General features: G+C 68.9%; 110 protein-coding genes and 1 rRNA gene (1 of these 111 running past the window's edge). 52 read left to right on the top strand and 59 right to left on the bottom strand.

The genetic code is table 11. The features are described 5' to 3' along the window. Positions 1-3,229, bottom strand: partial view of a S8 family serine peptidase gene (locus AC0662_RS40070; RefSeq protein WP_478307234.1) — the 5' portion only. 467 nt of this gene lie to the left of the window's left edge; the window shows 3,229 of its 3,696 coding nt (coding positions 1-3,229); it begins with the start codon at positions 3,227-3,229; its stop codon lies off the left edge, out of view. Between the two features lie 144 nt (positions 3,230-3,373). Between AC0662_RS40070 and AC0662_RS40065 the strand changes: the two genes are divergently transcribed. From AC0662_RS40065 to AC0662_RS40055, 3 genes are all read left to right on the top strand, one after another. Further along, the gene (locus AC0662_RS40065; protein WP_452202315.1) at positions 3,374-4,357 is read left to right on the top strand and encodes a hypothetical protein; all 984 of its coding nucleotides are present in this window, start codon (positions 3,374-3,376) and stop codon (positions 4,355-4,357) included. A 55-nt stretch (positions 4,358-4,412) separates the two neighbouring features. Beyond that, a complete protein-coding gene (locus tag AC0662_RS40060) occupies positions 4,413-5,039 on the top strand; it encodes a DUF2238 domain-containing protein (RefSeq protein ID WP_478307232.1) in 627 nt (208 codons plus the stop codon). A gap of 128 nt (positions 5,040-5,167) precedes the next feature. Further along, on the top strand, positions 5,168-6,346 hold the full coding sequence (locus AC0662_RS40055) for a glycosyltransferase (RefSeq protein WP_478307230.1): 1,179 nt from the start codon (positions 5,168-5,170) through the stop codon (positions 6,344-6,346). Here AC0662_RS40055 and AC0662_RS40050 read toward each other — a convergent pair. The 5 genes from AC0662_RS40050 to AC0662_RS40030 all read right to left on the bottom strand — a co-directional run bounded on the left by AC0662_RS40050 (position 6,328) and on the right by AC0662_RS40030 (position 15,597). Next, positions 6,328-11,325: an AAA domain-containing protein gene (locus AC0662_RS40050; protein WP_478307228.1), complete on the bottom strand. Its 4,998-nt coding sequence runs from the start codon at positions 11,323-11,325 to the stop codon at positions 6,328-6,330. The two genes, AC0662_RS40055 and AC0662_RS40050, sit on opposite strands and share 19 nt — an antisense overlap. Then, positions 11,322-12,479: a M48 family metalloprotease gene (locus AC0662_RS40045; RefSeq protein ID WP_478307226.1), complete on the bottom strand. Its 1,158-nt coding sequence runs from the start codon at positions 12,477-12,479 to the stop codon at positions 11,322-11,324. Before AC0662_RS40045 ends, AC0662_RS40050 begins: the two co-directional genes overlap by 4 nt. Positions 12,480-12,555: 76 nt before the next feature. Continuing rightward, on the bottom strand, positions 12,556-13,482 hold the full coding sequence (locus AC0662_RS40040; protein ID WP_478307225.1) for an ABC transporter ATP-binding protein: 927 nt from the start codon (positions 13,480-13,482) through the stop codon (positions 12,556-12,558). 1 nt (position 13,483) lies between these two features. Then, the gene (locus AC0662_RS40035; protein WP_452202303.1) at positions 13,484-14,524 is read right to left on the bottom strand and encodes a FecCD family ABC transporter permease; all 1,041 of its coding nucleotides are present in this window, start codon (positions 14,522-14,524) and stop codon (positions 13,484-13,486) included. Further along, a complete protein-coding gene (locus tag AC0662_RS40030; RefSeq protein WP_478307222.1) occupies positions 14,524-15,597 on the bottom strand; it encodes a FecCD family ABC transporter permease in 1,074 nt (357 codons plus the stop codon). The genes AC0662_RS40035 and AC0662_RS40030 overlap by 1 nt, the downstream gene beginning before the upstream one ends. A gap of 112 nt (positions 15,598-15,709) precedes the next feature. On the opposite strand from AC0662_RS40030, the gene AC0662_RS40025 reads away from it, so the two are divergent. After that, a complete protein-coding gene (locus AC0662_RS40025; RefSeq protein ID WP_478307220.1) occupies positions 15,710-16,516 on the top strand; it encodes a siderophore-interacting protein in 807 nt (268 codons plus the stop codon). A gap of 25 nt (positions 16,517-16,541) precedes the next feature. Here AC0662_RS40025 and AC0662_RS40020 read toward each other — a convergent pair whose 3' ends face one another. Both AC0662_RS40020 and AC0662_RS40015 read right to left on the bottom strand, forming a co-directional pair. Further along, positions 16,542-17,738, bottom strand: coding sequence for an alginate lyase family protein (locus AC0662_RS40020; RefSeq protein ID WP_478307218.1), 1,197 nt, complete (start codon positions 17,736-17,738; stop codon positions 16,542-16,544). A gap of 186 nt (positions 17,739-17,924) precedes the next feature. After that, the gene (locus tag AC0662_RS40015) at positions 17,925-18,509 is read right to left on the bottom strand and encodes a TetR/AcrR family transcriptional regulator (protein ID WP_452202296.1); all 585 of its coding nucleotides are present in this window, start codon (positions 18,507-18,509) and stop codon (positions 17,925-17,927) included. A gap of 92 nt (positions 18,510-18,601) precedes the next feature. On the opposite strand from AC0662_RS40015, the gene AC0662_RS40010 reads away from it, so the two are divergent. After that, positions 18,602-19,306, top strand: coding sequence for an SDR family oxidoreductase (locus tag AC0662_RS40010; RefSeq protein WP_452202294.1), 705 nt, complete (start codon positions 18,602-18,604; stop codon positions 19,304-19,306). A gap of 71 nt (positions 19,307-19,377) precedes the next feature. Here AC0662_RS40010 and AC0662_RS40005 read toward each other — a convergent pair whose 3' ends face one another. The 3 genes from AC0662_RS40005 to AC0662_RS39995 form a co-directional block, all read right to left on the bottom strand. After that, entirely contained in the window at positions 19,378-19,965 is a 588-nt protein-coding gene (locus AC0662_RS40005; RefSeq protein WP_478307216.1) for a DJ-1/PfpI family protein, read from the bottom strand. An 88-nt stretch (positions 19,966-20,053) separates the two neighbouring features. Next, complete coding sequence (locus AC0662_RS40000; protein WP_478307214.1) at positions 20,054-20,986, bottom strand: GNAT family N-acetyltransferase; 933 nt, start codon at positions 20,984-20,986, stop codon at positions 20,054-20,056. A 38-nt stretch (positions 20,987-21,024) separates the two neighbouring features. After that, on the bottom strand, positions 21,025-21,357 hold the full coding sequence (locus tag AC0662_RS39995; RefSeq protein ID WP_452202288.1) for a DUF1330 domain-containing protein: 333 nt from the start codon (positions 21,355-21,357) through the stop codon (positions 21,025-21,027). Positions 21,358-21,447: 90 nt separating this feature from the next. Between AC0662_RS39995 and AC0662_RS39990 the strand changes: the two genes are divergently transcribed. Then, the gene (locus tag AC0662_RS39990; RefSeq protein ID WP_478307212.1) at positions 21,448-23,367 is read left to right on the top strand and encodes a protein kinase domain-containing protein; all 1,920 of its coding nucleotides are present in this window, start codon (positions 21,448-21,450) and stop codon (positions 23,365-23,367) included. Positions 23,368-23,415: 48 nt separating this feature from the next. On the opposite strand, the gene AC0662_RS39985 is transcribed toward AC0662_RS39990, so the two are convergent. Together AC0662_RS39985 and AC0662_RS39980 are read right to left on the bottom strand one after the other, a co-directional pair. Then, complete coding sequence (locus AC0662_RS39985) at positions 23,416-24,696, bottom strand: adenylosuccinate synthase (protein WP_478307210.1); 1,281 nt, start codon at positions 24,694-24,696, stop codon at positions 23,416-23,418. 315 nt (positions 24,697-25,011) lie between these two features. Beyond that, the gene (locus AC0662_RS39980) at positions 25,012-25,488 is read right to left on the bottom strand and encodes a VOC family protein (protein ID WP_478307208.1); all 477 of its coding nucleotides are present in this window, start codon (positions 25,486-25,488) and stop codon (positions 25,012-25,014) included. Between the two features lie 58 nt (positions 25,489-25,546). Here AC0662_RS39980 and AC0662_RS39975 point away from each other — a divergent pair, with 58 nt between their 5' ends. Then, positions 25,547-26,365 (top strand): DUF6597 domain-containing transcriptional factor, encoded by an 819-nt coding sequence (locus AC0662_RS39975; RefSeq protein ID WP_478307206.1) that lies wholly within the window; start codon positions 25,547-25,549, stop codon positions 26,363-26,365. On the opposite strand, the gene AC0662_RS39970 is transcribed toward AC0662_RS39975, so the two are convergent. The 3 genes from AC0662_RS39970 to AC0662_RS39960 form a co-directional block, all read right to left on the bottom strand. Next, on the bottom strand, positions 26,352-27,557 hold the full coding sequence (locus AC0662_RS39970) for an MFS transporter (RefSeq protein WP_478307204.1): 1,206 nt from the start codon (positions 27,555-27,557) through the stop codon (positions 26,352-26,354). The two genes, AC0662_RS39975 and AC0662_RS39970, sit on opposite strands and share 14 nt — an antisense overlap. 153 nt (positions 27,558-27,710) lie before the next feature. Next, on the bottom strand, positions 27,711-28,460 hold the full coding sequence (locus tag AC0662_RS39965) for a 2-phosphosulfolactate phosphatase (RefSeq protein WP_478307202.1): 750 nt from the start codon (positions 28,458-28,460) through the stop codon (positions 27,711-27,713). Between the two features lie 43 nt (positions 28,461-28,503). Continuing rightward, positions 28,504-28,911: a DUF3151 domain-containing protein gene (locus AC0662_RS39960; RefSeq protein WP_130388010.1), complete on the bottom strand. Its 408-nt coding sequence runs from the start codon at positions 28,909-28,911 to the stop codon at positions 28,504-28,506. Positions 28,912-29,055: 144 nt separating this feature from the next. On the opposite strand from AC0662_RS39960, the gene AC0662_RS39955 reads away from it, so the two are divergent. The 3 genes from AC0662_RS39955 to AC0662_RS39945 are packed head-to-tail and all read left to right on the top strand — an operon-like array spanning position 29,056 to position 31,317. Next, positions 29,056-29,505 carry an HNH endonuclease gene (locus tag AC0662_RS39955; protein ID WP_452202275.1) on the top strand — a complete coding sequence of 150 codons (450 nt, stop codon included), beginning with the start codon at positions 29,056-29,058 and terminating at the stop codon, positions 29,503-29,505. Positions 29,506-29,517: 12 nt separating this feature from the next. Next, a complete protein-coding gene (locus AC0662_RS39950; RefSeq protein ID WP_478307199.1) occupies positions 29,518-30,300 on the top strand; it encodes an N-acetyltransferase in 783 nt (260 codons plus the stop codon). A gap of 45 nt (positions 30,301-30,345) precedes the next feature. After that, positions 30,346-31,317 carry a type IV toxin-antitoxin system AbiEi family antitoxin domain-containing protein gene (locus AC0662_RS39945; protein ID WP_452202271.1) on the top strand — a complete coding sequence of 324 codons (972 nt, stop codon included), beginning with the start codon at positions 30,346-30,348 and terminating at the stop codon, positions 31,315-31,317. A 9-nt stretch (positions 31,318-31,326) separates the two neighbouring features. Here the strand turns inward: AC0662_RS39945 and AC0662_RS39940 are convergent, their stop codons facing one another. The 3 genes from AC0662_RS39940 to AC0662_RS39930 all read right to left on the bottom strand — a co-directional run bounded on the left by AC0662_RS39940 (position 31,327) and on the right by AC0662_RS39930 (position 34,357). Then, the gene (locus tag AC0662_RS39940) at positions 31,327-32,292 is read right to left on the bottom strand and encodes an iron-siderophore ABC transporter substrate-binding protein (protein WP_452202269.1); all 966 of its coding nucleotides are present in this window, start codon (positions 32,290-32,292) and stop codon (positions 31,327-31,329) included. Positions 32,293-32,410: 118 nt separating this feature from the next. Beyond that, complete coding sequence (gene fbaA / locus AC0662_RS39935) at positions 32,411-33,436, bottom strand: class II fructose-bisphosphate aldolase (RefSeq protein WP_478307197.1); 1,026 nt, start codon at positions 33,434-33,436, stop codon at positions 32,411-32,413. 201 nt (positions 33,437-33,637) lie between these two features. Continuing rightward, positions 33,638-34,357 carry a GntR family transcriptional regulator gene (locus tag AC0662_RS39930; protein ID WP_184839453.1) on the bottom strand — a complete coding sequence of 240 codons (720 nt, stop codon included), beginning with the start codon at positions 34,355-34,357 and terminating at the stop codon, positions 33,638-33,640. Between the two features lie 139 nt (positions 34,358-34,496). On the opposite strand from AC0662_RS39930, the gene AC0662_RS39925 reads away from it, so the two are divergent. Next, positions 34,497-35,516 (top strand): SIS domain-containing protein, encoded by a 1,020-nt coding sequence (locus AC0662_RS39925; protein ID WP_452202265.1) that lies wholly within the window; start codon positions 34,497-34,499, stop codon positions 35,514-35,516. A 152-nt stretch (positions 35,517-35,668) separates the two neighbouring features. Then, a complete protein-coding gene (locus tag AC0662_RS39920; protein WP_478307194.1) occupies positions 35,669-36,088 on the top strand; it encodes a VOC family protein in 420 nt (139 codons plus the stop codon). A gap of 3 nt (positions 36,089-36,091) precedes the next feature. Here the strand turns inward: AC0662_RS39920 and AC0662_RS39915 are convergent, their stop codons facing one another. Next, complete coding sequence (locus AC0662_RS39915) at positions 36,092-36,886, bottom strand: IclR family transcriptional regulator domain-containing protein (protein ID WP_478307192.1); 795 nt, start codon at positions 36,884-36,886, stop codon at positions 36,092-36,094. A 64-nt stretch (positions 36,887-36,950) separates the two neighbouring features. Between AC0662_RS39915 and AC0662_RS39910 the strand changes: the two genes are divergently transcribed. From AC0662_RS39910 to AC0662_RS39900, 3 genes are read left to right on the top strand one after another with little or no spacing between them, the layout of a single operon-like run. Continuing rightward, the gene (locus tag AC0662_RS39910; RefSeq protein WP_478307190.1) at positions 36,951-38,159 is read left to right on the top strand and encodes a maleylacetate reductase; all 1,209 of its coding nucleotides are present in this window, start codon (positions 36,951-36,953) and stop codon (positions 38,157-38,159) included. Positions 38,160-38,172: 13 nt separating this feature from the next. Beyond that, positions 38,173-39,045, top strand: coding sequence for an intradiol ring-cleavage dioxygenase (locus AC0662_RS39905; RefSeq protein ID WP_478307188.1), 873 nt, complete (start codon positions 38,173-38,175; stop codon positions 39,043-39,045). Further along, positions 39,042-40,772 carry an FAD-dependent monooxygenase gene (locus AC0662_RS39900; protein ID WP_478307186.1) on the top strand — a complete coding sequence of 577 codons (1,731 nt, stop codon included), beginning with the start codon at positions 39,042-39,044 and terminating at the stop codon, positions 40,770-40,772. Before AC0662_RS39905 ends, AC0662_RS39900 begins: the two co-directional genes overlap by 4 nt. Here AC0662_RS39900 and AC0662_RS39895 read toward each other — a convergent pair. The 3 genes from AC0662_RS39895 to AC0662_RS39885 all read right to left on the bottom strand — a co-directional run bounded on the left by AC0662_RS39895 (position 40,761) and on the right by AC0662_RS39885 (position 43,259). After that, positions 40,761-40,949: a hypothetical protein gene (locus AC0662_RS39895; protein ID WP_452202253.1), complete on the bottom strand. Its 189-nt coding sequence runs from the start codon at positions 40,947-40,949 to the stop codon at positions 40,761-40,763. The two genes, AC0662_RS39900 and AC0662_RS39895, sit on opposite strands and share 12 nt — an antisense overlap. Before the next feature lie 137 nt (positions 40,950-41,086). Then, positions 41,087-42,271: an alpha-amylase family protein gene (locus AC0662_RS39890; RefSeq protein ID WP_452202251.1), complete on the bottom strand. Its 1,185-nt coding sequence runs from the start codon at positions 42,269-42,271 to the stop codon at positions 41,087-41,089. Then, positions 42,261-43,259 carry an FUSC family protein gene (locus AC0662_RS39885; protein WP_478307184.1) on the bottom strand — a complete coding sequence of 333 codons (999 nt, stop codon included), beginning with the start codon at positions 43,257-43,259 and terminating at the stop codon, positions 42,261-42,263. Before AC0662_RS39885 ends, AC0662_RS39890 begins: the two co-directional genes overlap by 11 nt. Positions 43,260-43,308: 49 nt before the next feature. Here AC0662_RS39885 and AC0662_RS39880 point away from each other — a divergent pair, with 49 nt between their 5' ends. Beyond that, positions 43,309-43,731: a MarR family winged helix-turn-helix transcriptional regulator gene (locus AC0662_RS39880; RefSeq protein WP_452202247.1), complete on the top strand. Its 423-nt coding sequence runs from the start codon at positions 43,309-43,311 to the stop codon at positions 43,729-43,731. On the opposite strand, the gene AC0662_RS39875 is transcribed toward AC0662_RS39880, so the two are convergent. Further along, entirely contained in the window at positions 43,713-44,339 is a 627-nt protein-coding gene (locus tag AC0662_RS39875; RefSeq protein ID WP_452202329.1) for a TrmH family RNA methyltransferase, read from the bottom strand. The two genes, AC0662_RS39880 and AC0662_RS39875, sit on opposite strands and share 19 nt — an antisense overlap. A 60-nt stretch (positions 44,340-44,399) precedes the next feature. Here AC0662_RS39875 and AC0662_RS39870 point away from each other — a divergent pair, with 60 nt between their 5' ends. After that, positions 44,400-45,104 carry a DedA family protein gene (locus AC0662_RS39870; RefSeq protein ID WP_478307182.1) on the top strand — a complete coding sequence of 235 codons (705 nt, stop codon included), beginning with the start codon at positions 44,400-44,402 and terminating at the stop codon, positions 45,102-45,104. Between the two features lie 31 nt (positions 45,105-45,135). Here AC0662_RS39870 and AC0662_RS39865 read toward each other — a convergent pair whose 3' ends face one another. The 6 genes from AC0662_RS39865 to AC0662_RS39840 all read right to left on the bottom strand — a co-directional run bounded on the left by AC0662_RS39865 (position 45,136) and on the right by AC0662_RS39840 (position 51,713). Continuing rightward, positions 45,136-45,546, bottom strand: a complete 411-nt coding sequence (locus AC0662_RS39865; protein WP_452202244.1) for a hypothetical protein — start codon at positions 45,544-45,546, stop codon at positions 45,136-45,138. Between the two features lie 113 nt (positions 45,547-45,659). Continuing rightward, positions 45,660-48,641, bottom strand: a complete 2,982-nt coding sequence (locus AC0662_RS39860) for an AfsR/SARP family transcriptional regulator (protein ID WP_478307179.1) — start codon at positions 48,639-48,641, stop codon at positions 45,660-45,662. Between the two features lie 216 nt (positions 48,642-48,857). Beyond that, positions 48,858-49,730, bottom strand: a complete 873-nt coding sequence (locus AC0662_RS39855) for a LemA family protein (RefSeq protein ID WP_478307177.1) — start codon at positions 49,728-49,730, stop codon at positions 48,858-48,860. Between the two features lie 39 nt (positions 49,731-49,769). Continuing rightward, on the bottom strand, positions 49,770-50,498 hold the full coding sequence (locus AC0662_RS39850; protein ID WP_478307175.1) for a hypothetical protein: 729 nt from the start codon (positions 50,496-50,498) through the stop codon (positions 49,770-49,772). After that, positions 50,498-51,043: an orotate phosphoribosyltransferase gene (pyrE, locus tag AC0662_RS39845; RefSeq protein WP_452202237.1), complete on the bottom strand. Its 546-nt coding sequence runs from the start codon at positions 51,041-51,043 to the stop codon at positions 50,498-50,500. Before pyrE ends, AC0662_RS39850 begins: the two co-directional genes overlap by 1 nt. Positions 51,044-51,074: 31 nt before the next feature. Further along, entirely contained in the window at positions 51,075-51,713 is a 639-nt protein-coding gene (locus AC0662_RS39840) for a class E sortase (RefSeq protein ID WP_478307173.1), read from the bottom strand. Between the two features lie 109 nt (positions 51,714-51,822). Between AC0662_RS39840 and tdh the strand changes: the two genes are divergently transcribed. After that, entirely contained in the window at positions 51,823-52,872 is a 1,050-nt protein-coding gene (gene tdh, locus AC0662_RS39835; protein ID WP_452202233.1) for an L-threonine 3-dehydrogenase, read from the top strand. Beyond that, positions 52,872-54,056: a glycine C-acetyltransferase gene (locus AC0662_RS39830; protein WP_478307171.1), complete on the top strand. Its 1,185-nt coding sequence runs from the start codon at positions 52,872-52,874 to the stop codon at positions 54,054-54,056. Before tdh ends, AC0662_RS39830 begins: the two co-directional genes overlap by 1 nt. Here the strand turns inward: AC0662_RS39830 and AC0662_RS39825 are convergent. Next, on the bottom strand, positions 54,025-54,561 hold the full coding sequence (locus tag AC0662_RS39825; protein ID WP_478307170.1) for a hypothetical protein: 537 nt from the start codon (positions 54,559-54,561) through the stop codon (positions 54,025-54,027). The two genes, AC0662_RS39830 and AC0662_RS39825, sit on opposite strands and share 32 nt — an antisense overlap. Here AC0662_RS39825 and AC0662_RS39820 point away from each other — a divergent pair. From AC0662_RS39820 to AC0662_RS39810, 3 genes are all read left to right on the top strand, one after another. After that, positions 54,554-54,874 (top strand): hypothetical protein, encoded by a 321-nt coding sequence (locus tag AC0662_RS39820; RefSeq protein ID WP_478307168.1) that lies wholly within the window; start codon positions 54,554-54,556, stop codon positions 54,872-54,874. The two genes, AC0662_RS39825 and AC0662_RS39820, sit on opposite strands and share 8 nt — an antisense overlap. Positions 54,875-55,138: 264 nt before the next feature. Then, complete coding sequence (locus AC0662_RS39815; protein WP_478307166.1) at positions 55,139-56,224, top strand: winged helix DNA-binding domain-containing protein; 1,086 nt, start codon at positions 55,139-55,141, stop codon at positions 56,222-56,224. Between the two features lie 62 nt (positions 56,225-56,286). Further along, the gene (locus tag AC0662_RS39810) at positions 56,287-57,111 is read left to right on the top strand and encodes an aldo/keto reductase (protein ID WP_478307164.1); all 825 of its coding nucleotides are present in this window, start codon (positions 56,287-56,289) and stop codon (positions 57,109-57,111) included. Here AC0662_RS39810 and AC0662_RS39805 read toward each other — a convergent pair. Then, positions 57,108-58,001 (bottom strand): LysR family transcriptional regulator, encoded by an 894-nt coding sequence (locus AC0662_RS39805; RefSeq protein WP_478307162.1) that lies wholly within the window; start codon positions 57,999-58,001, stop codon positions 57,108-57,110. The genes AC0662_RS39810 and AC0662_RS39805 overlap by 4 nt on opposite strands. A 265-nt stretch (positions 58,002-58,266) precedes the next feature. On the opposite strand from AC0662_RS39805, the gene AC0662_RS39800 reads away from it, so the two are divergent. Continuing rightward, on the top strand, positions 58,267-59,166 hold the full coding sequence (locus AC0662_RS39800; RefSeq protein WP_452202220.1) for a LysR family transcriptional regulator: 900 nt from the start codon (positions 58,267-58,269) through the stop codon (positions 59,164-59,166). A 1-nt stretch (position 59,167) separates the two neighbouring features. Here the strand turns inward: AC0662_RS39800 and AC0662_RS39795 are convergent, their stop codons facing one another. Further along, positions 59,168-59,839, bottom strand: coding sequence for an NAD(P)-dependent oxidoreductase (locus AC0662_RS39795; RefSeq protein WP_478307160.1), 672 nt, complete (start codon positions 59,837-59,839; stop codon positions 59,168-59,170). Positions 59,840-59,937: 98 nt separating this feature from the next. On the opposite strand from AC0662_RS39795, the gene AC0662_RS39790 reads away from it, so the two are divergent. Beyond that, positions 59,938-60,576, top strand: a complete 639-nt coding sequence (locus AC0662_RS39790) for a TetR/AcrR family transcriptional regulator (RefSeq protein ID WP_478307158.1) — start codon at positions 59,938-59,940, stop codon at positions 60,574-60,576. Here AC0662_RS39790 and AC0662_RS39785 read toward each other — a convergent pair. Then, the gene (locus AC0662_RS39785) at positions 60,527-61,294 is read right to left on the bottom strand and encodes an SDR family NAD(P)-dependent oxidoreductase (RefSeq protein ID WP_452202214.1); all 768 of its coding nucleotides are present in this window, start codon (positions 61,292-61,294) and stop codon (positions 60,527-60,529) included. The two genes, AC0662_RS39790 and AC0662_RS39785, sit on opposite strands and share 50 nt — an antisense overlap. Positions 61,295-61,349: 55 nt before the next feature. Here AC0662_RS39785 and AC0662_RS39780 point away from each other — a divergent pair, with 55 nt between their 5' ends. The 6 genes from AC0662_RS39780 (at position 61,350) to AC0662_RS39755 (ending at position 66,606) form a co-directional block, all read left to right on the top strand. Continuing rightward, complete coding sequence (locus tag AC0662_RS39780) at positions 61,350-61,994, top strand: HAD family hydrolase (protein WP_478307155.1); 645 nt, start codon at positions 61,350-61,352, stop codon at positions 61,992-61,994. 96 nt (positions 61,995-62,090) lie between these two features. Then, positions 62,091-62,789 carry a FadR/GntR family transcriptional regulator gene (locus tag AC0662_RS39775; RefSeq protein WP_478307153.1) on the top strand — a complete coding sequence of 233 codons (699 nt, stop codon included), beginning with the start codon at positions 62,091-62,093 and terminating at the stop codon, positions 62,787-62,789. Next, on the top strand, positions 62,786-63,214 hold the full coding sequence (locus AC0662_RS39770; RefSeq protein WP_452202208.1) for a GNAT family N-acetyltransferase: 429 nt from the start codon (positions 62,786-62,788) through the stop codon (positions 63,212-63,214). The genes AC0662_RS39775 and AC0662_RS39770 overlap by 4 nt, the downstream gene beginning before the upstream one ends. Before the next feature lie 72 nt (positions 63,215-63,286). Then, positions 63,287-65,257: a glycosyl hydrolase family 28-related protein gene (locus tag AC0662_RS39765; protein WP_478307151.1), complete on the top strand. Its 1,971-nt coding sequence runs from the start codon at positions 63,287-63,289 to the stop codon at positions 65,255-65,257. 83 nt (positions 65,258-65,340) lie between these two features. Further along, positions 65,341-66,135 (top strand): helix-turn-helix transcriptional regulator, encoded by a 795-nt coding sequence (locus AC0662_RS39760; RefSeq protein WP_478307149.1) that lies wholly within the window; start codon positions 65,341-65,343, stop codon positions 66,133-66,135. A gap of 57 nt (positions 66,136-66,192) precedes the next feature. Continuing rightward, positions 66,193-66,606 (top strand): hypothetical protein, encoded by a 414-nt coding sequence (locus AC0662_RS39755; RefSeq protein ID WP_478307147.1) that lies wholly within the window; start codon positions 66,193-66,195, stop codon positions 66,604-66,606. A 16-nt stretch (positions 66,607-66,622) separates the two neighbouring features. On the opposite strand, the gene AC0662_RS39750 is transcribed toward AC0662_RS39755, so the two are convergent. Continuing rightward, positions 66,623-68,182, bottom strand: a complete 1,560-nt coding sequence (locus tag AC0662_RS39750; protein WP_478307145.1) for an MFS transporter — start codon at positions 68,180-68,182, stop codon at positions 66,623-66,625. A gap of 117 nt (positions 68,183-68,299) precedes the next feature. Here AC0662_RS39750 and AC0662_RS39745 point away from each other — a divergent pair, with 117 nt between their 5' ends. Both AC0662_RS39745 and AC0662_RS39740 read left to right on the top strand, forming a co-directional pair. Then, on the top strand, positions 68,300-68,743 hold the full coding sequence (locus AC0662_RS39745; RefSeq protein WP_478307143.1) for a MarR family winged helix-turn-helix transcriptional regulator: 444 nt from the start codon (positions 68,300-68,302) through the stop codon (positions 68,741-68,743). 10 nt (positions 68,744-68,753) lie between these two features. Further along, complete coding sequence (locus AC0662_RS39740) at positions 68,754-69,905, top strand: pyridoxal phosphate-dependent aminotransferase (RefSeq protein ID WP_478307141.1); 1,152 nt, start codon at positions 68,754-68,756, stop codon at positions 69,903-69,905. Positions 69,906-70,055: 150 nt separating this feature from the next. On the opposite strand, the gene AC0662_RS39735 is transcribed toward AC0662_RS39740, so the two are convergent. From AC0662_RS39735 to dnaK, 10 genes are all read right to left on the bottom strand, one after another. Continuing rightward, positions 70,056-70,562: a hypothetical protein gene (locus AC0662_RS39735; RefSeq protein WP_478307139.1), complete on the bottom strand. Its 507-nt coding sequence runs from the start codon at positions 70,560-70,562 to the stop codon at positions 70,056-70,058. A 194-nt stretch (positions 70,563-70,756) separates the two neighbouring features. Continuing rightward, complete coding sequence (locus AC0662_RS39730) at positions 70,757-71,104, bottom strand: ArsC/Spx/MgsR family protein (RefSeq protein ID WP_478307137.1); 348 nt, start codon at positions 71,102-71,104, stop codon at positions 70,757-70,759. 15 nt (positions 71,105-71,119) lie between these two features. Further along, complete coding sequence (locus AC0662_RS39725; RefSeq protein WP_452202190.1) at positions 71,120-71,584, bottom strand: hypothetical protein; 465 nt, start codon at positions 71,582-71,584, stop codon at positions 71,120-71,122. Positions 71,585-71,655: 71 nt separating this feature from the next. Continuing rightward, on the bottom strand, positions 71,656-72,249 hold the full coding sequence (locus tag AC0662_RS39720) for a hypothetical protein (RefSeq protein ID WP_452202188.1): 594 nt from the start codon (positions 72,247-72,249) through the stop codon (positions 71,656-71,658). Positions 72,250-72,327: 78 nt separating this feature from the next. After that, on the bottom strand, positions 72,328-74,910 hold the full coding sequence (gene clpB / locus AC0662_RS39715) for an ATP-dependent chaperone ClpB (RefSeq protein WP_452202186.1): 2,583 nt from the start codon (positions 74,908-74,910) through the stop codon (positions 72,328-72,330). A 132-nt stretch (positions 74,911-75,042) separates the two neighbouring features. Then, positions 75,043-75,570, bottom strand: a complete 528-nt coding sequence (locus AC0662_RS39710; RefSeq protein ID WP_478307309.1) for a GNAT family N-acetyltransferase — start codon at positions 75,568-75,570, stop codon at positions 75,043-75,045. Between the two features lie 248 nt (positions 75,571-75,818). Next, positions 75,819-76,274, bottom strand: a complete 456-nt coding sequence (locus AC0662_RS39705) for a heat shock protein transcriptional repressor HspR (RefSeq protein WP_478307135.1) — start codon at positions 76,272-76,274, stop codon at positions 75,819-75,821. Continuing rightward, positions 76,274-77,452 carry a molecular chaperone DnaJ gene (gene dnaJ / locus AC0662_RS39700; protein ID WP_452202182.1) on the bottom strand — a complete coding sequence of 393 codons (1,179 nt, stop codon included), beginning with the start codon at positions 77,450-77,452 and terminating at the stop codon, positions 76,274-76,276. Before dnaJ ends, AC0662_RS39705 begins: the two co-directional genes overlap by 1 nt. A 27-nt stretch (positions 77,453-77,479) precedes the next feature. Then, complete coding sequence (grpE, locus tag AC0662_RS39695) at positions 77,480-78,175, bottom strand: nucleotide exchange factor GrpE (protein WP_452202180.1); 696 nt, start codon at positions 78,173-78,175, stop codon at positions 77,480-77,482. Beyond that, positions 78,172-80,049 carry a molecular chaperone DnaK gene (gene dnaK, locus AC0662_RS39690; RefSeq protein WP_452202178.1) on the bottom strand — a complete coding sequence of 626 codons (1,878 nt, stop codon included), beginning with the start codon at positions 80,047-80,049 and terminating at the stop codon, positions 78,172-78,174. Before dnaK ends, grpE begins: the two co-directional genes overlap by 4 nt. Positions 80,050-80,266: 217 nt before the next feature. On the opposite strand from dnaK, the gene AC0662_RS39685 reads away from it, so the two are divergent. Beyond that, a complete protein-coding gene (locus AC0662_RS39685; RefSeq protein WP_452202176.1) occupies positions 80,267-80,743 on the top strand; it encodes a GNAT family N-acetyltransferase in 477 nt (158 codons plus the stop codon). A gap of 27 nt (positions 80,744-80,770) precedes the next feature. Here the strand turns inward: AC0662_RS39685 and AC0662_RS39680 are convergent, their stop codons facing one another. Beyond that, positions 80,771-81,202: a phosphoribosyltransferase family protein gene (locus AC0662_RS39680; protein ID WP_478307133.1), complete on the bottom strand. Its 432-nt coding sequence runs from the start codon at positions 81,200-81,202 to the stop codon at positions 80,771-80,773. 290 nt (positions 81,203-81,492) lie between these two features. Between AC0662_RS39680 and AC0662_RS39675 the strand changes: the two genes are divergently transcribed. Beyond that, positions 81,493-82,395 (top strand): hypothetical protein, encoded by a 903-nt coding sequence (locus AC0662_RS39675; protein ID WP_478307131.1) that lies wholly within the window; start codon positions 81,493-81,495, stop codon positions 82,393-82,395. Between the two features lie 28 nt (positions 82,396-82,423). On the opposite strand, the gene hutI is transcribed toward AC0662_RS39675, so the two are convergent. The 9 genes from hutI to hutH all read right to left on the bottom strand — a co-directional run bounded on the left by hutI (position 82,424) and on the right by hutH (position 92,783). Beyond that, positions 82,424-83,587 carry an imidazolonepropionase gene (gene hutI / locus AC0662_RS39670; protein ID WP_478307129.1) on the bottom strand — a complete coding sequence of 388 codons (1,164 nt, stop codon included), beginning with the start codon at positions 83,585-83,587 and terminating at the stop codon, positions 82,424-82,426. Continuing rightward, positions 83,584-84,894 carry a formimidoylglutamate deiminase gene (locus tag AC0662_RS39665; RefSeq protein ID WP_478307127.1) on the bottom strand — a complete coding sequence of 437 codons (1,311 nt, stop codon included), beginning with the start codon at positions 84,892-84,894 and terminating at the stop codon, positions 83,584-83,586. The genes hutI and AC0662_RS39665 overlap by 4 nt, the downstream gene beginning before the upstream one ends. Continuing rightward, the gene (locus AC0662_RS39660) at positions 84,891-86,078 is read right to left on the bottom strand and encodes an allantoate amidohydrolase (RefSeq protein ID WP_478307125.1); all 1,188 of its coding nucleotides are present in this window, start codon (positions 86,076-86,078) and stop codon (positions 84,891-84,893) included. The genes AC0662_RS39665 and AC0662_RS39660 overlap by 4 nt, the downstream gene beginning before the upstream one ends. A 7-nt stretch (positions 86,079-86,085) precedes the next feature. Then, positions 86,086-87,009 (bottom strand): ABC transporter substrate-binding protein, encoded by a 924-nt coding sequence (locus AC0662_RS39655; RefSeq protein ID WP_452202166.1) that lies wholly within the window; start codon positions 87,007-87,009, stop codon positions 86,086-86,088. A gap of 119 nt (positions 87,010-87,128) precedes the next feature. After that, the gene (locus AC0662_RS39650) at positions 87,129-87,779 is read right to left on the bottom strand and encodes an ABC transporter permease (protein ID WP_452202164.1); all 651 of its coding nucleotides are present in this window, start codon (positions 87,777-87,779) and stop codon (positions 87,129-87,131) included. 1 nt (position 87,780) lies between these two features. After that, complete coding sequence (locus AC0662_RS39645; protein WP_452202162.1) at positions 87,781-88,437, bottom strand: ABC transporter permease; 657 nt, start codon at positions 88,435-88,437, stop codon at positions 87,781-87,783. After that, a complete protein-coding gene (locus AC0662_RS39640; protein ID WP_452202161.1) occupies positions 88,434-89,432 on the bottom strand; it encodes an ABC transporter ATP-binding protein in 999 nt (332 codons plus the stop codon). The genes AC0662_RS39645 and AC0662_RS39640 overlap by 4 nt, the downstream gene beginning before the upstream one ends. A 134-nt stretch (positions 89,433-89,566) precedes the next feature. Beyond that, entirely contained in the window at positions 89,567-91,222 is a 1,656-nt protein-coding gene (gene hutU / locus AC0662_RS39635) for a urocanate hydratase (protein ID WP_478307122.1), read from the bottom strand. Between the two features lie 16 nt (positions 91,223-91,238). Further along, positions 91,239-92,783, bottom strand: coding sequence for a histidine ammonia-lyase (hutH, locus tag AC0662_RS39630; protein ID WP_452202325.1), 1,545 nt, complete (start codon positions 92,781-92,783; stop codon positions 91,239-91,241). Between the two features lie 104 nt (positions 92,784-92,887). Here hutH and AC0662_RS39625 point away from each other — a divergent pair, with 104 nt between their 5' ends. From AC0662_RS39625 to AC0662_RS39555, 15 genes are all read left to right on the top strand, one after another. Continuing rightward, the gene (locus tag AC0662_RS39625) at positions 92,888-93,784 is read left to right on the top strand and encodes a GNAT family N-acetyltransferase (RefSeq protein WP_478307120.1); all 897 of its coding nucleotides are present in this window, start codon (positions 92,888-92,890) and stop codon (positions 93,782-93,784) included. Next, on the top strand, positions 93,781-93,972 hold the full coding sequence (locus AC0662_RS39620; RefSeq protein ID WP_452202155.1) for a hypothetical protein: 192 nt from the start codon (positions 93,781-93,783) through the stop codon (positions 93,970-93,972). Before AC0662_RS39625 ends, AC0662_RS39620 begins: the two co-directional genes overlap by 4 nt. 15 nt (positions 93,973-93,987) lie before the next feature. Further along, entirely contained in the window at positions 93,988-94,746 is a 759-nt protein-coding gene (locus tag AC0662_RS39615) for an IclR family transcriptional regulator (protein ID WP_452202154.1), read from the top strand. Between the two features lie 72 nt (positions 94,747-94,818). Beyond that, on the top strand, positions 94,819-95,610 hold the full coding sequence (locus tag AC0662_RS39610) for a thymidylate synthase (protein ID WP_452202152.1): 792 nt from the start codon (positions 94,819-94,821) through the stop codon (positions 95,608-95,610). Further along, the gene (locus AC0662_RS39605) at positions 95,607-96,089 is read left to right on the top strand and encodes a dihydrofolate reductase (protein WP_452202150.1); all 483 of its coding nucleotides are present in this window, start codon (positions 95,607-95,609) and stop codon (positions 96,087-96,089) included. Before AC0662_RS39610 ends, AC0662_RS39605 begins: the two co-directional genes overlap by 4 nt. Positions 96,090-96,325: 236 nt before the next feature. Next, a complete protein-coding gene (locus AC0662_RS39600) occupies positions 96,326-97,588 on the top strand; it encodes a toxic anion resistance protein (protein ID WP_452202148.1) in 1,263 nt (420 codons plus the stop codon). Positions 97,589-97,620: 32 nt separating this feature from the next. Beyond that, positions 97,621-98,271, top strand: a complete 651-nt coding sequence (locus AC0662_RS39595) for a hypothetical protein (protein WP_452202146.1) — start codon at positions 97,621-97,623, stop codon at positions 98,269-98,271. Then, positions 98,268-99,590: an AAA family ATPase gene (locus AC0662_RS39590; RefSeq protein WP_452202144.1), complete on the top strand. Its 1,323-nt coding sequence runs from the start codon at positions 98,268-98,270 to the stop codon at positions 99,588-99,590. The genes AC0662_RS39595 and AC0662_RS39590 overlap by 4 nt, the downstream gene beginning before the upstream one ends. Beyond that, positions 99,587-100,912 carry a hypothetical protein gene (locus AC0662_RS39585; RefSeq protein WP_452202142.1) on the top strand — a complete coding sequence of 442 codons (1,326 nt, stop codon included), beginning with the start codon at positions 99,587-99,589 and terminating at the stop codon, positions 100,910-100,912. The genes AC0662_RS39590 and AC0662_RS39585 overlap by 4 nt, the downstream gene beginning before the upstream one ends. Beyond that, a complete protein-coding gene (locus AC0662_RS39580) occupies positions 100,909-101,871 on the top strand; it encodes a glutamate ABC transporter substrate-binding protein (protein ID WP_452202140.1) in 963 nt (320 codons plus the stop codon). The genes AC0662_RS39585 and AC0662_RS39580 overlap by 4 nt, the downstream gene beginning before the upstream one ends. Continuing rightward, positions 101,868-102,983: a hypothetical protein gene (locus tag AC0662_RS39575; protein WP_452202138.1), complete on the top strand. Its 1,116-nt coding sequence runs from the start codon at positions 101,868-101,870 to the stop codon at positions 102,981-102,983. The genes AC0662_RS39580 and AC0662_RS39575 overlap by 4 nt, the downstream gene beginning before the upstream one ends. After that, complete coding sequence (locus tag AC0662_RS39570) at positions 102,980-105,349, top strand: serine/threonine-protein kinase (RefSeq protein WP_478307116.1); 2,370 nt, start codon at positions 102,980-102,982, stop codon at positions 105,347-105,349. The genes AC0662_RS39575 and AC0662_RS39570 overlap by 4 nt, the downstream gene beginning before the upstream one ends. Next, positions 105,346-106,407 (top strand): protein phosphatase 2C domain-containing protein, encoded by a 1,062-nt coding sequence (locus tag AC0662_RS39565; RefSeq protein WP_478307114.1) that lies wholly within the window; start codon positions 105,346-105,348, stop codon positions 106,405-106,407. Before AC0662_RS39570 ends, AC0662_RS39565 begins: the two co-directional genes overlap by 4 nt. 38 nt (positions 106,408-106,445) lie before the next feature. After that, entirely contained in the window at positions 106,446-107,723 is a 1,278-nt protein-coding gene (locus tag AC0662_RS39560; RefSeq protein WP_452202132.1) for a vWA domain-containing protein, read from the top strand. 230 nt (positions 107,724-107,953) lie between these two features. Further along, the gene (locus tag AC0662_RS39555; protein ID WP_478307112.1) at positions 107,954-108,451 is read left to right on the top strand and encodes an FHA domain-containing protein; all 498 of its coding nucleotides are present in this window, start codon (positions 107,954-107,956) and stop codon (positions 108,449-108,451) included. Between the two features lie 8 nt (positions 108,452-108,459). Here AC0662_RS39555 and AC0662_RS39550 read toward each other — a convergent pair whose 3' ends face one another. Continuing rightward, positions 108,460-108,921: a hypothetical protein gene (locus tag AC0662_RS39550; RefSeq protein ID WP_452202128.1), complete on the bottom strand. Its 462-nt coding sequence runs from the start codon at positions 108,919-108,921 to the stop codon at positions 108,460-108,462. A gap of 95 nt (positions 108,922-109,016) precedes the next feature. Further along, positions 109,017-109,952 (bottom strand): GNAT family N-acetyltransferase, encoded by a 936-nt coding sequence (locus tag AC0662_RS39545; protein ID WP_452202126.1) that lies wholly within the window; start codon positions 109,950-109,952, stop codon positions 109,017-109,019. Positions 109,953-110,168: 216 nt separating this feature from the next. Here AC0662_RS39545 and AC0662_RS39540 point away from each other — a divergent pair, with 216 nt between their 5' ends. From AC0662_RS39540 to AC0662_RS39530, 3 genes are all read left to right on the top strand, one after another. Beyond that, complete coding sequence (locus AC0662_RS39540) at positions 110,169-110,606, top strand: guanyl-specific ribonuclease (RefSeq protein WP_478307110.1); 438 nt, start codon at positions 110,169-110,171, stop codon at positions 110,604-110,606. Positions 110,607-110,672: 66 nt separating this feature from the next. Continuing rightward, positions 110,673-111,635 (top strand): glycoside hydrolase family 6 protein, encoded by a 963-nt coding sequence (locus AC0662_RS39535; RefSeq protein ID WP_452202123.1) that lies wholly within the window; start codon positions 110,673-110,675, stop codon positions 111,633-111,635. Positions 111,636-111,910: 275 nt separating this feature from the next. Continuing rightward, positions 111,911-112,564, top strand: coding sequence for a hypothetical protein (locus tag AC0662_RS39530; protein WP_452202121.1), 654 nt, complete (start codon positions 111,911-111,913; stop codon positions 112,562-112,564). Between the two features lie 12 nt (positions 112,565-112,576). Here AC0662_RS39530 and AC0662_RS39525 read toward each other — a convergent pair whose 3' ends face one another. Next, a complete protein-coding gene (locus AC0662_RS39525; protein WP_478307108.1) occupies positions 112,577-113,056 on the bottom strand; it encodes a P-loop nucleotide/nucleoside kinase family protein in 480 nt (159 codons plus the stop codon). 102 nt (positions 113,057-113,158) lie between these two features. Next, positions 113,159-113,228: ribosomal RNA gene (rrf, locus tag AC0662_RS39520) — 5S ribosomal RNA — on the bottom strand; the annotation flags it as partial.

Below are 113,228 nucleotides of genomic sequence, written 5' to 3'. Positions count from 1 at the left end.
GCACCGCCTGGAAGGAACTCTTCCGGATCAGCTCCCCGTTCTGGAACAGCCGCGTCTCGACCGTCGAGTCGTCGTCCATCGCACCGGTGACGCCCTGGTCGCCACTACTGGCGGTCGGCACGTTCACCGCGAAGAAGTCGCCGCTGCGCCGCGGGTTCCAGTACCCCGAGCCGACGCGCGGCCGGACGACCGGCGCGAACCACGAGTTCGTCTGGACGGAACGGCCTGCGTACGTGTGCCGCTCGCCGCGCTGCTCCCAGCCCTGCGGGTGACTCGTCTGCTCGTACCAGTCGGTCCCTTCCTGCGTGGACACGTAGTCCACCCGCTCGGTCCCGAGATGGACCGGCTCGGTCACCTGCAGACACGGCGGCCAGTACCCGATCCGGCAGTCCGCGCGACTCTCGAACGCGAGCTCGCCGGTCGGCCCGACGAACCGGTTCACGACGGTCGCCAACTCGCTCGCCCGCGGCGCGTAGCTCAGGTTCGCCGGGATCGCCCCGGTGTAGGCCTTCACCACGTCGTACAGGTACGGCGGCGCCTCGGTCCCCATCGCCCGCAGCCGGAGATTGCCCCCAGCAACGATCCGCTGGACCAACGGACCACCTTCGGCCGCCGTCAACGAGTACACCGGAAGGTTGGTCCCACCCGCGGTGTCGTAGTACTTGCCCGACCCGTCGTTGACCACGATCAGCACCCGGGCACCGGCAGCGACAGCAGCCGCCGCGCGATCGGCCGGGGTCACCGCACTGCTCGCCGTCACGAACACCGCCTTGCCCCGAACGTCCTTGCCCGCATAGTCGGCGGCCGCGCCAGTACCGGCGTACGCGGCGGTCAGCGTCGCCTTGCCGTCCCAGCGCTTCGAGCCGCGCTGGAGGAGCGGGTGCAACTGCAAGTTGTCGACGGTCATCGACACCAACGGCGCCGTACGACGCCAACGGGTCGAGAACTCGTAGTGGCCACCCGGCACCTGACCGGTCGGAGCGGCGTACATCTTGGTCGTCAGCGGCGTCGGCACGTACTGGCTGAGGAAGGTCGCGTACTGACCGCCGATCCCCGAGTCGTGGTACCAGCCCGGTCGGCGGTAGACGTCCTCACCCGGGCGCGACGTGCCGAGCGTGATCGGGTTCGCCGTTCGGGCGTCGAGGGTGATCTCGGTGTTCTTCCCGATCACGAGGTGCGGCGTGCCGACCAGGGCAACGCCCTCGCCGCCGTCGACCTCCAGCCACGAGGTCGCGGTGTAGACGCCGGGCTCGAGGCGCTGCGTCGAGACCGTCCCGGTAGTGGGGTCGATCTCGAGAGTGCTGACGAACTGGTCGCCGTACTTGTACAGCGTCAGGAACCCGCCGGCCGGCTTGCCGTCGCGACCCGTCGCATGCACCTTCAGGTCGTACCGCTCGCCCTCCATGACCAGGCCGACCGCGGTCTGCGCGACCCGCTGACCGTCCTGCTTGGCGACGACCGTCCCCGAGTACGACGAACCCGGCGTGGCCAGGTTCGGCGTCGCGGTGACGTCGACCGTGGCGGTGCCGTTCGCGGGTACGGTGACCTGCGTCGCTCCGAGCTTGAAGAGGCCGGCCGGCGCTGCCGTCGTACCGTCGCTGGTCACGTCGGTCGACAGGTCGAGCGTGGCCGCCGTGTCACCGAGGTTCGTGTACGTGATGCTCCGCTGGACCGGCACGTCGTCACCGTGCGGCCAGGCGTGGAACCCGAAGTCGCGGGTCGCCGTCGCGATCACCTTGCCGAACGCGGCCGCCGGTACGTCGAGCCGACCGCCCCCGACCTGGTACGCCGTCTCGCCGGCGAGCGGTTTGGCCGTGCTCACCAATGCGGACTTGATCTGCTCACCGGTCCAGTCAGGGTGCTCCTGAACGAGCAGAGCCGCCGCGCCGGCGACGTGCGGCGTCGCCATCGACGTACCGCTGAGCGACTTGTAGAAGCCGGTGCCGGACGACTTGGCCGCGCGGGCCGCGAGCACGTCGACACCCGGCGCCACGATCTCCGGCTTCACCGTCGCGTCGCCGAGCCGCGGACCCATGTCCTGGAAGTACGCCCGCTGGTCGTTGCCGTCGACCGCGCCGACGGTCAACGCCGACGCCGCGGCACCCGGCGAACCGATGCCGCTCACCCGGCCGTAGTTGCCTGCGGCAATCACGAACAGGGCGCCGGTCTCGGCACTCAGCTGGTCGACCGCGAGCGCCATCGGGTCGGTGCCGTCGCTCGGTTCGGTGCTGCCGAGACTCATGCTGACGACCTTGGCGCGGTGCGCGGCCCACTCCATCCCGTCGATGATCCAGGAGGCAGCGCCGGACCCGCCGTCGCTGAGCACCTTGCCGATCGCCAGGTGAGCGGCCGGCGCGACGCCCTTCTCGAGACCGTTCGACGCCGCGCCGGTCCCGGCGACGGTGGACGCGACGTGGGTGCCGTGCCCGTTGACATCCTCGGTGGTCTCACCGGGGACGAAGCTCTTGGTCTCGACGATCTGACCCGCCACGTCGGGGTGCGTCTGGTCGATGCCGGTGTCGAGCACCGCGACCGTCGTACCGGAGCCGTCGACGCCCTTGGCCCAGGCGTCCGGCGCACCGATCTGGGCGACGCTGTCGGCCAGGCTGGCCTTGACCTTCTCGTCGAGGAACACCTTCTGGATGCCGCCGCCGAACTGGCCCGGTGCCGCCACCGAGCGCGCGGTGTTGGCGGTGATCCCCGTCCAGAACTGCGCCGCCTCGGCCTTGTGTGCAGCCAGACCCAGGCCGCCGATGCTCTCCAGCGTGGCGCCGCGGTCGGCGTGCTGCGGAGTCGCGGCGGCGGCGCGCAGGCCCGGCCGGTACTGGACGATGAGCGGGATCGACTTCACCGCGGAGTCGTCGTACCCCTGGTCGACGAGTGCGGTGACGTTGAAGAGCTCGGGGTCGAGGCGGCCCGAGGCGAGGTACGGCAGCGCAGCGTCCGGGACCACGTGCAGGTCCTTGCCGACCTGCTGGATCTGGACGCCGGCCGTGTTGCCGGGCGCCGGCTCGACGGATGCGGTCGGCTGACCGCCGGGGGTTTCGGTGAGCGTGACCACGTCACCGGTCAAGAGCGTGACGCGGTGGCTCTGGCCAGTGGCCGGCTGAGTGGGTGGGGCGGTGCCGGGTGAGGCGACACCATCTGCCTGCGACGGCGTCGTCGTCGCCGCGGCGAAAGCCACGAGGACAGCGAGGCCGCCGGCGACGGCGCGGGCGGATCTGGACATGGGCGGGACCCTTCCTGGAATGCACCTGCGGAGCGGAATGGCATGAACATGTCACGCCGCCGTACAGTGCTCAATGGCGGGATTGCGGCATGACATCTGTCCGCCACCCCGTCCGCCCCCGCAGGACCCTCGAAGGAGCGCACGATGCTCGACGTGCTGGGACTGGATACCACCGAGGAGGGCGCCTACCGGCGGCTGATCGCGCTGCCGTCGGAGTCGCTCGAGGCGCTCGCGGCCTCGATGCAGGTCGACGTCGCGGACCTCGCTGCCGCGCTCGACGGGCTCGAGGAGAAGGGCCTCGTGGCCCGTTCGACCGCGATGCCCGGCCACTTCGTCGCATCGCCGCCGACCCTCGCGCTCGGGTCGCTGATCGTGCAGCGCCAGGAGGAGATCCGCCGGGCGCAGCTCGAGCTCGGGCGCCTGGCCGAGCAGTACCGCGGCGTGATGGCCGACCGGTCGGACACCGACGTGATCGAGGTGGTGCGCGGCGCGCAGGCAGTGGCGCAGCGGTTCGGCCAGATGCAGCGCGGCGCGTCCGAGGAGGTGCTGGCGCTGGTCAAGGCGTCGGTCGCCGTGGTGTCCGCCGACGAGAACGTGGACGAGGACGCCGCCCTGGCGCGTGGCGTGACGTACCGGGTGGTCGTCGAACGGGCGGCGTTCGCCAAGCCTGGCTTCGTCGATCTCGTGGCCGCGTCGCTCAAGGCCGGCGAGCTGATCCGGGTCACCGGCGACCTCCCGCTGCGGCTGATCGTCGCCGACCGTTCACTCGCCTTGTTGCCGTTGGCCCCTACCGCGGACAACGCGGCCGGCGGTGCGCTGCTCGTGCATCCGTCAGGGTTGCTGGACGCGCTACTGCATCTCTTCGACCTCGTCTGGGCAGGCGCCAACGAAGTACTGCCCAGCGATACGGGCACCACCGAGCTCGCCGCTGACCGTCTCGACGACATCGACGCCCGCATCCTCACCCTGCTGCTGGCCGGGCTCACCGACCAAGCGATCGGCGGCCAACTGGGGATGTCGCTACGCACCGTCCAGCGTCGCGTCAGCCAGTTGATGGACCGCGCGCACGTCGTGACACGCTTCCAGCTCGGCCACGAGGCTTCCCGCCGCGGCTGGCTCGGCGTCTGATAATCCCGTAGTAGTACTCATCCGCCTCGCCCAGCGGCTCGCTTGACTGGGAGGCATGACGACCATGGCTGCGACCACCATCCCCGGCACTCGCCCGAACTGGCTGCGGTACGCCGCCGTGGCCGCGAAGGTACTGCTCCTCGGTTTGTTGCTCTCGGCCCTGATCTGGCCGGACCTCAGCGGGATGAAGGGGAAGGCCTCGACCGCCCGCCTGATCGTGTACCCGATCGGCGCCATGGTGGTCCCAATCTGGTGGTGGGCTTACGGCCGCACGCGCAGCACGCTGCACCGCAGCTTCCCCTGGCACGCCGACCTGTTGATGACACTCCCCTGGCTGCTCGACCTGATCGGCAACCGGCTGAATCTGTTCGACACCGTCGACTGGTGGGACGACGCCATGCACTTCGTCCTCTGGACCTTCCTCACCTGCGGCGTCCTGCTCGCCTTCGCCCCGCGTGGCCTCTCCCGGGCGCTGACCACGTTCGTCGCCCTCGGCTTCGGCGCCACCGCGGCGGTCGTGTGGGAACTCGGCGAGTACGTCGCGTTCGTGCGCGACTCCCCCGAACTGCAGACCGCCTACATCGACACGCTCGGCGATCTCGCCCTGGGAACGCTCGGGGCCTGCGTGGCCGGACTGATCGTCTACCAGGCCCGGCGAACTCCCTCTACTTCCAACGTATAGCGGCCCGGGGGACTTGCCGCAAGCCCCGGTTCGTCTCGCAGAATTGTTGGCCGATCAGCTCACGGCGAGCTGGGGGAGCGGAGATGATCTTGCGTTGTGTGTTGGCAAGTTGGGGATCGCGTGGAGACGTGGAGCCGTTGGCGGGTCTCGCGGTCGCGCTGCGGGAACTCGGCGCGGAGGCTACGGTGTGCGCGCCACCGGACGAGGATTTCGAGGCGTTGCTGGCGCGGGCCGGCGTACCGATGGTGCCGCTCGGGCCGTCGGTGAAGTCGGTGATCGCGGCGCCGAAGCCACCGTCGGGGCAGGCCGCGTTCGAGCTGGCTCCGCGGCTGGTCGCCGCGCGGTTCGAGACGCTCGGCACCGTGGCGCAGGGTGCTGATGCGATCGTCGCGACCGGCCTGATGCCGGCCGGCGCCCGGGACGTGGCGGACAAGCTTGGCATCGACTATGTCCTCGCCTGCTTCCACCTGGGCGGTATTCCGTCGCAACACTTCTCGCCGGGGGCTCGTCCGGGGACGCCGTCACCGGAGGGCGAGACCGACCGGCGGGTGCTGTGGGAACACGATGCCGAACGCGTGAACGCCTTGTACGGGCCGGCGCTCAACAGTCAGCGGGCCACGATCGGTCTACCGCCGGTCGAGAACGTGCGGGACTACGTGCTGACCGATCACCCGTGGCTCGCGGCGGATCCGACGCTTTGCCCGTCGAAGGGCATGACCGAGCTCGACGTCGTACAGACCGGTGCGTGGATCCTGCCTGACGACCGCCCGCTGCCCAGGGACGTGGAGGCGTTCCTCGAGGCCGGCGCTCCACCGGTGTACGTCGGGTTCGGCAGCATGGCCGCGTACGCGCCGAAGGGGATCGCCGAGCTGGCCATCGAGGCGTGTCGCGCGCACGGCCGGCGTGTTCTGCTGAGCCGCGGCTGGGCGGGGCTGGACCTCGCGGACGAGGGCAAGGACTGCTTCGTCGTCGGCGAGATCAACCAGCAGGCGCTGTTCCCCCGGGTCGCGGCGGTGGTGCATCACGGCGGTGCGGGTACGACGACAACGACCGGGCGGGCCGGTACGCCGCAGGTCGTCGTACCGCTGATTGCTGATCAGCCGTACTGGGCGTCGCGGATCGCCGCGCTGGGGATCGGCGCCGCACACGAGCGCTCGGCGCCGACCGTTGAGTCGTTGGCTGCTGCGCTCGGGATCGCTCTGAGTCCGGAAACACGGGCGCGGGCCGAGACGGTGGGCGGCGAGATCAAGACCGACGGAGCGACCGTGGCCGCCAAGCTGTTGATCGGTCAGTCGACAGGTCGGTGAAGGGCGTCGAGGAGATGTGAGATGACGGTCTCCGGTGAGCGGGTCCAGTCCGTGGTGAGCACATGGTGGACCCGCCAGCCGGTGGTCGTCAGGACGCTCGGATGCGTGGTGAGCCGCTCGAGCAGTGTGTCGGCGGCGACGCGATCCGGGGTGTCGACGAGGACCGCGAGCCGATAGCCGTCGTCGTCGGGCAGCTTCAACGCGAGATCACACCGGAACACCGACTCGCCGACCGCGGCGTCCACCTCGACACCGCGCGCCTCCAGCGCCGCCGCGAGCTGATCGACCACCGCGGTCGATGTCTTCGCGCGCGCCGGCGTCTTCGTGCCGTACGACTTCGTGCTGTACGACGTCAGCGCCGATTTCGCCGCCACGCTGTCGCCGCGGGAGACCGCTGCGGCGTACGTGAGGAACCGGCGCAGCGTGTTGGCCCCGTCGTTGTAGGTGTTGGTGATCGCGTCGGGCTCGATGCTGCTGACGACCACCATGTGTTCGCGCGCCCGGCTGAAGATGACGTTCAGCCGTTTCTCGCCGCCCGAGGTGTTGATCGGGCCGAAGTTCATCAGCATCCGGCCGTCCGGACCGGCGGCGTAGCAGACGCTCATCAGGATGATGTCGCGCTCGTCGCCCTGCACGTTCTCGAGGTTCTTCACGAACAACCCGGCGTCCTGCTCGCCGTGCGTCCGCACCTGCTCCGCCTCGTACGCCGCCGCGAACGCCGGATCGCCGTCCGCGAGATCGTCGAGGGCCCGCTCGATCTCCCCCTGCTGGGCCTCGGAGAACGCCACGATCCCGAGACTCTTGCCGGTCTCCCGAGCCAGGAGGTCCCGCACCAGCGCAGCGATCCACCGGGCCTCGGCCGGGTTGGTCCGCCGGTCGTAGACCCCGTCGACGAGCCGGACCGCGGTGATGCTCCCGGCCAGCACGCTGTCGCACACCTCGGACACCGGGGAATCGGACCGCAGCGTCCACGGCGGCGCGGTGTGCGGCGGCAACCGATCGGGAACCGTCGCGAGCTTGCCCTGGTAGAAGGCCGAGTTGCTGAACGAGATCAGCGCCTCCGACCGGCTCCGGTAGTGCCAGGTGAGCATCGTCGACGCCAGCCGCAGCGCACTGATCGAGAGGAAACTGTCCTCGGTCAGCGCGATGCCGACCTGCTCGGCGGCCTCGTCGTCGAGGTCGACCTCCACCTGCTCGTCCCGAACCCGGAAGTACTGCGTCGGCGGCAGCTGCATCTGGTCACCGACGACGATCGTCTGCGGCGCGCGATGCAGCGCCGGGATCGCTTCCTCCACGGGGATCTGACTCGCCTCGTCGTACACCACGACGTCGAAGGACGTTGTCAGCGGCAACGTGTCGGAGACCGAGGACGGGCTCATCAGCCAGACCGGGCGCAGCACCGAGACCACCTCGCCCGGCGCGCCGGACGCCAGGTCGCGGATCGACCGGTACCGCATGACCTTGCCGAACTCGTGCTCCAGCTCGCGACGCCCGGTCGCGAACGTCTTCTTCCGCTCGCGCTCCTCCGGCGACATCCCGGTCACGCTGCGCTCGGAGTGCCCGACCTCGGCGAGGAACCGCCGGCGCACCTGCGCGACCACCACCTCGGCGTTGAGCTCGGTCAGGTCGTCGTACACCATGCTCAATTCGCCCACGATCGCGTCGACCCGCTCCGAGGACAGTTGCAGAGCCGCGGCCGACCTGGCCCGCTCCCATTCCGCAGCGCAGACGGCGTACTCGAGTTGGTCAGGCGTCGCGTCGAACCGGCGCAGCGCCGACGCCACAGCCGGAGAAGCCAACTCCCGAAGCCTGGACCCCACCGCCCGTACGACGGGGCTCGCGGAGGCCAGCCGATCGGCCAGGTCACGGAGACCGTCGACGGTCAGCGTCTCCCAGTGATCGGCGAGCAGATCCCGGGTCACCTCCGTGGCGTCGTCGACGGCGTCCGCGAGACGGGCCAGCTCGGCCGCGGCGCCGTCGCGGAGCGCGAAGCGCCAGTCGGGAATGCTCTTGCGGGCGGCGGCGAGGTCGTCGATCAGTTCACGCGGGTCGTCGGTGGCCCAGTCGTGACGGGTCTGCTCGGCATGCTGCTCGACGGCCGCGGACGCGGACTGCGCGGCGACCAGGTCGGTGAGGATCTCGGTGACGGACGGCTGCACCGAACGCGACGCACTGTCGAATCGGGAGCGGACCAGACTCTTCACCCGGCGCCAGTCACCGCTGAGGAACGAGAACGTGCCACCTTCCTTGCTTTGAGCAACCTTCAGCGCGGATCGGGCATCGGCCGGCGCCAGCGGATCCTGCCAGCCCGCGGCCTCCTTCCAGGCGGCCCGCTCGGCCGCGACCAGCTTCTTCCGCTCGGCCGCGGCAGCCGCCAGCTCGCGAGCCACGTCCGACCGCGGAACGATCGCCTCCAGGCGGTCCAGGGCCGCGAGCGGCTCGAGCAACCGCCCGAGCTGGGCGTGCGCACGGACCTCACGCACGGCTGTGGTTTCCGAATCCGTTGCGTTCGCGACGGCATCCCACCGCGCCCGGAGCTCGCGGGCGGCGCCGGACAGATCGGAGTCGTCCCAGCGCGCGAGGAACGCCAGCGGGCTCCGCGCCAGCACACCACCGGTCGACGGATCAGCCGCTGCCAACGCATGCGCGACCTCCCGCACGCCATCGTGCGCCTCCCACCACTCCGCGACGCTCGGAAGGCTGGGAGCGTCGTCGGGTGGGACCCAGGTGTGGTCGTGCAGCGCGGCCAAGCGGTTGATCAGGTCGCGGAGTCGCGGTGTACCGGCAGCCAGTTGGTCCTCGAACGCATCGACCGTTGCGAGCAGCCGGTCGACGCGAGCGATCAGGTCGGCGCGGCGGGCGGTCAACGCATCCAGGTCGTCCTCGGCCGACAGCCAGGAATCGTAGGTCTCCCGGAGCCCATGTACGAAGGCCTTCTTGTCGCCGTGCGAGTCGTGGATCAGCGCGCACAACCCGTCCAGGCGCCGGCTCGCCAGCCGTGCATGGACGACGTCCAGCGCCGCTCGCTTCTGGCAGACGAACAACACCCGCTTCCCACGCGCCACGAAATCGGCGATCAGGTTCGTGATCGTCTGCGACTTTCCCGTCCCCGGCGGACCCTGGATCACGAAGCTCTCGCCGCGCCGCGCCCGTGCGATCGCGGCCACCTGCGAGCCGTCCGCGGGCACGACCAGATGCCGATCGGCGGGCGGCAGCTCAGGCAGCGAACTCCCTACGGGCCGTGGCCGGTCCGAGAACAGGTGGTCGAAGGACGCCGCGGACTCACCGGTCGTCAGCAGCTCGTCGTAGTCCCGGACCAGCCCCAACGTCCGGTAGTTGAAGTTCGCCAGCGAGACCGCACACAGGTCGACGTCCCAGGAGTACGGCCCGCCCTCGGTGTCGATCGAGTACACGTCGGTCTCGAGCGCTCCCGGCCGCCGCGGCTCCGCGCCGAGCGTGATCCCGAGCGGCAGAGTCTGCTGCGCGATCTGCGTGCGGAAGATCTGTACACCCAGCGGCTGATAGTCCGACCGCCGATAGGAGTACGGGTACTGCTTCCCGCCGAACCCCGTCGCGACGTTCCCACGCCGCCGCCGGTTGTACGTCCGCAACCGTGTCATCGCCCGCTGCCGGACCAGATCGATCCGCGGCTTCTCCCGCAGGTGCAGTTGCAACCCCGGCTCGGTCGCCTGGATCTCCTTCGCCAGCCGTTCGTGCAAGTCCCGCAACGCACCTGGCGCCGACAGGTCGACCGTCTCCGGCAGCGAGATCCCGTACAGCTGCCGCAGGCTGTGCCGCAGCGTCGGATTCACCTCCGCGATCGGATCCGTGACCCGCAGCGTGTACGAGTCCCGGACGCCGCGCTTCTTCGTCAGCTCCACCTTCGCCAGCACCAGCGGCGACGCGAGCCGGGTGTCGCGGTCGTTCTTCAGGTCGTGCCAGCGCAGGAACGCCGGCACCAGCCGCAACTGGTCCTGCCCGTAGTCCGCCCGGTCTCGGCGAGCGGTCGAGATCAGCTTGTCCAAGGTGTTTGCGGCGTACGGCGCCTCGTCGTACCGGATCCACTTGCCCAGGGGTTGCGCCTTCTTCAGGAGCTGCTCGGCGAGCTCGTCCCGCCAGGTGAACAGCTGCTCCGAGCGGATCGTCCGGACGTCGAGCATCAGCGGCACCGACACCTCGGTGACGTTCAGCGTCTGCGCGGTCGGGCGGAAGTTGATCAGCCGGTTCCGCCGCGAGAGGTCGAAGAGCCGGTCGCGCAGCGCACCGAGCACCGCCGTACGCCGGTCGGCGGCGCCGCGGACGATCGCTTCGACGTCGAAGTCCAGTGGCTGGTCGCGGTAGTTCTCGAGCTGCTCGATCAGCGAGTGCAGGTCCTGCGCGCGGCGGTGCCGATCCGGCTCGGCCATCTGCGCGGCGACCGAGACGATCACCGGATGCAGGTCCGGGTCCAGGCGGTACAAGTTGCCGCGGGCATCGATCAGGGTGGCGACGTCCGCCGTCCGGGACAGATCGAGACCGCAGCCCAGCGCGAGCAGCAGCTGCCCGAGGCTGAAGATGTCGGTGAGCTGGTCGTGGTGACCGACGACGTGCTCCCAGCTCTGCCAGCCGGCCACCAGCGTCGGTGCCGTGATCGCTTCCGGAACCGGCTCGGGGACGACCGTGGCCTCGCCGCCGCCACTCTCCCCCAGGTCGTACGAGGCCTGCCGGTGCGCCACCACCTCGACTGCGGTCGGACGCTTGCCCTGACGGACATCGACCTCGTGAGTGGCGAGGGTTGGTCGGCCGGCGTCCTCGGGCGCGAAACCGAGGCGGTTCTGGTCGTCGACCGCGATCCGATCCAGACCGCGCAACGGCGCGACCAGTCCACGCTCGTGCACGGCTGCCGTCTCGTGGAACAGCGGCAGCACCGCCGCGAGCAACGCGTCATTGCCGAGCCCGCCCTGCGAGACGGCCAGCGCGACGAGATCCTCCGCGCTCATCCGACCACCTCCGCCGCCTGCACGAACCTCGTCCGCTGCTTGTCCGTCCACCCGAGCTCGTCGTCCGCGATCTCGACGTACCCGGTCAGGCCGGAGCGTCGCGCGATCGCGAGCGAGGCGATCAACCCGTCGTCACCCGCGTCCGGGTCGGCCGTGGCGAGGTCGAGCAGGAGATAACAGAGGTACCGCGTGGTCGCCGCCGCGAGCGGACGTGGGCGCGGCATCGGCGCACCGTCCACCGGACGCACGCTCAGCGGCTCATCGAAACGCGTCGGTCTTCCTGGGGGTGTCTCTGGCTGATCGCTGAAGCCGGCGGCTGCGGTCGCCACTGCGTCGGTTCGCAGGCCTTCGGTGTGCGCGATCGCCGCAGCGAAATCTCGGCTGAGCTCCCGCAGCAACACAGCATCAAGGAGGTCCGGTGCGTCCACGTCGAGCGGCCCGGTGACCAGCGCCTCGACATCCTCGCCGTCGACCCAGTTCTTCAGCGCCCAGGCGCGCCCGACCGCCTCAGGATGCGTGGTTCCGCGACTCCCCGACCGGAGATCCAGCGACTCCGCCTGCCGCAGGTACGCCGCGGGGTCCGCCGTACTCAGCCCCGTCTCCAGCTTCAGCAGCGCGCGGATCGTCGTACTCAGATCACCACACGCCGTCAGCGCCCCTCGATCCGCGAAGAGCTCCGTCGCGAGGGACCAGCGCCGGTGCGTCTCGAGGTACTGCGACGGCGTCCGCGCATCACCCACCGCCGCGTCGAGCAGTCGGTCGACAGCGAGGTACCCACCGCCTTCTGCCTGCCAGAGCAACCGGTGTGCGAGCTCGTGCCCGATCACGGCGGTCAGCTCGTCCTCGTCGAGCCGATCGAGCAGCGCCCCTTGAAAGAGGATGACCGCCTTGCCGGCCTGATGCAGGTACGCCGCGTTCGGGTCGCCGCTCACCTGGAAGTAGTCGATGTCCTCGTCGAGCTCGAGGGCCCGCGCCGCGCGCTGCCCGGCCCGGAAGACCGCCGGGTGCGCATCGGGCTCCAAGCGGTACGCGTTCCGCAACAGGACGTCGTCGAGTGAACCCTCGGGACCGCCGCGCAATGCCGCCCAGGCAGGCTCGTCCACCCGGCGGACAACCGCCAGGACGGACCGGTGATACCCGAGCTCGGACAACATGGCGGCCACGATAGCCACCCGCACCGACGAAACCGAGCCCGATCCCCAGGACCTGTGGACAACCGGCGTACGGCAGCTAGCGGTCGGTCGGGCGGCAGATCCCGTTCGCCGCCGCGCTAGCAGCCAGCGCCGCGGCGGCGGGACTGGCCGCTGCTACACCATTCACCTCGGACGACGTTTCGGCAGCGTCCTGTGAGCGGGTTGTGTGCCGCCCGATCGGGACGACCATCGGCGTACCGGCGACCGGGTCCGGCACGACCTTGACCGCCAGCCCGAACACGTCCTGGACCACGTCCTCGGTGATCACCTCCGATGGGTTGCCCTCGGCAACGATCGCGCCGTCCTTCATCGCGATCAGGTGGTCACCGAACCGGCACGCCTGGTTCAGGTCGTGCAGCACCAGCACGATCGTCCGGTCGTCGGACCTGTTCAGGTCGACCAGCAGATCCAGCACCTCGAACTGATGGGTCAGGTCGAGGAACGTCGTCGGCTCGTCGAGCAACAGGATGTCGGTCTCCTGGGCGAGCGCCATCGCGATCCACACCCGCTGCCGCTGGCCGCCGGACAGCTCGTCGATCGGCCGGTCCGCGATCGACAGCACGTCCGTCGAGGTCATCGCCTCCGCGACCGCCATGTCGTCTTCCTTGGACCACTGCCGGATCCACCGCGTCCGTGGGTACCGCCCACGACCGACCAGGTCCGCGACCGTGATCCCCTCCGGCGCCGTCGGCGACTGCGGCAGCAGCCCGAGCTTCGTCGCGACCTCCCGGGTAGGGATCTGCTGGATGCTCTTGCCGTCCAGCAGCACCGACCCGCGCGACGGCTTCAGCAACCGCGCCAGGGTCTTCAGCAGTGTCGACTTGCCACACGCGTTGGCGCCGACGATGACCGTGATCTTCCCGGTCGGGATCCGCACCGACAGGTCGTGGATGATCTCCCGCTGGTCGTATCCGACGGCAAGACCCTCGGCGGCCAGGCTGTGCTCCACAGACTTCTCCTCCATCTCAGCCACCACTCCCGACCCGGTTCGCCCGCGCCAGCAAGAACATCAGGTACGGCGCACCCACCACACCCGTCACCACCCCGACCGGCAGCTGCGTGTCTCCGAACGCGTGCTGTGCGACGAGATCCGACAGCGCCACGACGAGCGCCCCGAGCAACCCGGAGGTGATCATCGCCGGCCCCGGTGACCGGGTCAGCCGCCGCGCGATCGGCGGTGCCACGAACGCCACGAACCCGATCGGCCCGGCCGCCGCCGTCGCCACCGCGGCCAGCAGGACGGCGATCACGATCAGCCCGAGCCGCGACGCCTCCACGCGCAGCCCCAGCCCGTACGCCGTCTCGTCCCCGAGCTGCAGGATCCGCAACTGCTGCACCAGGAACACCATGAACGGCAGTAGTACGACGAACGTGATCGCGAGCGACCGCACGTTCGACCAGTCGCGCCCGTTCAGGCTCCCGGTCATCCAGATCAGCGCCTGCTGCGCGATCTCCACCCGGGCCTTGGTCAGCAGGTACGACGTGATGCTGGTCGCGATCGCCCCGATGCCGATCCCGATCAGGATCAACCGGTAACTCGACACCCCGTGCCGCCAGGCGAGCACGTACATGATGAAAGCGGTCAGCACCGCGCCGACGATCGCCATCCCGGACACCGCGACCCCGGTGAGTCCCAGGGTGACGATCGCGAACACGGCGAACGCGCTGGCGCCGTACGTGACGCCGATGATGTCGGGGCTCGCCAGCGGGTTGCGGGCGATGCTCTGGAAGATCGCGCCGGACAGGCCCAGCGCCGTACCGACCAGCAGACCGGTGAGGGCCCGGGGCAGCCGGAGCCGGTTCACGATGAACTCGGTGGCCTTGTCGCCGCCACCGAACAGGGTCTTGACCACGTCGATCACCGGGATCTTGAAGTCACCCAGCGACAGCGAGACGCAGAAAGTCGCGAACACCACCACCGCGAGAACGATGATGACGACGGCTGTACGGGCCTGCCGCGCCGCGCGGGCGCGCGCGATGACCTGGGCTGCTTCGACGGTCGTCATCAGAGATCGGCCAGCTTCCGGCGGCGTACCAGGGCGATGAAGAACGGTGCGCCCAGGACCGCGGTCACGATGCCGACCTGCAGCTCACCGGGCAGCGCGACGACCCGGCCGATCACGTCCGACCCGAGCAGCAGGATCGGCGCGAGCAGCGCGGAGTACGGAAGGATCCACCGGTAGTCGGGACCGGTCACCAGCCGCGCGACGTGCGGGATGGTCAGGCCGATGAACCCGATCGGGCCGGCCGCCGCAGTCGCCGCGCCACACAGCAGTACGACGACCACCGCGACGAACAACCGGGCCAGTCCGACCCGTTGGCCGAGCGACTTCGCCACCTCGTCACCGAGCGACAGCGCGTTCAGCACCCGTCCGCAGAACAGCGACAGCACGATCCCGACCAGGATGAACGGCGCCACCTGCGCCGCGATGTCCGACCCGCGACCGGCGAACGACCCCACCGACCAGAACCGGAACTGGTCGAAGGTGTCGACGTCACCGATCAGCAGCGCCGTGGTCAGCGACCCGAGCATCGCGGTCAGCGCCGCACCGGCGAGCGCGAGCTTCACCGGCGTCACGCCTTCCCGACCGAGCGACCCGAGGAAGTAGACCGCGACCGACGCCGCGGCCGCACCAAGGAAGGCCAACCAGACGTACGACGTCAGCGTCGACAACCCGAACCAGTAGATGCCCCCGACAACGAACAGTGCGGCGCCGCCGTTGACTCCGAGGATCCCCGGATCGGCGAGCGGATTGCGGGTCACGCCCTGCATCAACGCACCCGACAGCCCGAGGGCCGCGCCGACCAGCAGACCGATCAGCGTCCGCGGCACGCGCAGTGACCGCACGATCACGTGGTCGGTGTTGGCCTCGTTGTAGTGGCGCAGGGCATCGATCACGGTGGGCAACGGGATCTGCTTGGACCCGATCGCGATGCTCAGCAAGCACACCAGGGCCAGCAGGACCACGCAGCCGATCAGTCCTACGACGAGCGTCGTCCGGCGGGCCCGGCGCCGCGGGCGTGCGGGGGCGGACTCGAGATCAGGCGCGGCGGAAGCGACAGTGCTGGGCGGGGGCATTGGACTTTCGGGATCCTCTTAGGTAAGGCTAACCTCTAGACGCCTCAGAGTACCCCGGCCGCCCTCGGGTCCGCATCTGAGTCCCCTGCAGAGTTTATGGAGAAACCTCAGCATGACTACCGTGCTCGAGCGGCCGATCGTTTTCGACTCGCTCCTCGCCACCGTGGCGGCCGTTGAGGACCTGAGCCCGCATCTGCGCCGCGTGACGTTCGTCGCACCGCGGATCGCGGAGTCGGTCACCGCCGGACCGGACCAGCGGATCAAGGTCCTGCTCGCCCCGCCGAACGGCACTGCGATCAGACTGCCCTCCGGACCCGAGTGGTACGCCGACTGGTGCGCGCAGCCGGTCGAAGAGCGGTTCATCATGCGGACCTACACCGTGCGGGCCCTCCGCCCGGAGGTGGCCGAACTGGACGTCGAGTTCGTCCTGCACGGAGTGAACGGACCTGCGTCGGCCTGGGTGAGTGAAGCGAAGCTAGGCGACGAGGTGGGCCTGCTGCTGCCGTTCGCGGTCGACACGACCAGCACGAAGGGCCTGCTGCACTCTGGCGTCGACTACGTCCCGCCGGCGACCAGCGTGCGCCGCGTCCTCGTTGCGGACGAGACGGCGCTCCCAGCACTGGCCGGGATCCTCGAGGAGCTCCCTGCGGCGGTACAGGCCACGGTGTTCATCGCCGTACCGGATGCTGCTGACATCCGGCCGCTCGGAGGCTCTGCTGATGTGACGTGGGTGACCGATGGCTCCGTACTGGATGCGCTGAAGTCAGCCACGCTGCCGTTCGACCCTGACTACGCCTGGGTCGCCGGAGAGTCGTCGATGATCAAAGCGGTACGACGGCACCTGGTGAACGCGGTGGGGATGCCGAAGGCGGCCATCTCGTTCCAGGGGTACTGGAAGCGCGGCGAGGCGCACTGCTGATCCCGGACCAGCAGTGCGCCTGCTGTCACGACGGGTTCTCTGCGTGCGTGAGCGTCTCCCACGCTACGAACAGGTTGTTGGACCCGGCCGGCCGCTTGGACTCGGTCAGCGCCTGGGTGTTCGCCATCGCGATCCCCAAGCGGGTGTGCAGCGCGTTGTAGCCGACCTCGGTGATCGGTCCGAGTCCGCGGTTCACCGAGCCCTTGCACAGCCAGGACGGCACCGGCTCCAGATTGCGTTCCCAGCGCGACTGGAAGCCCAGAGCCTGGCGGAGTCGCTCACCGAACTCGGGGTACATGTCGACGCCCTGGATGCGTGCCGTCTCCAGCACATGTGAGATCGACGAGATGCCGTAGCCGGTGTGGGTGAAGTCGCGGCAGGTCTCCTGGGTCAGACCGGATACGAACGTCCCCTGACCCTGCCAGTAGCTGACGATCTTGTCGCGGGTGTTGAGGTTCTGACTCGGCACCGTCTTCGGCAGCGCACCGTCGGACTCCAGGTACACGTACGCCGGGACGCGCAGGCGGTACAGCGCGATCGCCTTGTCGTACACGGTCTTGTCCTCGAGGAACACACCGATGCCCTGGATCGCCTCGGTCATGCTCAACTCCCAGTTCCCGTTGGAGTTCGAGCCGTTGATGATCTTCGGCAGGTAGACGGTACGGAGCATCGTGGCGAAGCGGCCGGCGTTCGGCCAGTTGCCGTACTTGTACTTGATGATCTCCGCGGCCTTCGGCCACGACGACGCGGCCCACGCGGTCTGCAGCGGGGCGTTGCTGTTGGTGTGGTCGCGGACGGTGGCCGACCACGCGTCCATCAGCTCGATGGACTTCTGTGCGTAGCGGTCGTCACGGGTGAGGTACCAGAGCAGTGCGTCCGTGTACGCCGCGATCGCGTCCTCACGCTCGTCGGTACAGCCGTAGTTCGGGTTCGAGTACGGACCACACTCCACGGTCGCGCGTGGTTTCGGCGTACGGGAGAGCGAGGCGTACGTGCTGTTCTTCGCCTGGTTGAACGCGTTGGTCCAGGGCTGCGCGCCGGCCTGCACCTTGGCGCGTACGAAGTCGAGCTGGGCGGTGCTCATGCCGACGCCAGGATGGGTGAACGTCGCCGGCGCATCGACGGCCGTCGGCGCGTTCGGGGCGGCGACTGCTGGACTGCCGAGTGTCCCGGCAACCAGCGCAGCACATGCTGCGGCCAGGACGAGAGGGTTCTTTCGCATGGGCGGTGTCCTGTCTTCGGGGGCGGTAGGACAACTGCGCGACCCCACTAGCGCAGGGTCTTTGCGAAAGTCTGGACACGGCCGCCGAAGCCCGTCAACAGTTCATCGAGGCTTATTTCACATCGGAACAAAAGTCACTGTTGTCCCAGGTCAGTGGAACAAAGTGAGGATCTTTCCCACGGAGGCTCAGCGCAGCGCGAGCTCGCCCGACCGCACGCCGGCCGCGTCCAGCAGGGCGGCTGCGGTGGCGGCGCCGATGCCGCCGAGCGGCTGCGCACGGACAACCGCCCGCGCACTCGCGCCGTCGAAGATCATCGTCAGCTGGATCGCCAGCGTCGACGGATCCTCCGCGCCGGCCGCGACCAGTTCACGGTGGAAGAAGTCGGTGAGCTGCTGCTTGAAGTGCCGCGCCACCACCGATCCCGGGTGCTCCGGGTTCTTCAGCTCCACCGCCGTACTCACGTACGGGCACCCGAGGTAGTTGCCGTCAGCCACCATCGCGTCCTGCCGCTCGAACACGGTGATGATCCGCTCGCGCGGCGACCGCTCGTCCTCCACCCCCGGCCGCAGCAACGTCTGGTACGACGGCCCGCGGCTCGCCAGGCTCTCCGCGATCAGCTCGTCCTTCGACCGGAACAACTGGTACATGGACTTCTTCGACACCCCGGCCGCCTTGCAGAGCGCGTCCACTCCGATGTTCACGCCGTCGCGGTAGAAGAGCTCGCCCGCGGCGTCCAGAAGCCGCTCACGGGGAGTTGCCGAAGTACTCATGCATCGAGAGTACCGGCTGGATTTGAAATCGGAAACCGATCGGTTTACGGTGATTGGAAACGGATCGGTTTCCATCTCAAGGAGAGTCCCCCATGACTGCACTCGAAGGCGCGGTCGTCCTGGTCACCGGTGGCCAGCGCGGCATCGGCCAGGCGATCGTCGACGACCTGCTGACCCGCGGCGTCGCGAAGGTCTACGCGACCGCCCGCAACCCACGGCCCAGCGACGACCCGCGCGTGGTCCCGCTGCCGCTGGAGATCACCGACCAGGCCTCGATCGACGCGCTGGCGAAGGCCGCGCCGGACGTCACGGTCCTGATCAACAACGCCGGCGCCGGCTCGCCGGACACCTACCTCGACGCCCCGATCGGGGAGATCCGCGCGGTGTTCGACGCGAACTTCTTCGGCCCGCTGCAACTCACCCGGGCCTTCGTCCCGATCATCGAGCGGAACGGCGGCGGCCACATCCTGAACGCCCACTCGGCGCTGTCCTGGATCGCCCGCCACGGCGCGTACTCCGCGACCAAGGCGGCGTTCTGGCTGCAGACCAACGCGATCCGCCTCGAACTGCTCGACCGCGGCATCGGCGTCACCGGCCTGCACATGGGGTACGTCGACACCGACATGACGACCGCGGTGACCGCACCGAAGTCCCGCCCCGAGGACATCGCCAAGGCCGCGCTAGACGGCATCGAGGCCGGCGCGTACGAGGTACTCGCCGACGAGACCGCCCGCGGCGCCAAGGCCGCGACCGCGCTCGACCTGACGGCGGCGTACCCGGAGCTTCGCGGACTCTAGCCACTCACCAACCCCGGGCAACGCCCGCGATGCACGCTCGGCCACGCGTGCGTCGCGGGCGTTGCCCGGGGTTAGTGAGTGCCGGCGGTCCACACGTCGCGGTCGCGGGCGTACTCCATGGCGCCCGCGATCCCGTCGGCGACGTCGGCACCGAGCTCACGCTCGACCACGTGCAGCGCCAGGTCGATCCCGCCCGCCGTGATCAGCGTCCCGTCGTCCACGACCCGGTTCGTCTTCAGGTCGGCGCCGAACGCTTCGAGCTCGGTCCAGGCTCCCCGATTCGTCGTGGCCGGACGGCCTTTCACCAGTCCGGCCTCGGCGAGCAGCATCGAGCCGGTGCAGACCGAGCCGATCCACTGCAGCGACGGCGCGAGCTCGGCGATCCGGGCCGGCATCACTCCACGCCGCGCTTCCGCCCAGGCGCCTTGCTCAGCGCGGTTCATCCAGCCACCACCGGGGACGAAGAGCGCGTCCGGCGACCCGAGACCCTCGGGTGCCTTGAACTGCAACCCGTGCAGACCGGTCACCTCGGCCGGCCCGTCCAGACCCACCAGCGCCAGGTCGAACTCCGGCCGTCGCGCCGCGTGACTCCAGACCTCGAACGGCCCCATCACGTCCATCTCGTCCACACCGTCGAACACCAAGATCTCGATTCGCATACCCCCACCCAACCTGGGCGAGCGAGAGGCAGCCAGTGGCCACAAAGCCGCTGTTCGCCAAGATCTGGCCACGGGACCAACGTGTTGATCAGAAGTCAATACGCAGTACGGCGCGGCGCTTGCCTGGTCGGCTGACCTCTACGAAACCCGCGTCGGCGAACATCGCGAGCGTGCCGACCGAGCCGCCGTCGACGAAGTCCGGGTAGCCCTCGATCGCGCCGGCGCCTTGTCCAGCAGCGAAATCGACGGACGCGCGAGCGAGCGCACTGCCGATCCCTCGTCGCCGATAACCGGCCCGGGTGACGAAGCACGTCACGGCCCAGACTGTCGGGTCGGTCTTGTCCTCGGTGCGGTCGAGCCACGGGATGCGGACGTCGCGGAGCAACCTCGCATGGTCCGCGCGCGGCGCGACGGCGCACCATCCGACAGGCTCGCCGTCGAGGTACGCGACCAGGCCGCTCGTGGCCCGTGCACTTCCGTCGCCGCAGGCCGTCTGGTCCCGGAGCCGGGCGGCGAGTTCCTCGGGACCTTCGGAGGCCCACGACTCCTTGGGCAGCATCCGGAACCGCTGGCACCAGCACCGCGCGGTGTCGCCGCTCGCGCTGAACACCGCCTGCAGGTCCTGCCAAGTCGCCTGGTTGGCCGGAACGATCGTCAACTGCTCGGCGCTGACCGGCTCCCGCGATCCCCGCGGAACGGGTGCCCGTCTGGTCGGCGCCTTCCGCTCGCGAGGCGGTGCGTCGAAGGTGACCCGAACCTCGACAGGGTCGCCCTCGCCCAGTCCCGCGGGCTTACGGACCGCATCCTTCAGCGGAAGCAGGTAGCCGCCGTCCTTCGTCCAGAGCGACGTCTTCCACTCGGTGCCGTCCATCCGGGCACGGATCGGGATCGAGCCCCACCCGTAGTTGGCGGCCGCGGCCGCCTCCCGCAGCGCAAGCCCTTCCTGCTCGGGCACGGCGACGAAATAGTACGGCGCCGGACCGCGCCACTCGACGATCTCACCACCGAACTCGACATCCATGGCCCGATGCTAGAGCCCGCCCCGGACAACTTCTGGAATCACGGCAATACGTCGGTCGCCTTGTGCGTCCGATCGACGCCCTCGACGAAGATCACCACACCGTCGGAGTTCTCGGTGCGCAGCGGCAGGATCTCGCGGTAGTCCGGGGAGTCGTACCAATCCCGGAGGTGGTCGTAGTCGGGGAACTCGATCACGATCGGTGTCCCGTCCCACTCGCCCTCGACCTGTTCCGGCGTCGCGCCGTGCACGATGAAGTGACCGTCGTACGGCGCGAGTGTCTCGTCGATGCGTTCGAGGTACTCGACGATGGCGGCGCCCTTCCGGACGTGGCGTAGGGAGGCGATCGCGTAGGCCTTCGCTGGCTGGTTCATGGGTTCAGCTTCGGCGCTGCGAGGAAGTCCGGCGATTACCTCCGAGGTCATCGCGAGACGTTGGTCTGGTGCCGACGTACCGTAGATGGCATGTCAGTCACAGGGGGACCGCCTTCCACTCGCGAGGAGGAGGTGGAGGAGCGGATCGGCCCGTACCGGTTGATCCGGCGGCTCGGACAGGGTGGCATGGGGGTCGTCTACCTGGCCGAAGGACCCGAGCGCCAGGAGGTCGCGCTGAAGGTACTGCGGCCGCAGGTGGCCCACGACCCGATCGCGCGGGCGCGGTTGCAGCGCGAAGCGACCACACTGCAGAAGGTGAGCCACCCTGGCGTGGCAGGCATCCTCTCTCACGACCTGGAGGGCGAACGGCCCTACCTGGTCACGCGCTTCGTCCCGGGCCGGCCGCTGGACGAGCAGGTGGACGACCGCGGCCCGCTGACCCCTCGCAAGTGGCTGCCGCTCGCCGGCTGCCTGGCCGAGTCGCTGCAGGCGATCCACGCGGCCGGAGTGATCCACCGCGACCTGAAGCCCGGCAACGTGATGATGTGCAACGGCAAGCCGGTGATGATCGACTTCGGCATCGCCCAGGCCGCCGACGACCTGCGACTCACCCAGACCGGCCTGGTGATCGGTACGCCGGGTTACCTCGCGCCTGAGCTCATCGAGGGCGAGATGGTGTCGGAGTCCGCGGACTGGTGGGGCTGGGCGGCCACTGTGGCGTTCGCCGCGACCGGACGGCGCCCGTTCGGCAAGGGACCGTTCGAGGCGGTGCTGGCCCGAGTCCACTCCGGTCAGGCCGACCTGGACGGGCTGGACCCGCGACTGAAGTCACTGCTCGCCGCAGCGCTGGCGCCGAACAAGGCGAACCGTCCGACGCAGGACGAGATCATGACGGGCCTCACCAGGTACTCCGAGGGTCGCGATGCGCTCCCGCCGCGCGAACCCGAGTCCAACGCTGAGTCCGAAGCCGATGGCGCGACCGTGGCCGCCGTACCCCCGACCAGGTTGGTGACGAAGCTCATGCCGACGGAGGCCGCTGCCGCTGGCCCCTCGCCGGCCGAGGTGGCGCAGCTGGTGCCACCGGTGATTCCACCGCTGTCGGCGTTCGCCCCGATGCGGGACAAGATCCGGAACGCAGCGGCGAAGAAGCCAGTCGCGGAGATGCCGCCGCACCCGGCGACGTACAGTCCGGCTCCGAACGCGGCCGCACCGGCTGGGATGCCGTTGCCGTACCAGAGCGGTCCGCCGGCCCCTTACCAACCGCAGTACCCGCAGCCGTATCAGCAGGCTAGTCCGCCGGCGCCGGTACAGCCGTCGCACCCGGTCCAGCCTTCGCCGGCTCAGCCCGTCAAGGCTCCCCCGACTGGCCGCCGTACTGCGGTCATTGTCGGCTTCATGTTCGCGCTGACCGGACTGATCGCGCTGACTCCCCTGATCGGCTCAGCTGTCGCAGTAGTACTGCTGGTCCTCGCTCGGACCGTCGACCGGTCGAGCACCGCCCTGATGCGCCGCCGTCAGGTCCGTGGTCGATCCGGAAAGTCCGACGGCGTCGTGGCCGCGGCGGCCAGCCCGCTGCGGCTCGTCACGTCGGCACTCGTCACGTTGCCCTGCCTGATCCTGCCGCTGCTCACAGCGGTCGTCGTCGGGGGCATCGTCACCGCCGTGGCCGCCACGACGTACGACCTGAACTGGCAGCCACTGTCCGCCGTCGGCTTCGCGAGCGCCGCGCTGACCGCGCTCTTCTGTTGCTGGTGGGGCCCCGGCGGGAGTTCGCTGCGTCGCGGCGCGCACATCGCGGCCCGGAACACCTTCCGTCCGCACTGGCTCTCCGCCCTCGTCGCCGTCGCCCTGCTGGCGATCGGCGGCATCACGTTCTACGAGGCCACGAAGGGCGCCGGAGCGGACTGGGCGCGGACACCGATCCAGACGCCGAACATCCAGCGCCCGACGTTCGGCGACCTGCGGAACGCGCCGTTCATCCGCAACCTCCCCGTCATCGGGAACGGATGACGGGGAGGCCGGACGGCCTCAAAGCTGGACCACTCAGAGCGGGACGACTCAGAGCTGGACGATCTGGCTGCGCTCGGGACCGACGCCGATGGCGGAGATCCGCGCGCCGCTGAGCGACTCGACGGCGCGGACGTAGGTCTGCGCCTCCTTCGGCAGGTCGTCGAAGGAACGGCAGCCGGAGATGTCGTCTGACCAGCCGTCGAACTCCTCGTACACCGGGACTGCGTGGTGGAACTCGGTCTGCGTCATCGGCATCTCGTCGTGCCGGACACCGTGCACGTCGTACGCGACGCAGACCGGGATCTTCTCGCGGCCCGTCAGGGTGTCGACCTTGGTCAGCACGAAGTCGGAGACGCCGTTGACGCGCGCGGCGTACCGGGCGATGACCGAGTCGTACCAGCCACAGCGACGCGGGCGACCGGTGGTCACGCCGAACTCGCCGCCCTGGGTGCGCAGCCACTCGCCGTCGGCGTCCAGCAGCTCGGTCGGGAACGGGCCCTCACCGACGCGGGTGGTGTAAGCCTTCACGACGGCGATCACGCGGTCGATCCGGGTCGGCGGGATGCCGGTGCCGGTGCAAGCGCCGGCCGAGACCGCGTTCGACGAGGTGACGAACGGGTACGTGCCGTGGTCGACGTCGAGCAGCGTGGCCTGACCGGCCTCCATCAGCACGGTCTTGCCGTCGTCCAGGGCCTTGTTCAGCAGCAGGCTGGTGTCCGCGACCATCGGCTTCAGCCGGTCGGCGTACCCGAGCAGTTCGTCGAGGACCTCGCGGATCTCGACCGCCCGCCGGTTGTAGACCTTCACCAGCAGCTGGTTCTTCTGCTCCAGCGCGCCGGTGACCTTCTGCTCGAGGATCTTCTCGTCGTAGAGGTCCTGGACCCGGATCCCGACGCGGTTCATCTTGTCCGCGTACGTCGGTCCGATCCCGCGGCCCGTCGTACCGATCTTCCGGCTGCCGAGGAACCGCTCGGTGACCTTGTCGAGGGTCCGGTTGTACGGCGGGATCACGTGCGCGCTCGCACTGACCACCAGCCGCGACGTGTCCAGCCCGCGCGCCTGCAGCGCCTCGAGCTCCTCGAACAGGACGCTGAGGTCGACCACGACCCCGTTGCCGATCACCGGTGTCACACCCGGTGTGAGGATGCCGCTCGGGAGCAGGTGCAGCGCGTACTTCTCGGACCCGATCACCACCGTGTGGCCGGCGTTGTTACCGCCGTTGAACTTCACCACGTAGTCGATGACCTCGCCCGTGTTGCCGAGCAGATCGGTCGCCTTGCCTTTGCCCTCATCGCCCCACTGGGCGCCGACGAGCACGATTGCGGGCATCTCAGCCCTCCTCTTCACGCGCCGGCCGCAGGGTGATGGCCGTCCTCACACCCCGTAGCTGCCGACGCTGGAAACGGTGAAGCCCGGAGACGTTCACCGGACATTCATCCGGCGGCGCATCCAGGCTCTTGCGACCAAAGCCTACCGGACCTGGCCGCTCACGTTTCGGGCCTGTCCACAATCACTAAGCAGTCGTTTCAACTATCTGTTTCATCAGGTGACGGGTTGCCATTTTGCGTGATCGCGTGCACACTCTTAGTCAGCGGTCCGCCGAAACTGCCGCAGGGGACGGTTCCGGCGGGCCGCTTCCTCTTGTCACACACCGCCGCTGGCGATCCATTCGTTGATCCGCCGCTCGGCCTCCTCACGGGAGACGTCCTCGACCCGGGTCATGATCGCCCAGCGATGACCGAACGGGTCGATGATCGTGCCGAACCGGTCACCGGTCATGAACGTCTGCACCTCCTCGACCGAGGTCGCGCCCGCCTCGAGCGCCTTCGCGTACGTCGCGTCGACATCCGGCACGTAGTGCACCAGCGACGAGTGCACCCAGCCGTCGGCCGGCGCGCGCAGCCCGATCTGCGGCATCGCGTCACTCATCTGCAGCATCGAGTTACCGAACTTCAGCTCGGCGTGGGCGACCTTGCCGTCGGGCATGTCCTGCCGGCTGATCACCTCCGCGCCGAAGACCGAGGTGTAGAACTCGACGGCCTTGGGCCCGTCCGAGACGGCGAGGAACGGGGTCAGCGAGTGATAACCGTCGGGGATGGGGTTTACCGTGTTCGTCGTCATGACACCCATTCAATCCGCCGGCCGCCGACCGGTCTTGTAAGAAAGCGACAGCGGGCTTTTGAGCCACCCAGCAGACAGCGAGAAGGGCATCCTGCACCCGCGGGAGCAGGCCCGGCACCGCTCGCTCAACCGTCTCCAGCCAGGCCCCCAGGCCGGCCGGTTCGTCGAGTGGTACTGGATCGTGGAGTGGGACCTGGACGAGCCGTACACGGCCGAGGTGCTGCCGTTCCCGTCGGTGAACGTCACCTTCGAGCAGCCGGGCGGCGCGTTCGTGAACGGGGTCTGCACGCGGAAGTTCGAACGCGAGCTGTCCGGGCGCGGGCGGGCGTTCGGCGTTAAGTTCTGGGCCGGCGGCTTCGGCGCGATCACCGGCCTCGACGTGGGTTCGCTCTGCGACCGGGTGCTGCCGTTGACGGACGTGTTCCCCGACGGCGACCGGCTGGCGGACCTGATGTTCGAGGCCGAGTCCGACGTCCGCCGCCGCGCGGTCTTCGAGGCGTTCCTGCGCGACCACCTCGCGACGCCCGATCCGTCGTACGAGCTGGTCCGGGAGATCGTCTCCACCATGGCGGCCGACCGCTCGGTGGCCCGTGTCGACGAGATCACCGCGCGCTTCGGCGTACCGATCCGGACGCTGCAACGCCTGTTCCGCCGGTACGTCGGTGTGGGTCCGAAGTGGGTGTTACGGCGCTACCGGTTGCACGACGGCGCCGAACTGCTGGCCCGGGGCGAAGTGGCCGAGTTGGCGGAACTGTCCGCGGCACTCGGCTACTTCGACCAGGCGCACTTCTCCAAGGAGTTCAAGCAGCAGATCGGCCTGACACCGGCCGAATACGCAAGCCGGGCCGCTGCCGAACGCCAGGTCACCTACCGCTGAACTTCACGTTCACCGCCATCACCAGTGCTGTCAGCGCCGCTCCGAGCGCTACAGCGAAGCCGTACTGCGCACTGTGTCCGTCGACGACCCAGCCTGCGAACGCGGAGCCCAGCGCGATGCCTGCTGCGCCACCTGAGTTCAACCAGGTGAATGCCTGGGTCAGGACAGCGGGCTCGACCGCTGACTCCGCCAAGACGGACGACAGGGTCTGGAACGGTGCGATCGCTAAGCCAGGCAGGGTTAACGCGAGCGCTGCCGCCAACGGGGTGTGCACGGCGATCAAAGGCACGCAACTCACGACGAGCCAGACGAAGGCGATGACGAACTGCGTCTCCGGTGCGGTCCGCCACCGTCTGGCGCCGTACGCGAGTCCGGCGAAGAGACTGACCAGGCTGGTGATGCTGTAGAGCGGTCCGGCCAATCCCGGCGTACCTCGCGATACTGCGAACGCGGTGACGGATACCTGCATGCTGCCGAAGAACAGGCCGACGCCGACGTTCGTACCGGCGAGGCCCACGAATCGCTTGTGCAGCAGGCGTTTCGCGCCACCATGCTCACCGGCCATCTGAGGCGGCGGCGCCGTACCGCGTTGCATCGCCAACAGGAAACCGCCTGTCAGCACGAGACTCGTCGCGAGCACCGAACCTGCCGCTGGGGTGCCGAACGAGCTCACGACTCCAACCAGGCCGGGGCCGACCATGAAGGCCACGCCGACGCTCAGCGCCTCGAGCGCGAACGCCGACGAGAGCAGCGGCGTATCGCGCAATGCTTGGGACCAGCGCGCTGCGGTCTGTGCACCGATCTGGGGCAGCGAGCCGCCGGCCAGGACTCCGGTCCCGATGAGCACCGGCAGCGGAGCGTCCGACAGGGTCAAGGCGATCAGCAATGCCACTGCGGTCGCGTGGGCGAGCAAGGTGATCGGCAACATGCGGGTCTGACCGAAACGGTCGATCAGCCGGGCGACCTGGGGTCCGGCGACCGCTTCGGCGACGGCGAAACCGCCGGTGACGCTGCCCGCGGCGGCGTACGATCCGGTCGATCCGTGGACCAGCCAGACGATGCCGAGGCCGGTCATGGCGATCCCGATCCGGGCCGGGGCCGCCGCTAAGTAGAACTTCCACGCGCCGGGAGTACGCAGTACCTCTGCGTAGTGGTTGCTGGGCGCGCCGATCCGTCCGGTGAGAGCCGGCACGGTAGACCTTCCGCTGCCCGATGGGGCGGGGACCCGACCGTGGGCGTCCAGCTTCGCCGGTCTGTCCGTCCGCCTAGAACCGTCCATGTTCGGCAGGAAACGGGGACGCTCGTCCCCTGCCGGCACTGTCAACGGGCAGAAACCTCGAGTGCTTCAGGTTGACCGGAACAGTCTACCGTCCACCAGCACCGGCACCGATTCACTGCTGTCCACTTCCGCCGCGATCGCCACGTCCTCCGGATAGCCGTACTGCGTGAGCTCGCGTCCGCCGGCGCATTCGTGCAGAAGCCGGGGCAGGTTGTCCGCAACCGCGTCGTACGCCGCCACCGCCGCTCGCGCCTCGGGCGAGAGACTGTCGCTCCGCAGCGCACTCAGGAACCCGCCAGCACCCCAGAGATCCTCGACCGCGGGTCGCAGCGAGCCGTCCTGCCATCGCTCCCCTGCCGCAATCGCAACCACCTTGGGCCCGTTGCTCCCGACCTGCGTCTGCTTCCTGACCCAATCGGCCGCAGCACGTCGGTTACGCAACGACACCGCGATCACGGTCGCGCCGCTGTCACTGAGTTGCTTGGCGATCGTCGACCCGTTCGGCGACGGCAGCACCAGCCGGCTCACACCCTCAGCCCGCCGGATGGTCACCGGCGACAAGCTCACGTCCCCAGGGCCGGCCTCGGACCGCCCAACGGCCAACGTCGCACCGACCTGTTCGGCGTAGGCGACCGCGGTTTCATCGCGCCAGCGGTACGGATAGACGTCAATGCCACGATCCACCGCCACCGTCACGGCAGTTGTGAAGGACAAGACATCCACCACCGCGACGATGTCCCCGGCAACGATGCCGGCGCCGACCGGGCCCCACTCGAACCCGGCACTGAACCCGTCCTGCGCGTAAGGGCTGGTCACCCGGCAGATCATCCCGCCGGGCGATCAGTCCCACCAACAGTTTTCAGCTCAGTGCGTCGGCGGCAGCCGGCGACGAGTCCCGCAGGAAGGTGACGCAGCGTTCGGCCTCGTCCTTCTCGTCGATCAGCGCCGCGGCCTTGCCCAGCGCGGCCAGTGCCCGGAGGAAGCCACGGTTCGGTTCGTGCTCCCACGGGACCGGTCCGTGACCCTTCCAGCCGTTCCGCCGCAGCAGGTCCAGCGCGCGGTGGTACCCGGTGCGCGCGTACGCGTATCCCTCGATGGTCCGGCCGTCCGCGAGGGCACCCTCGGCGAGCACGGCCCAGGCCAGCGACGACGTCGGGTGCTTGGCCGCTACGTCCGCCGGAGCGGCCCCGTCGGCGAGTTCCGCCGCGGCCGGGTCGACCGGTAGTAGTGTCTCGGGTGGGCCGGAGAGCAGATTGTTCAATTCCATAAGCACATCTTCGCCGATCACGCAGCCGTACCGGCACGTGACCGTCTGACGAAATCCGTTGACCGTTCACCCACCGGCCACGGATGCTTGAGACCCTTGCTCAAACCGCCGTGGTTCCCAGCTACGGCCGGAAGGAGGCACCGGATGAGCGTCATCGTCCTGAACGCGTCGTACGAACCGCTGCACACCGTCTCGATCCAGCACGCCATCCGGATGCTGGTTCGCGAGGTCGCCGTGGTCGAAGAGGCGCACGGAGAGCGAACCATCGGCCCATTCCCGGTCCCTCGCGTCCTCCGCCTGGTTCGGTACGTCGTCACGCACTGGCGTTACGCGGCGGGCCGGATGAAGTACAGCAAACACGGCGTCCTGCGGCGGGACAGGTTCCGGTGCGCGTACTGCGGCCTGGACAACGCCGACACCATGGACCACGTCCAACCCAGATCCAGGGGCGGCCGCACCGAGTGGCTGAACGCCGTGGCCGCCCATGCCTCCTGCAACGAGCGGAAAGGCAACCGCACCCCGTCTGAGGCCGACATGCCCCTCCTCTGGCAACCCTGGGTACCAACCCGCGCAGAGCTCGTCATAGACAGATGACGGGCCTTTTTTATGCCCTTTTCCAGGCACTGGACCCACCAGCTGCCGTCCGGGCGCACCGTCGAGATCACCACTGTCGCTGACCGGCCAGAGCTCGCCAACGCCGATATCGAGGTAGGCGAGTGGCCGGCCTTCATGCGCCACAACCGGATCTCCGAGGCGTACTTCCCACAGACAGCCGACGCCTTCGCTTCGACCTGCCTGATCGCCACATCAGAGGGCAGGCCGATCGGCGACGCCCACGCCGTTCAGCTGTTGCGTGGTGACCGTCCGGAGTTTCCGTCCGGTGGCTGGGAGCAGTCGGTCGTCTGGGCCTTCTCTGACGCACGTCGCGGCATCCGCCCGGACACGGCCTGCGCCTTGAACATCAGCGTCGCTCGAGACTTCCAGGGTGAAGGCGTCGCAGCGCTCCTCCTGGCGGCACTCCGCGACGCATCCGCCGGCCTCGGCCTAGACGTACTCGACGCGCCGGTCCGCCCGACCCACAAACACCTTGAGCCCACGAGCTCGATCCACGACTACGCGTCCCGCATGCGCCCGGACGGTCTGCCTTTCGACCCATGGCTCCGCACCCACGTCCGCGGCGGCGGCCAGATCACCGGCATCGCACCAACCTCCTGGGTAATCGCCGGATCGCTCGCCGAGTGGCGATCGTGGACCGGATTGCCCTTCGATCGCAGTGGACCCGTCGAGGTCCCGGGCGCCCTCGTGCCCGTCGAGTGTGACGTCGCCGCCGATCGCGCGGTCTACGTCGAGCCGAACGTCTGGGTGCGGCACCAGTTCTCCACAGATTGAAAAATGTGCGTCCGGACAAGGGCCGATCGCGGCACATTCTCGGGCATGAATCCTCAACTTGCTGTGATGGCGTCGATCCGTGGCGGTGTATTCACCCGAGCGGACGCGCGAGCCTGTGGTTACCCCGACGCTGACATCGACTCCTTGCTCGGCTCCGGCAGCTGGCGCCGGATCCGGCGCGGAACCTATGCCGCCCACCGTTCACTCCGCCTCGTCACCGACGAGATCCTGCACCTCCGCCGGGTGTACGCCGTCCTGCGCGCCAGCGGCCCCGGTGTCTACGCCAGCCACCAGTCCGCCGCGGCCCTACATGCCTTACCTGTCTGGGGTCTCGACCTCAGCCGAGTCCACGTCACCGCTCCCGACGGCGGCTCCGGCCGGCTCCGCGGCGTCCACCGGCACATCCGCGACCCGGTCGGGTCAGACCTCCAACTGTGGAACAAGATGCACCTGGTCTCGCCTGCCCGCGCGATCGCCGAGGTGGCCGCTTCGGCGCCGCAGGCTGCGGCGACTGTGCTCGCCGACGCCGCGTTGTACGCCGGGCTGGTCGACCACGACGCCTTGATCCACGCTGTCGGCCAACTCGACCAAGGAACGAAACGGGCCGGAAAAGTCCTCGACCACGTCACCGGCGCAGCTTCGATCGCCGAGTCCCGGCTGCGCTTCATCCTGGCCACCGCGGGCCTGCCGGCTCCCAGCCCGTCACCACCACCAGACCCCGAGCTCACCGACCCGGACGACGGTGCGGTGGAGGTCTTGTGGTTCCCGGACGAACGCACCGTGCTTGAGTTCGAGCCGCGTTTTCCCTTCTGGTGCGAGGAATTCGAGCCCTCCCCCGAGGAGCCGCTGCCCGAATCAGCCTTCGACCTCGACGGACCACAGCCCGTCGAGCACTGCTGGATCTCCTGGACCGACCTCGACGACCCGGTGACCGTGGCCGACCGCATCCGAACCACGTTCACCCGAGCAGCCCGACGGACCGGCATCCGTCACTTCGACCTTGCCCGAGTCCGGTGACGAAAGGAGTTACCCCATGCTCTTCAACGCGTTGGCGAACAGTGGGACGACCTTCTCCAAGGCGTATCCGACGGACAGCACTGTGTCCGTGGCGAACGCCGAGCTGATGGTCTTGTCGTCGAAGACCACCGCGCGACCGGCCTTCACCGACGGCACCGCGCGGTACAGCGGATCGCCGGTGATCTGGCTCGCCGGGATGCCGATCGGCGTGAGGACCGTGAGATCGGCGTTCAGCAGGCCGAGGTTCTCGCGCGAGATCGGCACCGAGAAGTCACCGGTCGCCTTCGCCTGGACGGCCGGGTTGTTGCGGAAGCCGAGGCGCTCCACGAAGTCGACCCGCCCGGTGCCGGAGACGTACGCGCCGTACCCCTCGCTGGTCCGGGCTCCGAGCGTGATGGTCTTCCCGTCGAACTCCGGGTGCTGCGACTTCACCTCGGCGAACTTGCCCTCGGTGTCGGCGATCAGCTTGCGCCCCTGCTCCACCCGCCCGAGCGCGGTGGCGATCATCTCGGTCTGCTGCTTCCAGTTGGTCTTGTACGCGTCGCCGCCGGCCGGGACGCCCACGGTCGGCGCGATCGCCTTCAACGTGTCGTACCGGTCCTGCTTGCCGCTCGACTTCACGTCGAGGATCAGGTCCGGCTTCAGCGCGGCGATCTGCTCGTACTGCGGCTCGAGCGTGTTGATCAACTGCGGCGCCTGCTGGTACTTGCCCTTCGCCCAGGGGCCGACGCCCTCGCCGCCGAACGCGAGCCAGTCGCTGGCCCCCACCGGCTGCACCCCGAGCGCCAGCGCCGTCTCCGCGTCGCCCCAGCCCAGCGCGACAACCCGCTTCGGCTCGGCCGGCACTGCCACCTCACCGAACTTGGTCGCCACCTTGATGGCCGACGGCGAGGCCTTCTCTTCGGAGCCGGATCCACAAGCGGCGAGCACCGTCAGCAACAGACAGGAGGCCGCCAGAGCGAAAGGTTTGCGCATGCGACTAAGGATAGGCTTCCCTAATCAACTCCGCGCACCGACCCACACAAATGAACAGGCCCGCCCCGGGAAACTCTCCGGAACGGGCCTGCTCGCAACAGCTCTTCGACGCGGAAGGTCAGCCGTTCAGCGAAGTACCGGTCGAGCGCAGGCTCTCGCAGGCCTCGCCGACACGCTTCGCCATACCCTCTTCGGCCGCCTTGCCCCAGGCACGCGGGTCGTAGGCCTTCTTGTTGCCGACCTCGCCGTCCACCTTCAGCACACCGTCGTAGTTGGTGAACATGTGCGCGGCCGCCGGCCGGGTGAACGCGTACTGCGTGTCGGTGTCGACGTTCATCTTGATGACGCCGTTGTCGACCGCGGCCCGGATCTCCTCGAGCGTCGAGCCGGAGCCACCGTGGAACACCAGGTCGAACGGGCGGTCCTTGCCGAGCTTCGCGCCGACCTGGTCCTGGATCTCCTTCAGGATCTCCGGACGCAGCTTGACCGCACCCGGCTTGTAGACGCCGTGCACGTTGCCGAAGGTCAGCGCGGTGATGTAGCGGCCGTTCTCACCGGTGCCGAGCGCCTCGACCGTGGCCAGGCCGTCCTCGACGGTGGTGTAGAGCTTCTCGTTGATCTCGTTCGCGACGCCGTCCTCCTCGCCACCGACGACGCCGACCTCGATCTCCAGGACGATCTTCGCCGCGGCCGTCTTGGCCAGCAGGTCCTTGGCGATCTCCAGGTTCTCGGTCAGCGGCACCGCCGAGCCGTCCCACATGTGCGACTGGAACAGCGGGTTCTCACCGCGCGCGACACGCTCGGCCGAGATCTCCAGCAGCGGCCGGACGAAGCCGTCCAGCTTGTTCTTCGGGCAGTGGTCGGTGTGCAGCGCGATGTTCACCGGGAAGTTCTTGGCGACCTCGTGCGCGTAGGCCGCCAGCGCGACCGAGCCGGACACCATGTTCTTCACGGTGGACCCGGACAGGTACTCCGCACCGCCGGTGGAGACCTGGACGATGCCGTCCGAGCCGGCCTCGGCGAAACCGCGAATGGCTGCGATCAGCGTCTGCGAGGAGCTGACGTTGATGGCCGGGTAGGCGAAGCGGTTCTGCTTGGCCTTGTCCAGCATCTCGGCGTAGACCTCAGGGGTTGCAATAGGCATGTCTCGCGGTACTCCTCACAACACAGTTCTTGTGGGTTCGGCTCCAGTATTGCCGCCGGGCACTTCGTCGGATCCGGCGGCCCGCCTGCCGAGCCGGCCCGGTGGCCGGGGAGCGATCGGCAGGGATGCAGACCAGTTGATGAACAGGACCGATCCAGTTCGTTACGTCCGGATGTCCTCCGGACGGTGTGGTGCAGCCGGTCAGGCGGACCCGGATCGCGGGCCACGCGGAGTCAGGGCCATGTGCAGCCGGTAGCGGTCGGCGCGGTAGGCCGACCAGGACAGTTCGACGACCTTGCGGCCGGCGAAGGTGGTGCGCTCGAGGACCAGCAGGGGTGCCCGCCTGGCCACGCCGAGCACCCGGGCGACATGACCGTCGGCGTTGTCCGCCCGGACTGTCTGCTCACCGGAGGTGACGACAACGTCGTACTCACTGGCGAAAACGTCGTACAGCGTGCCGAGCTCACGGCCGAGCAGGCCGGGGAAGAGCGCGGACGGGTAGTAGCCGACCTCGTAGGCCATCGGCGAGGCGTCGGCCGTGCGGAGCCGCTCGACGCGGATCACCTTGGTGCCCTTGGCGACCCGCAGCCCCTTCGCCGTCTCGTCGGAGGCCTCGATCTCGCTGGCCGACAGCACCACGGTCCCGGGCTCGAGACCACGGGCCCGCATCTCCCGGGAGAACGAGGTGAGATGCAGCTGCGAGTCGACCTGGGGACCGGTGACGAAGGTTCCCTTGCCGTGCACCCGCTCGAGGGCACCGGACTCGACCAGATCGCTGATCGCCTGCCGGACGGTCACCCGGGAGACGTTCAGCTTGTCCACCAGGGCACGTTCGGAAGGGATCGGGTCCCCGGGATGCAGCTCGACGTCGATCAGCCGTTCCAGCACCGATCGGACCTGGGCCCGCTTCGTCGCCACCATGGAATCTCGATCCTCCAGACCTGGGCGGGCCTCGGGGGTGCCCCGGGGCGCCGCTCACTGCTATCGTGCGCAGCATACCTGTTAAGACCAGATAGGACCAGTGATCGCAGTGGTGTCTGTCCCCGCTCAGGAAACCCGGATGGCGCGCGAGATCGCCGAGCAGCCGGCCGCGCTCGCGGCGACGTTCGAGCACGTTCTGCCGCTGCGGCACGACATCACCAGGCTTGCCGCCGGCCGCCGGCACGTAATCTTCGTGGCCCGCGGATCGTCGGACAACGCCGGTGTGTACGGCCGCTATCTGACCGAGATCCACGCCGGCCGGCAGGCGTCCCTGGCCGCACCGTCCGTGGCCACGCTGTACGGCGCCAACCTCGACCTGTCGAACTCGCTGGTCGTCGCGGTCAGCCAGTCCGGCGCCACCCAGGAGATCGTCGACACGGCCGAGTGGGCCAAGCGCAACGGCGCCGCGATCGTCGGCATCACGAACGACGGCAACAGCCCGCTGGCGTCGACCGCCGACGTCGCGCTCATCACCCAGGCCGGTCAGGAGCTCGCCGTACCGGCCACCAAGACCTACACGACCCAACTGGCGGCGATCACGGTCGCTGTAGACGCGCTCGCCCAGCGGCCTGGCACGCTCGACGCGGACATCGCGCGAGTTCCCGAAGCGGCGGCGAAGATGCTGTCGGGGTCGGTCGAAGCGGCGGCGGACCTGCTCGCCGGTGCACACGACGTCCTCGCGAGCGGTCGCGGGCTGACGTTCGGCACGACACTGGAGGTCGCGCTGAAGCTCGAGGAAACCTGCCTGCAGCCCGTTCGCGGTCTCTCGTACGCCGACCTGAAGCACGGCCCGATCGCGGTCGTCGACGCGGACCTGGTGACGATCCTGGTCTCCGCCGGCGACGGCCCCGCGCTCCCGGGGATGACCGAGCTGGCCGGCATCGTCCGCGAGAAGGGCAGCAAGATCCTCGGCATCGGCGGCGACCCGACGTTCGCCTCCCGCTGCGACGTGAACCTGGCCGGGCCCGACCTCCCGGAAACCCTCGCTCCGCTGGCGCTGGTCATCCCGGCCCAGCGCGCGATCGAGCTCCTGGCCCGCAAGCTCGGCCTCGACCCCGACGCACCGCGCGGCCTCCGCAAGGTCACCCAGACCGACTGACCAGACGCCTCGCCGACCCGGCCGTCGGGCGAACTCTCCCGCGCGACGGCCTAGTCGATGCAGTTGGTCATCAAAGTGCTCATTCGGTGAGCACTTTGAGTGGAATCGTGGTGGTCATCGCAAGGGGAACAACCCAGGAGAGGACCACCGAGATGTTGCGAGGACTTGCCACCGTCAGCTTCTACGCCACGGACGTAAAGGCGGCGCGGGACTGGTACGAGAAGCTGCTCGGGATCGAGGCGTACTACGCGGTCCCGACGGTCGAGGCGCCGGCGTACGTGGAGTTCCGGTTCGGGGACTTCCAGTGCGAGCTCGGGATCATCGACGCGAGGTACGCGGGCCATGAGGTCGCCGGAGGTCCCGCGGGAGCGATCGTTCACTGGCACGTGGACGACCTCGAGGGGACGCTGGCGCGGATGCTCGAGCTCGGGGCGACGCTGAACGAAGGGATCGTCGAGCGCGGTAACAACACCGGGTTCCGTACGGCGTCGGTCGTGGACCCGTTCGGCAACCTGATCGGGATCATGAACAACCCGCACTACTTGCAGATCCTTCAGGAACTGCAGGCGTGAACGCTACAGATGGCCGCGATGGGTCAGCGCAGTAGTGATCTGCTGGGCCGCCTGCCGTAGATGCGGGAGGAACTCCTCGCAGAGCGACGTCGGCGTGGAGCGGGAGGCGTGCGCGGAGACGTTGAGCGCGGCGATGACCCGGCCGCGGGAGTTGTGGATCGGGGCTGCGATGGAGCGGAGGCCCAGTTCGAGCTCCTGGTCGACGAGCGCGTAACCGTCCTTGCGGGTCTGGTCGATCGCGGTGCGGAGGTCGGCGGGAGTGGTGAGCGTACGGTCAGTCAGCGGGTCGGCGGGCAACGAGTCCGCGAGCGTGCCGAGGTACGCCGTGAGCTCGTCGTCCGGCAGTCCCGCGAGCAGCACGCGGCCCATCGAGGTCGGGTACGCCGGGAGTCGGGCGCCGACCCCGAGCGCGACGGTCATGATTCGGCTGGTCGGTACGCGGGCGACGTACACGATGTCGGGCAGGTCGAGGGTGGCGATGGAGCAGGACTCGCGGGTCTTGGCGCTCAGCTCCTCCATGAACGGGCCGGCTAGTTCGCCGAGGTCCAGCGAGGACAAGTAGGCCCAGCCCAGGGCGAGGACCCGCGGCGTGAGGGAGAAGCGGCGGTTGGTGCTGCGGACGTAGCCGAGCTCTTCCAGGGTCAGCAGGATCCGGCGGGCGGTCGCGGGCGTGATCCCGACGGCTCGCGCCACCTCACTGAGGGTCAGCGAGGGCGCGTCGGCAGAGAACGCGCGGATCACCGCGAGCCCACGGTCCAGACCCTGCAGAAACGTACCTGTAGACGCGTCACCCGCCATCAGCTAGCCTGCTTTTCGTTGAAAGAAGAACTATTCGCTCAGCGAAATCCTACCGGAGTCGCCGATGCCACGTCCAGGTGAGCCCGCGCGGTCGACGTTCGTGCACACGTTCTTCCCGGGGCGGGTGGTGTTCGGGGCCGGCACGCTCGATCGGGTGGCGGCCGAGGCCGCGGCGGTCGGGGTACGGCGGGCGCTCGTGGTGGCGACGAACTCCGCGCGGGACGCGGCCGACGTGGTCGAGATGGCGTTGGGCGACTGCTTCGCGGGACGGATCGACGGCGTCGCCCAGCACGTACCGACCGAAGTGGCGGCCGCTGCCCGGGCGAAGGCGCGCGAGATCGGTGCCGACGGCATCATCGCCATCGGCGGCGGCTCCGCAATCGGCCTCGCGAAAGCAATCGCCCTCACAAACAGTCCCGAGCCAGCAGCTGGGATGGCTGGCGGAGTCCCCACCGTCGGGGCGGTCGGCGGAGCCGCTGGCGCGACAGGTGGCGAGACGCCCCACGGCGGAGCGGGTGATGGGCCGGTTGGCGATGGGGTGGTGATTGTGGCGGTGCCTACTACCTATGCGGGGTCGGAGATGACTCCGGTGTGGGGTGAGACGGCGGGTGGGAGCAAGACGACCGGGACGGACCTGCGGGTGTTGCCGCGGGTTGTCGTGTACGACCCGGTGCTGAGTCAGCACCTGCCGAAGAAGGTCACCGCGGCGAGTGTGGCGAATGCGATCGCACATTGCGTGGAGGCGGTGTGGACGCCAAAAGCGGACCCGATCACCGAGACGACCGCGGTGGAAGGTCTGCGAGCGTTGAGCGCCGGACTGCGCAACGTGTTGGCCGAACCCACGGATATAGATGCTCGCAGCAACCTTCTGTACGGCGCCTGTCTCGCAGGCTCGGCGTTGGCAACGGCCGGCACCGGACTGCATCACAAGTTGTGTCATCTACTGGGTGGCACCTACAACCTTCCACACGCGGAGACGCATGCCGCGGTCCTCCCCCAGGTCGTGCGCGTCAACGCCCCCGCCGTACCGCAAGCAACAGCCCGCCTAGCAGCAGCCCTCGCAACCGACCCGCAAGAGCCTGACCTGGCGACCGGCCTGTTCGATCTGTTCCAGGCAGCAGGCGTACCGACCAGCCTCCGGGAGTTGGGCTTGACCGAGGCCCAGGTGGCCGAGGCCGCGAAAGCGTTCCACCCGACCGACAACCCGGTCCCGGTGACCGAGGACCTGGTGCGCGAGATTCTCGGCCGCGCCTGGGCAGGTACGCGACCTTGACGAAGGAGACCGGATGGATCTGCAAGGCGATGACCTGACCGAGGCCGTGGTGGCCAGCTTCGACGGCAGCACGAGGAGTCGCTACCGGGACGTGATGGCCGCGCTCGTCCGCCACTTGCACGCGTTCGCGCGGGAGGTGGATCTCACCGAGGACGAGTACTTCACCGCGATCGATTTCCTGACCCGCACCGGTCAGATCTCCACCGGCACGCGACAGGAGTTCGTGCTGCTGGCCGACGTACTCGGGCTGTCGATGCTGACCGTCGGGCTGGGGAACCGGAAGCCGCTGCCGGCTACGCAGTCGACTGTGTTCGGCCCGTTCTTCGTCGAGGGGTCGCCGGAGGTGCAGCTCGGTGGCGACATCGCCAACGGAGCGCCGGGGCAGCCGTGCCTGGTGAGCGGGCGGGTCCTCAACACCAACGGCGATCCGGTCCCGCGCGCGCTGGTCGAGACCTGGCAGGCCGACGAGGACGGGTTCTACGACGTCCAGAAGGAGCTCGACGGTCCACAGAACCGCGCCCACCTGATGACCGATGCTGAAGGCAACTACCGGTTCTGGGCGGTGAAGCCGGTCGCCTACCCGATCCCCGACGACGGCCCGGTCGGCGAGCTGCTGCGCGCCGGTGGCCGCGGCCCGATGCGCCCGGCGCACATCCACTTCATGGTCACCGCGCCCGGCTACGCCCGCCTCATCACGCACGTTTTCGCCGCAGGCGATCCCTATCTCGACACCGACGCGGTCTTCGGCGTCAAGCAGTCGCTGATCGTCGACTTCACCGAGCACGCGGCCGGCACGACGGCACCGGACGGCATGACGCCCGAGCGGACCTATTACACCGTCGACTACGACCTCGTACTCGCCACGACCGAGGAGACGCAGCAGTGATCACCACGGATGTCCTGATCGTCGGCAGTGGCCCGGCCGGTGGCGCCGCCTCGCTCTTCCTGTCCACGTACGGCGTCGACACCATCGTCCTCACCCGCTACGGCTGGACCGCCAACACGCCCCGCGCACACATCACCAACCAGCGCACGATCGAGCTGATGCGCGACATGGGCATCGAGGACGAGGTCACAGACAAGGGCACCGCCCACCATCTGATGGGTGAGACCGCGTTCTGCACCAGCCTGGCCGGCGAGGAGATCGATCGCATTCGCACCTGGGGCACGCATCCACGCCGCCTCGCCGACTACACCGAGGCGAGCCCGTGTCTCCCGATCGATCTTCCCCAGACGCTGTTCGAGCCGATTCTCCTCAGTACGGCGGCGAGCCGCGGTGCCCGGCTGCGCTTCAACACCGAGTACCTGTCCCTCGAACAGGACGCCGACGGTGTGACCGCGACGGTACGGGACCGGCTGAGCGGTTCGACGTACCAGATCCGGGCGAAGTACCTCATCGGTGCGGATGGTGGGCGGAGCAAGGTTGCCCAGGACATCGAGTTGCCGATGGCCGGGGCGATGGATATCGAGGGCTCGATGAACATCGTGTTCGAGGCCGACCTGAGCCGGTACGTCGCCCACCGCCCGAGCGTCCTGTACTGGGTCCTGCAGCCCGGTGCGCAGATCGGCGGGATCGGCGCCGGCCTGGTCCGGATGGTGCGGCCGTGGAACGAGTGGCTGATCGTCTGGGGGTACGACATCAACCAGCCCCCGCCCGTGGTCGACGAGGCGATGGCGACCGAGATCGTGCACAACCTGGTCGGTGACGACACGATCGACGTGAAGCTGAAGAGTACGTCGGTGTGGAGCGTCAACCACATGTACGCCGAGAAGACCTCGCAGGGCCGCGTGTTCTGCATGGGTGACGCGATCCACCGGCACCCGCCGAGCAACGGCCTCGGCTCGAACACCTCGATCCAGGACGCGTACAACCTGGCCTGGAAACTCGCGCTGGTCCTCGAGGGTCACGCCGCGCCCGAGCTGCTCGACAGCTACAACGACGAGCGGGCGCCGATCGCGCGGCAGATCGTTGACCGCGCCAACAAGAGCCGAAACCAGTTCGGCCAGATCTTCCACGCGCTCGGGATGACGCCGGACGCGCCGCCCGGGCGGACGATCGAGTCGCGCAAGGACGACACACCCGCCGCGGCGGCCCAGCGTGCGGAGCTGCGGAAGGCGATCGAGCTGAAGGACTACGAGTTCAACGCGCACGGCGTCGAGCTCGGTCAGCGCTACCGGTCGTCGGCCGTGATCGCGGACGGTACGCCGGAGCCGCCGTACGAGCGGGATCACGAGCTCTACTACCACCCGACGACGTGGCCGGGCGCTCGCATCCCGCACTGCTGGCTGACCCGTGGATCGGAGACCGTCAGCACCTTGGACGTGGTCGGCAAGGGCCGGTTCACGCTGCTCACCGGGATCGGCGGTGAGGCGTGGGTGAAGGCGGCGCAGTCCGTGTCCGAGCAGCTCGGCGTACCGATCGAGGCGTTCGTGATCGGGCCGGGCCGCGAGCTGGACGACCTGTACGGCGACTGGGCGCGGGTGCGCGAGATCCCGGACGCGGGCTGTCTGTTCGTCCGGCCGGACGCCCACATCGCGTACCGCGCGTTCGACCAGCCCGACGACCCGACGGAAACGCTCCGCCAGGCGGTCGGCTCGCTCCTAGGCCGCTGACGTCTCGGCGGCTTCGCGGAGGATCCGGTCGAGGATCGCCGAGATCTCCGCGGTCTCGGCATCCAGCAGGGTGATCAGCGCGACCCGCGAGGTCTCCGAGCGCGCCTCCAGAGCTGCCGCGCTCAGGGCGCGCACGGTACCCAGCTCGTGTAGCAGTTCGTCCCACAGAGCGTTCATCAACAAACCCCCATGTTTCCCGTCACAAACCCAGTACGACGTGCTTGATGCGCGTCGAGCCCCCCGAGTTGGGGCTGACTTTGGTCGAGAAGGCCTCACTTCTGTCAATCAGGACAACGCGAGAGCCCGGCCGAAGGTTACGGTCGTGTCAAGAATCTCCAACTGTGCGGCGGTACGACAACCGCGTCGTCGACCGGGAACACGGCCTCCTGATCGGAGACGTTGAGCAGGAGCAGCACCCAGGCGTCGTCCTGACGGGCCCGCAGCGCGATCGTCTCGTTGGTGACGTGCTCGACCTCCGTCCGCGCGCGGGTCAGCCACGCATTGCGCCGCCGCAGACCGATCAGCTCCTGGTGCAACCGATAGGTGTCCCAGCCGTACGGCGCCAGCTCGGCGGGCTCCTCGGGGAACGCCGGCCGGATCGCATCGTCGCCGCCGGCTCGGTCCTCCTTCAGACCGCGGAACGCCTGCTCGTCGCCGGAGTACACACTCGGTACGCCGGCGACCGCGAACAGGATCGCCAGCGCATGACCGAGGTACCGCTCGTCCTCGAGCCGGGTCGCGATGCGGGTCACGTCGTGGTTCCCGACGAACGTCTGCGGGACGAACGTGTCCAGGAGTGCGTTGTGCCGACCGAGCGCGTACGACAGCTCGAAGAAGTTGCGGTCGTTGAGCGAACTCCAGATCGCCTTCCACAGCTCGTACTGCGTGACGGAATCGAGCCCGCTCTTCGCGACGTACCCGGCGTAATCGCCGTGGATGACCTCACCGAAGTACCAGGCGTCGCGGTCGCGTGGCAGGACGTCGCGCCAGAACTCGGGCGGGACGGCGTACGCCGCGTCCAGGCGCCAGGCGTCGACGCCGCGGTCGAGCCAGTGCCTGAGGACGTCGCCGACGTACTGGGCCACCTCGGGGTTGCTGTGGTCGAGGGCGACGAGCTGTTCGTGGCCCTCGAAAGTGGCGAGCCCACCGTCGGAGCGGCGGAACCACTCGGGGTGCGGGAACGAGCGCGCGACGTGGTTGAACACACCGTCGAGGGCGATCCGCAGGCCACGGTCGTGGGCCTGCGCGACGAGCGAGTCGAAATCGGCGTCGTCGCCGAGGCGCGGGTCGATGCGCAAGTGGTCGACGGTGTCGTAGCCGTGCGTCTCGGACGCGAACACCGGGCCCAGCAGGAGTCCCGAACAGCCGAGATCGATGGCGTAATCGAGCCAGCTCTCCAAGTGGCGCAGACGGTGCACGACCGTTGTCTGCGCGGTTGACTCCGCGGCGGTGAAGCCGAGCGGGTAGATCTGCCACCAGATCACGTGATCAGGCCACATGGCGCCTCCTCAGGACCAGAGTAGGAAGGATCGCGATCAGGCAGCCGATCACGGTGTCGATCAAGCGGTACCCGACGGTCGAGAGCTCCGGAGTACGGCCGAGATCCATCAGCAGCACGACGAGCGGGGTCATGAGGATGGCGTACGCCGCGTAGTTGCGTTCCTTGAGCAACGGCCGCAGACCGGCGAGAACGGTGACGACCGCCACGATTGCCCAAGACGGCGGCACCCAGAGCACGAGAGCTCCGCCGATCAGTACGCCGACGCAGGTGCCGACGCAGCGCTGTGTTGCCCGGAGCAACGATCCGCCACGGCGACGGACGACGATCACCACGGCCAGCGCGATCCAGTAGCCCTTCTCCTGATGCCACCACACCTCGATCGCCTCAGCGATCGCGAGCGCCGGCACCAGCTGCACCGCGTACCGCCACGCGTCAAAACTGCGCAGCCTCCGTCGCCACACCTTCCAGTACGTCGGCCGCGCGGCCACCTCGCCATTTCCCCAAAGACCCAACACGATCGCCCACGCGACCCCGAGCGCGAACCACCGAGCAACCTCCCAAGCACTCACCGAACTCAGCCCGGTCGCCATCACCAGAAACGTGGTGAACCGCGTCGTCACATCGGCCATCCACCGGCTGAGCCCACCCACCACAGCAGCAACCGCCGCCAGCCCAACCACACCGACCGCGGTCCACCAGCCACGGCCCCCGAGCGACACCCCAACCCAAGCCCCCGCCGTCACTACCACTCCCACTGCCACTCTTTGTGCCCCGGCCAACCACGAAAGCGGCCTCCGGATGGTTGGTGCGGACACAAGGTGGGCGAGTGCACCGAGGGCGGCGTACGACGCTTGGGCGAGGTGATCGGTTGCGACGCCGTACGTGATCGGGGCGGCCATCGCCAGGGCGGCGACGATCAACTGCGGGAGGACGACCGGTGTCTCGCGGTGCCAGTGGATGAGGTGACGCGGATCCGCGATCGTCATAGTAAGCTCAGCTTAGCATTCTCAATCGGTCGCTAGAGAGGAATAGTAAGTGGAAGCGTATGACACGGCCGTAGCGCTTCGGCGTGCCAGCACTCGACTGGCGTTGCGACTGCGGGCCGAGCGGACGGGGGACGGTCTGGGGAGCACCGGCGTGGCCGTGCTGGGCCAGCTGCACCGGCGTGGGCCACTGACGGCGAGCGAGATCGCCGCGGCGGAGCGCGTGCAGCCGCAGTCGTTGACGCGTGTGCTCGCCGGTCTCGAGGAACAGGACCTGATCACCAGACAGCAGGACACCCAGGACCGCCGCCGGCACACGATCGAGCTGACGGACAGCGGCCGGCAACTGCTGAAAGACCATGTGCAGAGTTCGGACGACTGGCTCGCCGAGGCCATCACCGAACGGCTCAATCCCACTGAACGCGCAGTACTACAACTGGCGGCGGGACTCCTCGATCAGCTGCTCGACGGCTGACCGAAGGTGTGCCGCCGGATCCACGCGTGCATGGCGATCGCGGCCGCGGCGCTCGCGTTGATCGAGCGGGTCGAGCCGAACTGGGCGATCGACAGCACCGCGGAGCAGATCGCGTGGGCCTCAGGAGTCAGCCCAGGGCCTTCCTGACCGAAGAGCAGGACGCATTCGCGCGGCAGGTCGAACGTCTCCAGCGGTACGGACCCCGGCAGGTTGTCGATCCCGATCACCGGCAGCGCCCGAGCAGCGGCGTACTCGGCGAGGTCCGCAAGGGTGGGCTGGTGACGGACGTGCTGGTAGCGATCGGTGACCATCGCACCACGGCGGTTCCATTTCCGGAGGCCGACGATGTGCACCTCGGTCGCCAGGAATGCGTTCGCCGTCCGCACCACCGAGCCGATGTTCAGGTCGTGCTGCCAGTTCTCGATCGCGACGTGGAACGGGTTCCGCTGCTGGTCGAGGTCCTCGACGATCGCCTCGAGCTTCCAGTACCGGTACTTGTCGACGACGTTGCGTCGATCGCCGGCCGCGAGGAGTTCCGGGTCCAGCCGCGGGTCGTCGGGCCATTCCCCCTGCCACGGGCCGACCCCGACCTCGTTCGGCCCCACCATGTCCGCTCCCCGCAGGTCGCTGCTCAGCTCACGCACAGGTCGGGACGCTACCCTGTCCGCGTGCTTCCTCTTGTCGCGATGCTGATGCCCAACTGGATGGACCCGGAGTACCTGCTGCACTGGCTGGGTGACTGGGCGCTGTGGGGCACGCTGATTGTGGTGTTCATCGAGTGCGGGGTGCTGTTCCCGATCCTGCCCGGTGACTCGCTGCTGTTCGCGGTCGGCCTGTTCATCGCGCAGGGCACCATCGGCGTACCGCTCTGGCTGGCCTGCGTGCTGCTGACCATCGCCGCGTTCCTCGGGAACGTGTCCGGCTACTACATCGGCCGGTTCCTCGGTACGTCGCTGTTCCAGAACCCGAACGCCCGGTTCCTGAAACCGAAGTACATCGAGCAGACGCACGACTTCTTCGAGCGGTACGGTCCGCGGGCGCTGGTGATGGCCCGGTTCGTGCCGATCGTGCGGACCTTCATCACGATCGTGGCCGGCGCCGGAAGGATGGACCCGAAGAAGTTCTTCCTGTGGACGGGCGTCGGCGCGGTGATCTGGGCGCCGGGCATCACGCTGCTCGGTCACGCGCTCGGTAACGTGCAGTTCATCCACGCCCACCTGGAGTCGGCGCTGATCCTGCTGGTGCTGGTCTCGCTGATCCCGATGGTCGTCGAGTATTTCCTCGCCCGGCGCCGCAACCGCAACAACAACAACACCGACGGCGGCGCGAAGCACGCCGCCCCGAAGCACCCGGTCAACAACCCGACCGACTGACCCCGCTTGGCTCAGTCTGGCCCCGTCTGGCTCAGTGGCCGAACGGGAAGTGCGGTTCTGACCACACCCAGTCGGAGCTGAGCCGGCCGAGGTCGGTGACCTCGACCAGACCGGTCGGGAGTGGGCCGACCACCTGACCGGAACCGAGTGCGCAAGCCACCCGGATCCGGTCTGCCGCCTGGTACCAGACCAGCGCCCCCCGTGGCGCCGCCCCTTCACGGAGCAGGGCGTGGTGGTCGAGCCAGCTCACCGCGTCGGCCGCGTCGTGCCAGCCGCTGTCGTGCGCGTAACCGAACGCCATCCGCTGGAACTTCAACGGCCAGTCCAGCCAGGCCGCCGAACCGGCGCGTTCCAGCTGCCAGTTCAGCGCCGCCTCGGTGTCCCGCGGGTTCGCCACCCGCGGGACGTTCCGGCGCTCCACGACAACCTCCCCCCAGGCCATAGGTAATCCTCCCCGATCCCCCGTCCTCGGCCGGTGTGCCGTGGCATGACCGAAATCCTGCCGGGCGCGGATACAGCCGCCGTACATTGCCCTGCGAGCGTTGCCCGGCGGGCTCAGCCGGCTGCGACCCCTGCTTCGGAGCCGGCCAGCAACCGGCGGCAGTCGGCCGCGGCGCCGTCGTTCCCTGCCTGCTGCCAGACCCGCGCGGCGCGCTCGAGGGTACGGCGGGCGTTGTCGATGCTGCCCGTCGTCAGATAGAGCTCGCCGAGATGCTGCGCCGCTTGACCCTCGACGCTGCGGTCGCCCAGCCGGTGGCCGATGTCCATCGCGTCCAGCAGGGTCTTCCGGGCCGCGGCGACCTCGCCGCGCTCCATCAGCGCCTGCCCGAGCAGCGACCGCGTGTACGCCGCGCAGTGGTCGTCGCCCATCCCGTCGAAGATCGCCAGCGCCTTGCGCAGCTGCCGGACCGCCTCGTCGTGCCGGCCCTGAACGACCCGGAGCGCCGCGATGCGTCGCCGTACCTTGGCCTCGCGGTGGGCGTCGGCACGGCGTACGGCGATCTGGAACGCCCTCGCCAGCAGGCTCCGGGCGGTGTCCAGGTCGCCGCGGACCAGGTAGACGTTCGCGGCCGCGGTCCGCGCCAGGGCCTCGGCGTTCGCGTTGCCGTCCTCGACGAACGCCTCGATCGCCTTCTCGTACTGCTCCAGTCCCTTGTCCCGCTCGCCGCGCTCCCGCAGCCAGGTGCCGAGCCCGACGGCAGCGACGCCCTCACCGAGCCGGTCGCCGACCTCGGCGAACACCTGCGCGGCCGCGTCGAAGTGCCGGCGCGCGGTCTCCCAGTCGTCCTGGTAGACCGCCAGCTGACCGAGGTTGCGGTGCATGATCGCCTCGCCGCGCCGGTCATCGCAGGCGACCGCGCTCAGCAAACCCTGCTGGTGCGAGCCGTTCCAGTCCTCGAAGCCGGCTCGCAGGTCGAGGTACGGGCCCCAGGCGGCAGCGATCCGCCACGCGTGCTCGTGCAGCCCGTTCTGCGCCGCGGCCCGGATCGCCGGCACGAACGTACTGCGCTCGCTGTCGAACCACGCGATCGCGTCGGTCTCGGTGAACGGCGACGGGTCGGGCGCGGTCAACGGACCGGTGTGCTCGAGAACGCCGAAGTACTCGAAGGACAGCGCCTCGTTGGCGCGGCGGATCTTGTTCAGGATCTCGTCGACGACTGTCTCCACGTCGCGGATCGCCTGTGCCTGCTGCGCCTCGGTGCCGACCGCGAGCGCGTGCAGCCGCAGCAGGTCGTGCACCCGGTACCGCGCCGTACCGCGGTGGTCGACCGAGCTGATCCGGACGAGGTTCACCTCGATCAGCCGGTCCAGACTGCGCCGTACGGCGGCCGGCGACGCGATCGCTTCCAATGCGCGGGCCGAGAACACCCCGACCGCGAAGTGGCCGATCAGGCGGTACAACCGGGCCTCTTCGGGACTGAGCGCGTCGTAACTGAGGTCCGCACTGGTCCGGACGGCGAGCTCACCGATGCTCAGCTCGTCCAGGCGCGAGGTCTCGTCCCGCAGCCGCCGGGCCAGTTCGCGGGCGCTCAGGTCCGGACGCTGCGCCAGCCGGCTGCCGACGATCCGGATCGCGAGCGGCAGGTTCGCGCACGCGGACAGGATCTCCTCGGCCTCGGGCGACGACGGATCGATCCGCCCGGCACCGGCCACCGACGACAGCAGTACGGCGGCCTCGCGGTCGTCGAACGTGTCGAGGGGCAGGCTGTCCGCCCCGGCCAGGTCCATCAACCGGTTCCGGCTGGTCACCACGACCGCGGACGCCCCCGTCCCCGGCATCAACGGTGTCACCTGACCGGCGGTCGCCACGTCGTCGAGGATGATCAGCACCCGTCGGCTCGCCAGCTCGGACCGCAGCATCGCGGACCGCCGCTCCGGGTCCGTCGGGATCGCGTAGTCCGGAAGGTTCAGGCTGAGCAGCAGATCGGTCAGCGCGGCTGCCGGATCGCGCGGGTGCGTCGCACCGTGCATGTCCAGGTAGATCTGCCCGTCCGGGAAGTACTCACGGACTTGATGGCCGAGTCGCACGGCCAGTGAGGTCTTACCCGTTCCCGGTGCGCCCGAGATGACCGCGATCGGCGGCCGCACCGGGTCACGGCCGCAGACCAGGTCCCGCAGTTGCTCCAGGTTGTGCTGCCGGCCGTTGAAGTCGGCCAGGTCGAGCGGCAGCTGACTCGGTGGCCGCAGCGGGTCGGTCAGTTCCGGGGCCGCCATCGGTCCGGCGGGCGGAGGCGGTACGGGACGGTCCGCCGTACGGTCTGCCGGGATGCCTGGGTTCGGCCAGTTGGCCGACGGGCCGTTCTCGGCGCGGGCACCGGCGGCCTCCAGTTCGGGACCGGGCTTGATGTCCAGCTCGTCAGCCAGCGTCTGCACAGCCTTCGCGTACGCCGCTCGCGCCTCACCACCACGTCCCGCGGCGAGCAGAGCGTCGACCAGGCGGCGCCAGAGCTGCTCGTCGTACGGGTCGTCCACGAGGCGGGCACTCAGCAGTACTGCGGCGCCACTCGCGTCGCCGTACTCGAGCCGGAGGTCGAGCAGTGTGTCGACCAGACCGCGGTGCTGCGCTTCCAGACGGCCGATGGAGCCCTCCCACGCCGCGGGCATTGGGAGGTCCTCGAGCGGACGGCCGCGCCAGAGCGCGTACGCGCGGGACAGCACCTGCATAGCCTGCCGGTCGTCACCGGCGTCTCGCAGGTGACCGCCTTCGGCAAGGAGCGACTCGAACAGGCTGGCGTCGAGCTCGTCGACACCGACCTCGATGCTGTAGCCGGCCGCCGAGGTGTCGATCGGCGCGGGAAGTCCGGCGTCCTGCAGCACCCCGCGGAGCGCACGGACGTAGGTCCGGATGTTCGCGGTGGCCGACCGCGGCGGGTTGTTCTCCCAGAGCGCGTCAGCGATCAGATCGGTGGAGACGAAGCGGTTCGGGTGCAGGAGCAACGTGGCCAGCAGCTGGCGCGGTTTCGCGGCCTTGAGCGGCTGGCCCTGGACGTGGACGAGGCGCAGAGGTCCGAGGATCGCGTACCTCAGACTGTCCACTCGTCCGACCTCTCCACTCTGGAACCGACCTATCGTGGCATCCGCCCACACCCGGCGGGAAGCCCGATGTACGCCGGATGTATCTCAGTGCGGCACTGTTGTCGTCAGGTACCGGGGGGAGGGCAGGCCCGGGTGGCGACTTGACCGCCGTCACGCCGGGCCTGGCACTGGGAGTGAGTCCGGGGTCGGGGGACCTGGATCACGGGGAACCGGTGCCTACTGGCCACCGGTGAAAGGCGGCTGTCCGTCCTGTGGCGCGGGGGAACCCGCAGGCGGGCCGCCCACCGGTGGCTCTCCCTGGTACCCCTGCGCGGGGTATTGGCCCTGCTGACCCGGCTGCCCCTGCTGACCCTGGTACGGAGGCTGCTGGGGCGGTTGCTGGTAGCCGCCCGGGATCTGCTGCTGCGGGTAGCCCTGCTGGTAGTTGCCCTGGTCCCCCGGCATCTGCGGGTGGATCTGACCGGACGACGGCGCTCCCGGCTGCATCTGCGGCGGCGCCTGCTCCCCCGCGACCGAGCCGATGGTGCCGAACGACACCTGCGGGACCGCGCGGACCTGCTCGTCCTTGACCTCGAAGTACCCGGCCTTCTCGAACTTGAAGCCGTTCGCGATCACGTTCGACGGGAACGCCTCGATGCGGGTGTTGTAGTCGCCGACGTTCGCGTTGTAGAACCGGCGGCCGGCCGCGATCCGGTCCTCGGTGTCGGTCAGCTCGCGCTGCAGGCCGAGGAAGTTCTGGTTCGACTGCAGCTGCGGGTACTGCTCGACCGAGATCATCATCTGACGCAGCGCGCCGGACAGTTCACCCTCCGCAGCAGCTCGCTGCTCCGGGTTCGAGCCCTGCACGTTCACCGCCTGGGTACGCAGCCGGGCGACCTCCTCGAACACGTGCCGCTCGTGGGCCGCGTACGCGCGCACGGTCTCGACCAGGTTCGGGATCAGGTCGTACCGGCGGTGCAGCTCGACGTCGATCTGCCGCCACGACTCCTGGATCAGGTTCCGCTGCTTGACGAACCGGTTGTACGACGTGATCAGCATGATCGCCAGAATGACGACGACCGCGACGATCGCGATGATGACCCAGACCATTTCCCAGCTCCCGAGGTATTGGCAGTGCTGGGATCGACTCTACGGGTAGGTAGGTCCGCCCGGTGGCTGCTGCGCACGGGGGTCGACGCCCGCGTAGTCACGCCAGACGTAGGGCGGAACGTTCTCCAGAACCTGCTGCAGCAGCATCAGCCGGTTCATCATCTCGGTCGGGTTGTGACTGCCCTTGTCCCAGCCGACCAGCGAGTTTCCCTCGATCCGCCAGCCGATCTCGCCGCGGGCGAGCAGCAGCTCCATCATCCGCGGCGTCACCACCGCGTGCCCGAACCGCTCGTCGTCGGCCTTCACCCGGAACGCCCGGTTGAACTGGTCGCTCTCGAACTGGATGTCGCGGAACCCGAACGCGTTCGCGACCGCGCCGCCGAAGATCCCCTCGTGCGTCACCTCGAGGTGCGGCAGTGCGCCCGGCAGCTGCATCACCACGACGCCGTAGCGGTGCGTGGTGGTCCGCCGCTGGCCGCGGCTGTTGGTGGTGTGCGTCTGGTAGCTGTAGTCGAAGGCAACCATCGGATGCCCGTTGTACTGCCCGGACAGCACGTTCTGCGCCCGTCGATGGTCACCGGAGTCGAACGGCGTACCCCGCCATTGGCCGGCCAGCGACGGGTTCGACGGTACGTAGGACCAGCCCTGCTGGGCGGCGAACCCGGCGAACAACTCACGGCGCTTCTTCGCGCGGTAGTAGTTGAAGAAGAAGATTCCGAGCCCGAGCAGGACGGCTACCAGGACGAACGCGACGGTACTGCTCTGCATCAGCTGAGACCCAGGTCCTCGAGTCCGAACACGGTCCGATACTCCAAGCCCTCTGCTTCCACCCGCTCCTGCGCGCCGGTCGACCGGTCCACGATCACCGCGACCGCGACCACCTCGGCCCCGGCCTCCCGCAGCGCCTCGACCGCGGTCAGCACCGAACCACCGGTCGTCGAGGTGTCCTCGACCGCCAGCACCCGGCGGCCCTTGACGTCCGGACCCTCGATCCGCCGCTGCAGACCGTGCGTCTTCTCGGCCTTGCGTACGACGAACGCGTCCAGCGTCCGGCCCTGCTGCGCGGCGGCGTGCAGCATCGACATCGCGACCGGGTCCGCACCGAGCGTGAGGCCACCGACGGCGTCGTACTCCAGGTCCTTGGTCAGCTCGAGCATCGCCGGGCCGATCAGCGGCGCGGCGGCCGCGTCCAGCGTGATCCGGCGCAGGTCGACGTAGTAGTCGGCTTCCTTGCCGGATGCCAGCGTCACCCGGCCGTGCACGATCGCCTTGTTCTTGACCTGCTCCAGCAGTCCGTCCCGGTCGTAGCTCATGAGCGTTGAGCTTAGAACACTGCTCAGTCCACTACTTCTTGCCGACCTTGACCAAGTGACCGAAGGCAACCGAGCGGTCCGGTGAGTGGAACAGGTCCTGGCAGGTGGTCAGCGTGATGACCGCCTTGGTGGGCGTCTGGTTCTTGCCGGGAACGGGGTCGAGGACCCAGGTGTCGGTCGGCTGGACGGTCAGATCACGGGGCGAGCCGTCCAGCTCGTAGGTGTAGATGGCGTCCTGGGTCTCCACGACGACCTGGTCGCCCTCCCGCAGATCGAGCAGCTTGCGGAACGGGGAACCGTGGGTGACCCGGTGGCCGGCGATCGCGAAGTTGCCCGGCTGGCCCGGCATCTGGGTCTGTGGATAGTGGCCGATCCCACGCGCCAGATCGCTCGCGTCGACGCCCTCGACGATCGGCTTCTCCCAATCGGCGCCGAACTTCGGGATCCGGAGCAGGAAGATCGGCTTCCCGGGCGCCGGCCGAGCCGTGGCCGTGGCCGTCGCTGTCGTCGGGGCCGGCTTCTTCCACTGCTGCCGCAGCGAACTCTCGCCCTGACCCATCGCGTGGTTCGAGGTGATGCCGGTGCCGAAGTACTGCCAGCCGACCCAGCCGAGCAGCCCGACGCCGGCCACCAGGAGCAGGATCCCCAGGACTCTGACTACTCCCCGCATGGGTCCCAGTATGCAGTTCGGCTGCAAAGCCTGTGCACGACGTGTCGATGGACGCCGATGGTTGCCCGGCACGACGATGTGGACGATCGTCGTAGACGGAGGTGTGCGGGTGAAGGCGCTGGTCAAGGCCGAGGCAAAGCAGGGTCTGTGGTTGCAGGACGTCCCGGAACCGAAGATCGAGGCCGACGAGGTCCTGATCAAGGTGCTCCGGACCGGGTTGTGCGGAACCGATCTGCACATCCAGAGCTGGGACCACTGGGCGCAGAAGAACGTGCCGGTGCCGATGGTCACCGGGCACGAGTTCTGCGGTGAGGTGGTCGAGATCGGCGTCGGTGTTCGCGACGTCGCGGTCGGTGACCTGGTCAGCGGCGAAGGGCACCTGGTCTGCGGCCGTTGCCGCAACTGCCGCGCCGGTCGCCGCCACCTGTGCATCAAGACGCGCGGTCTCGGTGTCCACGTCCCGGGCGCGTTCGCGGAGTACGTCGCCCTGCCCGCGAGCAACGCGTGGGTACACAAGGACCCGGTCGACCTGGATGTCGCAGCGATCTTCGACCCGTTCGGCAACGCGGTCCACACGGCGCTGTCGTTCCCGCTGGTCGGTGAGGACGTCCTGATCACCGGTGCCGGCCCGATCGGGGTGATGGCCGCGGCGGTCGCACTGCACGCCGGTGCGCGGAACGTGGTGATCACCGACCTCTCGGAGTACCGGCTGGACCTGGCCCGGAAGATCGGCGTCACCCGCGCGGTGAACGTCGGCGAGGAGACGATCGCGCAGGCGCAGCAGAGCCTGGGGATGCGCGAGGGGTTCGACGTCGGGATGGAGATGTCCGGGCAGCCGGCCGCGCTGCGGGACATGCTCGCGAACATGACGCACGGCGGGAAGGTCGCGATGCTCGGCCTGCCGTCGGACGAGATCGCGATCGACTGGGGCACCGTGGTGCTCAACATGCTGACCATCAAGGGCATCTACGGCCGGGAGATGTTCGAGACCTGGTACTCGATGTCGGTGATGCTGGAACGCGGCCTGGACCTGACCCCGGTGATCACCCACCGGTTCGGGTACGGCGACTTCGCGCGCGCCTTCGACGTCGCGCGGCAGGGGCACTGCGGCAAGGTGATCATGGACTGGACGGCTGAGACCCTGGAGGAGAAGCACTGATGTTCGGGCGGATGCGGGACGACCTGAAAACGACCGTCGGCGAGATCCGGGACGCGGGGCTGTACAAGTCCGAGCGGGTGATCACGTCACCCCAGCAGTCCCTGATCTCGGTTGCTACTGGCAACGAAGTACTGAACTTCTGCGCGAACAACTACCTCGGGCTGTCCGATCACCCCGACGTTGTCGCGGCGGCCAAACAAGCCCTTGACCGGTGGGGATTCGGGCTGTCCTCGGTGCGCTTCATCTGCGGCACCCAGCAGATCCACAAGGACCTGGAAGGTGCCCTGAGCACCTTCCTCGGGACCGAGGACACGATCCTCTACAGCTCCTGCTTCGACGCCAACGGCGGCCTCTTCGAGACGCTGCTCGGTGCCGACGACGCGATCATCTCCGACGAGCTGAACCACGCCAGCATCATCGACGGCATCCGGCTGTCGAAGGCGAAGCGGTACCGGTACAAGAACCGCGACATGGCCGACCTCGAGGCCCAACTGAAGGACGCCGCCGGCGCGCGCTACCGGCTGATCGCCACCGACGGCGTGTTCTCGATGGACGGGTACGTCGCCCCGCTCGACGAGATCTGCGACCTCGCGGAGCGGTACGACGCGCTGGTGATGGTGGACGACTCGCACGCGGTCGGGTTCGTCGGTCCGGACGGCGCCGGCACCCCGTCGCTGTTCGGCGTCAAGGACCGCGTCGACATCGTCACCGGCACCCTCGGCAAGGCGCTCGGCGGTGCCTCGGGTGGTTACGTCTCCGCCCGTCGCGAGATCGTCGAGCTGCTCCGCCAGCGCTCTCGCCCGTACCTGTTCTCGAACTCGCTGGCGCCGTCCGTCACCGCGGCGTCCCTGAAGGCCCTCGAGATGATCGGCGGCTCCAGCGACCTGCGCGACAAGCTCAGCGCTAACACCGCGCTGTTCCGCACCAAGATGACCGAGGCCGGCTTCGACGTCCTGCCCGGCGACCACCCGATCTCCCCGGTGATGATCGGTGACGCGGCCGAGGCGGGCCGGCTGGCCGACAAGCTTCTCGACCTGGGGATCTACGTCATCGGCTTCTCGTACCCCGTCGTACCGCAGGGCAAGGCGCGGATCCGCGTCCAGCTCTCGGCGGCGCACTCGACCGAGGACGTGGAGCGCGCGATCGCGGCGTTCATCGAGGCTCGGGCCGCCCTGGCGGCGTAGCCGAACCGGTGGTCGGTGCTCCGAGCGCTTGCTCGAGCCGGGCACCGACCGCGTCCAGGTCTCGCGGCAGGGTCGCCGGGGTGGCGGTCGTCAGCAGGTTCTGGATATCGGTCCGGGCCCCTCGGACGGCGTTGCGGAGCGTGCGGGCGCGGGTTCCGTCGGCGTCGTTCGGTGCTTTCGACGCGAGGGCGGTCAGCTTGTCCTCGACGGCGACGACCCGGCTCGACTCGACGTTCCAGGCGCCGGCGGCCGCCATCGGCGAGGGCTGCCGGCGGAGGTCGGCGATCAGGGTGCGGGCGAACCACGTCACCTCGCCCTCGGCGGCGGAGAGGTCGTCCCGCCAGGCGCTGCGCCGGCGCGACCTGATGAGCAGCGGTATCCCGACTGCCAGCACGAGCGCTATCGCGGCCAGCACCCACCACAGCCAGGTGGGTGCGTCGCCGCTGTTGGCCGAGGTGGGTTGCACCGTCGTCGCGGTTGTTGGTGTCGGGGCCGAGGTGAACACCGTCTTGGTCTGCGACGTGGTCGTCGTCTGCGTCGGCGAGACCGTCGCCGTCCTGGTGCGTTCGGTCGTCGTGGTGACGGTCGGCGGTGCGGTTGGCGGGGCAGTCGGCGGGGCGGTCCGTGTCGGTCCGGTGGGGACCGACGACTCGGCGGGACTCGATGCGGCCGCCGGCGCGGTCGGATTCGCCGAGGGTTCCGGCGAGCGGGTGCGGCTGGTCACCGGCGCGGCGCTCTCCTGGGGCGCGGACTCCTGGGGTGCGGACGAGCGGGCCGGCAGTGTCGCGGTCACGGACGGCACCGATGGCACCGCCTGAGGAGTGCGCGTTGATGATCCTGACGGGAGCTCGACGGACCCGTTTTCTCCACAGGAGACGAGGAGCAGCGCCGCCAGCGCAAGACCAACCGCTCGCAGCATCTGTGCCCACCCCCGGGTCCCTCGTCGGTGCTCGCGAATCCGGCTCGCAGGACGAAGATCGCATCTGGGACACCGAGTCCGACTCATCCACCTAGGGCGATATTCGCCGGCGCCGGGACGCCTGGTTCGCCGATTTGTCGGTGTTCGCGGGCAGGATGTGGGCATGTCGGTTCTGAGTGCGAAGGCGGTCAACCGGGCAACGCTCGCGCGGCAACTGTTGCTCGAGCGCGAGTCCACGTCCGCGGTCCAGGTGGTCGAGCGGCTCGCCGGGATGCAAGGGCAGGAGCCCAAACACCCGTACGTCGGGCTGTGGACGCGGATCGACGGGTTCACGGAGACCCAGCTGGATCAGGCCGTCGAGGCGCGGGGCGTCGTCCGCGCGACGATGTTCCGCGGGACCTTGCATCTGGTGACCGCGGCGGACTACCTGCGGTTCCGGGTGACGGTGGCGCCGGTGCTCGAGGCCGGGTTGAAGGTGCTCGGTGACCGGGGCGCGGGGCTGCAGCCGGACAAGGTCGTTGCCGCCGCGGAGAAGCTGCTCGCGAAGGAACCGTTGACGTTCACCGAAGTGCGGGACGCGCTCCAGCAGCAGTTCCCGGAGGTGAACGAGCGCGCGCTCGGGTTCTGCACGCGGATGCTCGTGCCGCTGGTGATGTACCCGACGGACGTGCGCTGGTCCTGGACGGCGAACTCCCGGTTCACCCCGGCCGAGGAGTGGATCGGTAAGAAGCTGCACCGACGCGCCGAGGCCAAGGAGCTGGTCATTCGCTACCTCCAGGCGTTCGGTCCGGCGACTCCCGCGGACTTCCAGACCTGGTCCGGATTGCAGAAGGCGAAGCCGTTGTTCGACGCGCTGGAGCTGGTGACCTTCACCGACGACGCCGGCAAAACGCTGTACGACGTACCCGATGGCCCTCGGCCGGATCCGGAGACACCGGCGCCGGTGCGGTTCCTGCCGGAGTTCGACAACGTGCTGCTGTCACACGCGAAACGGGAGCGGATCATCGCGGACGAGCACAAACCCGCTGTGTACACGAAGAATCTCCGGGTCAAGGCGACGTACACCGTCGACGGGGTGGTCGCCGGGCTGTGGACGAGCGAGAAGAAACGCGGTGTGGCCACTCTCACCCTGACCCCGTTCGGGAAGTTGCTGAAGAAGACACAGGCCGAGCTGGAGCGCGAAGGCAGCGGGCTGCTCCGCTTCCTGGAGCCGGATGCCAAGTCCTTCGCGGTGGTTACGAACGGTTAATGAGGTTGTTGTCACACGTCAGATGACTGGGCCGGAAACCTTTTGCCGGGTGGAATGGGTAGATGAGCACAGTCCCCTCCATCACTCTGGACAACGGCGTCGAGATCCCGCAGCTGGGCCTGGGGGTCTGGCAGATCGAGGACGAGATCGTCACCGACGTCGTGGCCGCTGGGTTCGAGACCGGCTACCGGCACATCGACACCGCGGCCATCTACGGCAACGAAGAAGGTGTCGGCCGGGCCATCGCCGCGTCCGGCATCCCCCGTGACGACCTGTTCATCACCACCAAGGTGTGGAACAGCGACCAGGGCTACGACTCCACGCTGAAGGCGTTCGACACCAGCCTGGCGAAGCTCGGCCTCGAGTACGTCGACCTGTACCTGATCCACTGGCAGTCGCTGCAGCGCGATCTGTACGTCGACACCTGGAAGGCCCTCGAGCAGCTGTACGCCGACAAGCGGGTCCGCTCGATCGGTGTCTCGAACTTCCACGAGCCCGCGCTGCGGCGGATCTTCGAGGAGACCACGATCCGGCCGGCGGTGAACCAGATCGAGCTGCACCCGGCGCTGCCGCAGGACGACCTGCGCGCGTTCAACGCCGAGAACGACATCGTCACCGAGGCGTGGAGCCCGCTGGCCTCCGGCGACCTGCTGGAGAACGCCGCGCTGAAGACGATCGGTGCGAAGTACGGTAAGTCGGCCGCGCAGGTGATGATCCGCTGGCACCTGCAGCTCGGCAATGTGGTGATCCCGAAGTCCAAGACCCCGAGCCGGATCCAGGAGAACTTCGAGGTCTTCGACTTCGCCCTGGACAACGACGACATGGCCGCCATCGCCGACCTCGAAACCGGCGTCCGCACCGGCGGCGACCCGGACGTCTTCGGCTAAACGAGTTCCAGGAAGCGTTGCAACACGGGTGAGCGGTTGGCCGGCGACCAGGCCACGGAGAGTTGCCAGGGTGGCAGGTCGTCGGACAACTCGCGGTAGACGACGCTGTCCGGGTTCGTCGGTGGTGTCGGGCTGATCAGCAGCGACACCCCGAGCCCGGCGGCGACCAGCGACACGATCGTCTGGACGTCGGCCGCCTCCTGCTCCATCTGCGGCGTGAACCCGGCCGCCCGGCAGTACCCGACGATCGTGTCGTACACCGCCGGGCCGCTCGGCCGCGAGTAGAACACGAACGGCTCGTCCGCCAGGTCCGTCAGCCGCACCCGTTTGCGCCGGGCCAGCCGATGCCGCGCCGGCAGCACGGCCACCAGCGGGTTCTCCGCCACCACCCGAGACGCCAGACTCGGCGCCAGTTGTACGACGGCATCCCCGCCCGACGGCGTACTCGGACGGAGTAGCCCCACGTCGATCCGCCCGTCCCGCAACGCCTCCGTCTGGCGCAGCGTCGTCAGCGTCTCCAGATCGAGCACCACCTCGGGATACGCCTCCCGAAAGGCTCCGAGGATCCGCGGCAGCGCCTCGAACGTTGCCGACTGCACGAATCGCAGCCGCAACGTCCCGAGCTCACCGCGCTGCGTCCGCTGCGCCGCGCGAACCGCCTCGTCGGCCCGCCGCAACAGATCCTGAGCCTCGGCGAGAAACGTCGCCCCCGCGGCCGTCAGCACGAACCGGCGCTTCACCCGGGCGAACAGCTCCACACCGAGATCGTGCTCCAGCGCGGCGATCTGCCGGCTGAGCGACGGCTGGGTGAGGTGCAGCCGGGTCGCGGCACGCCCGACGTTCATCTCCTCGGCCACCACCACGAACGACCTGAGCTGACGCAGTTCCATACGCTCAATCATGCACCAAACACATCAACTCAGCGAAGAACTTTCATTGGACGCATCAAGGTCCCGGTTCCTACTGTCGAAGGGTCGAAAGGAACCACCGTGCACTACGTCCCATTCAGCGTCATCAAGTCGATCCACGACCAGACTCACTCGGCCATGCCGGACGCACCGATCCGGCCCTACGCTCCCCGTCGCCACTTCTTCTCCATGGTCAGCACGTGGTTCCGAACCACCCGGCCGGAACAGCTGTGCGAAGCTGAGGTCCGTGATCGAGGTACGACGCCTGCGGGTGTTGCGCGCGCTTGCTGACCACGGGACCGTGACGGCGGCCGCCGAGGTGCTGCACCTGACGCCCTCGGCGGTCTCCCAGCAGCTGGCCGCCCTGGAGTCCGAGGTCGGCCAGGAACTGCTCGAACGCCGCGGCCGCCGGGTCGCGATCACCTCGGCCGGCCGCCTGCTGCTCGCCCACGCGGACACGATCCTCGCCGAGGTCGAACGCGCCGAGGACGCGATGCGCCTGAACGCGAACGGCGTCAACGGCGAAGTGCGCGTGACCGCCTTCGCCACCGCCATCACCTTGCTGGTCGCCCCGACCCTGACCCGGCTGCGGGAGACCACCCCCGGCCTCGACCTCGTCGTCCGCGACGCCGAGGGGCACCAGGGCATCACCCAACTGCTCGATGGTGACGCCGACCTCGCGATCGCCGTCGAGCATCGCGGCTCGCCGCGCCCCGACGACCGCCGCCTGTCCCGGATCCCCTTGTACGCCGAACCGTTCGTCGCCGTCCTGCCACCGGCGCACCCGGCCGCGAACCACGACACCATCGAGCTGGCGATGCTCGCGCAGGACGACTGGGTGATGACCACCCCCGGCAACCCGATCCGCGACGTCGTCGTCCTCGCCTGCGAACAGGCCGGGTTCCAGCCGCGGATCGTCCACCAGTCCGACGACTTCCGCGCAGTCGCCGCACTTGTCGCCGCCGGCGCGGGCGTCTCTCTGGTCCCGCGCCTCGCCGTACCGGAGCCGACGCTGGCGCTGATCCGTCCGCTTCCCGATCCGGCCCCGACCCGCCGGGTGTACGCCGCAGTTCGCGCGAGCCGGGCCGATCACCCCCTGATCACCGCCACCCTCGACGTACTCACCGAGGTCGCGGAGAAGCTGTAGCTCAGTTCGAGATCACCACGGTCTTCCGAATCACGTCGGCGTCCTCGACCGCACGCAGCAGGTACGTCGCGACGTCGGCCCGCGTCATCGAGAAGCCGCCCCGCACCGTGCCCTCGGTGTTGCTGCGGATCCTGCCCTTCGCGGCACCATTCGTCAGTCGCGGCGGGCACACGATCGTCCAGTCGGTACCGCTCGCCGCGACCAACTCCTCCATCCGTCGGGTATCCGCGAACGACTCCCGCAGGACCCGCTGCAGGATCGGCTTCACGACGTACTTCGTGAACGGGTGGTCCCCTTTGCTGTGGATCCCAGCGGCACTCACCACGAGGAACCGCCGTACACCGGTCGCGTCCATCGCCTCCAGCACGCTCCGCGCGCCGTCGGTCAGCACACTGCTCAGCCCCGACGGACGCGGACCGAGCGCGGACAACACCGCGTCGTGGCCGTCCACGACGGGCGTGATCGCGGCCGGATCCAGCACGTCGGCGGTCACCACGTCGACCAGCCCAGTGGGCACCCCGGCCCGCGCCGCGACCAGCCGCAGTTCCGGCAGCGCCACCTGAAGACTCGAGCCCTCGCGCACCACGGCCGTCACCGCATGACCGGCCGCGATCCCCTGACGCACCAGCTCGGTCCCGATCCGGCCCGACGCCCCGAACACCACCAGCTTCATCCTCGACCCCTCCAGGTTAGTAAACACTCACTCACCATGGTTAGTGAACACTCACCAACCTGTCAAGGTAGGCTGCCGACGACGACGGGAGGACAGGGATGGGCACCAGGGAGGACATCCTGGACGCGGCCGCGGAGGTACTGCGGACGCAGGGCTTCGCGCGGGCGACCACCAAGTCGATCGCGCAGGTCGCCGGGTACTCCGAGGCGGCGCTCTACAAGCATTTCGCGGACAAGGCCGCGATCCTGCTCGCGGTCCTGCACGAGCGGATGCCCCAGCTCCCCGGCTCACTCAAGGAACTGATCGGCAACCCGGGCAGCGGGACAGTGCGCGGCAACCTGACCCGCCTGGCCCGGACCGCGATCGAGTTCTACGTCGAAGGGTTCCCGATCCTGGTGTCGCTGTTCTCGTCGCAGGACCTGCTCGTCGCCCATCGGCGCCGGCTGCAGGAACTCAACGCGGGGCCGCACAAGGCGCAGGAGGGACTGGTCCGCTACCTGCGCGAGGAGCAGAAGCTCGGGCGCATCCGGCGTACCGCTGATGTGGACGCCGCGGCGGCGCTGTTGTTCGGTGCCTGCTTCCAGCGCGGGTTCGAGGTCGCGTTCGCCGGTCTCGAGCCGACGGCCGACGAGCACGCCACGTTCGCGGCCGCGCTGGCCAAGACGTTGTCCGAGTCACTACTCCCGGTCAAGCGCGCCGCCGGGGGTCCAGCCCCACGGTCGACACCCGCGCGATGAGCGCGCGCGGCGTGAACCGCGCCGCGACCATAACCGCCTTGTAGCGCAGGCTCGGGACCGAGATCGCCTTGCCGCGCGCCAGGTCCTTCCAGGCCGCGTCGACCAGATCGGTCGCGTCCAGCCACATGAACGACGGGATGAGCGACTTGTCCATCCCCATCCGCTCGTGGAACTCGGTGTGCACGAACCCCGGGCACAGCGCCATCACGGCAACCCCCTGGGCGTGCAACTGGACCGCCAGCCCGGCCGAGAACGTCGTCACCCACGCCTTGTGCGCGCTGTAGACGTTGCGCTGCAGGAATCCGGCGACCGACGACACGTTGATCACCGCACCCGAGCCCCGCTCGATCATCGGCTGTACGGCGGCGTGCGTGAGCCGCAGGACGACGCGCACCAGCAGATCGAGTTGCTTCTCCTCGACCTCGACCGGGTTCAGCCAGAACGGCTTCTTCTGCCCGAATCCGGCGTTGTTCACCAGTACCTCGATCGGTCCGGTGCGGAACCGCTCCTCGACGCGGGCCAGGTCGTCCGGGTCGGTCAGGTCGGCGGCCAGCACCTCGCACTCGACACCGTGCAACCGGGTGATCTCGGTGGCGACCTCCTTGAGCCGCGCCTCGTCGCGCGACACCAGCACCAGGTCGTAACCCTCGCGCGCCAGCTTGTCCGCGAACGCCCGGCCGATCCCGGTCGCCGGTCCGGTGACCAGCGCAGTCGCCATGGTGTGCCGTCCCTCCCGTAGGTACAGAGTCCAGTGTGTCACCTACGCTGTTCGGATGCTGGCGGACATCGAGACCTGGGTGCTGGACCTCGACAACACTCTCTACCCGGCCGGTTCCGCACTCGCCGATCAGCTCACCCACGGCATCCTCTCGACCCTGGCCGAGTACTACGGAACCGACCTCGCCGGCGCCCGTCGCATCCAGTCCGAACTCGTCGCCGAATTCGGTACGTCGCTGCGCGGCGCGATGCTGACCGGCACCATCGACCCGCACGACTTCCTCGGCTTCGAGCGCCGGATCGACTACTCGGTGATCGGTCCCGACCCGGCACTCGCCGCCGCCCTGGAGACGCTGCCCGGACGCCGGTACGTGTACACGAACGGATCGGCGTACCACGCGGAGCAGGCGCTCCGGCGGCTCGGACTGGGCGACTGCATCGACGGTGTCTTCGACATCCTCGCCGGTGACCTGGTCCCGAAGCCGTACGCCGAGAGCCTGGACGCGTTCCTGACACGGTTCGGGATCGACCCGGCGCTGGCCGCGATGTTCGACGACCTCGAGGTGAACCTCGCGCTGCCGCACGAGCGCGGGATGACGACCGTGTGGGTGACCGGCGGGGCGCCGTACGAGCAGCTCGCGGCGCGGCGGTGGCGGGCGGCTGATGTATCAGGCTTTCTCAGTGCGCTGACAAAGATCTGATGAATTGTGGGCTGCGACCCGTCGTCTCAGCCTGGCGATGGGCGATGTGACCGCGAATGGTCTGAGGACTTAGGCTTCTGGGGAGGAGGTGAGGGGATGGCTGCAACGGACAAGGCGCTGGCCGGGCTCCGGCAGATGATCGCGTCCGGTGAGCTCGGTCCGGGGGCCAAGTTCCCGCCGGAGCCGGAGTTGTGCGACCACCTGGGGGTGTCCCGGAGCTCGCTGCGCGAGGCGGTGCGCTCGCTGGGGGCGCTCGGGGTGATCGAGTCCCGGCACGGTTCGGGGACGTACGTGTCGGCGCTGGACCCGGCCACGATCATCCGCCGGTTCTCGCTCTCGGTCGAGCTGATCCCGCTCGAGGGGGTGCTCGAGCTGCTCGAAGTACGCCGGGTGCTCGAATCGCACGCAACGGCCGCGGCGGCCGCTCGGCAGGACCCGGAGCTGGGGGCGCGACTGGGCGCGATCCTCGACCGGCTCGAGGCGACCACGGACGCGACCGAGATCCAGCACCTGGACGCCGAGTTCCACGGCGAGATCTGCACGGCCGGCGGCAACCAGACCGTTACCGCGCTGACCGACGTGATCCGTGGCCGCGGCGGCCACTACCGGATCTTCGAACCGGGCTCGGACTTCGACGCGATCAAGCAGACCAGCGACCGAGGCCACCGCGCGATCCTGCACGGAATCACCAGCCGGGACCCGGCCGCGGCCGCCACCGCGGCCTCCGACCACATCGCCCAGACCGAGCGCTGGCTCCGCGCCCTCCGCCCGGTCCCCCAACCGGACCTGCCATGAACTGGACTCTCCGCCCCGCGACCACCGCCGACCTCGAGGACCTCGTCGAGCTCCGGGCCGTCGTCATGCGCCCGGACCTGGAACGCCTCGGGCGGTACGACGCGGTGCGCGTCCGGCAACGGCTGCGCGACGCGTTCGTCCCTGAGAACACCCGGATCATCGAGGTCGACGGCGAGCTCGCCGGCTCGATCACCTTGCGGCCCGCCGCGGACCGTCAGTGGCTGGAGCACTTCTACCTCGCCCCGCACCACCAAGGGCGCGGCCTCGGTACGGCCGTTCTGGCGTCGGTGTTGGAACGCGCGGATATGACCGTCGCGCTGAACGTCCTGCAAGGCAGCCCGGCCCGCAAGCTGTACGACCGCCACGGCTTCGTGGTGGAGAGCGAAGACCCGGTCGACGTCTTCATGGTCCGTAAATTTCTCTGACCTGTCGAGATCTTGCGTGCCTGACGTCGGGTGCATAACCTCCAGACATTTCGTCCGGGAGGGGATCCGCCGATGTCCCGTTCGCGCTTGCTCACGGTCGCCCTGACGACCGCCGTCCTCGGTGCCCTGTTCATCACCCAACTGCTCATCACCCAGCCGGCCACCGCCCAACCCGGTACGCCGCGGGTCACCCGCGCCGGCCTCGATCCCGCACTGGTCGCCGGCCGCGGCGCCGACGTACCGTTCGTCGAGCAGGAGGCGGAGAACGCACTCTTCACCGGCGAACGGATCGGTCCGAGTCGCGAGGCGTACACGCTCCCGGCCGAGGCCTCCGGGCGCAGCGCCGTACGCCTTCAGCCGAAGCAGTACGTCGAATTCACGCTGACCCGTCCCGCGAACGCGCTGACGCTGCGGTACAGCATCCCCGACGCAGCAACCGGTGGCGGGATCACCGCACCACTGGACGTGTCGGTGAACGGGAAGCACAAGCGCACGATGACGCTGACGTCGCAGTACGCCTGGCTGTACGGGATGTATCCGTTCTCGAACGACCCGAACGTCGACCCGACCCCGGGCTGGTGGAAACCCGAACCGGATCCGGTCGCGAAGCCCTTCCGGCCGAACCACTTCTACGACGAGCAACGGGTGCTGCTCGATCGGACCTACCAGGCCGGTGATCGCGTGCGATTCGCCGTACCGCGGACCACGCCGGCCGCGTGGACGGTCGTCGACGTCGCGGACTTCGAACTGGTGAACGCACCGCTGCGGCAGCCGGCGCGATCGCTCGACGTACGACTCTTCGGGGCCGACCCGACCGGACGGCGGGATGCCGCGCCGGCGATCGAACGGACGATCGCGGCAGCGAAACGGATCGGCTGGTCGGTGTTCATTCCGGCGGGCACGTTCCAGGTCAACCGGCACATCGTCGTCGACCAGATGACGGTCCGCGGCGCCGGCAACTGGTGGACGATCATCAAGGGCCGGGTCCTCCCGCTCGCCGAACCGGCGCCGGACAAGTCCGTGCACAGCGCGCCCGGCTTCTACGGCCGGTACGCCGCCGACGGCGGGAGCACCGGCGTACATCTGTCGGACTTCGCGATCGAGAGTGACGTCCGGGAACGCATCGACACCGATCAGGTGAACGGGATCGGCGGCTCGATCGGCGGCGGCTCGACGATCGAGAACCTGTACCTGCACCACACGAAGGTCGGGATCTGGCTCGACGGCCCGATGGACGGCCTGCTGATTCGGAACAACGTGATCACCGACGCCGTTGCCGACGGCATCAACCTGCACGTTGGCGTGTCGAACGTCCGGGCCACCAACAACTTCGTGCGCAACAGCGGTGACGACGGGCTCGCGATGTGGTCGGAGGCGAACCCATCCGGTCTCGTCAACCACGACAACGTCTACGACCACAACACCGTGCAGACGCCGGTCCTCGCGAACAACATCGCCATCTATGGCGGCCGGGACAACGCGGTGACCGACAACCTCGTCGCCGACCCGATCCGGGAGGGCAGCACGCTGCACGCCGGATCACGGTTCAACGCGACACCGTTCGAGGGCACGCTGACCTTCGCCCGGAACACCACGATCCGCGGCGGGCCCCGCGACCTGAACTGGGACATCGGACTCGGGGCGATCTGGCTGTACGCCTTGCAGTCCACGATGTCCGGCAGGATCGAGATCACCGACAGTTCGTTCCTGGACTCGACGTACAACGCGATGCTGTTCGTCGTCGACTGGCCGGTGAAGGACGAGTACGCGATCACGAACGTTGCCGTCCGCAACATCAAGGTCGACGGCACCGGGACGAACGTGGTGAACGCCCGGGTCGGCGGCGGGGCGACGTTCGAGAACGTCGACGCGCGGAACGTCGGCGCGCCGTTCGTCAACAACTGCGGCACGTTCCACTTCAACGGCCCGCCCGAGTTCGAGGTGCGCGACCTCGGCGGCAACGACGGCGGCTGGACCGGCCCAACCTGGTGCGAGGACCGCCCCACCGTCGTGCCACCCCCGCCACCGTCGCCCTGGGGGTGAATTTGTCGCGCACCGGAGGCGTGCGCTAACCCGCCGTAGATGAGACGATCACCCCGGGGTGGGATCGCCACGGGGGGGGTGGGATGAGTCATTCGACCAGCAGGCAGGTCGTGCTGGACGCGTCGCTGCGGCTACAGGTCGTGCGCGCGCGAAGCTGCGACGAGTGGTTTGCGGGGCACGGCACGGCGGACGTGCGGATCTTCGGGGAGGACGACGACGCCCTGCGGGACTGGTTGCAAGACCAGTGCGGCAGGTCGGAGGAGCTGGTCGCGGTCACCTCGACGCGCTGCCAGACGCTGCACGGGTTTCGGCGGGGCCACGCGTACAACCAGATCCTGATCGAGCGCGGCGTACGGATGACCAGCTACTTCGACACCTGCGGCGGGGCGGACCAGGTCACCGACTTCATCATCGATGCCGAGAACATGCCGTACCACCTCGCCGACGGGGCGATGCAGGTGAAACTGCTGGACCGTGAGCGCGTCATCGTCGAAGGACCGGTCGTCGACGGCCGGCGCAGCCTGATGCTGCTGCGCTGCACCGAGGCGGTGAACGCGACCGGTCAGTATCTGCGGGCCGTCCGCGAAACCGCCGTACGGGCGGCGGAGTTCCGGGTGCGGCCAGGTGAGCTGACCGCGCGCCAGCGAGTGATCGCCGAGCAGCTCGAGGACGGGTGCACGGACGAGGAGATCGCGGAGCAGCTCGGGTTGAGCGTCCGGACCGTGCGGTACGAGGTCGCGCGGTTGCTCGACGTCTTCCAGGTCGTCACACGGTTCGCGGCCGGCGTCCGGTACGCGCGGTTGAAGGCCGTCGAGGACCGTGCGATTGCAGGAACCTGCAACCGATTCGCCGTCCCCGTCGGCACTCGGCGACGCTGAGCCACCGCACCGGTCCCCCGTCCGGGATCGGGCGGACTCAGCAAAGGGGATGACGCGATGCGTAAGACGACCCGGGTGGCCGCCGCTCTGGCCACCACTGCCGCACTGGTGACCCTGACCGCCACGCAGGCCAGCGCTGCAGTGACCTGGCTGTGGCAGCAGGGCGACGGGAACGACATCGGTACAGCGAGCTACACCGACACCGGCAACGTGATCAAGGTCAACGACCAGGAGGCCGACGGCCACTCACTGCTGCTGTTCGTGCACAAGCCGGGTGTCAGCTCCGGCTGGGCGTGCTGGGACCACAGCGGCGCCGACACCTCGGGAACGACCTGCACCCTGACCGCGTACGACGAGAACACGCTGCTGGAGGGCTACCTCTGCCGCGGCGAGTGGGCCACCAACCCGGCCGACCGGGTCATCTTCTGGGACCGCTGCTACACCGCGGGCGCGCACAACTTCCGTAAGTAGGCGTTTCCCCAGGCCATCACAATCGGCCGGCGTCGGCGGGCTCACGCTCGCCGGCCGGCTGATCCGCGGATTGTGATGGCCTGGGGCTCCGGAAGGCGAGCACGAGGACGATCGCGCCGACCAGGACGATGCCCGCTCCGACCAGCGCCGCGGTGTGCATGGCGTGGATGAAGGCGTCGTTCGCGGCCTTCACCAGTTCCGGGCGGCCGAGCGTGCCGGCCACGTGCCGGGTCGCCTCGGCCGAGGTCCCGGCGGCCTCCCGGGCACCGTCCGGCAGACCGGTCAGCGCCGACCCGATCCGGTGCTGGTACGTCGACGAGACGACCGTCCCGAGGATGGCGACCCCGAGAACGCTGCCGACCTGACGCAGGACATTGTTGACCGCGGAACCGGCGCCCATCCGATCCAGCGGGAGAGTCGCGAGTACGGCGGTCGTGGTGGGTGCCGTGGTCATCCCGATGGACAGGCCGACCAGCGCACCGATCACCCCGACCCACACCAGTGGGGTGTCGACGTCGTACAGCAGGTTCAGTGCGGAACAGACGGCGAGCATGAAGACCGCCGTACCCGAGACCTTGGCGACTCCGAACCGGGCCGCGAGCCGGGCGCCCAGTTGCGACCCAACGATGACACCGCTTGCGGCCGGCAACGACATCAGGCCGGCCGACAGCGCGCTCATCCCGCGCGCACCCTGCAGGTAGAAGGCGAGGTAGAAGCTCTGGCCGGTCAGCAGCAGGAAGACGACCGCGAGGGCGAAGTTGCCGGCGGCGAATCGGCGGTTGCGGAACAGCCGCGGGTCGAAGCTCGGCTCGCGTTCCCGCCATTCGGAGAAGACGAAACCGGCGAGCAGGACGAGTCCGCCGGCGATGCTCGCCCAGACCTGCCAGCGGTTCCAGCCGCCCTGATGACCGCCTTCGATCAGGCCGTACGAGAGACCGAGCAGACCGAACGTCGACAGTCCGAGGCCGAGCGGGTCGAGGCGGCGGCGCTGCGGGCTGCGCGGATTCGGGAGGACGAGGGCCGCGCCGAGCAGGCCGAAGGCGACGATCGGCAGGTTGATGGTGAAGACCGAGCCCCACCAGAAGTGGTCGATCAGCAGGCCGCCGAGCACCGGTCCGACGGCGACACCGACGCCGGCCGACGAACCCCAGATCGCGATCGCGCCGGCCCGGCGCTCCGGCGGGAAGGTCCAGCCGATGATCGCCATCGACGGCGGCATGATCAGCGCGCCACCGAGGCCCATGGCGGCGCGGGCGAGGATGAGCGCGACCGGTCCGGTGGCCCAGGCGGCCCAGGCCGAGGCGGCTCCGAAGATCACCAGACCGGCCATCAGCACGGTGCGATGGCCGTAGCGGTCGCCGAGCGCGCCGGCGAGGAACAGCGCGGTGGCGAACAGCAGCGAGTAGATGCCGACGGCCCACTGCAGCTGGCCGGGCGTGGCACCGAGCCCGGTGACCGGGTCGGCGAGCCGTTCGAGAGCGATACCGAGGACGGTCGAGTCGATCCAGATCAGGACGGCCGAGACCACCAGGATCGCGAGGATGCGGCGTTGCCGCGGGGGGTCGATCGTGGACACGAAGTCTCCTATGATTGTCAGGACCCTGACGAGGTTTCCCATCGTCGTAGATTGACAGGAACCTGTCAATCACCTTTTCGTGATCCCGCGCTGCGCGGGCCCGGCAGAATGGAGCGCATGGACTCCCCCCCCGACCCCGCATTCGAGGACGGCTGCATCACCTTTCTCGTCCGGCACGCCTGGCTGAGCATGCGCTCGGCGCTGGCAGAGGTGCTGGCGGAGCACGAGCTGTCGGTGCAGCAGTACGGGACGCTGCTGTGCGTGCGGAAGGATCCGGGCCTGACCATCGCGGACGTCGGCCGCGTCGTCGGCACCACGCGGCAGTCGGCCAACGAACTGATCACCGGCATGGAGCGGGCCGGCCTGATCGAGCGGCAGCCGAACCCGAAGGACCGACGTACCCAGCAGGTGCACCTGACCACCGCCGGGGCCCGCCGGCTGGACGAGGCCACGCCCGCGATCCGCAAGCTCGAGGACGAACTCGAGGCGTCCTTCAGCCGCCCCGACCGCACCACCGCCCGCGCCTGGCTGACCCACATGGTGGAGACGATCGAAAGCTAGAGTCGGTGACATGCGCGCACAGAGTGAGCGGTTGACCGGGCTGGGTACGACGATCTTCGCCGAGTTCTCCGCGCTCGCGGTGGCGACCGGGTCGGTGAACCTCGGGCAGGGGTTCCCGGACCGCGACGGGCCGGATTCGCTGCTCGAGGACGCGATCGCGGCGATCCGCGCGGGCGCGAACCAGTACCCGCCCGCGCGTGGCATCCCCGCGCTCCGCGAGGCGGTCACCGAACACCAGAAGCGGTTCTACGACCTCGCGTACGACCCCGACACGCAGGTCCTGGTCACCACCGGCGCGACCGAGGCGGTCGCTGCCGCGTTGCTCGCGTTCGTCGAGCCCGGTGACGAGGTGATCGCCCTCGAGCCGTACTACGACTCGTACGCGGCCGGCATCGCGTTCGCCGGCGGCCGCCGCGTCCCGGTCACGCTGCGCGCACCGTCGTACCGCTTGGATCTCGACGAGCTGCGCGCCGCGGTCACCCCACGGACGAAGGTGCTGCTGATCAACTCACCGCACAACCCGACCGGGACCGTGCTCACCGACGACGAACTGCGCGGGATCTGCGCGATCGCGATCGAGCACGACCTGGTCGTCATCACCGACGAGGTCTACGAACACCTCGTGTACGACGGACTTCGGCACCGGCCGCTGGCGTCGTACGACGGGATGGCGGAGCGAACCGTCTCGATCAGCAGCGCCGGCAAGACGTTCGCGGTCACCGGGTGGAAGATCGGCTGGGTCACCGGGTCGCCCGAGGTGGTCACGGCCGTCACCACCGCGAAGCAGTTCCTCACGTTCACCTCCGGCGCCCCGTTCCAGCCGGCCGTCGCCAACGCACTTGCCCTAGGCAACGACTACTTCGACACGTTGCGCGCCGACCTCCAGTCCCGCCGCGACCTGCTGGCCGACGGCCTGGCCGAGCTGGGCTTCGAGGTCCACCGCCCGTCCGGCACCTACTTCGTCACCACCGACATCCGCCCCCTCGGCCACACCGACGGCATCGAGTTCTGCCGCATGCTCCCCGAACGAACCGGCGTCGTCGCCATCCCCCACCAGGTCTTCTACGACCACCCCGAACCCGGCCGCCCCCTGGTCCGCTGGGCCTTCTGCAAACAACCCGAAGTCCTCCAAGAAGCCCTGACCCGCCTCCAAAAACTCTGACCCTGTGGACAACACGACACCGGCCGCTTGGTTGTGCGAAGATGGTGACAGCTCACCTCGCGTTGCTGGGTGAGAAGTGAAGCTGGGATTCCCGCCGGAACGACGGGCCCCAGCTTTCGCGCTTTCCGGGGCTGGCCCGCGCAGCATCCGTCAGCGGATGGCGACCTGATGGATGGTCACGACAGCAGCCATCGCCGCAAGCCAACGGTCCTCGCCCACCACCGACGCCGACATCGCCCCGGCAACCGCGTCCGGCAGCCAGAGCATCGGCTCACCCGCCGGCCGCGCGAACTGCACTTGCAGGTCACGCGAGATCGAGCGCTTCCGGCGTGCGCTGTCGACGAGCCGCAGGTCGCGCCGGTCCTGCACCGCGCTCCTCGACTCCAGCCAAGCGCCCGAGACGCCGAACCGATCCAGTTCGTACAGCAAGCGCTCAAGACAGCACCGCCGAGCACGCTCCTGCCGCGACCGTTCCATCGGCGTACCAACGGTGAGAATCGCGGCGATGTCCAACCGGGCGATCACCTCGGCGATCAGGTCCCGTCGCTTGACGGACTCGCTGACCCAGTGCAGCCGAACTCCAGGCTTGATGCTCAGATCGGTGAGCTCGCGACGCAGTTCGTCGCAGCGTGCGTCATCGGTCACGACTGCTGCCATCGTGTACGTTCCGGCACCACCAACGGGACCGACGACTACTGACTCGTCAACCCAGGCAGAGAGGCTGAAGGTGGGCTCGGGCGGACTCGGCATTCATGGAATTCTCCAGGAAATGCCGAGTCGAACACCGGCGTCATCCACAGGTGTCCCGGGGCAGGACGGGGCATCCCGGGGCAGATCGGCGCCGGCCGGGCTCAGGGGAGGAAGGATTTGAGGGATTGGGGGTCTCGGGTTATGCGGGTGGTTTGGGGGGTGGTGATGATGGGGCGTTGGATGAGGATGGGGTTGGTGACCATCGCCTGGATCCAGTCGGGGCGGTGGGCCTCGTCGCGGGGGACGTCGCGCAGGGGTTCGGCTTCGGGCTCGTTGTGGCGGACGACGTCCCACGGGTCGAGGTCGAGGCGGGTGAGGATCGTGGTGAGTTCCTCAACCGTGGGTGGGTCGTCGAGGTAGCGCCGTACGGTGTAGTCGAGGCCGGCCTCGTCGAGGGCCTGGGTGGCGGCTCGGCATTTCGAGCAGGCGGGGTTGATCCAGATCTCCACGAGGGTCTCCCGGCGTCAGCGGTGGTGGAACCACAGTTTGGTGGGCTGCTGCAGCATCAGGACCAGCAGGGTGACGTGGATGGCCAGGCCGAGCAGGCTGGCGGGCAGCGCCATCACGCCGCCGGCGATCCCCATCGCGGCGACGGCGATCAGGACGTAGCGGGACCACGGGCGGCGCTTGCGGAGGTAGATCGCCGGCACCATGTAGATCACCGCGCAGACGAGTGTCGCGGCGGCGGCGATCGGTGTGTTGCCGCGGGAGCCGGTGAGGACCTCGGAGATCTGGTCCCCGGCGGAGGTCACCGTGAGCGCGGCCAGCAGCAGGCACATCGCGCCCAGCCCGAGCGAGATGACCGAGGCGATCTTGACCTGCTTCGGAGTCGTCGCCTGATAGCTGTACGTGTCCGGAACGGCGCCGAACAACCCGCTGTACGGCCCCGGCCCACTCTCACCCGGCTCGTCCCGGCGCTGCTCAGTCATCGACTCCGAACTTCCTTCCACGACCCCCGCACCCGATCCTCCCAGATCACCCAAACCGGGAGGGCGCACCGCTAGGACACGGTGATGTCGAGATGCGGGAAGGCGAAGGGGTACGTCGTGAGCGGCGCGAGCTCGACCGACGGACGGAAGTGCACAGTGGTACCCGTGGTGCCATCGGACTCGATCGGTTCCAGATCGGTGACCGGGAGGCCGTGTTCGTAACGCTGCGTCCAGGATCCGTTGACGCGGTGATTGGTGTGGATCAGCCACTCGCTCAGCGCGGCGACGACCGACATACCGCGTCGCGGGTGACCGTCCGGGAGCAGTGGCGCGGCGGGATCCTCGAAGAAGCGCAGGTCCTTCGTCGCCATGATCGGCTTCTTCACGACGTTGCCGTTCTCGTCGACGCGCGTGTCGGTGCCCCGCCCGTTGTCGGTGACGGCGATCGAGCCATCGGCGTACCGGGTGATCGAGCACCTGCCCCGCGCCCCGGCCGACTCGGCCTCGTCGTCGGGGTAGGCGAGCACCTCCAGGACCAGATGCAGTACGCCGCCCGGCGCGTACTGCTCGACGTCGGCGCGGATCGCCGCGAGATGTTCCTGGTCGACCGCGGCCGCCCAGTCGTGCGTGGTGTTGATCCAGTCCGCCCGAGATGGTTGCGTCACTTCCCCATTCTCCCTGCCCGGTGGCGCCTGGACAGCAGTCGGGGCCCGGTCGTTGTGACCAGGCCCCGATACGGCTTGTCAGGCTGCGGAAACGTCCAGGGCGTCCTTGGCCTCGTTCAACGTGACCTTGACGGTCTGGCCGTCGCGGATCGACCCGTCGAGAAGGCCGCGGGCCATCTCGTCGCCGATCGCGGACTGGACCAGCCGGCGCAGCGGGCGGGCGCCGAACACCGGGTCGTACCCGGTGACCGCCAGCCACTCCATCGCGCCCTCGTCGACCTCCAGCGTGATCCGCCGGTCGCTCAGCCGGCGCTGCAGGCTGTTGATCTGCAGGCCGACGATCTGCGTCAGCTCCTCGCTGCCGAGTGCGTCGAACAGCACGATCTCGTCCAGCCGGTTGATGAACTCGGGCTTGAAGGACTGCCGCACGACCGCCATCACCTGGTCACGCTTGACCTTCTCGTCCAGCTTCATGTCGGCCAGGTACGTCGACCCCAGGTTGCTGGTCAAGATCAGGATCACGTTGCGGAAGTCGACCGTCCGCCCCTGGCCGTCGGTCAGCCGACCGTCGTCCAGCACCTGGAGCAGGATGTCGAAGACCTCCGGGTGCGCCTTCTCCACCTCGTCGAGCAGGATCACGGAGTACGGGCGACGGCGGACAGCCTCGGTGAGCTGGCCACCCTCTTCGTACCCGACGTACCCGGGCGGGGCACCGACGAGCCGCGCGACGCTGTGCTTCTCGCTGTACTCCGACATGTCGATCCGGACCATCGCCCGCTCGTCGTCGAACAGGAAGTCCGCCAGCGCCTTCGCGAGCTCGGTCTTACCGACACCGGTCGGACCGAGGAACAGGAACGAACCGGTCGGCCGGTCCGGGTCCGAGATGCCCGCGCGAGCCCGCCGTACGGCGTCGCTCACGGCCTTGACCGCCTCGCGCTGACCGATCAGCCGGCGGCCCAGCTCGTCCTCCATCCGGAGCAGCTTCCCGGTCTCCCCCTCGAGCAGCCGCCCGGTCGGGATCCCGGTCCACATCGCGATCACTTCCGCGATCTCGGTCGGCCCGACCTCCTCGTTCACCATCGCCTCGGGAACGTCGCCGATCTCTTCCTCGGCGTCGGCCTCCTCGAGCTCCTTGGTGAGCCGCGGAATCTCGCCGTACAGCAGGCGGGACGCCGTCTCCAGGTCGCCGTCGCGCTGGGCGCGCTCGGCCTGGCCACGGAGTTCGTCGAGCCGCTCCTTGACCTCACCGACGCGGTTCAGGCCGGACTTCTCCTTGTCCCAGCGGGACTCCAGCGCCCGCAGCTCCTCCTCGCGGTCGGCGAGGTCGGCGCGCAAACGCTCCAGTCGCTCCTGCGACGAGGCGTCCTCCTCGCGGGACAGCGCGAGCTCCTCCATCTTCAGCCGGTCGACGGTACGGCGCAGCGAGTCGATCTCGACCGGGGAGGAGTCGATCTCCATCCGCAGCCGGGACGCGGCCTCGTCGACCAGGTCGATCGCCTTGTCCGGCAGTTGGCGGCCGGTGATGTAGCGGTTCGACAGGGTCGCGGCGGCGACCAGCGCGGAGTCGGAAATGGCGACCTTGTGGTGCGCCTCGTACCGCTCCTTCAGACCGCGCAGGATCGCGATCGAGTCCTCGACCGAGGGCTCGCCGACGAACACCTGCTGGAAACGACGCTCCAGCGCCGGGTCCTTCTCGATCCGGGTCCGGTACTCGTCCAGCGTCGTCGCGCCGATCATCCGGAGCTCGCCGCGGGCCAGCATCGGCTTCAGCATGTTGCCGGCGTCCATCGCGCCCTCGCCGGACGCACCGGCGCCGACGACGGTGTGCAGCTCGTCGATGAACGTGATGATCTGACCGTCGGACTCCTTGATCTCGGTCAGCACCGCCTTCAGCCGCTCCTCGAACTCACCGCGGTACTTCGCACCGGCGACCATCGCACCGAGATCCAGACTGATCAGGCGGCGGCCACGCAGCGACTCGGGCACGTCACCGGCCACGATCCGCTGGGCCAGCCCCTCGACGACGGCGGTCTTGCCGACGCCGGGCTCACCGATCAGTACCGGGTTGTTCTTGGTACGGCGGGACAGCACCTGGACCACGCGACGGATCTCGGAGTCCCGGCCGATCACCGGGTCGAGCTTGCCGTCCTTGGCCCGCTCGGTCAGGTCGACGCCGTACTTCTCCAAGGTCTTGGTGGTGCCCTCGGCCTCCGGGGAGGTGATCCGCCGGTTGCCGCGCATCTGGGCGAACGCCTCCAGCAGCGCTTCCGGCGTGACGCCGAGCGCCTTGTTCGCGGCGCCCTCGACGGTCGCGAGCGCGATCAGCAGGTGCTCGGTGGAGACGTACTCGTCCCCGAGCCCGAGGGCCCGCTGCTCGGCCTGGTTCAGCACCTCGCTGGTCTTCGGCGACAGGCTCGGCGCCTGCACACTGCCGCCGCTCGCCTTCGGGAGCCGGGTGATCTGCTCGGCCGTCTTCCGGCGGACCGCTTCCAGGTCTCCACCGGCGGCCTCGAGCAGGCCGATCGTCGTCCCCTCGGGCTGCGCGAGCAGCGCGGAGAGCAGGTGGATCGGTTCCACGGTCGGGTTGCCCGCCGCGGACGTCTGACGGATCGCGACCGACAGGGTTTCCCGGGCCAGCGTCGTCAACCGCTGAACATCCATCTAGTTCCAGCCTTTCAGTTCCAGCAACAAACAGTCACTAGACACAACCTATCCAAAGTTGAGTCCATTCCACTCAACTCTAGACAATCTCAGGGCTGAATCAGGGTCGCTCGGTGCGGCAGGCGCTATGGATCAGGTGGCGAACTCCGAAGCCCGCATCCGGTACACCTGCAGGTTCAGGTCGTAGTACTTGTCGGTCTCGCCGACCCACTGCATGCCGAGCCGGCGCGCGGTGGCGATCGCGCGCTTGTTGGCCGGCCGCGCGACCGCGAACAGCTCGTCGACCTCACCGTCCTGGAACGCCCAGCGCATCAGCGCGCTGCTCGCCTCGGTCGCGTACCCCTGACCCCAGGCGCTCGGCCGCAACTGCCAGCCGATCTCCAGATCCTCCTCGTACGGCGGGAGCAGGCGGATCAGCAGCGCGCCGACGATCTCACCGTCGTCGCGACGCGCGACCGCCCACCGGCCGGCCGGTACGACGAAGTTCGGTTGGGCCTCGATCCAGGACTGCAGGATCATCCGCATGGTCGCGGCGTCCGGCACCTTGTCGATGGCGGGTGACAGCCAGGGCGCGACGTCGGCGGAGCCAAAGATCTCCAGCGCGGCGTCAGCGTCGTCTTCCTCCCAGTCCCGGATCAGCAGCCGGTCCGTCTCCAGCATCAGCGTCACCTCGCCAGGGTAGGCGGTGGCTGCCGCAGGCAACAGGTTCCGTTCGCCCGGCCGACCGGAAGGGTGAAACGCGAGCCGCAGGGCGGTCCTGGAACGGACCACCCTGCGGGGGCCGAAGGGCGCCGGGGGGACAGCGCACCTTCGACAGGTGGAGGCGTCGTGGGGGTTGACGACCTCCACCGACCGGAGGCTCCGAGGGTGGGTCTTTCGGAAGGCCTCCGGTGCCTTTGGGTGAAGGATCAGCGCGAGCCGAGTTCCAGAGGCTGGGTGCGGATCCACCGGGTCGTGGTCTGCTGCCGGCCCATGGCGATCACGTCGCCGGCGGGACCGGCGGAGAAGACCCGGCTGGCGGCGGGACGCCGAGAGGCGCCGACACCGCGCTGGACCTCTGCCAGTAGCTGGTTGACCCGCTTGCGCAGGTCCTCCACTTCGGACTGTAGCGCGAGAATGTGCCGAATTCCCGCCAGGTTGATGCCTTCTTCCTGGCTGAGGTGCTGGACGTAGCGCAGCTTCGCCACGTCGTACGCCGAGTACCGCCGGCCACGGCCGGACGCCCGGCTCGGCACCACCAGGCCGAGCCGGTCGTACTGGCGCAAAGTCTGCGGATGCATGCCGGCCAGTTGGGCCGCCACCGAGATCACGTAGATCGGGGTGCGGTCGTCCCAGGTCGGCACCTGGCTGAACGGGATGCCCATCACGTGCTCCCGAACAACCCGGCCCGCAGATCAGGCTGGTCCGACGCGGAGTTGAACTCCTGCAGCTTCTCCTTCTGCTCGTCGGTCAGCTCGTGCGGCACCTGCACCTCGAGGGTGAGCAGCAGGTCGCCTTTGGTCCCGTCGCGGCGGACCGAACCCTTGCCACGGACGCGCAGCTTGCTGCCGTTCGCCGTACCGGCGGGGATCCGGACCGTGACGGGCAGGCCGTCCAGGGTCGGCACCTTGATCTCGGCACCCAACGCCGCCTCGGTGAAGCTCACCGGGACGTTCAGCGTCAGGTGCTCGCCCTGCCGGCCGAAGATTCGGTGGCCCTTGACGTGCACGGTGACGTAGAGGTCGCCCGCCGGGCCACCGCGCTCGCCCGCCGCGCCCTTGCCCTTCAGCCGGATCCGCTGACCGTCCTGCACGCCCGCCGGGATGCGCACCTGCATGGTCTTGCTCGACTGGCCGCGGCCGGAGCCGTGGCAGGTCTCGCAAGGCTGGTCGACGACCAGGCCGCGACCCTTGCACTCGGTGCACGGCTCGGTCATGGCGAACACGCCGCCCTGGACCGAGGTCTGCATCCCCGTGCCCTCGCACTTCAGGCACACCTTCGGCACCGTGCCGTACTTCGCGCCGGTCCCCCGGCAGGTCGGGCACGGCTCGTCGCTGGTCATCCGGAGCCCGACCGTGACACCGTTCACGGCCTCGGCGAACTCGATCGTCGCCTCGGTCTCGATGTCCTGGCCGCGCCGCGGACGGGCCGTAGTCGTGGTGGTCGTGGTGCGGCCACCACCGCCGAACATGCCGCCCAGGATGTCGCCGAGCCCACCGCCGGCGCCACCGGCGCCACCGCTGCGGTTGAACAGGTCGCCGACGTCGAAGTTGAACCCGCCGCCGCCCTGACCACCGCTGCCGGTCGGCATCCGGAAGCCGCCGCTGCCGAACAGCCGGCGCGCCTCGTCGTACTCCTTGCGCTTCTTGGGGTCACCAACGACGTCGTACGCCTCGGAGACCTCCTTGAACTTGGCCTCCGCCTTGGTGTCCCCGGCGTTGGAGTCCGGGTGGTACTGGCGCGCCAGCTTGCGGTAGGCCTTCTTGATCTCGTCGGCCTCAGCGGTCTTGGAGACGCCGAGAACCTTGTAGAAGTCCTTCTCGAGCCAGTCCTTCGTGCTCATTCGACGCCTCCCCTCCCGTTGTGCCGACTACTCCGCGGACTTGTCCGCGGCTGGTTCGTCATCTGTGCTCTCCACCGGTACGTCGGCCTTCGCGGCGTCGGCCGGTAGTGATTCGGTCGGCTCCGACACGGCCACCCGCGCCGCCCGCAGGACCCGCTCGCCGAGCCGGTAGCCCGGTTGCATGATCATCGTCGCGGTCGGACCGTCGACCTCGTCGGAGTAGTTGTGCAGCAGGGCCTCGTGGATCCGCGGGTCGAAGGTGTCACCCTTCTCGCCGAACTTCACCAGGCCGAGCTTCTCGGTGACCCGTTCCAGCGATTCGGAGACCGCCTTGAACGCGCCGTCCAGCTCTCCGGCTTCCCGGGCCCGGCCGATGTCGTCCAGGATCCCGAGCAGCTCGGTGAGCACCGAGCCGACCACGAGCTCCCGGGCCGCCTCGCGGTCCCGGTCCACCCGGCGCTTGTAGTTCACGTACTCGGCCTGCAGTCGCTGCAGGTCCGCCGTACGCTCGGACAGCGCTTCGGTCAGCAGAGCTTCCTGCGCGGACGGCCCGATCAGATCGGACGGGTCCCGCGGCGGCTGGCCGCCCGGGGCACCCGCCGCGGGAGGTGCGGACTGGTCCGCAGGCTCCCGCAGCGCGCCGGTGTCCGGGTCGATCCGGCGCTTGTCGCGGACGACGGGCTCACCGTCGCCGAACTCGCTGCCAGTCGGTCGATCCGTCACTTGTCCTCCGTCTTGTCCTGCGGCCGGTCCTCGTCCACGATCTCGGCGTCGACGACGTCGTCGTCGGCGTTGGCGTTGGCGTTCGCGTTGCCGTCGGAGTCAGCGCTCGCGCCGTCCTCCGACGCACCGCCGGCGGCCTGGGCGTTCGCGTACATCGCGGCACCCATCTTCTGGCTGGACTGGGCGAGCTTCTCCGAGGCGGCCTTGACCGCGTCGGCGTCCTCACCCTCGAGCGCCTTCTTCAGCTCCGCCACGCCGTCCTTGACCTCGGTCTTGACGTCGTCCGGGATCTTGTCCTCGTTCTCCTCGAGGAACTTCTCGGTCTGGTAGACGAGGGACTCCGCCTGGTTGCGGTTCTCCACGGCCTCGCGGCGCTTGCGGTCCTCCTCGGCGTACTGCTCGGCGTCGCGGACCATCTGGTCGATGTCGGTCTTCGGCAGCGCGGAGCCACCGGTCACCGTCATCCGCTGCTCCTTGCCGGTGGCCAGGTCCTTGGCGTTCACGTGCACGATGCCGTTCGCGTCGATGTCGAAGGTGACCTCGATCTGCGGCACGTTCCGCGGCGCCGGCGGCAGGCCGGTCAGCTCGAAGTTGCCCAGCGACTTGTTGTCACGGGCCATCTCGCGCTCGCCCTGGTAGACCTGGATCATCACCGACGGCTGGTTGTCCTCGGCCGTGGTGAAGATCTCCGAACCCTTGGTCGGGATCGTGGTGTTGCGCTCGATGATCTTGGTGAACACGCCACCCTTGGTCTCGATACCGAGGCTCAGCGGGGTCACGTCGAGCAGCAGGACGTCCTTGACCTCACCCTTCAGCACGCCGGCCTGCAGGGAGGCGCCCACCGCGACGACCTCGTCCGGGTTCACGCCCTTGTTCGGGTCCTTGCCACCGGTCAGCTCCTTGACCAGGTCGGCCACCGCGGGCATCCGGGTCGAACCGCCGACCAGGATCACGTGGTCGATCTTCGCCACGTCGATACCGGCGTCCTTGATGACGGCCTTGAACGGGGCGCGGGCGCGCTCCAGCAGGTCGTTCGACATCTTCTGGAACTCCGCGCGGGAGAGCTTCTCCTCCAGGTGCAGCGGGCCCGAGTCGGTGAGGCTCAGGTACGGCAGGTGGATGGTGGTCTCGGCGGCGCTGGACAGCTCGATCTTGGCCTTCTCGGCGGCCTCGGTGAGCCGCTGCATGGCCATCTTGTCGCCGGACAGGTCGGTGCCGTTCTTGTTCTTGAACTGGGTCACCAGCCACTGGACGATCCGGTTGTCCCAGTCGTCACCACCGAGGTGGTTGTCACCGCTGGTCGCCTTCACCTCGAAGACACCGTCGCCGATCTCCAGCAGGGAGACGTCGAAGGTGCCGCCACCGAGGTCGAAGACCAGGATGGTCTGCTCGGTGCCCTTGTCCAAGCCGTAGGCGAGCGCGGCCGCGGTCGGCTCGTTGACGATCCGGTGCACCTTCAGGCCCGCGATCTCGCCGGCCTCCTTGGTCGCCTGGCGCTGCGCGTCGGAGAAGTACGCCGGCACGGTGATGACCGCGTCGGTGACCTGCTCCCCGAGGTACGCCTCGGCGTCCCGCTTCAGCTTCTGCAGCACGAACGCGCTGATCTGCTGCGGGGTGAACTTCTTGCCGTCGATGTCGACGTTCCACGCCTCGCCCATGTGGCGCTTCACCGAGCGGATGGTGCGGTCGACGTTCGTGGTGGCCTGGCGCTTCGCCACCTCGCCGACCAGGACCTCGCCGTTCTTGGCGAAAGCCACCACCGAGGGCGTCGTACGCGCTCCCTCGGCGTTGGGGATGACGGTGGGCTCGCCACCTTCCAGTACGGCGATGACGGAGTTCGTCGTACCGAGATCGATTCCGACCGCGCGGGCCATTCTGTTACCTCCACGAAGTTGAGTGATGCAGACTCAATGTTGCCGTTCGCCCGCCTCGGTTTCAAATCCGTGACTGAACAAACTTGAGTTCACTAGGCTCAACATTGCACACCGGGTAGGTCATTCCCAAGAGTGATCCCGATTTTCGGGGGCGGGGCCAGGGTGTGACCAGGGACACCCCTCCCGTGGCAAAGGCTTTCCGTGCGACGCTGATCACGTGCAACTCCGCCCGATGACCTCCGCCGACATCGCCCCTGTGCTCGCCCTCAACGCCACCGCGGAAGGTCAGGTCGAGTCGCTCGGCGCCGACCGCCTGGACTGGCTCCGCCTGATCGCCGCCCACGCCGCCGTCGTCGACCTGGACGGTACCCCGGCCGGCTTCGTCCTCACGTTCACCCCCGGATCGGCGTACGACGGGCTGGCCTTCGAGTCCTTCAGCCAGACGTACGCCGACCGGTTCCTGCTCGTCGAGCGGATCGTGATCGCCGCCGAGTACCGCCGCCAGGGCATCGCGTCCAAGGTGTACCGCGCGATCGAACGCGCCGCCCAGCCGTTCGACCGCACCGTCGCCGCCGTCCCGGCCGCCGGCGCCGCGCTGTCCTTCCACACCGCCCGCGGGTACGAGGAGGTCGGAAGACAGCGCTTGCCCAACGGCACCAACACCACCCTGGTGTCCAAGGAACTGGCCGCCTGAACCGCACACCCTCTACCAAGGCACCAACTAGAGCTGCCGTACGTCGAGCAGCGCCCGCAGCGGGAGGTCGTGGCGGAGTCGCGGGTCCGTGAGCCCGTCGACGATGCAGGCCGCGCCGATCCAGTGCGCGCCACAGTCCTCGACCAGCAACCGTGCGGTCCGCGCGGTCATGCCCGTGTCCGCCCAGTCGTCGACCATCAGCACCCGATCGGCCGGCCGGACCAGCCCGCGCCGGAACCCGAACACCTCGTGCCGATCCCGATAGTCGGGCCCCGCGGTACGCCGTACCCACCGATCGCTGTCGACCGCCGGACACGCGTCCTTCCGCATCTCCACGAACCCGGCACCCGCCGCAGCCGCGGTCAACGCCCCGACCAACGACCCACGGGACACCGGCCCGAGCACGACCGTCGGCGTCTCCTCGTACAACCCCGCGAGCGCCGGTCCAATCTCCCGCAACAACTCAGCGTCCCGCCACCACCCGGTGACGTCCGCGTAAGAACTTCAGACGCCCCGATCCGTCCGCCACCGAAACGCCACCCGAAGCCCCGCCGTGATGTCCATACCTCCAGCATGACGCGTCGCCCCGCACCAGCGCATGGTGTTTACGGACCGCCAGGCCATCACAATCGGCATCTGAACGCCCGGCCACGCGGGCGAGTGCGGGCTTGGCGTGATTGTGATGGCCTGGGGATCCGGCTGTGGATAAGTACAGCGGCGTGGCGAGGTCGTGCGGGACCATCGAGCACATGCCCGAAGTCGTCGATGTGCTGCTCCGCCGTGACGGTACGGCGACCTTCGGGGAGTTGCGGGCCGTCGTCCCCGGACGCGCGATCCGGGCGGCGCTGGCCGGCGGGATGATCCGCCGGATCGCGAAAGGGGTCTACGCACTGCCGCAGGCGCCCGATCCGATCGTCGCCGCCAGGGCCCAAGGTGGCCTGGTGTCGCATCGCAGCGCGGCCGCCCTGCACGGCTTCGACGTCTTGGAGCTGCCCGACAAACCAGAGATCACCGTCCCTCGCGGGCAGCACCGTCGCCTCAGCCCGGTCGGCTGCGAGGTGCACTGGGCGGACGACGTGCCATCCGACGGCTATTGCACCGACAAGCTCCGAACGGTCCTGGACTGTGCCCGGACGCTGCCGTTCGCCGCGGGACTGACCGTCGCCGACTCCGCGCTACGTCTGCGTGGCGTGGACCGCTCCCAGCTGATGGTCGCCGCTGCCGAGTTGCGTGGGCCGGGCAGCCTCCGCGCCAGGCAGGTGGCGGCGGCTGCCGACGGACGCGCGGAGTCGGCGTTGGAGTCGGCGCTCCGAGCGATCCTGGTCGAGGAGGGCATCCGGGGTTTCGAGCCGCAGCTCGTCGTTCGTGACGGCGGCTTCTCGGCTCGGATCGACCTCGGCAATGCCGCGCTGTCGATCGCGGCCGAGACGGATGGCTTCGCGTATCACGGCACGCGCGCCGCGCTTGCTCGCGACTGCCGCCGCCACGTCGGCCTCACGGTGCGAGGGTGGCGGCTGCTGAGGTTCAGCTGGGAGGACGTGATGTTCGACCGGCAGTGGGTGGTGGGTGCGTTCCGCGACGCGATCGCCGGATCCCCAGGCCATCACAATCTGCCCTTTGCCCCAGCTCGCCCGCGTGGAGCAGCTGCTTAGCGGCGATTGTGATGGCCTGGCGGTTCGCTCACAGCAGTCGCCCGCCGAGGAACGTCTGAGTCACCAGCGGTACGCCCGGGCGGTAGGCGAGGTGGAGGTACGACGGGGCGTCGAGGACTGCGAGGTTGGCTTTAGCGCCGGGGGCCAGGTGGCCGATGTCGGTGCGGCGGAGGGACGTGGCGCCGCCGGCGGTGGCGGACCAGAGGGCCTCGGCGGGGGTCATGTGCATCTCGCGGACGGCGAGGGCGATGCAGAACGGCATCGAGGACGAGTAGCCGGAGCCGGGGTTGCAGTCGGTGGCGAGGGCGACGGTGACGCCGGCGTCGAGGAGGCGACGGGCGTCGGGGTACGGCGACCTCGTCGAGAACTCGATCGCAGGCAGCAGACCGGCAACGACGCCCGTGGAAGCGAGCGCGTCGACGTCGGCATCGGTCAGATAGGTGCAGTGGTCCGCGGCTGCGGCGCCCATCGAGCACGCGAGTTGAACCCCGGGCCCCTCACCCAACTGGTTGGCGTGGACACGAGCCTGCAGCCCGCGCGCCAGACCCGCCTGCAGGATCGCGCGCCCCTGGTCCGCGTCGAAGGCGCCACGCTCCACGAACACATCGATCCACTTCGAGTGCTTCGCCGCGGCGTCGAGCATCGGCCCGGTCACCAGCGCCACGTAGCCCGCCGGGTCGTCGGCGTACTCGGCCGGCACTACGTGCGCCCCGAGGTACGTCGTCTCCTCGGTGAACTGCCCCGCGATCTCGAGCGCTCGCGCCTCGTCCGCGACCGTCAGCCCGTACCCGGACTTGATCTCGACCGTCGTGGTCCCCTGCCGCCGCATCTCGGTCACCAACCGGGACACGTTCGCGGTCAGCTGCTCGTCGGTGGCCGCACGCGTCGCCGCCACCGTGGTCCGAATGCCTCCGGCGGAGTACGGCGTCCCGGTCATCCGGGCCGCGAACTCCTCGGCGCGGTCGCCCGCGAACACCAGGTGGGAATGCGCATCGACGAAGCCCGGGATCACCGCCCGCCCACCGAGATCGATCGACCCGTCCGCGTCCGGTGCGGCCCGCCGCGACCCGACCCAGGCGATCGTGCTGCCGTCGATCACCAAGGCCGCATCATGCAGCTCACCAAGGACACCGCCGTACGCGGGATCGTTGGTCACCAGCGAACCGATGCCGGTCAGCAGGAGCGATGTCATGCCGTCACCGCCGCAATGGACGCACCCAACGCAGCGGGAACATCAAGTGTCACGTGCTTGCCCGAAGCAACCAGCTGCTTGCCGGAGACAACCACGTCCGTCACGTCGGCCGCCGACGCCGCGAACACCGCGGTCTCCACGGTCCCGCCGGTGCCCGCCGTACGCACACTGTCGAGCCGGAGCGCGACCAGATCCGCGCGAGCTCCCACCTCGATCACCCCCGCATCCTCGAAACCGATCGACCGATGACCGTCGACTGTCGCCGCCCTGAGCAGCTCGGCCGCCGACCAATGACCGCGCTCCTGGGATGCGAGCCGCTCGTCCAGCTCCACGGCCCGCATCTCCTCGAACAGATCGATCACCGCATGACTGTCCGACCCCAGCGTCAGCGGCGACCCGGCGTCGCGCAGTTGCACCGACGGGCCGATGCCGTCCGCGAGATCGCGTTCGGTCGTCGGGCAGAAGCAGGGGTACGACGCCGAGCTCCCGAGCAACCCGACATCGACCGAGGTCAAGTGGGTCGCGTGCACCGCGCTCGTCCGCCCGCTCAGGAAGCCGGCCTCGTCGAGGATCTGCGCGGGAGTCCGCCCGTATGCCGCGAGACACGCCTCGTTCTCTGCGACCTGCTCGGACAGATGAATATGCAGCGGTACGTCGGGAAACGCCGACGCGACCGCACCGATCTGATCCTGCGGAACGCCGCGCACCGAATGCGCAGCCGCCCCGATCACCACATCGTCGCTACCCGTCAGCCGCGAGACGCGGGAAGCCCAGGCAGTCGCGTCGCCGTCGCTGAAGCGCTGCTGCACCTCGTTCAGCGGCTGCTCGATGCCGCCCGCGACGTAGCAGGTGTCGAGCAGCGTGATCCGGAGGCCAACGTCCTGCGCGGCCGCGATCAGGGCGGCGCCCATCGCGTTCGGGTCGTCGTACCGCCGACCGCCGGGCGCATGGTGCAGGTAGTGGAACTCCCCCACCGCGGTGATGCCTGCGAGCAGCATCTCGCCGTACACGGCGCGCGCGAGGTCGTAGTACGTGTCCGGCGTGAGCGAGGACGCGACGGCGTACATCTGCTCGCGCCAGGTCCAGAACGTGCCGCGCTCGGTCTGCGTCCGGCCGCGGAGCGCGCGGTGGAACGCGTGACTGTGACAGTTCGCGAGCCCGGGCACGACCAGTCCGTGGAGAACGTGGGCGCCCGCGGGGTCGGCACCGGCTTCGACGGACGTGAAGCGGCCGTTCTCGACGGACACCAGGACTCGTTCGGCGAGGCTGTCCGGAAGGAGCGCGGTCTCGCACCAGTACGTCGTCACCCTGCGAGGTCCTTCAGTACGGCGGCCAGTGCCTCCACGCCCGCGAGACAGTCGTCCATCTCGGCGTACTCCGCCGGTGAATGCGAGACGCCGGTCGGGTTGCGGACGAACAGCATCGCGGTCGGGATGCCCGCCGTCGAGAACACGCCGGCGTCATGACCCGCACCGGTCGGCAGCACCGGGGCGCCGTCGAGGACGTTCACCAGCCGGTCCCGCAGGCCGGCTGGGAAGTCGACGATCGGCGACACCGACTCGGGCGTCACCTCGACCGCGGTCCCGTCCCGCTCGGCGCGCTCGGACGCCTGCTTCGTGATTGCCGCGAGCAACAGTTCGAGGGTCGCGGTGTCGGCGGCCCGCGCATCCAGCCAGGCCGTCACCTGCGACGGTACGGCGTTGGTCCCGTTGGGCTCGACCGCGACGCGACCGAACGTCGCCCGGGCACCGGCGAGACGGGCCTGCTTGTTGGCGGCCAGCGCGGTCATCGCGTAGGTGAGCATCGGGTCGTGCCGGTCCTCCATCAGCGTCGTCCCGGCGTGGTTCGCCTCGCCCGTGAACGTGAACCGGTACCGCCCGTGCGGCCAGATCGAACTCGCGACACCGACCGGCGCGGTCAGGCCGCGCCCTTGTTCTACATGCAGCTCGACGAATGTCCCCATCCGCTGCATCAGCGGCGACGGCCCGACTCCCGCCGGGTCGATCCCCGCACCTTCCAACGCCGACTCCAGCGATACCCCGGCCCGGTCGGTCAAGGCCAGCGCCTTCGTGGCAGGCAACACCCCGGCCGCGACCCGGGACCCCAAGCAGGGCATCCCGAACCGCGCGCCTTCTTCTTCTACAAAAGCACCGATCCCGATCGGCACGGACGGCTCGAACCCTGAAGCGCGCAGCACATCTACCGCCGCCAGAGCCGAAACCACCCCCAACGGTCCATCGAAGGCGCCACCATCAATCACCGAATCCAGATGACTTCCAGTGACCACACCAGGTCCGTCGGCGGCACCCCACCACGCGATGAGGTTGCCGATGCCGTCGGAATCGACCTTCAAGCCGCGGGCGGCGCACTGGTCGAGGAACCAGTGCGTCGCCTCGCGTTCGGTGGGCGTCCAGCCGCCGCGCGTGTAGCCGCCGGTGTCGTGATGGCGGCCGATCGCGGACTCGTCGGCCCAGAGTGATTCGAAGCTCACGGCAGACTCAGGCCAGCGGGTTCTTCGACAGCCAGTCCTTGGCGACCGCGTCCGCGCTCTCCTTGCCGGCGTCGATCCGCTTGACCAGGTCGGTCAGCGCGTCCGTGGTCAGCTTGGCGTCCACCGCGTCCAGCGTCTTCACGACGTCGTCGGACTTGTGGTCGGTCCGGATCAACGGAACGATGTTGTTCGGCGGCAGGATGTTCTCCGGGTCCTCCAGCTGCACGAAGCCCTTCTCCTTGATCACCGCCTGCGTGGTGAACAGGTCCGTGACCTGGATCGTGTTGTCCTCGAGCGCCTTGATGCTCAGCGGACCACCGGCGTCCAGGGTCTTGTAGTCCTTGAAGTCGACGTCGTACTTCTCCTTCATACCCTTCAGCCCGGCGGTCCGGACCTTGAACTCGGGGCTGCCGCCGGCGACCAGGTTCTTACCCTTCAGGTCGGCGATCGACTTCAGGTTGTACTTCGCCGCGGTCTCCTTGGTCACCACCACGGTGTCCTCGTCGGCGGCCGGCGACATCGTCAGGACCTCCAGACCGGACGGCACCGCCTTCTTCAGCGCGTCGTACGCCTTCTGCGGGTCGGTCTCGGTGGAGTTCTTGTCGAAGTACGCCAGCGCGGCGCCGGTGTACTCCGGCACCAGGTCGACGGACCCGTCCTTGATCGCGGCCATGTAGGTCTCGCGGTTGCCGATGTTGGGCTTCTTCTTCACCTCGATGCCCTTGGCGGCGAGCGCCTGACCGTAGATCTCCGCCAGCAGCTGGCTCTCGGAGAAGTCGGCCGACCCGACGGTGATGCTGCTCACCTTCGACGGCGCGGGTGAGGATCCGGCGTTGTCGTTGCCGAGCTGGTCGCCCCCACCCCCACAACCGGCCAGGCCGAGCACCGCCACCCCGGCGATCGCAGTACGGATGAGTGTGGATCTCAACACGAGAGCCTCCAGTGTTCTCGTTCAGCCACCGGCCGGTGCCGATGGATGCAACTCAAGTTCATCAGGTTCGTCGGACAGTTCAACCACGTCAGCAAACGTGAGCGGAGAGTCAGCAGGGATCAGCCGACTTTGAGGCCGGGCGACACGGTGATCTTCCCGATCAGCGCGAACACCGCGTCGAGGAGCAACGCCATCAGTGCCACCAGCAGCGCCCCGGTGAACATCTGTGGGAAGTCCCGCAGCTTCAGCCCGTCGATCACGTACCGCCCCAGGCCGCCGAGCGACACCAGCGCCGCGATCGTCGCGGTCGAGACGATCTGCAGGGTCGCGCTGCGGATGCCGGAGATGATCAACGGCAGCCCGATCGGGATCTCCACCTTGGTCAGGATCTCGCGGCCGGTCATTCCCATCCCCCGCGCGGCGTCGATCGTGGCCGGATCGACACCCGAGATCCCGGCGTACGTCGAGGCCAGGATCGGCGGTACGCCGAGCGCGAACAGCGCGATCAGCACCGGCAGGAAGCCGATCTGGTTGGTCAGCAGGACCGCGATCATCAGCAGGCCGAGGCTCGGTAGGGCCCGGGCGGCGTTGCCGAGGTTGATCGCCAGGAACGCGCCACGCCGGGTGTGGCCGATCCGGAGGCCGACCGGCACCGCGACCAGCACGGCCAGCCCGAGGGCGGCGAACGTGTACCAGAGGTGCTCGAGGATCCGCGCCCAGATCCCTTCGTTCCCGGACCAGTTGTACGAGTCGGTGAGGTACTGCCACATGTCAGACCGCCTCTCTCACGGGAGTGGCGACCCGCGCCCAGGGAGTCAGGAACCGCTGCAGCACGACCAGGATCAGGTCCGCGATCAGCGCCAGCAGCAGGGACAGCACCACGCCGACGACGACCGGTGTGAGGAAGTCTTTCTGGAAGCCGAGGGTGAACAGCTCCCCCAGGCCGCCGATACCGATCACCGCGCCGACGCTGACCATCGAGATGTTCGCGACCGTGACGACGCGCAGTCCGGTGAAGATCACCGGTACGGCGATCGGCAGGTCGATCGCGATCACCCGGTGCAACGGGCTGTACCCGACCGCGACCGCCGACTGGCGGACATCGGGTGGTACGGAGCGAAGCCCGTCGATCACGTTGCGGATCAGCAGCGAGACCGTATAGATGGTCAGCGCGATGATGATGTTCACCGTGGACAGCACCTTGGTGCCGATGAGGGCCGGAATCACGATGAAGAGCGCGATCGACGGCAGCGAGTACAGCAGTCCGCCGAGGGCGATCAGCGGGTTCGCGAGCCAGGAGTACCGCGTCGCGACGTACCCCAACGGCACCGAGATGATCAGCCCGAGGATCACCGGGACGATCGCCAGGTAGAGATGCTCGCGCAACTGCTCCCAGATCAGTCCGATGTTGTCGCCGACCCACGTCATGAGCGGAGGGCTTCCGCGACCGTTGTCTGGTCGATGACGCCGATGGCCTTGCCGTCCGCGTCGACGCAGATGCCGCGACCGGTCGGCGAGGTGAGGACCGCGTCCAGGGCCGCGCGCAACGAGTCACCACGTTGGTACAGCGCACCCACCGGAAGCAGCTGCTCCGAGCCGTTGCGCCAGCCGACGGGTACACCGTCCTTCAGCGCGAGCTCCTCCGGCACCGGCTTCAGCGGCAGCTCGTCCGGATGCACGAACGTCAGCGCGCGGTAACCGCGGTCCTGCCCGACGAACCCGCGGACGAAGTCGTCGACCGGGTTGGCGAGGAGCTCGGCCGGCGGTGCGAACTGGGCCAGCTTGCCGCCGACCTGGAGCACTGCGACGTTGTCGCCGAGCTTGATCGCCTCGTCGATGTCGTGGGTGACGAACACGATGGTCTTACCGATGTCGCGTTGCAGCCGGAGCAGCTCTTCCTGGAGCTGGTGGCGGACGATCGGGTCGACCGCGCTGAACGGTTCGTCCATCAGCATGATGGCCGGATCGGCCGCCAGTGCACGGGCGACGCCGACTCGTTGCTGCTGGCCACCGGACAGCTGCGCCGGGTACCGCTCGGCCATCTTGAGGTCCAGGCCGACGCGTTCCAGCAGCTCCATCGCCGTACTGTGCGCCTTGCGCTTGTCCCAGCCGAGCAGCTTCGGCACGGTGGCGATGTTGTCCACCACGGTCTTGTGCGGGAACAGGCCGGCGTTCTGGATCACGTAGCCGATACCGCGGCGCAACGTGACGGCGTCCTTGGCGTTGATGTCCTCGCCGTCGATCGAGATCGTCCCACTGGTCCGCTCGATGGTCCGGTTGATCATCCGCAGCGAGGTGGTCTTGCCACAGCCGGACGGACCGACGAACACGGTGATCTGGTTGCTCGGGATCTGCAGGGACAGTGTGTCGACGGCGACGGTGCCGTCCGGATACTGCTTGGTGACGTCCTCGAACTCGATCATGGCGCCCCTTCGCGCTGGTCGTCGGTCGCCCGAAGACCCTAGCGGAACGAAAGACCGAAACCACGTGCTCCGATGGTTTCTCGCCCCTTGGAAAAGTGCACCGTAGCACTACAGATTGCCACGATCGCACACAGTTAGTTTTCCCGCATCGGAACCCGGACTCCACGCTCGCCGGCGACCTCGACGGCCTGGTCGTAGCCGGCGTCGACGTGACGGATGACACCCATCGCCGGGTCGTTGGTGAGCACCCGCTCGAGCTTCTGCCGGGCCAGGTCGGTGCCATCGGCAACCGACACCTGACCGGCGTGGATGGACCGGCCGATGCCGACACCGCCGCCGTGGTGGATCGACACCCAGGACGCGCCGCTGGCCACGTTCACCATCGCGTTCAGCAACGGCCAGTCCGCGATCGCGTCCGAGCCGTCGAGCATGCCTTCGGTCTCCCGGTACGGCGAGGCGACGCTGCCGGTGTCCAGGTGATCGCGACCGATCACGATCGGCGCCTCGAGTTCACCGGACGCGACCATGTCGTTGAACCGCACCCCGGCCTTGTCCCGCTCGCCCTGGCCGAGCCAGCAGATCCGGGCCGGCAGGCCCTGGAACGCGACCCGCTCGCCGGCCAGCTTGATCCAGCGCGCGAGGTGCTCGTTGTCCGGGAACAGGTCCAGGATCGCCTGGTCGGTCTTCGCGATGTCGGCCGGGTTGCCGGACAGCGCCGCCCACCGGAACGGGCCTTTTCCTTCACAGAACAACGGCCGGATGTACGCCGGCACGAAGCCGGGGAACTCGAACGCCCGGGAGAATCCGGCCTTGCGCGCCTCGTCCCGGATCGAGTTGCCGTAGTCGAACACCTCGGCGCCCGCGTCCTGGAACCCGACCATCGCGGCGACGTGACGCGCCATCGAGGCCTGCGCGCGCTCGGTGAAACCGGCCGGGTCCTTCTCGCGAGCGGTCACCCAGTCGTCGAACTCGATGCCGACCGGCAGGTACATCAGCGGGTCGTGCGCCGATGTCTGGTCGGTGACGATGTCGATCGGCGCACCCAGCTCCAGCAACTCCGGCACGATCACCGCGGCGTTGCCCAGCACACCGATCGACAGCGGCCGCCGAGCCTTCTTGGCCTCCTCCGCCAGCCGCAGCGCATCACTCAGGTCCTTGGCCTGTACGTCGAGGTACCGGTGCTCGATGCGGCGCTGGATGCGGGACTCGTCGACGTCGATGCAGATCGCCACACCGTCGTTCATCGTGACTGCCAACGGCTGCGCGCCGCCCATGCCACCGAGGCCCGCGGTCAGCGTGATCGTTCCGGCCAGCGAGCCGCCGAACTTCTTCTCCGCGACCGCGCCGAAGGTCTCGTACGTGCCCTGCAGGATGCCCTGGGTGCCGATGTAGATCCACGACCCGGCCGTCATCTGGCCGTACATCGTGAGGCCCATCGCCTCCAGCTTGCGGAACTCCTCCCAGGTGGCCCAGTCGCCGACCAGGTTCGAGTTCGCGATCAGCACCCGCGGCGCCCACTCGTGGGTCTGCATGACGCCGACCGGGCGACCGGACTGGACGAGCATCGTCTCGTCGTCCTTCAGCGTGGTCAGCGTGCGGACCATCGCGTCGAACGAGTTCCAGTCCCGGGCGGCCTTGCCGGAACCGCCGTACACGACGAGTTCGTCGGGGTGCTCGGCGACCTCGGGGTCGAGGTTGTTCTGCAGCATCCGCAGCGCGGCTTCCTGCTGCCAGCCACGGGCGGTCAGAGTGGTACCGCGGGGCGCGCGGACGGGACGTGGTCCGGACATGGGTGGTCCAGCCTTTCTAGTTCAGCGGGCCGGTGACGGCCTCGGCTGCGGTCAGGTAGGTGCCGTCGGCAACGAGGCGGACGGAGTGTTCGAGTTCCGGGGCGAGATGCCGGTCGGTGCCCGGCCCTTCGACGTACACCCGGAGGGCGTCCCGGACGGCGGCGGTCGCCGGGGCCGGGGCCAGCGGCGCGCGCAGGTCCAGGGCCCGCGCGGCGGTGAGGATCTCGACCGCGAGTACCCGCTGCAGACCGTCGACGGCTTTGCGCAGCTTGCGAGCGGCGGACCAGCCCATCGAGACGTGGTCCTCCTGCATCGCGCTGCTCGGGATCGAGTCGACGCTGGCGGGGACGGCGAGCCGCTTCAGTTCGGAGACGATCGCGGCCTGGGTGTACTGCGCGATCATGTGCCCGCTGTCCACGCCCGGATCGTCGGCGAGGAACGCGTTCAGACCATGGTTCCGCGCGACATCCAGGAAGCGATCGGTACGCCGTTCGCTGATGCTTGCCAGGTCCGCGACGGCGATCGCCAGGAAGTCGAGCACGTACCCGACCGGCGCACCATGGAAGTTTCCGTTGGACTCCACCCGACCGTCCGGCAGTACGACGGGGTTGTCGATCGCGGCCGACAACTCGCGACCGGCGACAGTCGCCGCGTGTGCTGCGGTGTCCCGGGCAGCGCCGTGCACCTGCGGAGAACACCTGAGGGAATAGGCGTCCTGGACGCGGTTGCAGTCCGGGCCCCGGTGGCTCGCGACGATCGCGCTGTCCTTGAGGAACGCGCGCAGATTGGCCGCGGAAGCGGCCTGGCCGGGGTGCGGGCGAAGGGCCTGCAGGTCTTCCGCGAACACCCGGTCGGTGCCGAGCTGCGCCTCGACGCTCATCGCGGCGGCCAGGTCGGCGGTCTTGAAGAGCTGGTCGAGGTCGGCCAACGCGAGGACCAGCATGCCGAGCATGCCGTCGGTCCCGTTGATCAGTGCCAGGCCTTCCTTCTCGGCCAGTACGACCGGCGCAAGACCGTGCGCTGCCAGCGCTTCGCCGGCGTCCCGAAGCGTGCCGTCGGCATCGCGGACCTTGCCCTCACCCAGGATCGCGAGCGCGACATGGGACAGCGGGGCGAGATCGCCGGAGCATCCGAGACTGCCGTACTCGTGCACCACCGGAGTGAGGTGCGCGTTGAGCAGCCCGGCGTACGCCTGGGCGGTGTCGACCTTCACACCGGTGCGGCCGGTGGCGAGGGTGGACAACCGCAGCAGGGCGAGTGCCCGGACGACCTCCGTCTCCACCTCCGGACCGGAACCGGCCGCGTGCGAGCGGATCAGGCTGCGCTGCAGCTGGGCCCGTAGCTCCGGCGCGATGTGCCGGGTGGCGAGCGCGCCGAACCCGGTCGAGACGCCGTAGTGCGGGGTGTCCGCATGGGCCAGCGCCTCGATCGCGGCGCGCGACTTCGCGATCTCTTCGAGGGCCTGGTCGTCGATCCGTACCTGCGCGCCGTACCGTGCGACCGCGACCACGTCGGTCGGGGTCAGCGGTCCGACGCCGACAATCACCGTGTGTTCCACCAGAACATTGCACCGCGCCGGATTGCTCCGCGGCAGGACCGGCGAACCACTTTCTGTCTCGGGTCTGAGACATGGGTGGCGACCCTCGGTAGCCGTAGGGTGCTGCCATGGTGTTCGAGATCCGGACGGCGGAGCCGGAGGACGCGGTGGGGATCGCCCGGGTCTGGGCCGCGGCGATGCCGCAACTGGTGAAGACGGCACGCGCGATCGAGATCGAACTGCGGCACAACCGGAGCCGGGAGATCCTGATCGCCGTCGACGGGCCGGACGTGGTCGGGTACTCCAATCTCTACCTGCCGGCGATCGACGCGCAGGCGCCGCGAGTGCGGGTCACGATCCAGGTGCCACCGGAGTTCCGCCGGCGCGGCATCGGCAGCGCGCTGACGACCGCGATCACGTCGCGGGCGCTCGGCGTCCGGGCCGAGCGGTTGCTGACGGTCGTGGGCGAGGACGAGGAGTCGAAGGACTTCGCCGCGAAGCGCGGATTCGTGCTCGGGCGGCGGATGACGCATTCCGCGGCCGACCTGACCGCGGCACGCGAGCCGCTCGAGCCACCGGCCGGGCTGCGCGTGGTGAGCTACGACGAGGTGCAGCCGCGGCAGGTGTACGACGCGGAGGTCCAGGTCCGCGACGACGACCCGAGCGGGTTGTCGGGAGGACCGGAGTACGACGAATGGGTCCGCACCTCGTGGGAGAACCCGGACGCCCGGCGCGATCTGAGCGTCGCCGTACTCGACGGGGACGAGGTGTTGTCGTTCGTGACCACCACCGCGGATCCGGACCGGAAGATGATCTGGTCGAACCTGACCGGGACGATCCCCTCGGCCCGTGGACGCGGTCTGGCGAAGGTCGCGAAGTCCGCGGCACTCGTCCGGGCGCGGGACGCCGGGATGACGATCGCCTCCACCGGGAACGACGCGGCGAACGAGCCGATGCTCGCGGTGAACCGGTGGCTCGGCTACCGGGAGACGACCGGCGCGTGGACCGCGGAGAAGGAGCTGTGAAGCGCCTCGGCCTCACGATGCTGTTCTTCCTGGTCGTGTCGCTCGTCGTCGGGCTCCTGGTCTCCGGGGAGGAAGACATGGACTGGGGCGTGGCCGGCGGACTCTTCGTGATCGCCGTCCTCGGCGAGAGTTTCCGGTTCTGGTTGCAGCGGAGCCGCGCGAAGAAACGCGAATCGTCCGGCATCTGAGGTTACGCTGCCGTTGTGAGCGGCAACGTTCCCGCCTCGACCCGCACGCTGCGGGTGCTGACGTTCCTGGCCACCCAGCCCGGCCCCGTGCCGATGGAGCGCATCGCCTCCGCGGTCGGACTGCCACGCTCCTCGACGTACCACTTGCTGCGGGCAATGATCGACGAAGGGTTCGTCGTGCATCTGCCCGAGGAGAAGCGGTACGGGCTCGGGGTCGCCGCGTTCGAGATCGGATCCGCTTATCTGCGGCATGACCCGCTGGAGCGGTTGGCGCGGCCGTTGCTGGTGCAGTTGGTGCACGAAGTGGGTCAGACGGCGCATCTCGGCGTACTGCATGGTCGGGAGCTGGTGTACCTGCTCAAGGAGCAGCCGCCGCGGCCGGTGACGCTGGTGACCGACGTCGGCGTACGCCTGCCCGCGACGCTCACCGCGTCCGGCCGCGCCCTGCTGGCCGAGCTCCCGCCGGCCCAGGTCCGCGCACTCTTCCCGTCCCCCGAGTCCTTCGTACGGCGTACCGACCTCGGACCGCAGACGCTCACCCAACTCCGCCGCCTGCTGACGGACGAGAAACGCCAGGGATTCGCCGTCGAGGACTCCTTCATCTCCCCCGGCGTCGCATCGGTCGCCAGCGCCGCCGTCGACCACACCGGCCACCCGGTCGCCGCCATCAGCGTCACCTTCCGCACCGACGCCGTACCCCCGACCGACCGTCCCCACCTGGCCCGCAAGATCCGCCAAGCCGCCACCGCCCTGACCCGCCGCCTCCACGGCTGAGCCGCGGCGCAGATGATGTGGGAGTGCGCGCCGCCGGCCCGGTCGGCGTTGGGATGGAGGTAGGTTGGCGCCATGCAGCAGTACCTGGATCTCCTGAAGCACGTGCTCGACAACGGGGCCGAGAAGGGGGACCGGACCGGGACGGGCACGCTGAGTGTGTTCGGGTACCAGTCGCGGTACGACCTCCGTGAGGGATTCCCGGCGGTCACCACGAAGAAGCTGCATCTGCGCTCGGTGATCGGGGAGCTGATCTGGTTCCTCAGCGGTTCGACGAACATCAAGTGGCTGCACGAGAACAACATCAGCATCTGGGACGAGTGGGCCGACGAGAACGGCGAGCTCGGTCCGGTGTACGGGTACCAGTGGCGCTCGTGGCCGACTCCGGACGGGCGGCACGTCGACCAGATCACCAAGCTGGTCGAGGCGATCAAGAACAACCCGGACTCGCGCCGGCACATCGTCAGCGCCTGGAACGTCGCGGACGTGGACGACATGGCGTTGCCGCCGTGTCACACCATGTTCCAGTTCTACGTCGCGGACGGCCGGCTCTCCTGCCAGCTGTACCAGCGGTCGGCTGACATCTTCCTCGGTGTGCCGTTCAACATCGCGTCGTACGCGCTGCTCACCCACATGGTCGCGCAGCAGACCGGGCTCGAGGTCGGTGACTTCGTGCACACCCTCGGCGACGCGCACCTGTACCTGAACCACCTCGACCAGGCCCGCCTGCAGCTCACTCGCGAACCGCGCCCGCTGCCGACGCTGAACCTGACCAAGCGCGACTCGATCGACTCGTACGAGATCGCCGATGTCGAACTGGTCGGGTACGACCCGCATCCCGGGATCAAGGCGCCCATCGCCGTATGAGCATCATCCTGATCGCGGCCGTCGGACAGAACGGTGTGATCGGGCGGGACAACGACCTGCCCTGGCGGATCCGTGAAGACCTGCAGCGCTTCAAGCAGCTCACCCTCGGCCACACGTTGGTGATGGGCCGCAAGACCTACGACTCGATCGGTCGCCCACTCCCCGGTCGCCGTACCGTCGTCGTCACCCGGCAACCCGACTGGTCCGCCAACGGTGTCGACGTCACGCACTCCCTCGACGAGGCCCTGCGGTCCGACAGCACCGTCTACGTGGCCGGCGGCGGCGAGATCTACCGCCAGTCCCTCCCGCACGCCACCCACCTCGAACTCACAGAGGTGCACCAGTCCCCCACGGGCGACGTCACCTTCCCCACCATCGACCCGGCAGACTGGACCGAAACAGCCCGCGACGGCCACGACGGGTTCTCGTTCGTCTCCTTCCGTCGCAGCCAGGTTGGGTGTGGTGATCACACGCCGTAGCGAGCAGGTGCTCGGTGCGGTGGCTCGGTGCGCGGGAGCGAAGGTCTCGATGCGGAGCATCGTGGCCTTTGCTCACGTGCAGCGAGGTGCCGTGCCGAGTGCCGCGCAGTAGGCGTGTGATCACCACACCCAACCTCGCAACGAGTAGCTAACGACTCGGCCAAGGAAGACCTGGAACCGCGTAGATTGGGCGCGCGTCACGGGAGTACCAGGGGCGTCTCTCGGAGGGGAACACCATGACTGAAGCTGACAACACCGCAGGTGCGGCGGCTGCTCAGCCTGCCGCCGCGCAGCCGCTGCAGCCGCCGACGGCGACCGCGCCGGGCCTGATACTGACCGCACCGCCGCCGTCACAGCCAGTCGCCGAAACCGCGGCACCGAGTATGGCGCCCGCGGTCGACCCGGCCGCGTTGCCGGGGCTGGACACCAAGGTGGACACCTTCCTGAACGCGCTGATGGCCGCCGAGCCGCGGTCGCCGGAGTTCGCCGCGAAGGCGAGCGACGTGCGCAGCATGGGCGACGTCGACATCCGCGCCGCCGCCGAGAGCTCGAACCGGCTGCTGCAGTCGCCGGTGAAGGCCCTGCAGAGCGGTGGCCTGTCGGAGGGTTCGACCGTCGGCAAGACGCTGCTCGAACTCCGCCGTACGGTCGAGGACCTGGACCCGAAGGAAGCGAGCGGGCCGAAGAAGCTGCTCGGGATGATCCCGTTCGGCGACAAGATCGAGGACTACTTCCGCAAGTACCAGAGCGCGCAGAGCCACCTCGAGGGCATCCTGCACAGCCTGCGCAACGGCCAGGACGAGCTCGGCAAGGACAACGCCGCGCTGAACCTGGAGAAGCAGAACCTCTGGGACGCGATGACCCGGCTCAACCAGTACGTGTACGTCGCGGAGCGCCTCGACGCGCGGCTGTCCGCGGCGATCGCGGAGCTGGAGGCGACGAACCCGGACAAGGCGAAGGCGTTCCGCGAGGACGTGCTGTTCTACGTCCGGCAGAAGCACCAGGACCTGCTCACCCAGCTCGCGGTCTCGATCCAGAACTACCTGGCCATCGACATCGTGATCAAGAACAACATCGAGCTGATCAAGGGTGTCGACCGCGCGTCGACCACCACGGTCTCGGCCTTGCGTACGGCGGTCATCGTCGCGCAGGCGCTCGGCAACCAGAAGCTCGTGCTGGACCAGATCACCGCGCTGAACACGACCACCAGCGGGATGATCGAGCGCACCTCGGAGATGCTCCGGGACAACTCGGTCGCGATCCAGCAGCAGGCCGCGTCGGCGACGATCGGGCTGCCGCAGCTGCAGGCCGCGTTCGCGAACATCTACGCGACGATGGACGCGATCGACACCTTCAAGGGCGAGGCGCTCGACAACATGGCCGCGACGATCGGCACGCTGGAGACCGAGGTGACCAAGTCCCGCTCGTACCTGGACCGGGTCGCCCAGCAGAACCAGCAGGTCGTGCACGGCAGCCTCGACCTCGACCTCGGTCGCTGACACCAACTCACCACCTGGAGACGGGGGACTGCATGGCGCTCGGTGACTTCTTCGCACGGCTGACCGGCCGTAAGGAGGAGCCCGAGCCTGCCCCCGTACCCCGGCCGCCGACGAACGACGACCTGCTGGCGGCGCTGGTCCGCGTCGAGCAGCTGGTCGCGGGTGGCGCCGTACCGGCGGTCGTCGCGTCGCGTGTCGGGCGGGTGGTCCGGGTGGTGCGGGAGACGATCCCGCGGCTCGGCAATCTGGGCGGTAGCGCGCAGGCGTACTCCGTGATGGCGACGGCGACCGACTACCTGCCGGAGGCGATCGGCGGGTACCTGCGGCTGCCGCGGCAGTGGGCCGACACCCGGCCGGTGGACCGCGGCAAGACGTCGCTGATGATCCTCATCGATCAGTTGGACCTCTTGGCAGCGACGATGGACAAGGTCTTCGACGCGGTGAACCGCGCCGACGCGGCGGCGCTGATCGCCCATGGCAGGTTCCTGCAGGAGAAATTCGGCACCGGCTCCACCGGCGGAGGCTTGGCGCTCGGCCCGACCGAGTCGACCCCGGCACCGACGATGGGGCCGAACAGCACACCAAGCACAGGACCAAGTACGGGCCCGAGCGCTGGACCAACTGGACCAAGCAGTGGACCGGCGGGGCCGTTGACACCACCACCTGGACGAGGAGGGACATGACCGGCGCGGGGGGAAGCTCGCTGCAGCAGGCGCTGTCCGCGCTGCTGGAGGTCGCCGGCCGTGCCGGGATCGCGGAGGACCGGGCCCGGTCCGAGGCGTTGGCGTTGGCCGCCGCGTTGGCGGAGTCGGCGCCGGGTGCATCCGCCGACTGGGGTAAAGCGGTCGACGACGCGACAACCCAGGACTTCTTCGACGCGGCCGTTCGCGGCCGGCGGTGGCGGGGCGCGCCGACGGCGGTGCTGAGCGAGTTGATCGCCGCGGGTTCGACCGAGAAGGCGGCGTACGCCGAAGCTCTCGCGGAGATCGCCTCCGCGGCGTGCACGTTGGGTGAACCAACGATGCGGGTCATAGGAAACGCGTCGGTAGCAGCCGCGGCACAGCTTCAAGCCGCGGGCGCGCGACCGCTGCAGACCACCTCAACTCCTGCACCTGCCGCTCCACCTGCACAGGAAACTCCGAAGGTAGAAGAGGTTCCGGAGAAGACGGTTGAGGAGTTGCTGGGTGAGCTCGATGAGTTGACGGGGCTCGCTCGGGTGAAGCGGGAAGTGCATCGGCAGGTCGCCGTACTGCGGGTCGAGAAGTTGCGGACCGAGGCGGGACTGAAGAGCGCGACGATCACCCGGCACCTGGTCTTCGTGGGGAATCCGGGGACCGGGAAGACGACCGTCGCTCGGCTGGTGAGCGGGATCTACAAGGCGCTCGGCCTGCTGTCCAAGGGACAACTGGTCGAGGTCGACCGTTCTGAACTAGTGGCCGGGTACCTCGGGCAGACCGCGACGAAGACCGCCGAGGTCGTCGAGTCCGCGGCGGGTGGCGTGCTGTTCATCGACGAGGCCTACAGCCTGACCGCCGGTGACAACGGCGCCGACCAGTACGGGCGCGAGGCCGTCGACACGCTGGTCAAGGAGATGGAGGACCGGCGCGACGACCTGGTCGTGATCGTCGCCGGGTACCCCGTGCCGATGGCCGCGTTCATCGCCGCGAACCCCGGACTCGCCAGCCGGTTCCGGACCACGATCGAGTTCGAGAACTACAGCGACGACGAGCTGACCGACATTCTCACCGGGCTCGCCGAAGCGGCCGACTACGAGTTGGTCCCGGAAGCGCTGGAGCGGTTCCACGAGATTCTCACCGCGACGCCGCGGGACGGTTCGTTCGGCAATGGGCGGTTCGCCCGCAACGTACTGGAGGCCGCGATCGGCCGGCAGGCCTGGCGGTTGCGCGACGTGACGGCACCGACGACCGAGCAGTTGCGTCAGATCGTGGCGACGGATCTCGACGAGGACGAAGAACAAGCCGAGCAAGGAGTACAGGCGTGACCCAGACGCAGAGTGCGCCGCCCGCGACCTTGGCGCCCGCGCCGGGTGCGGTGCAGCAGGCGCCGTCCGCCCAGGCCCCGAGCCGGCGCGGCGCGGTCGCGCAGTGGTTCGCGGGTACGCCGGGCCGGATGCGCGCGTTCCTGATCATTGCCGCCGCGATGAGCGTGGTCTTCGGACTGGCCGCCGCGCAGGGCTTCAGCCAGTCCGACGGCGCCCTGGACCGCGCGCAGGCGAACGCCGCGCAACTGGTCCGGATCCAGGCGATCCACACCAACCTGGTCAGCGCGAACGCCGACGCGACCAACGCGTTCCTGGTCGGCGGTCTCGAACCGCCGGACCAGCGCCAGCACTACGTCGACTCGATGGCCGCGGCCGCCGGGTTGATCTCCGATGCCGCGAGCGCACAGCCCGCGGACCGGGAGGCGCTCGGGGCGTTGAACAAGACGCTGGTCACCTACGAAGGGCTGATCGAGCAGGCCCGGGCGAACAACCGCCAGGGGTTGCCGATCGGTTCGCAGTACCTGAAGGACGCCAACTCGGTCCTGCAGGAGAACTCGCTCCCGCTCGTGAAGGCGCTGGTCGAGGCGAACGAGAAGCGGGTCGACACCGAGTTCGACGGGATCAGCTACGGCACCATCTGGATCGTCGTCGGTGGTGTGCTCGCGCTGGTGATCTTCGCCGTCACGCTGCGCTGGCTGGCCGGCCGTACGCACCGCTACATCAACGTCCCGATCGCGGCCGGAGCGCTGCTCGTGCTGCTGACGACCGTCGTCGGTGGGATCGCACTGGCGAGCGCATCCGGCGCGGCGAAGGACACGCGCAGTACGGAGTACGAACGCACCCTCGCACTGTCCCGCGCCCGCATCGCGGCGTACGACGCCCGCTCGAACGAAAGCCTCACCCTGATCGCCCGCGGCTCGGGTGACAACTTCGACCAGGCGTACAACGCGGCGGCCGCGCAGGTGAACGAGCAACTCGACAAGCTCGGCACGACCGACATGACCCTGCGGAACCTGTGGAACGAATACTCCACTGTGCACACCAAGGTCCGGCAGACCGACGGCAAGGAAGGCAACTGGGACGGCGCCGTCGCGATGGCGGTCGGTGCGGACAACCAGAAGTACAACTCCGTCGACACCTTCAAAGCCTTCGACACCGCGTCGAACGAGCAGCTCGACGACACCAGTACGTCGGTGCAGAGCCGGCTGGCCGATGCTCGCGACGGGCTGCCGCCGATCGGCTGGCTCGGCGTACCGATCGGCATCGTCGCCGCCCTGCTCGTCGCCTGGGGCATGTCGCAGCGCCTGGAGGAGTACCGATGAAGAAACTGATCCCGATCGCGGCCACCGCCGCGCTGCTCCTCACCGCCTGCGGCAGCGGCAACTATGCGGCCACCCAGATCCCGGCCGAGCCCGCGCCGACCACACCGTCGGCCGCACCGGCGACGCCGTCGAGCTGCGACAAGACCACCGAACTGCAGTCCTACAAGCCCGAGGGCGCACTGCCCGCGCCGGGCCAGATGCCGGCCGGTACGACGATGGCGGACATCCAGGCTCGCGGCCGATTGATCGCTGGTGTCTCGGCGGACAGCCTGCACCTCGGCGCCCGGAACCCGCTGACCGGCGTGATCGAGGGCTTCGACATCGACATGGTGAAGGCGGTCGCGACGGCGATCTTCGGCACCTGGAAGGGTCACCTCGAGCTCCGGGTGATCTCGAGCCCGCAGCGGATCCCCTCGCTGCAGAACAAGAGCGTCGACATCGTCTCTCGGAACATGACGATCAACTGCGAGCGCTGGCAGCAGATCGCGTTCTCGGCGGAGTACTACCGCTCCGGCCAGAAGACGCTGGTCCAGAGTGACTCGACCGCCAAGACGCTCCAGGACCTCTCCGGCGAGACGATCTGCGCCCCGGCCGGATCGACCAGCCTGGACAACCTGAAGAAGGCGAACCCGAAGATCAAGCCGATCACCGCCGACACCGACACCGGGTGCCTGGTGCTGTTCCAGCAGGGCAAGGCGGCCGGGATCAGCGGTGACGACACGGTGCTGGCCGGTGACGCCGCGCAGGACCCGTACGCGAAGGTGCTGAACGAGCGGATCAGCAACGAGCCCTACGGCCTGGGCATCAACAAGGACAACGTCGAGTTCGTGAAGTTCGTCAACGGTGTGCTCGCGCAGATGAAGGCCGACGGTCGATGGATGACGTCCTACAACCAGTGGCTCGAGCCTGACCTCGGTGAGCTCAAGGCCCCACCGACACCCGCGTACGGACGCTCATGACCGTTCGTACGCCGACCGCTTCGGCGCCCGCGTCGCCGGGGAAAATGGGGAGCAGTGTTCCGGCGACGGAGCTGCTGTCCTATCTGAACGCGCTCGGCGAGTGGCGGGACCGGCGCAAGGCGGAGCTGGACGAACTGGATCAGGCCGCCCTGCACGCGGCAGAGGCGGATGCGCTGAGCGCGGACGTCGTACTCAGCATGACGGTCTGGAAGGCGGTCTCGGACCGGTACGAGCTGATCCTCGTCACCTGGGACTCGGGTCGCGTCGGCGCGAAGGAGACCGAGCAGATCTCGACGCTGATCTGGGGCGGTCTGGACGCCGGCGCCGCGGGCGGCTCGCTCGCGGTTTCGTTGCCCGAGGCATGCAAGCTGTCGGATGCGCTGGCGTCCAGCCTGCGCGCCAAGCTCGCGCTGGAGCCCGGCGACGCCGACCTCGCCGCCCGCCTCCGGCAGTTGCGCGCGCAGGTCGAGCGGATCAGCGACCTGGTCAAGCAGGAGCCCGCGAACGTCCGCGACACAGCGCTCGCCTCACATCACGACCTCGACCGCCGCCTCACAGACCTTGCCGACCGCAACAAACGCGGCGCGGACATCGGCGGACTGATCGGCCCGCTCGAACTGGACGCGGCCAAGGCGGAACGTGACCTGATCGTCGGTGCCGCGACCCGCAAGGAACGCGCCGCCGACGTCGCCCGCGCCCGCGCGCTACGGAGCGAGCTCGAAGCCCAGGGTACGGCGGTCCGCGCGCTCGCCGACAAGACCGTCGCGACGGTCAGTCCGGCCCCGCGCCTCGCCGTACCGGATGTGACCGCGCTCGGTGCGGTGCCGAACACCCCGGCCGAGCTGGCGAAGTACCTGACCCGGCTCGACGCCGTACGACGGGCGCTCGGGCAGGCGCAGGCGGCGTACGGGGCGGCGCTCGGACGACGTGACGAGCTCACCCAACTGCTGGACGCCTATCAGGTCAAGGCGGCAAGTGTTGCCCCGGGCAACGAGGATCTCGCCGAGCTGTACCGGCGCGGCCGAGCGGTGATCGAGGCCGAGCCGGTGGACCTGGCCCGCCTCGGTGCACTGGTAGCGGCCTACCAGGCCTACCTGGAAGGAACGAAATGACGACCTGCACCCAGCCGGGCTGCACCGGCTCGATCGTGGACGGGTACTGCGACGTCTGCGGCTCCCCCGCCGCGGCAGCAGCGCCGGTAGCGTCGGCTCCCGCGACAGGCGCCTGCACCCAGCCCGGCTGCACCGGCACGTACGTCGACGGGTACTGCGACGTGTGCGGCTCGCCCGCGCCCGACGGCTCGTCCAGCCCGTCAGCAGTCTCCGGCGCCCCGGCCGTCGTCCACGAGGCGGACCCGCTCAGCTCCGTGTCGACAGTGTCACGCGCGTCCAACCGCCTGGCGTCCACGCCGCTCGGTTCGGCCCGCGCGGCCCAGGCCGGTTCGAAACTGACCCGCAAGCTCGGTACGTCGTCCACGCGGCTGCGCGGCGCGCGCCTCGGTGCCGGACTGACGCAGGTACCGTCGATCCCCGCGATCGACGCCAGCAAGGCGATCCTGGCGAACCCGATGGTCCCGGAGGACCGACGGAACTGCCCGAGCTGCGGCAACCCGGTCGGCCGCTCCCGCAACGGAACGCCGGGCCGCACCGAGGGCTTCTGCCCGAAGTGCCGCAATCGGTTCTCGTTCGCGCCGAAGCTGAAGGACGGTGACCTGGTCGGCGGCCAGTACCTCGTCCGCGGCTGCCTGGCGCACGGCGGTTTCGGCTGGATCTACCTGGCCCAGGACAAGAACGTGTCCGACCGCTGGGTGGTGCTGAAGGGCCTGCTGAACTCCGAGGACCCGGACGCGGTCGCGGCGGCGATCGCGGAGCAGCAGTTCCTGGCCCGCGTCGAGCACCCGTTGATCGTCGAGATCTACAACTTCGTCACCCATGACGGCGCCGGCTACATCGTGATGGAGTACGTCGGTGGCACCTCGCTGAAGACGCTGCTCAAGCAACGGATGTCCGAGAACCACGGCCAGTACAACGCGCTGCCGATCGACCAGGCGATCGCGTACCTGCTGGAGATCCTGCCCGCGTTCTCGTACCTGCACGATCTCGGCCTGGTGTACTGCGACTTCAAGCCGGACAACATCATCCAGGTCGGCGACGCGGTCAAGCTGATCGACCTCGGTGGCGTCCGGCGGATCGACGACCTCGACTCGGCGATCTACGGAACGGTCGGTTTCCAGGCTCCCGAGGTGGCCGAGGTCGGCCCGTCGATTGCCTCCGACATCTACACACTCGGCCGGACCCTGTGCGTGCTGGCGATGGAGTTCCGCGGCTATCAGAGCCGGTACGTCGACTCGCTGCCGCCGGTCGGCGAAGTACCGCTGTTCCAGAAGTACGACTCGGTGTACCGCCTGCTGGCCAAGGCGTGCGCGAAGGACCCGGCGGACCGTTTCCAGTCCGCTGACGAGTTCCGCGTGCAACTGCTCGGCGTACTGCGTGAGGTCGTGGCGGACAAGCAGGGCACCAAGGCGGCTCAGCACTCGGCGTCCTCGCTGCTGTTCGGGACTCCGGGCGACAAGGCAGCCGGACTGGGGGAGGCGGCCGCGCCGTGGCAGCAGCTGCCGTCACTGGCGCCGGACGACGGCGACAAGATGGCCGGCTGGCTCAAGACGGTCAGCGTGCCGGACCCGGCCAAGCGGCTGGAGCTGCTGGTCGGCGCGCCGGAGCAGTCCCCGCAGACACTGCTGGAGGTCGCTGAGGCCGCTCTGGAGATCGGGCCGGAGCGTTACGACATGGTCGACACCGCGGTGGCCGACCTGCTCAACTCCGACCCGTGGGAGTGGCGAGCGGTCTGGATGGCCGGACTGGTCGCGCTGGCCCGTGGTGACTCGGCCGCGGCCCAGTCCGCGTTCAACGCCGTCTACGGACAGGTGCCGGGTGAGCTGGCACCGAAGCTCGCGCTCGCGATCGCCTGTGAACACAGCAACGAGTACGACGTTGCCGAGGGCCTCTACCTCACCTGTGCGCGGACGGATGCCAACTACATCGCACCGTCGGCGTTCGGTCTGGCCACGATCCGGACGCAGCGCAACGACCTGGACGGAGCGCTCGGCGCGCTCGACCTGGTACCCCGGACCAGCGGCGAGTACGTACGGGCCCGTCGCCAGCGAGCCGGTCTCCTGGCAGGATCGGGGCGTGGCCTTCCCGCGCTCGCCCAGGCGATGGACAGCATCGCGACGCTGACCATCGACCCGGTCGACCGGGCCAACCTGGCCGCGAACGTGTTCCGGACCGCGCTGACCGAGGTCCAGCAGTCCGGTCCGCAGGAGGCTCTGCGGATCGACGGCCGGGCGGCGACCGAGCCTGCTCTGCGGGACGGGCTCGAGGCCACCTACCGGTTGCTGGCCGACCAGGCCCAGTCCCGGCCGGAACGGATCGCCCTGGTCGACCAGGCCAACGAGGTTCGAGGATGGACGTTGCGATGACGAGTAAGACCGAGACGGTCTGCCCCAGCTGCGGTGGGCCGGTGTCCGAGGCCGATCGCTTCTGCGAGGCCTGCGGCACCGAGCTGACCTCGGCGGCCACACCGAACACCCCGGCCCTGGACACCGACACCGAGCCGACCGTGGAGATCACCGCGGTCGCGATCCCCGAGGCGGACCCGGCCGGGCCGTGCCGGTCGTGCGGCGGCACCGTCGGCGCCGACGGGTACTGCGAGACGTGTGGGACCAAGGCCGCGAAGCCCCGGGACCACTTCGAGGAGCAGCCGGCACCGTGGGTCGCCGGAGTGTGCGACCGCGGGATCCGGCACAGCCGCAACGAGGACGCGATGGCGATCGAGGCCGACGAGGCGCCGGGCAGCCGCGCGCTCCTGGTCGTCTGCGACGGGGTCAGCTCGTCGCTCGACTCCGACGTCGCCAGCCTCGCCGCCGCCCGTGCGGCACGTGAGGTGCTGGCGGCCGGCCATGCGCAGGGTCTCGGCACCGAGTCGTCCCGGAGCAGTGCGATGGCGGCCCGCTTGAAGGCGGCGGCCGACGCTGCGAGTGACGCCGTACTGGACAGCACGAGTCCGGACAGCCCGAACCCGGCGTCCTGCACGTTCGTCGCGGCGGTGCTGGAGGACGGTCTGCTGGTCGCGGGCAACGTTGGCGACAGTCGCGCGTACTGGTTCCCGGACGACGCCGAGGCGGTCGCGCTGACCGTCGACGACTCGTGGGCGGCCGAGCTGATCGCCACCGGGATCTCCCGTGCGGAGGCCGAGTCCGGTCCGCACGCGCACGCGATCACCCGCTGGCTCGGCAAGGACGCACCGGACCACACGCCGCGGACCATGACGGTTCAGGTCACCGGGCCGGGCTGGCTGCTGGTCTGCTCGGACGGCCTGTGGAACTACTGCTCGGAGGCGGCACCGCTGGCCGACCTCGTACGTCAGACTGCTGCGGGCACGGGTGGCGAGCCGAAGGCCACCGCGTCCGCCCTGGTCGACTGGGCGAACGCCCAGGGTGGTCAGGACAACATCACCGTCGCCCTGGCACGGATCTAGCCCTTTCCCACCCCACCACCCCAGACAGAGGACCCGAGATGGCCGACTTCACCGCCTCCGTGTACCAGAACGAGTTCCTGCCCGACGGCGGGACCGACGTGCACGCCATCGTCACGGTGAACTGCGCCGGTGCCGGCTCCGCCGGGCAGTCCGGCAGCGGTGACGCGGGCGAGATCATCATCGTCGACACCTCCGGCTCGATGGGCCGCGACGGCGTCCAGGCCGCGGCCTTCGCCGCCCAGACCGCGATCGACCAGATCCTCGACGGCGTCTGGTTCGCGGTGATCTCCGGCAACGACCGCGCGCAGCTGGCGTTCCCGCCGTCCGCCGAACCGGTGATGGTCCGGATGGACTCGTACACCCGGCAGGCCGCGAAGGATGCGGTGTCCCGCTTCTACGCCGACGGCGGCACCGCGATGGGCACCTGGCTGCGGCTGGCCTCGCGAGTCTTCGCGACCGTGCCGTCGCTGTCGCAGAAGCACGCGATCCTGCTGACCGACGGCGAGAACCAGCACGAGACGCCGGAGGCGCTGACCCAGGCGATCGAGTCGGTCACCGGTCAGTTCCAGTGCGACACCCGCGGCGTCGGCGTGGCCTGGCAGGTCGACGAGGTACGGCGGATCGCGCAGGCGCTGCTCGGGACGGTCGACATCATCCCGGCACCGGACCAGCTGGCCGCCGAGTTCTCGAAGCTGATCCAGAACGCGATGAGCCGCGGTGTCGCGCAGGCCGACCTGCGGGTGTGGGCGCCGCAGGGTGCCGAGGTGCTGTTCGTCCGGCAGGTCGCCCCGACGGTCGAGGACCTGACCAGCCGGCGTACGTCGGTCAACCCGCTGACCGGCTCGTACCCGACCGGGTCGTGGGGTGACGAGTCACGCGACTACCACGTGGCGATCCGGCTGGCTGCCAAGGCGGTCGGACAGGAGCAGCTGGCCGCTCGCGTGCAACTGGTGCTCGGTGACGACGTGGTCGCGCAGGGCCTGGTGAAGGCGCTGTGGTCGGCCGACGAGGCGCTCACCACCCGGATCAGCCCGGAGGTCGCGCACTACACCGGGCAGACCGAGCTGGCGCAGGCGATCCAGGACGGTCTGGCCGCGAAGGCCGCCGGTGACACCGCGACGGCGACCACGAAGCTCGGCCGCGCGGTCCAGCTCGCGGCGGCGACCGGGAACGAGGAAGCGACCACGCGGCTGCGCAAGGTCGTGGACATCGACGACCAGGAAACGGGTACGGTGCGGCTCAAGCGCACGGTCGAGAAGGCCGACGAGATGGCGCTCGACACAGCCTCCACCAAGACCACCCGGGTGCGGAAATGACCGTGAACTGTCCGAGCGGACACCCCTCCACGTCAACCGACTACTGCGACGTCTGCGGCCTCCCGATGGCCGCACCGGAAGCAGGTGCCGCAGAAGCAGGAGCCCCAGAAGCTGCTGCGCCTGCACCGGCAGCACCTCCGGCTGGGCAGACCTGCCCGAATTGTTCTGAGCCTGCGTCAGCCGACGCGCTGTTCTGTGAGAGCTGCGGCTACGACTTCACCACCGGCACGATGCCGCGCCCTGCGTCGTCGCTCGACCTGTCCGCCGCCCCGGCCCCGACGGCCCCGACGACCCCGCCGGCGCCGGCCGCGACAGCCGAGTGGGTTGTCGAGCGCTGGGTCGACCCCGACTGGTACGCCGTACAGCAGAGTGACGACCCCTGCCCGTCGCCGGGCCTCCCGGCCGTCATCCCGCTGACCGAGAAGAGTCTGCTGGTCGGCCGCCCGTCGCGCAGTCGCGGTATCTCGCCCGAGGTCGACTGCGGCGACGACACCGGCGTCAGCCGCCGCCAAGCGCAACTCACCACCGACGGTCAGCGCTGGTGGGTCGAGGACCTGCAGTCCTCCAACGGCACGTACGTCGCTTCTGCGGCCGGCCCGCTCCCGGAAACCCCGATCGTCCCGGGCCAGCGCCAGGAACTGAACCCCGACGACCGCATCTACGTCGGCGCGTGGACCCGGCTCGTCGTCCGCAAGGCCACGCCGGAAGAACTCGCGGGCCAGGCTTAGAAACAGGCCTAGGAACTGGTGCCGGGCTGGAATCCGCGGGTCCAGCCCGGAGCGGGGTTGAAGCAGAGCCACTCGATGGCGGCCGATCCGAGGACAATCGGGATCGCCCACGCCCACGGCTGGTGCGGGAGGCTGACGATCGCGACAGCCGTCCACAGTGCGATCCAGCCACCGCCGTACCCGCGAAGCACGCCGCGGTACCAGAGACCACCCGGGGCCTCGGCGGCGCGCTGACCGAGGTACACGAACAGGTACGACGCGATCGTGATCGGCCAGAAGTACCAGAGCCGGCCCCAGTCGTACGGGACCATCACCAGCGCGGTCAGGCAGACCAGCGCGATCAGCCAGTGGTAGGTCTCGCCGGCCCAGTTCAGCCGGCGACGGCGCAGCGTCAGGACGATCGCCAACGGACCGAACACGACGGCGAGACCGCCGGCCGCAACATGCAGGATCAGCGCGATATCACGCATCTCGGCGACTCCCCGACCCCCGAGCCATCTGACATGTCAGGGAGCATAGGGGTCGGGACGCCGCTCGTCTGCACCTCGAACGGTGCGAGTTCAGGTCAGCTCTCGGGGAACGACAGCACCCGCCGTACGGCGAACTTCCGGTATCCCCCACGCTCGAAACTCTTCGCCATCGGCACGTTCCCGAAGTCGGTGTCGGCGCGGACCCACTTGGCGTCCATCTCCGACTGCAGGTGGGTGATCTCCGCCAGCAGGTCGTCGATGAAGTGGTGTCCCCGGTGCTCGGGCAGGACGCCCAGGTACCCGACGGTCGGTCCGCTGGCGTTCGCGGACGGGATCGCGAACCCGATCAGCTTGCCCTCGCCGTCGTACCCGAGCCGCCACCAGGACCGGTCACTGTTCGGCATCGACTTGTACAGCTCGAGCTCTTCGCGGGCCGAACCCTCGACGCCTAGCCGGGCGATCTCCCGCGCGGTCGCGGCGTCCAGGCTGCCCTGGCTGACCCGCATGAACACGTCGACGAACGCGTCGTCGTCGGCCGGCTCGAACCGCAGCCGGGTGGACCGCTCCGGGAGCCCGTACTCCGGCTTCCACTCGTACCGCAGCCGGTCGGTGATCTCGGTCAGACCGGCCGCCGCGGCCGCCTGCGCCCGCGACTCGAGCGCGGCGACGACATCCGGCTTGTCCTGCCAGTCGCTGTCCAGGAAGAAGTGGTACTCCGGTGGCTCGGCATCGGCCGGCCGGGCAGCGATCGCGTGCTTGATCAACTCGGTCCACACCGGGACCGGGTCGCCATCGCCGGCGTAGTACAGGCCGTCGATGCTGAACGGGTGGTCGTCGGTCGGGCCGCCCCACCAGATGGCGAGCGCCTGGATCGTGCCGTTCTCCTCGACGGCCCAGGTCCAGTCGTCGCGGTAGTAGCCCGCGGCAACGTACTCGCGGTACCGCTCGAGGGTGACGGTGTTGACGGATTTGTTCTCGATGAGAGCAATGATGGTGTCGAGGTCGGCCTCGACGGTGGTGCGGATGGTCACGAATCCTCCAGAAGGAGGCGCGGGCTCCGCTCAGTGCGAGCTGGACGAGCGGACAGGTCGCGCCGGAAAACAAGTCAGAGTGTTCATCGGTCGCTCCTTCCACGTCGCGTGTCGTTCTCGCCGTCGCAGACTCTAGGTGAACGCCGGGGTCATAGTCCACCTGTTATTCACAGCTGGGATGTCCCGGCGGCGCCGCGACAGGGAAGCCTCTCGAGCATGAGAACCCTCATCGCTGCCGTGACCCTGGCGACCACCGCCGCCCTCGGGTCCACGGCCTACGCCGCCCCAACCGCCCCGACCACCTCGTCGTACGTCGCGCCGCACACCGTCGCAGCCCAGACTGTCGCGGCACCAGCTGCGATCGATAGCTGTGCGCTCAGTTCGCTGCCGTCCCAGGCATCCGACACCTTGAAGCTGATCCACTCCGGCGGGCCGTTCCCGTACCGCCAGGACGGGACTGTCTTCTCGAACCGGGAGGGCGTCCTTCCCGATGAGTCGTCCGGGTACTACCACGAGTACACCGTGGTCACGCCCGGCTCCCCGGACCGCGGCGCCCGCCGGCTGATCGGCGGCGGCGCGAAGACCACCCCCGAGCACGTCTACTACACCAGCGACCACTACGCCTCGTTCTGCGAGGTCGACGAGAACAGCTGACACGTCTGAGAGTAGTGTCGTCGGCACTTTGGGTGATCATTCCGTGGACGGAAGGATTCTTCACCGATGCCGACTCTGCATCCGGTCCTGCGGTCCGTGACCGCTGGACTCGTGCTGTCCGCCGCTCTGCTCGGCTTCGGCCGGCCCGACTCCGGGCTGGCCGAAGCGACCGGCGATCCGCTCAAGCTCACCACGGGGATCTACGTGGACCCGGCCTCCTCCGCGGCGGCCTACGTACGGCGCCATCCGGAGGACACCGAGCTCGCGTCAAAGATCGCCACCCAGCCGTCGGCGCGATGGCTCGGCGCCTGGAGCGGCGACGTGAAGGCTGGCGTCACGGCGTACACGACGGCTGCTGACCAGGCCGGCAAGCTGCCGGTGCTGGTGACCGACAACCTGCCCGGCCGGCAGTGCGGGATCGGGGGCGGTGCCGCGACGGACACGGCGTACCGGCAGTGGATCGCGGCCGTTTCGGACGGCATCGGCGCGCGGCCGGCGGTAGTGGTTCTTGAGCCGGACGCGCTGGCGCGGCTGGACTGCTACCCGACGTCGGAGTGGGACGGTCGGATCGCGCTGCTGAAGTACGCCGTCGGGCTGCTCGCGGTGAAGAACCCGAACACGTGGACGTACCTCGACGCGGGCAACGCGACATCCGGCGACGCGAAGGAGATGGCGCGCCGACTGCGGCTCGCGGACGTCGGTAAGGTCCGCGGGTTCGCCCTGAACACCGCGAACTACTTCACCACCGACCAGTCCGTCACCCGCGGCACCGAGATCCTGAACGCGCTCGGCGGCGGCACTCACTACGTCATCGACACCAGCCGCAACGGCAACGGCTCCGACGGCAGCTCCTGCAACCCAATCGGCCGCAAGCTCGGCACACCGGCCGCCAAGTCCACGTCTCCGGTCGATCTCCATCTCTGGCTCCGCACTCCCGGCGAATCCGACGGGCCGTGCGGACTGACGCCGGATCTGCCCACTCGGGCCTTCTCGCCACTGCTCGCGCATCGCCTGATCAGCGGCGTCTGAGTCGAGGTGGGCGGGGCACCCCGCGCGCCTGCTTGACACTTGTCCAGATTTCGCTGCGTTGTTACCAAAATCGGACCCCGGTGCTGCCCGTCGACCAGGGGGTGCAGCAGACTGGTGCGGTGATCGTTCCGGAGAGCCACCGTACCCCCTCACACCGAGTAGGCGGACCTCTGGTCAAGCGGTCGTATCACGGCGTACCGTCGCCTGAAGCTGGGCCTTTCCTGGGCTTGGCGTCACCTCCGCAGCACCGACCGCCTCATGATCGGAGGGCGTGAATGGCATCCTGGCTACTGCGCGCCCAATGGTCGCACCGTGACGAGTCCGTCGAGCACCGCGCTCTCCGCGTCGGCCGGACGCTGACTGCGGTCGCGGTCGCGTTCCCCGACGTCCATAACTGGACCCAGGACGAGCGCTGGGGGTACCACGTCCTCGAGGCGGACGGCTCCACCCCGCTGCAGGAGATGGTCGAGGCGACCACCAAGGTGCTCGCGAACGGTACGAGTACGACGCGACTCCACCTGCAGAGCACCGGCGAACTCCCGTGGCTGTTCGATCTGTCCATGGGCGGCACGATGACGACCATCTCGGATCAGCTCACGCTGCACTGGAGCGACGAGGACGCGCTGCTGCAGTCTGAGCGGTTCGCCCAGGTCCTCCGCGCGGTCGTGACGATCTGGGAACCGCAGTGGGCCAGCATCGCCGACACCGAGCTCGCGGCCGCCGCCGGCGTTTTCCGGCGTGGCATCCCGATGATGGGCTGGCTCACGTACGTCCGTGGCATGGTGGCCGGCGCACCGGGTATCGACATCGACCTCACGCCGTACGAGCGTGGCACCCTGCTGCAGGCACCGGTGTCCCCCGTCGACATGACGCCCGTCCACATCTGCGCCGCGGCCGCCCTCGTCGGCATCGCCCCTGAAGAAAGCTAGCCCTGAAGAAAGCTAGTCCGTCACCACTCTTTGCCGGTCCCAGCGGCTTAGCTCATCCGCAGTCGGCACTTCGAACTTCGTCTCGTACTCGCGGAGCTCCTCCCGAGTGATCCGGAACGTCGCCGGCGGGAGATTGGCGTTCCGCTTCTCCACCCGCTCCCAGAGGACGTTGAACGGTGGATTGAGGAGGACTATCTCCGTGGTCGCGCCGAGCTCAGCGGCTTGGGTCCGGAAGAGATCGCGTTCTTCCATCGACCAACAGCCGTAGTCGAGGATCACGTCGACGCCGAGTACCAGCGCCCTGGCGGCGACGCCCCACAGCATCTCCGACTCCAGGACCCAGCGGCGTCCGTCGACCTCGTTCGTGTTGAAGAGCGCCTGCATCCATGCGTCGGGCGTCAGCCTGAGAGCCCCGCGCTCTTCCTCGAGCCGGCGTGAGCACGACGTCTTTCCTGCACCCGGCAGTCCTACGACCAAGACCAGCACAGCCATGCCCAGAGCCTAGGCCGTTCAGTACGGTCCCGGCGACGGAAATAGTGGTGGGCACATATGTTAAGGGCCACCCCGATTGGGGTGGCCCTTAACAGTGTGAATGTCCGGCGGCGTCCTACTCTCCCACGACCTCCCGGTCGCAGTACCATCGGCGCTGAAGGGCTTAACTTCC

It is taken from the genome of Kribbella sp. NPDC043289 (assembly GCF_056436705.1).
The sequence above is the reverse complement of the archived record's forward strand: the minus strand, read 5'-3'. Positions and strand labels throughout refer to the sequence as shown.

Bases quoted from the DNA above. Each gene is read 5' to 3' on its own strand.
- AC0662_RS40065 (WP_452202315.1), top strand. From the start codon at position 3,374: ATGCTCGACGTGCTGGGACTGGATACCACCGAGGAGGGCGCCTACCGG.
- AC0662_RS40060 (WP_478307232.1), top strand. From the start codon at position 4,413: ATGACGACCATGGCTGCGACCACCATCCCCGGCACTCGCCCGAACTGG.
- AC0662_RS40050 (WP_478307228.1), bottom strand. From the start codon at position 11,325: ATGAGCGCGGAGGATCTCGTCGCGCTGGCCGTCTCGCAGGGCGGGCTC.
- AC0662_RS40045 (WP_478307226.1), bottom strand. From the start codon at position 12,479: ATGTTGTCCGAGCTCGGGTATCACCGGTCCGTCCTGGCGGTTGTCCGC.
- AC0662_RS40040 (WP_478307225.1), bottom strand. From the start codon at position 13,482: ATGGAGGAGAAGTCTGTGGAGCACAGCCTGGCCGCCGAGGGTCTTGCC.
- AC0662_RS40035 (WP_452202303.1), bottom strand. From the start codon at position 14,524: ATGACGACCGTCGAAGCAGCCCAGGTCATCGCGCGCGCCCGCGCGGCG.
- AC0662_RS40030 (WP_478307222.1), bottom strand. From the start codon at position 15,597: ATGCCCCCGCCCAGCACTGTCGCTTCCGCCGCGCCTGATCTCGAGTCC.
- AC0662_RS40025 (WP_478307220.1), top strand. From the start codon at position 15,710: ATGACTACCGTGCTCGAGCGGCCGATCGTTTTCGACTCGCTCCTCGCC.
- AC0662_RS40020 (WP_478307218.1), bottom strand. From the start codon at position 17,738: ATGCGAAAGAACCCTCTCGTCCTGGCCGCAGCATGTGCTGCGCTGGTT.
- AC0662_RS40015 (WP_452202296.1), bottom strand. From the start codon at position 18,509: ATGAGTACTTCGGCAACTCCCCGTGAGCGGCTTCTGGACGCCGCGGGC.
- AC0662_RS40010 (WP_452202294.1), top strand. From the start codon at position 18,602: ATGACTGCACTCGAAGGCGCGGTCGTCCTGGTCACCGGTGGCCAGCGC.
- AC0662_RS40005 (WP_478307216.1), bottom strand. From the start codon at position 19,965: ATGCGAATCGAGATCTTGGTGTTCGACGGTGTGGACGAGATGGACGTG.
- AC0662_RS40000 (WP_478307214.1), bottom strand. From the start codon at position 20,986: ATGGATGTCGAGTTCGGTGGTGAGATCGTCGAGTGGCGCGGTCCGGCG.
- AC0662_RS39995 (WP_452202288.1), bottom strand. From the start codon at position 21,357: ATGAACCAGCCAGCGAAGGCCTACGCGATCGCCTCCCTACGCCACGTC.
- AC0662_RS39990 (WP_478307212.1), top strand. From the start codon at position 21,448: ATGTCAGTCACAGGGGGACCGCCTTCCACTCGCGAGGAGGAGGTGGAG.
- AC0662_RS39985 (WP_478307210.1), bottom strand. From the start codon at position 24,696: ATGCCCGCAATCGTGCTCGTCGGCGCCCAGTGGGGCGATGAGGGCAAA.
- AC0662_RS39980 (WP_478307208.1), bottom strand. From the start codon at position 25,488: ATGACGACGAACACGGTAAACCCCATCCCCGACGGTTATCACTCGCTG.
- AC0662_RS39960 (WP_130388010.1), bottom strand. From the start codon at position 28,911: ATGGAATTGAACAATCTGCTCTCCGGCCCACCCGAGACACTACTACCG.
- AC0662_RS39955 (WP_452202275.1), top strand. From the start codon at position 29,056: ATGAGCGTCATCGTCCTGAACGCGTCGTACGAACCGCTGCACACCGTC.
- AC0662_RS39950 (WP_478307199.1), top strand. From the start codon at position 29,518: ATGCCCTTTTCCAGGCACTGGACCCACCAGCTGCCGTCCGGGCGCACC.
- AC0662_RS39945 (WP_452202271.1), top strand. From the start codon at position 30,346: ATGAATCCTCAACTTGCTGTGATGGCGTCGATCCGTGGCGGTGTATTC.
- AC0662_RS39940 (WP_452202269.1), bottom strand. From the start codon at position 32,292: ATGCGCAAACCTTTCGCTCTGGCGGCCTCCTGTCTGTTGCTGACGGTG.
- fbaA (WP_478307197.1), bottom strand. From the start codon at position 33,436: ATGCCTATTGCAACCCCTGAGGTCTACGCCGAGATGCTGGACAAGGCC.
- AC0662_RS39930 (WP_184839453.1), bottom strand. From the start codon at position 34,357: ATGGTGGCGACGAAGCGGGCCCAGGTCCGATCGGTGCTGGAACGGCTG.
- AC0662_RS39925 (WP_452202265.1), top strand. From the start codon at position 34,497: ATGGCGCGCGAGATCGCCGAGCAGCCGGCCGCGCTCGCGGCGACGTTC.
- AC0662_RS39920 (WP_478307194.1), top strand. From the start codon at position 35,669: ATGTTGCGAGGACTTGCCACCGTCAGCTTCTACGCCACGGACGTAAAG.
- AC0662_RS39915 (WP_478307192.1), bottom strand. From the start codon at position 36,886: ATGGCGGGTGACGCGTCTACAGGTACGTTTCTGCAGGGTCTGGACCGT.
- AC0662_RS39910 (WP_478307190.1), top strand. From the start codon at position 36,951: ATGCCACGTCCAGGTGAGCCCGCGCGGTCGACGTTCGTGCACACGTTC.
- AC0662_RS39905 (WP_478307188.1), top strand. From the start codon at position 38,173: ATGGATCTGCAAGGCGATGACCTGACCGAGGCCGTGGTGGCCAGCTTC.
- AC0662_RS39895 (WP_452202253.1), bottom strand. From the start codon at position 40,949: ATGAACGCTCTGTGGGACGAACTGCTACACGAGCTGGGTACCGTGCGC.
- AC0662_RS39890 (WP_452202251.1), bottom strand. From the start codon at position 42,271: ATGTGGCCTGATCACGTGATCTGGTGGCAGATCTACCCGCTCGGCTTC.
- AC0662_RS39885 (WP_478307184.1), bottom strand. From the start codon at position 43,259: ATGACGATCGCGGATCCGCGTCACCTCATCCACTGGCACCGCGAGACA.
- AC0662_RS39875 (WP_452202329.1), bottom strand. From the start codon at position 44,339: ATGGTGGGGCCGAACGAGGTCGGGGTCGGCCCGTGGCAGGGGGAATGG.
- AC0662_RS39865 (WP_452202244.1), bottom strand. From the start codon at position 45,546: ATGGCCTGGGGGGAGGTTGTCGTGGAGCGCCGGAACGTCCCGCGGGTG.
- AC0662_RS39855 (WP_478307177.1), bottom strand. From the start codon at position 49,730: ATGGTCTGGGTCATCATCGCGATCGTCGCGGTCGTCGTCATTCTGGCG.
- AC0662_RS39850 (WP_478307175.1), bottom strand. From the start codon at position 50,498: ATGCAGAGCAGTACCGTCGCGTTCGTCCTGGTAGCCGTCCTGCTCGGG.
- pyrE (WP_452202237.1), bottom strand. From the start codon at position 51,043: ATGAGCTACGACCGGGACGGACTGCTGGAGCAGGTCAAGAACAAGGCG.
- AC0662_RS39840 (WP_478307173.1), bottom strand. From the start codon at position 51,713: ATGCGGGGAGTAGTCAGAGTCCTGGGGATCCTGCTCCTGGTGGCCGGC.
- AC0662_RS39830 (WP_478307171.1), top strand. From the start codon at position 52,872: ATGTTCGGGCGGATGCGGGACGACCTGAAAACGACCGTCGGCGAGATC.
- AC0662_RS39815 (WP_478307166.1), top strand. From the start codon at position 55,139: ATGTCGGTTCTGAGTGCGAAGGCGGTCAACCGGGCAACGCTCGCGCGG.
- AC0662_RS39810 (WP_478307164.1), top strand. From the start codon at position 56,287: ATGAGCACAGTCCCCTCCATCACTCTGGACAACGGCGTCGAGATCCCG.
- AC0662_RS39805 (WP_478307162.1), bottom strand. From the start codon at position 58,001: ATGGAACTGCGTCAGCTCAGGTCGTTCGTGGTGGTGGCCGAGGAGATG.
- AC0662_RS39795 (WP_478307160.1), bottom strand. From the start codon at position 59,839: ATGAAGCTGGTGGTGTTCGGGGCGTCGGGCCGGATCGGGACCGAGCTG.
- AC0662_RS39790 (WP_478307158.1), top strand. From the start codon at position 59,938: ATGGGCACCAGGGAGGACATCCTGGACGCGGCCGCGGAGGTACTGCGG.
- AC0662_RS39785 (WP_452202214.1), bottom strand. From the start codon at position 61,294: ATGGCGACTGCGCTGGTCACCGGACCGGCGACCGGGATCGGCCGGGCG.
- AC0662_RS39780 (WP_478307155.1), top strand. From the start codon at position 61,350: ATGCTGGCGGACATCGAGACCTGGGTGCTGGACCTCGACAACACTCTC.
- AC0662_RS39775 (WP_478307153.1), top strand. From the start codon at position 62,091: ATGGCTGCAACGGACAAGGCGCTGGCCGGGCTCCGGCAGATGATCGCG.
- AC0662_RS39770 (WP_452202208.1), top strand. From the start codon at position 62,786: ATGAACTGGACTCTCCGCCCCGCGACCACCGCCGACCTCGAGGACCTC.
- AC0662_RS39765 (WP_478307151.1), top strand. From the start codon at position 63,287: ATGTCCCGTTCGCGCTTGCTCACGGTCGCCCTGACGACCGCCGTCCTC.
- AC0662_RS39760 (WP_478307149.1), top strand. From the start codon at position 65,341: ATGAGTCATTCGACCAGCAGGCAGGTCGTGCTGGACGCGTCGCTGCGG.
- AC0662_RS39755 (WP_478307147.1), top strand. From the start codon at position 66,193: ATGCGTAAGACGACCCGGGTGGCCGCCGCTCTGGCCACCACTGCCGCA.
- AC0662_RS39745 (WP_478307143.1), top strand. From the start codon at position 68,300: ATGGACTCCCCCCCCGACCCCGCATTCGAGGACGGCTGCATCACCTTT.
- AC0662_RS39740 (WP_478307141.1), top strand. From the start codon at position 68,754: ATGCGCGCACAGAGTGAGCGGTTGACCGGGCTGGGTACGACGATCTTC.
- AC0662_RS39735 (WP_478307139.1), bottom strand. From the start codon at position 70,562: ATGGCAGCAGTCGTGACCGATGACGCACGCTGCGACGAACTGCGTCGC.
- AC0662_RS39725 (WP_452202190.1), bottom strand. From the start codon at position 71,584: ATGACTGAGCAGCGCCGGGACGAGCCGGGTGAGAGTGGGCCGGGGCCG.
- clpB (WP_452202186.1), bottom strand. From the start codon at position 74,910: ATGGATGTTCAGCGGTTGACGACGCTGGCCCGGGAAACCCTGTCGGTC.
- AC0662_RS39710 (WP_478307309.1), bottom strand. From the start codon at position 75,570: ATGCTGGAGACGGACCGGCTGCTGATCCGGGACTGGGAGGAAGACGAC.
- AC0662_RS39705 (WP_478307135.1), bottom strand. From the start codon at position 76,274: ATGGGCATCCCGTTCAGCCAGGTGCCGACCTGGGACGACCGCACCCCG.
- dnaJ (WP_452202182.1), bottom strand. From the start codon at position 77,452: ATGAGCACGAAGGACTGGCTCGAGAAGGACTTCTACAAGGTTCTCGGC.
- dnaK (WP_452202178.1), bottom strand. From the start codon at position 80,049: ATGGCCCGCGCGGTCGGAATCGATCTCGGTACGACGAACTCCGTCATC.
- AC0662_RS39675 (WP_478307131.1), top strand. From the start codon at position 81,493: ATGCCCGAAGTCGTCGATGTGCTGCTCCGCCGTGACGGTACGGCGACC.
- hutI (WP_478307129.1), bottom strand. From the start codon at position 83,587: ATGACATCGCTCCTGCTGACCGGCATCGGTTCGCTGGTGACCAACGAT.
- AC0662_RS39650 (WP_452202164.1), bottom strand. From the start codon at position 87,779: ATGTGGCAGTACCTCACCGACTCGTACAACTGGTCCGGGAACGAAGGG.
- AC0662_RS39645 (WP_452202162.1), bottom strand. From the start codon at position 88,437: ATGACGTGGGTCGGCGACAACATCGGACTGATCTGGGAGCAGTTGCGC.
- AC0662_RS39640 (WP_452202161.1), bottom strand. From the start codon at position 89,432: ATGATCGAGTTCGAGGACGTCACCAAGCAGTATCCGGACGGCACCGTC.
- hutU (WP_478307122.1), bottom strand. From the start codon at position 91,222: ATGTCCGGACCACGTCCCGTCCGCGCGCCCCGCGGTACCACTCTGACC.
- AC0662_RS39625 (WP_478307120.1), top strand. From the start codon at position 92,888: ATGGTGTTCGAGATCCGGACGGCGGAGCCGGAGGACGCGGTGGGGATC.
- AC0662_RS39610 (WP_452202152.1), top strand. From the start codon at position 94,819: ATGCAGCAGTACCTGGATCTCCTGAAGCACGTGCTCGACAACGGGGCC.
- AC0662_RS39605 (WP_452202150.1), top strand. From the start codon at position 95,607: ATGAGCATCATCCTGATCGCGGCCGTCGGACAGAACGGTGTGATCGGG.
- AC0662_RS39600 (WP_452202148.1), top strand. From the start codon at position 96,326: ATGACTGAAGCTGACAACACCGCAGGTGCGGCGGCTGCTCAGCCTGCC.
- AC0662_RS39595 (WP_452202146.1), top strand. From the start codon at position 97,621: ATGGCGCTCGGTGACTTCTTCGCACGGCTGACCGGCCGTAAGGAGGAG.
- AC0662_RS39590 (WP_452202144.1), top strand. From the start codon at position 98,268: ATGACCGGCGCGGGGGGAAGCTCGCTGCAGCAGGCGCTGTCCGCGCTG.
- AC0662_RS39580 (WP_452202140.1), top strand. From the start codon at position 100,909: ATGAAGAAACTGATCCCGATCGCGGCCACCGCCGCGCTGCTCCTCACC.
- AC0662_RS39575 (WP_452202138.1), top strand. From the start codon at position 101,868: ATGACCGTTCGTACGCCGACCGCTTCGGCGCCCGCGTCGCCGGGGAAA.
- AC0662_RS39570 (WP_478307116.1), top strand. From the start codon at position 102,980: ATGACGACCTGCACCCAGCCGGGCTGCACCGGCTCGATCGTGGACGGG.
- AC0662_RS39565 (WP_478307114.1), top strand. From the start codon at position 105,346: ATGACGAGTAAGACCGAGACGGTCTGCCCCAGCTGCGGTGGGCCGGTG.
- AC0662_RS39560 (WP_452202132.1), top strand. From the start codon at position 106,446: ATGGCCGACTTCACCGCCTCCGTGTACCAGAACGAGTTCCTGCCCGAC.
- AC0662_RS39555 (WP_478307112.1), top strand. From the start codon at position 107,954: ATGCCGCGCCCTGCGTCGTCGCTCGACCTGTCCGCCGCCCCGGCCCCG.
- AC0662_RS39550 (WP_452202128.1), bottom strand. From the start codon at position 108,921: ATGCGTGATATCGCGCTGATCCTGCATGTTGCGGCCGGCGGTCTCGCC.
- AC0662_RS39540 (WP_478307110.1), top strand. From the start codon at position 110,169: ATGAGAACCCTCATCGCTGCCGTGACCCTGGCGACCACCGCCGCCCTC.
- AC0662_RS39535 (WP_452202123.1), top strand. From the start codon at position 110,673: ATGCCGACTCTGCATCCGGTCCTGCGGTCCGTGACCGCTGGACTCGTG.
- AC0662_RS39530 (WP_452202121.1), top strand. From the start codon at position 111,911: ATGGCATCCTGGCTACTGCGCGCCCAATGGTCGCACCGTGACGAGTCC.
- AC0662_RS39525 (WP_478307108.1), bottom strand. From the start codon at position 113,056: ATGGCTGTGCTGGTCTTGGTCGTAGGACTGCCGGGTGCAGGAAAGACG.